Source organism: Catalinimonas alkaloidigena (assembly GCF_900100765.1).
GTDB lineage: Bacteria > Bacteroidota > Bacteroidia > Cytophagales > Flexibacteraceae > Mooreia > Mooreia alkaloidigena.
Genome location: NZ_FNFO01000002.1, coordinates 460631 through 575973, shown reverse-complemented (window position 1 = coordinate 575973; position 115343 = coordinate 460631). Strand labels below are relative to the sequence as shown.

Sequence of the window (115343 nt, the reverse complement as noted above, 5' to 3'; positions counted from 1 at the left end):
GCCGGACTCCACCGCCCGTAGCCGATGCACTCGCCCCAGGTACCGTACGCCTGGTATCCCCGGACATCGTCGTGCATTACGAACGTGATGCCATCGGCCCCCATGTCATCCTTGTCGCCCAAATAAATGTCGAATTGTACCTCGAAGTAATTGGAGAGATCGAGCCGGGTGGTGTGGTAGGCAATGCCTTCGCGGTACTCTACATCGGGCGTCAGTAAAATACAGTCGTTGTCCATCGGCTGCGCATCGCCGATAAACTTGAATTGCGCGCTGACGAGGACAGGCAGCAGCATCGAAAGGCAAAAGAGAGTCGTTCGCATGGCCATGGGAGGAGGAAGTTCTGAAGGAAAAAAGCTGGTTATACAAGTTAAAAAAATCGGTGTACAATCTCTATTCTGCCCGAGCGGCGGCGCATCATTTTTACCTAATTCTACCCAAGATCGGTGTTGCATACGCCGCAATTTTCGCCTTTAGAAAGAGGTTGAGACATCTACCAAAGCAACCACGACCGGAATCTGGATGTTGTAATTTTTTCAAAAAAAAGTGGCAAAAGCCTCGGTAACAACTCACAGTCCCACACTCATTTTAAGAGACTTAGGAAAAATAACCCGTCTGGTTTGTACAATTTATCCCGGGAAAAAACGTAAATCTTACACGAGAACCCGGTAGGAATGGAGTAAGATTTCATCACGTTGCGAGAATATTTTTGTAAATTCAGGTGAATTAGTTGCCTGATCTGACAACGCAGGCGGGTAGGGCAACGTAGAAATAACACCTAATACTCTAACCTATCTCTTCCAATTTGGTATAAATCTACTTACTCATGCGTGACCGGTACTATCACATTCTGGGAGTTAGTGCAGGCGCCGACCGGGAAACCATCAGACGTGCGTATCGTCGGAAAGTGATGCAGCTGCATCCTGACCTGAACGCTTCGTCCAACGCACAGGAACAATTCATCGCATTGCAGGAGGCCTACGAACACCTTGTTAGCAATCGAGTGTACCTCATTCCCGACCCACCTGTTTCTCCTTTCGAAAAATATCGCTACGTCTATTCGGCACCGACCGATCCGTACGAATACGCCGAGTGGATCATCGTGGCGCGCGCCCGTGGTCAGGAACAGGCGCGTCAGCGTTATCAGGATTTTCTGTTGTTTCGGGAGAACCTGAAACAGCGCTGGTATTACATTCCCGCCAAAATCTCTACGTGGGCGGCTTACTTCCTCTGCTTCGTGCTGGGCTTTTTGTTTGCCTCGCTCCCGCTGGTGGGGTTTGCCATCGATCAGGAGGTGTATCCGGCCGCAGTGGTCTGCACGCCTTTCGCCGTCGGTGGGTTTTGGATCTTTCGTAATGCCTCCGTCTTTAAAAAATCCGTAGTGGATGTGTACTTTAAGGACTGAATTGATCCTTAGATGACTACGTACACAAAAAAGATTGCGCTGGTAGCGCACGATCACAAAAAATCCGCATTGCTGGACTGGGCTTCGCAGCACCGGGAAATTCTGAGCCGACACCATCTTTTTGCGACCGGCACCACCGGTCGCCTGCTGGAAGATCACCTGAAGCTGCCCATTCGCAAGTTGCAGAGCGGCCCCCTGGGAGGCGATCAGCAGATTGGAGCGATGATTGCCACGGGCGACATCGACTTTCTGGTTTTTTTCTGGGACCCGCTGGAGCCGCTGCCGCACGATCCCGACATCAAAGCGTTGTTGCGCCTGGCAGTGGTCTGGAATATTCCGATGGCCTGCAACCGTATCACGGCCGATTACCTCTTTGCCTCGCCGCTGCTCGAACAAGAACTGCCCGACACGCGTCCGGACTACGATGCCTACCGCCAGCGTCCCATCCAGATCGAATAATCGCTACAACCGCTCGCGTAACCGGAAATAGATGGTAGCCAGGCGGTTCTGTACGGTTACTTCGGTGCAGACTCCGTCTTCGTACTGATAGAGGTTTACCTGCCCGTCGGGCAGGGTCATTTCGTAGAGGCCCGCCCGGACGTTGCGCAGCGGCAGAAACTCGCCGTACCGTTCCGAAAAGACCTGCGTGATGTGCTGCGGCTCTTCGTAATAGATCGATGCCATGTTGTGCCGAATGCCCGGGTGATCCAGCATGCGGGTGTCGTCGTCGCATACTACTTTGTACTGACTCCCGTTCCAGAAAACCTGTGACTGATTGCGGACATCGTCGTTTACCAGATTGCGGGTGACCGACTTCACCAGCTTACCGTCCTTGAACGAGCACTCCAGGAAGTAGTCTACCTGCACTTCGAAAATGACCCGGAAGGTCACCGTAGATTCCATCAGGTAGGCCACCTGCTCCGGCCCGCCGTGGCGGTTCGAACGAAGCTGACCGATGACTTTGTCGCCTTTGACGACGTCGTAGATCAACTGCTGTCCTGATGCATTGTCGGTAGAGAAGAAGAAGGCCATCAGGCCCAAAAAGGTGATCATGCGCATATTATTCAGCTCCTTCAGTATCGGCAGATGTAGAACGAAAAAGATTGGTAAAACCTGATTTGACGGTACCGGTCGCTTTCCCCACGGCCCGGATACCCGATTTCACTGTATTGGTCCCGGCGCGCCGGGTAGCTTTGGCCATCGAGGCAATCACCTGTCCTGATGATTCTACCACCAGACGGCGCAACATGCCCGCCGCTTCGGCATACGCAGCCTTGCGTGCCCGGCTCGGCACAAAATGGTCGGGTGCACCGCAGTAGCGTTTGGTAACGACGCCGACCCGCAAGGTCAGGTAAGCGTTGACGGTTCCTTCCAGCAGCGAATCCATAATGATGTTGGTGGCAGTTCCCAGCAAGGGTACCGACTTCAGCGCTGAACTTTGCAACAGCGTCCCGACCACAGGCTCCACGTGCTCGGACACGTCCATGTCCTCCAGTTGCGCGGCGAAGAAAGTCGCCGCTGCGACGTTGGAATACATCCGCAGAAAATCGCGGGGTGCCGGGCGCTGGTAGTAGATATGGGCCAGATCCCACACCATTTTGGTTTGCGTGATCAACACGGTCAGCGCGTCGAGCTTCCCGTTCTGTGAAACGGCCGTGGTCAGAAACACCCCTTTGGCGGTCCGGATAATCACCTCGTTGGCCTTCGCATCCAAGAGCGCATAAGCGCGCGTAAAATCATCGTCGGTCTGAAACGTCAGCTTCTCTTCCAGCAGCAACCGATTGCGTGCCAGGCGTTTCCCCAAACGGAGCATGTGCGCGGCGCGTTCTTCTTCGGTTTCGGGCACCGGCAGCGACTGAGGCAAACGGTAATAGAGCAGCACCGGAATTGTTAACAACACCAGAAACAGCGCCGACAGCGTCCAGAGCACCACCTGCCCAAAAATCGGGTGCAAGACACTGGCATACTGATATACCTGCATGATCTGATTGAACACAAACAGGAAGAAGGCCGCCAGGACCAACACAGCGAGGGCAGTAAAGAAATAGGTGAGTTGTTTTTTCATGGCAGTATGCCCTAGGTTACGGTAAGATACACAGAATTAAAAGACTACCGGGGTGTACCTCCTTTGCCTATACGCACTTTCCTAACGAACAGATGACCGTACTATTTCGGTGACTGATCTTCCAGACTACTGAGTTCAATGGAAATGGCCTGCACCGAAATGTAGATTTCCCAGGCCGAGACGGCCAATGAGCCAATCATGAGCATCAGACTGACAGCGAAGGTATACCTGGCCGCCAGGAGCCATTCTTTAAACAGCATGAACATGCACAGCACGCAGAGTAGCAAACTCATGATGCCCAGAAACTGCATGTCGCGGATCAGACGCACCCGCAAACGTAGGTTTTTAATCTGCAATAAAATGCGCTGACTGGGATCGTCGCGGTATTGCGAGTGCAATCCTCGGATGAGCGTTGCGATGGTCAGGAATCGGTTGGTATACGCTAACAACAAGAGCGAAAGGGCCGGAAAAAGCAAGGCTGGGGTCGTTAGGGTCAACGCCATGTTTTTGCTTTTAAAGTTAGTAGAACCGTAATCGAAAAGCGGGTTGGTAACCTCCTTAAAAAAAGAAAGGACTCCGCCCCCGCGGAGTCCTCTACACCAAACAACCTGAGTAATAAAATACCTCCTTGTTCTGGCTTGGCCCCCCAAGGCCAACTTTTCTCTGGCGAATTGCCAGGGCTAAAACAAGTGAATTATTCTACCACTTACACAATTATAGCAATAATTTATCACGAATATCAAAACACATAAAACAATTTTTTGCATAATCGCTCAAAACCCTAATTCAAACCTTTGCACGCTTGTGCACATTTTATTTGGCATTTTGGCGTCAGTACGTATCGCTTTTCGTAAAGCCGTGGTAGTCGCTACAGGCTAATGTCAGCGCTGGGGTCTTCAGGCAGGTCACTAAAAACAAACCCCCGCCCTCTCTAGTAGAAGAAGGCGGGGGCTTATAGTCTAAAGTATCGCTTGCTTAGGAACGGTCGGCGGGCATGGCTTCCAGAAGTTCGTTGGTGTAGATGCTCTGCACGTTGAGCTTGGACGACTCCATCCGTACGCCGTGCAGGTCGGTCACCAAGCCTTCGGCAAAAAGCCAGTCGGCAAACTGCTGCCAGCGTTCTTCTTTCATCACGCCCCATTGCCCGGCATCGTCCAGGAAAGCTTGTTGGTGCGCCTGTACGCGCTTTGCCGTTAATTCAATGTTGTTGAATTCGCCCGAACGCACGGTTTCGGCCAGGAGACGTGCTGTCTGCGTCGGATCATCTTTGGTCAGATCCTGGTACCCACGTGCCGTTGCGGCCAAGAAGGTCTGCAAGGCTTCCCGTTCGCGTTCGATGGTGCTCGCGTGAGTCAACAGTACGGGTGCATAGCCGTAAGGCACACCATAGTCCTGAAACCGGAAGAAATTCAACCCTTTCTCTGCATCGGCTGAAGTAACGCCTCCCCAGGGTGTGAAAATCCAGGTGGCATCGGCTTTCCCTTTCATGACTCCTTCCCAGATGCTCAACTTCGCCGGGCGAACAATTGTGAGGTTGCCCTCCCCGCCATCGTTTCGCACCACGGCTTTTACCAAGCCTTCTTCAAAACGCGCTCCGTACGAAGCGTAGACCTTTCCGTCCAGCTGACTGGGACGGGCAATGCCACTCGACTTCAGAGTAACAATGGCGCTGGTATCGGTCTGCATCAGTGCGGCGACCGCCCGCAGGGGCACGGGTTCCGAAAATGTATTGTAGCTGATCACACTCTCCGAAGGAGCAATCCCTAAACTCACTCCACGGCGGGCTGCCCGTTTGGCTGGCGTAATCCGGTAGTCGTCGTCTGCAGGTGACCGAAAACTTGGCGACAAGTTCTCTTCCGTATAATATCCCTTGGCCTGCGCGATGAAGAAGCCAGCGTGGCTGATGTTAGGGGTCCAATCGAGTGCTACACTAAGATACATAGTAATTAATTTTATGTGATTTCACGGCAGACGAGCCAAGGGGTCCCCTCTACCATCTGACAACACAGAGGTAATATGGTAAAAAATATAATTACCTCCTTACGACACTTTTAAATATTCGTGGAAAATCGACAGATAAAATGCGAATGTGGCAGTCGAGCTTTCGGGCGAATAACATTTTATACGTAACACGGAAACGCGCGACCATCCAAATATCTACTATTTTATATAAATTTTTCAAATAAAAATCATCTTTCAAGCATTTGATTATCAAATGATTAACTCACAAAGCATCAATATAGTTACACTATTTTCTGATAAAGTTTTATTATTCATCGTTCTCACTCTATATTTGTCATGCAAATCGTTTCACAATCCATAAGCCGCGGCTTAATCCCCAAGGCTAGCAAATTGCTTCATACAGTACCAAAGCCCGACCTGAGCAATCGGGCTTTTCCTTTGCACGTGGATTACAAACAAAAAAGCCCGGAATTGCTTCCGGGCTTTTTCTATAAAAGAGGCGTGTCGCCTTATTTGTTTTTACTACCGTCTACTTCTTCGTAATCGACATCCGTCACGTCACTGGCGGCACCGTTTCCGGCGGCTTGGCCTGCATCCGCTCCCGGTGCAGCACCTTCGGCACCACCCGCCTGCTGTGCATTGTACAGGTCTTGCGAGGCATTCTGCCAAGCTTGATTCAGGGCGGCTAACGCGCTGTCGACTTCTTCCAAATTCTGCGAAGAATGGGCGTTGCGCAGGTTATCCAACGCCGACTGAATGGCCGTACGGTTGGCGTCCGACAGTTTGTCGCCGTATTCCTTCAACTGCTTTTCGGTCTGGAACACCATCGAATCCGCCTGATTCAGCTTCTCGATCTTTTCGCGTTCCTGACGGTCGGCTTCTTCGTTCGCTTTGGCTTCGTTGCGCATGCGTTCGATTTCTTCCTGCGACAGACCCGAGGAAGCTTCGATGCGGATCTTCTGCTCTTTGCCGGTGCCTTTGTCGCGCGCCGAAACGTTCAGAATACCGTTGGCATCAATGTCGAACGTGACTTCGATTTGCGGTACGCCACGCGGGGCTGGCGGAATTCCGTCGAGGTGGAATCGGCCGATGGTCCGGTTGTCTTTCGCCATGGGACGTTCGCCCTGCAATACGTGGATCTCTACCGAAGGCTGGTTATCCGAGGCGGTCGAGAACACTTCCGATTTCTTGGTAGGAATCGTCGTGTTGGATTCGATCAACTTGGTCGAGACACCACCCATGGTTTCAATGCCCAGTGACAGCGGCGTTACGTCCAGCAGAAGCACATCTTTCACTTCGCCGGTCAGGACCCCACCTTGGATGGCGGCACCCACGGCCACAACTTCGTCAGGGTTCACACCTTTCGAAGGCTTCTTGCCGAAAAACTTCTCAACTTCTTCCTGAATGCGGGGGATACGGGTAGAACCGCCTACCAGGATTACTTCGTCGATGTCGCTGTTGGTATACCCCGCGTTTTTCATAGCGCGACGGCAAGGCTCCAGCGTGCGCTGAATCAGGCTATCGGCCAGTTGCTCGAACTTCGAGCGCGTCAGGGTACGCACCAGGTGCTTCGGAATGCCATCTACCGGCATGATGTACGGCAGGTTGATTTCCGTTTGGGTCGACGAAGAGAGCTCGATCTTTGCTTTCTCGGCGGCTTCTTTCAGGCGTTGCAACGCCATCGGATCTTTCCGCAGGTCAATGCGCTCGTCTTTCAGAAACTCTTCTGCCAGCCAGTTGATGATCACCTGATCAAAGTCGTCACCACCCAGGTGGGTATCACCGTCGGTCGATTTTACTTCGAACACGCCCTCGCCCAGCTCCAGGATGGAGATATCGAACGTACCGCCACCCAGGTCAAAGACCGCGATTTTAACATCCTGATCTTTTTTATCGAGACCATACGCCAACGCAGCCGCCGTAGGCTCGTTGATGATACGCTTCACATCCAAACCGGCAATCTGACCAGCTTCTTTGGTGGCCTGACGCTCGGCATCGTTAAAGTAAGCCGGTACGGTGATGACCGCTTCTGTTACCGTAGTGCCCAGGTAATCTTCCGCCGTCGACTTCATTTTCTGAAGGATCATCGCCGAAATTTCCTGAGGAGAGTAGAGCCGATCACCGATTTTCACCCGAGGTGTATCGTTGGGGCCTTTCTCAACGGTGTAGGCTACCGTGCTGATCTCGTTCTGGGTTTCAGTATATTTTTTCCCCATGAACCGTTTGATCGACTGCACGGTATTTTTGGGGTTCGTGATCGCCTGACGCTTGGCCGGGGCACCCACTTTGCGCTCGCCGTTGTCCATGAAGGCAACAATCGACGCCGTGGTCCGCTGACCCTCGTTGTTGGGAATCACCACTGGTTCGTTCCCTTCCATCACGGCAACGCACGAGTTGGTCGTACCCAAGTCAATTCCAATTATTTTTCCCATGTCAAAACTTTATTTTAAGGTTTAGGTCGAATTCCGTAATGCTTTACGACGACCTATTGAACAAGGGTTATGCCACGAGTCCAGAAACGGACCTTTTCTGCCATTCTGTCACGCAACAAGTCATTTCGGGGGAAGAGCCTGACGGAATCTCGGCTGTAGTATGACGGATCTGTCCTACAGTGCCACTTTCACGTCCGGATAGCGGTTTTGCAATACTTGCAGGCTGTTCGCGCTGATGGCAGGGCTGACGGTCTGGCGGCGGCGCGAGGCTAGCAAGCCGACGCCGTTCTGCACATTGGTGTACAACGGCTTGGTTTGGGAAAGGGGCGAAAAGTTGTCGTTGATCTCGATGTAGTCGCTTAAGGCTTGATTGCCCGCATAGAACGTGAAGTCCACGGGCCCGAACACGCGTTCGCGCACTTGTGTGTTGTTCGACACGTCGAGCGTAGTGCCGATGGCGTCCAAAATAAATCCCTCCGGCAGCAAGCGGTTGACTTCCTCACTTCCTCCCGTCAGGGTGAACAGGGCGGGGACTTTCAACACGCGCCGGGCCGAATCGCCGGAAAAATAACGCTCTGTGTAATGGACCGTGATGCGGGTGAGTTGGTGAATCGTGCTGTTGGCCGAAGGCGTCAGTGCCACTTCGACCTCCCGATCGATAGCCACCGCCCCAAAGCTGGTATTGTTTCCCGGAATATAGAGGGGACGCTGCACGGCAAACGGCGCCACAAGGTCGGTTTCCGCCGAAGCTTCGTGGCCACTAATCAGGTTGCGCACGGCTACTTCGTAGCGGGTACCTTCGTCGGTACGTAACGCAACTGCCTGCGGCGTGACGTAAAGTACTTGGTCGGGGTAATAAAACGCACCGGAGTCTTTTTCGGTCGCGACCATCCGGGATAAGGTGCTTACCGTTACCCGCGTGCTGCCTGTGACTTGAATCAGCTCGACTTCCAGCGCCTCGGCGGGGTAGTTGGTCGCTTCAGGATCTTCCCGCGCAATCCGCAACGCGTCTTCGCCTTCGCGCAAATACGCCCGGTTTACGCGCACGTAATGCACCGAATCGTCAGGATCTAGCAGCCCGTACAGCACCATGATTTCGCGTTCGGGTGCGTTTACGTCCAACTCCGTAGAGCACGCGCTGATGCCCAGTACGCAGGCGAGGCCGATTCCAAGTGATATCCGTGCTTTCACGCCAAAAAGATTAATTCCGACCTTCTGTTTCGGCCATAATTTCCTCTAGCGCGTCCTGGTGCGCTTCAATAATCCGGTCGATCAGTTCGTCGGTCAGGGCGGTAGACAGGAACAGACTTTCGAATTGCGAGGGGGCTAGGTAAACGCCGCGCGAGAGCATAGCGTGGAAATAACGTCCGAAGGCCATCAGGTCCGACTGGCGGGCCGTTTCGAAATCGTATACCGGCTGATCGGTGAAGAACAGCGTATACATCGACCCGATCTGGTTGATGGTGTAGCGGAGGCCCAGTTTATCAAGTCCCTGGCGCAGGCCATCCGTCAGAGTTTTGCCCACGGTTTCCAGGCGGGTGTAGACCTCCGGATGTTCGTGCAGATAGGTCAGCATGGTCAGTCCTGCCGCCATGGCCACCGGATTGCCCGACAGCGTGCCTGCCTGGTAGACAGGTCCGGCCGGGGCTACAAAATCCATGATCTCTTTTTTACCGCCATAAGCCCCTACAGGCATGCCGCCACCGATGATTTTGCCCAGGGTAGTCAGATCGGGCGTTACGCCCAGCACCGTTTGCGCCCCCCCCGGCGCCAGCCGGAAGCCCGTCATCACTTCGTCGAAAATAAGGACAATGCCGTGCGCATCGCACACGCGGCGCAGGCCCGTCAGAAACTCCGACGACGGCACGATGCACCCCATGTTGCCCGCCACCGGTTCGATGATGATGGCCGCAATTTGGTCAGGATTGGCCGCAACCAGTTCTTCGACCGCGGCCAAGTCGTTGTAGGGTGCCGTCAGCGTATCCTGGGCCACGCCTTTGGTCACACCGGGACTATCGGGAGTGCCGAACGTAACCGCTCCACTGCCCGCCGCAATCAGGAATGAGTCGCCGTGGCCGTGGTAACAGCCGGCGAATTTGATGATCTTGTCGCGCCCCGTGTAGCCCCGCGCCACCCGCACGGCCGACATGGTAGCTTCGGTGCCTGAGTTTACCATCCGCACTTTTTCTACCGACGGCACCATTTGGGTAATCAGCTCGGCCATCTCGATTTCGCGGCGGGTAGGTGCTCCAAACGACAGCGAGTCGGTGGCGGCGTGTTGCACCGCTTCCACGATCAGCGGATGCGCATGCCCCAGAATCATCGGTCCCCACGAGTTGATCAGCTCGATGTACTGATTCCCGTCCACGTCGTACACATACGGTCCCTCGGCCGATTTAAGAAAAACCGGGGTCCCTCCTACGGCTTTGAAAGCGCGTACGGGCGAATTTACCCCGCCGGGAATGGTGTGTCCGGCACGTTCGAAAAGTGATTGGCTGGTTGTGTACTGCATGGTATTCTGGTTTGGTCCGGCCACAGGCACAGCGGCCGATTACCGTTTCTGAAATTCAAAAGCTGCCGAGGTAGGCGCGTTGACGATTTTGAGCGTCCCGTCCTCGATCTTCACGACGGCGACGAATCGGTTGTCATTCCCTTGGGAATAGTCGAAGCCGGTCAGCGTGATGCCGGGCCAATACCCCTCCTGGTGAATGCCCTCGGCCAGACCGGTGCCGTACTTCTTCAACATTTCGCCGAAGAACATCATCTGGTCGTATCCCTGGTAGGCATATACCGAAGGAATGAGCCGCGCCCGACTCATGTACCGACGTTGGAAATCCTGTACGGCTTTTTTGTCGCTGTCGGCAAAGTTGTCCATGAAGAAAAAGATGTTCTGGCGCTCCCACTGCGGCAGCGACACCACAGTGGCATCGCGCAGCCAGCTTCCGGGTGCGACAGTCGGCAGTCTGAAGCCTAAGAGTTCGAGCGAAGTGATGAAATTCTGCGCCATGAAAGCATCTTCGCTGCTGACCAGCACGTGCGAAACACCCGCCTTCTGTAAGCGCTCTACCACATCTTTCACGGCACTGTTCAGCCGACCGTCGATCTTCTCAAGCACGACCACCTGTCCCCCCAAGGCTTCGACAGCCTGCTGATACGCGCTGGCCAGGGCGGTATCGCGGCGGTCTGTACCACTCAGAATCCCTACTTTTTTTCCCTTGAACTGACCCAATGCAAACGTGGCAATGGCCTGTGCGCGGCTTTCCAGCGTCGCTTCGGCCAGAAACGAATACGGATTGCCTTCGATGATTTCCGCGTTTTCGGAAAGTGGATTGACCATCGGAATGCGGTACTGCTGTGCGAAAGGCGTCAGCACCAGCGATCCGTTGGTGTACACCGGCCCCACCATCAGGTCCATGCTGCGCAATTCCGGCCATTGGGCCATAGCTTTCACATTCTCGGGACTCTTTTCCGTGTCGTACACAAAAAGCTCGACCAGCGGCTCGCCGTCTTCGTTTTTCAATTGTTCCTGCGCCAGTTGAACGCCCTGATAAAAGTCGAGCACAAACTGATTCTGGCGATTGATGTCGTCCGGATTAATTGCCTTCACTTCAAATGGCAACAGCAACGCTACCCGGTAACGTGCTTTCTGTTCGGGCGCTTTACCCAGGGCATTCAGGCGTTCGGCGGGTAACTGTCCCCTGATTTTTTCGAGTGTCTGCTGGTTTTCAGGTGTCCGGGGCGCAAACTGCAACTGATGCGCATACGCCACCGCTACCGAGGTGTTGGCAGGATATTTTTGATAGAGCGTGCGCAGAGTGTCCAGCCCGTGAATCTGCTGCAGGTAATGATCGGCGGCCGTCGTTGCGAGTGTCTGCAACTCCCGACTCTTGATTTTCTGCAGATAATCTACGGCAACCTCGGGCTTATGCCGCTCGAATGCCGCCAGGGTCATCAGGTAATAAGCCTCTTGTTTGTCGGACCAATCCGGGAACGACTCGACCAGTTTTAATAAGGTCAGATTGGCTTTTTCGTAGTGCCCCTGCCGGAACTCGGCCAGCGCGTAGTAATAATGGGAATAGGCAGCAAACTGGCTCTGGCGGTCGGGAACGGCCAGCTTTTCGAAGACGTTGGCCGCCTCGGCAAACTGCTCTTTTTTCAGCAGCTCTTTCCCATACAAATAGTTGGTTTCGTCGTTACGAGACTGCGCGTGCACCGCAACCGACAGTATCAGAAGAAGGAAAAACCCTCCGCAATATCTTTTCAGCATGATGGGATTGTTTACGCAAATATAGCGTGATGAGATGAGTCACCCGCCGAAAACCTGTCTGCGTCAGGAAACTATCTGACGGCAAACGTCAGATTTCTCCGGTCTGGAGATTGTCCGGCACAGCCGCCCGGCGCAACCGATCGTTCATGGCCCGCCCCAACCCTGTCTCCGGCATCCATTCCGCCACGATGACGTCCAGCGGCAGGCTGTCCAGGTGACGCATGGCCGCAAAAAGACGCCCCGCAGCCTCGGGCAGATGCCCGGTAGGTGAAAGTTGCACTTGCCACGCCGCGTTCACCGAAGGATAGGTCGTTTGTAAGGACAATACCCCAACGTTTTGGTGCGGAAACTTCTCCAGTAAGGCGTCGATCTCGCCCACGTGAAATGGGATGCGCGGTGCGTAATGGCTTTTCAGCATGCCGGGGGCTTGCGGATTGGACGTAGAGTGCGCGCGGCGCTCAACCGGTTCGCCGATCACCGCTTCCAGCTGTTCCAGTGCAATTCCCCCCAACCGGTAGACCAAAGGACGCCCCTCCGGAAATCCGACGATGGTCGACTCCAGCCCCACCTGACAGGGGCCACCGTCCAGAATATAAGGAACTTGTTCACCCAACTGCTGTGCGACGTGCTGCGCCGTCGTCGGTGAGATGTACCCGAACGGATTGGCGCTGGGGGCGGCCAGCGGAAAATCGAGTGTTGCCAGAAGTTGTTGGGTGAGCGGATGGGCCGGAAGCCGTATGCCGACCTGCGGCAATCCCGCCGTGACCAGATCGGGAATAAGCGGGCGACGGTCGAGCAGCAGCGTCAACGGACCGGGCCAAAAGTGCTCCGCCAGCCGGAGAGCCAGCGGCGGAAGCTGCGTGACGTACGTCTCCAATTGCGCCAGCGCACCAATGTGCACGATCAGCGGATCGAACGATGGCCGTTTTTTGGCTTCGAAAATGCGACTCACCGCCTGCACATCCAGCGCATTGGCCGCCAACCCATATACCGTTTCGGTCGGAATAGCGACTAATTGTCCCTGTCGAAGAAGCGCTGCTGCCTGAGATACGTCCGTGCCGATCATGGATGGTCGGCCCCGCACGCCTCGCGTACTTCCGGGTCGACTTTGTCGTACCCCAACTGCACCGACCGGCGCACGTCGTCGCACCCGGATTCCTCGTTCATGGCCAGCCGCGCCAACCCCCGGGCATACAGCGCATCCGGATAATTGGGATTGGCCGACAAGGTACTGTCGAAATCTTCTTTCGCCGAGGCAAAATCTTCGGTCAGGTAATAGAGTTTTCCCCGGTTGTAGTGGGCAATGTTGTTGCGCGGTGCCAACGACAACGAGTGTGTGAAGTCGGCAATGGCTTTCGGATAGTCGCCGTTGAGGTGGTGGGCCACGCCCCGGTTGTTCCAGATCTCGTGAATGGTGCTATCGCGTTGCAGCGCAGCATCAAAACTCTGGATGGCGAGCGGATACCGCTGCTGCGCAATGTAGGCGCGTCCCCGGTTATAATAAGGCTTGTAATTTTCCGGATCGAGCCGGATGGCCTGGCTATAGTCGGCCTGGGCCTGCTCGTACTGCCCGGTTTCGAAATAGGAGACACCACGGGCATTGTAATAATCGGCGCGGCTGCTGTCGGTTTCAATCGCCTGCGTAAACGAGGCAATAGCAGCCGCGGTCTGACCAGCCTCCAACTGCTGCCGCCCCTGCGTAAACGCTTCTTCGGCCGCTTCGGTGTCTACCTGCTGGCAGCCCAATGTGGTAAGCAAGAGGAACAAGAGCGGCCAAGAGCCGCATCGAAAATGAGACATAAAGGGGAGATACATGCTACGCAAAAGTAACAGATGCGGGGGAGTTATTCAGCAGGAGGCTACAACACAAAAGCCCGACCATTCGGACGGGCTTTTGTGCTCTGTGCTCAACAATTAACTACTTAAACGACTTATTAGGGGTAACGCATCGCCAAAAGATAGGTTACAAATTTTTTAAAAAAAGTTTACTTAACCGGTAAACCTTCTGATTTCCAAGCGGTTATTCCGCCATCTAACTCGTAAAGGTGCTTGAATCCCATCTCTTTCATCTGCTCGAGGGCCTTGTGGCTGCGTACGCCGGAACGGCAGTACATGTAGTACGTACGCTGCGGATCGAGCGCACGCACCTGCTCTTCAAATTCGTCGCTTTTGTAATCGACAAGTTTTGCGCCCTCCAGATGTCCTTCTTCGTATTCTTCCGGGGTTCGCACATCCAGCAACACGGCCTGTTCGTCGGCGATCTGACGCGCAAACTCTTTGGGCGATAGGGTATTGTCTTCTTCCTGATAGTCGGGCAGCACGGCTACGCCTTCGTTCGAATCCGTGCGAATGGGCAAGGGAGTGGTTTGTGCCTGCAGTACAGCGGGAATGCTCAGCATGCCGATCAGCAGGCACAACAGACTTATACGTGTTTTCATTTTTTCCTTCTTCATGTACATCGTTTCAACGCAAAACTAGTGCCACAAGGTTGTTCCTTCTGCCTGATTTCTAAGGAACTGTTCGCATTTCTGGCCCCCGCTCCGTTCGCTGCGCTTTTGCTTCCAGGTTGTGTCCGCAGCCGCTGGTTTGCTCGGGCACCAACGTGCTTTGTTTCCCTTGTGGTAACCCCCTGTTTACGATGACGTTTATGGATACAAAACTAGGACTTATCGTAAATCGCTATATGAAAACGAAAGAGAAGGAGAAAATCGCCAAGAGCGACCTTGAGTGGCGAGCGCAACTCACTCCTATCCAATACGAAATAACGCGACGCAAAGGCACCGAACGGCCCTTTACCGGGGCTTTCAATGGACATAAACAGGAGGGGACTTACAAGTGCGTGTGTTGCGGAGAGCCGCTTTTTTCGTCTGAAACCAAATTCGATTCCGGCTCAGGGTGGCCCAGTTTCTACCGGCCGCTTCCCTCCAGTGTGCGCGAGGCCGTTGACAAAAGCTTCGGCATGATCCGTACGGAAGTTTCGTGCCGCCAATGTGAGGCGCATCTGGGCCATGTGTTTAACGACGGCCCCCGCCCCACGGGGTTGCGCTACTGCATTAATTCGGCCGCGTTGGAGTTTGATCCCTCCTGAACTGCTGCACTTGCTGAAAAAAGCCTTTTTGCCCCCCGGCAGAAAGGCTTTTTTATTTTGCCCCCTAGCGACGTGGTGCTTACAAATGCGCCAAAAGCTCACTACCTTGACGTGCAGTGCATGCCAGTTCCCTCAACTTTTTCAGCTCCTATGAAGGCGATCTCCCTCCTTGTGGCGTTACTTCCGCTGGTATTCAATCTCGGATGTGCGCGTCCTGCCTACTACGTTTTTCCGAACGCCAGCACCGGTGCCTTGCACGGCGCTTCGGCGGGCGAAGTTCCGTCGCCTGGCTTAGTCGAGACCAGCGTCTCCCCGCTTCCGCCACGGCCGCTTCTTTCACCGAAAATGGATGTACAGGCATTGGCGGTACTGGGGCATGGTCTCCTCCCTCCACCGACGATACGGCTGCCCGCGCGTACATGGGCAACCGCCGGGCAAACCACTTCTGGTGCTGAGGGCATCCATCCGCGTCCTCGTCTACGAGAGGCGTTTCAAGTTCGTACGCCCCTGAAGGCACTGAACACATTGCCCGGCAATTCGGCACGCGGACGCAAGATCAATCCCTGGTCCTTTCTCGCGTTGGCCGGTGGCATTGCGGGGGTGGCCCTGCTGTTCACCTCCAGCACGGCGCTTGTCGGGACCGGCCTGGTGCTGCTTCTCGCCAGCTTCGCCAGCGGAATTGTAGGCTGGATACAGACCGGACGCAACCCGGAACTTTACTCCGCCACAGGTCTGGCCATTGCGGGCACGTTGCTGGGCGCCTTCGGCATGGCGCTCGTAGTAGCCGCCCTATTGCGGCACAACACCGGCGACGCTCCCGCCCCCTGAGGACACTTCGCTACACCAGTTCGCGCAGATCGACCGGAATAACGGTAGAAACGCCCTGTTCGACCATTGTGATGCCGTAGATCACGTCCACGCTGCTCATGGTGCGTTTGTTGTGCGTAACGATGATGAACTGCGAATCGGACGAAAACTCACGGATGATGTTGTTGAACTTGTCGATGTTGGTATCGTCCAGCGGCGCATCCACCTCATCGAAAATACAGAACGGTGCGGGTTTGATCAGGTAGATGGCGAAGAGCAGCGAAATGGCCGTCAGGGTTTTCTCCCCACCCGACAACTGGTTGATCGTCAGCGGGCGTTTGCCTTTGGGCCGTGCCATGATTTCGATTTTGGATTCGAGCGGATCGGACGGATTGACCAGCGTCAGGTCACACGTATCTTCTTCGGTGAAGAGCGTGCGGAACACCTTCTGAAAGTTGAGCCGAATCTGCTCGTAGGTCGAGAGGAAGTTCTCTTTCGCCACCAGGTCGATCTCGCGGATGGTGTCCACCAGCGACTGACGCGCCGATTCCAGGTCGCGCTTCTGGGACTCGATAAAGTCGTAGCGCTCGCGGATTTCCTCGTAGGCTTCCATCGCCATCGAGTTGATCGGCCCCAGTTTTTCGATCTGATCGCGCAGCGACTGTACACTTTTTTTCAGCCCTTCTTCCGATACCCCGACGTATTGTTCGGGCATGTCGAGCTTGGCCAGATCGCTCAGGTTGAACTCGATCGACAAACGCTCGCGCACCGTGGCCAGGTCCATTTGGGTATCGCTGAGCTTGCGTTGCAATTCCTGCAACAGCGCGTCGTTGGCCTCGCCCTTCCGGCGCAGGTCCCGCAGGTCACGCTCCAGGGCATCGCTTTGTCCGCGCACCGCGAAGAATTCCTGTTCCGCCTCGTTGACGCCCTCCTGCACGGCCGTCTGTTCCTCGTACAGTGCTTTCAGGCCATCGTCGTCATTACCCCGCGCTTCCAGCAGGTTTTTCAGTTCCTGCTCCGTTTCGACCAACGTGCGCTGGTTGTCCTGAATGCGCTGTTCGTTGACTTCGTACGAATCTTCCTTAAACTCAATTTCCTGGCGGAGGCTGTCTTGCCGCAGGGTCTGCTGGTGAAACGCCAGATTGGCCTGATTGAAGACCTCACCCCGCTCTGCCACCAGCGCCTGCTCCTCTTCCAGTACGTGCTGCTGGTCTTGCACCTGCGCCTCTAGCGTCGCGAGTTGTGCCTTGCGCTGGTCCACGTCCGGCGTCAGGTCGGCGATGTCGTCCTGAAGTTGCACCTGCCGTTCCTGAAGTTCCTGGCGACGCAGAGCTTGGTCGTCGGCGAGGCCCGCCAATTGCTCGAAGCGCGCACGCTGGGCCGCCAACTGCTGCTGACGGCTGTTGATCTGCTGCTCGATTTCCTGAATTTCGGCCTGCCGGGAAGCGGTGCGTAGGGTCTGCCGCCGGGCTTCCAGAGTAGCTTTTTCAGCTTCGAGAGTTTCCTGTTCAGCTTCCAGTTGGGTGATTTCTTCCTGCAGGGTCGTGAGGCGCTGGGCCTGCCCCAACCGCGTGCCGGCAAACGCTCCGACCGAGCCCCCCGACAGGCTGTAGGCCCTTAACAGAAACTTGCCGTCGGTCGAGACGCACGTTTGCCCCGGTGGCACGTCCGACGCCGCAAACCCGGGCGTTACGAAGTAGACACGGTCCAACATGAAGTGGACCAGCTCGGCATAGCGCTCGTCATACTGTACCACCGAAAGGGCCGGAACGGCATCGGCCAGCGCCGGCACGGGCCGCGACGCGTATCCCTGAAAACGGTCCAGTACAAAGAAGCTGGCTTTGCCGCGCTTGGCCTGGTCCAGCAACGCGATGGCAGCTTGCGCCTGCGAGTCGTGCTGCACTACGTAGTAGTTCATCCAGGGCTCCAGAAAATGCTCCAATGCCGTGCGGTACTCGTCCGGGCAAGAGATGATTTCGGGCAGCAGCGGCGTTCGTGTGGCGGTGGCCGATCCATTCTGCTGCCACGACTCCTCCTTGCGCAGAAAGCGCGTTGCTTCCGGGTATCCTTCCAGGTTTTCGACCAGAGCCCGCGTCAGTTTGTATTCGTTGCGCAACGCGTCATGTGTCCGGTGCAGACGCGCCAGTGCATCGCGGTGCTGTTCCCACTGCTGCTCGGTACGTTGCAGTTCCTCGCGGCGGGCGTTTTCGGCTTCCTGCAACTGCCAGCGGGTTTCCTGCTGACCCGCCAGTTGTTCGGCTAGGTCGCTGATGTCGGCTTCCAGTTCTACTAGCCGGTCGCGATGCCGGTCGGTTTCGCGGGTGCTGTTCTCCAGCTCCTGCCGGATGGTGGTCAGTTGTTGGGCGTCCAGTTCCAGACGTTTGGTCAACTGAAAATACGCGTCCTGCGCCTGTCGTAATTGCGTGGTCAGGCGGTTGGTTTCCTGCTGCTGGGCGGTAAGTTGAGCTTTTTGGGCTTCCCAGGCGGCACGGGCCTGGGTCATCTCTTCCTGATGGCGCAAGGTGGTCGCTTCGGTCTCCGCTAACGCTTCGCGCAACTGTTTCAGCCCCGACGCAACAGCTCGGTTCTGCTGCTGGTCCTGGTCGATCTGGCGGCGCAGGCTCTCGGCTTTGTCGCGCAACAACTGGTGACGCTCGTGGCGTACTTTCTGCTCGCTCTCGCGCTGGCGAATGGCTTCCTGCTTTTGTGACAGCACTTTCCGTCGGCTGGCCAGCAAATGTTCGACTTCGGCCATCTTGCGCCGCAACCCTTCGAGCACCTCCTCCGATTCGGCCACTTTGCCGCGCACTTCGGTACGTTCGGTGGTCAGGCCCTGAATCTGCTGTTCGAGGCGCTGCTGCACCGACTGCCGGCTCTGCACCGTGACGAACGCCAGCGCCATCCCCGCCGATTTGTACATGTCGCGCATCTCAAAATACTTTTTGGCCTGCCGGGCCTGCCGCTCCAGCTGCTTCATGTTTTTGTGGATCTCGTGCAGCACATCCTGCACCCGCGACAGGTCCTGATCGACTCCCTCCAGTTTACGGAGGGTTTCACGTTTGCGGAGTTTGAATTTGGAGATGCCCGAGGCCTCTTCGAACAGGGTACGGCGGGCGTTTTCGCGGTCGTTCAGAATGTCGTCGACCATGCGCAGTTCTATGATCGCGTAGCTGTCCGACCCGATACCCGAATCCATAAACAGGTTGGTGATGTCCTTGAGGCGACACACCACGCCGTTCAGCAGGTATTCGCTGTCGCCGGAGCGGTAGTAGCGCCGGGCAATGGTCACCTCCGAATACTCCGTCGGCAAAATGCCCTTGTCGTTCAGGAACGTGAGCGACACTTCGGCCATTTGCAGCGGCTTGCGCTTTTTGGTGCCGTTGAAGATCACGCTCTCCATTTTGTCGGACCGCAGGGCGCGCGTTTTCTGTTCGCCAAGTACCCAGCGGATGGCATCGACGATGTTGGATTTTCCGCTTCCGTTGGGGCCCACCACGCCGGTAATGCCCTGATCGAAGTGAAGCACGACCCGATCGCCGAAGCTCTTAAATCCCTTTATTTCTAATTTACTAAGCTGCATATATCACCGGCCAAACTTTGAAAATTTGGCGTATCTTTAGCAAGTTCAAATCACGAAATTAAGGGCCTTCCGGCAATTCTCAACCGTTTTTAGCGTAAAAAAGGAGATGGACGCTTCGGATATTCTTGTGTATGTATTGGGGGCGCTGATCTACCTAGTGGCCACGTTTGTGAAAATGCGCCGCAAAGCCGCCACGCGCCAGCAGCAGGACGAGTCAACGCATCTGCCGCAAAGCCCGCTGGAGTCGCTGTTTGGCGAAGAAGAAGACGAAGAAGAGATCCGCCCCCGCAGAATCGAAACCCGCGAAACGTGGGAGGAGGCCGAAAAAGCCGCCGAGAAGGCGCAGCAGAGCGTTGCCCGCAAAGCACAGCAGGTGCGCGAACGTACCGAGCGACGCTTTCAACAGGCCGAACGCGAACTGGAAACACAGATCCGCCGCGCGAAGGCGCGCACCGCCCAGTTGCAACGGGAACAGGAAGAGGACGAAGAAGAAGCAAAAGCCGAACAATTGCTCCGCGAACGCGAGCGTGCCCAGGCAGAAACGCAACGACGGGGCATCCAGACCCACCGCAGCACCGACCCGGCCGACGCCTCGTTTCTCCCCTACCAGAAACGCACCACGCTCAAACCCCTGCCGACGCGCTACCAGGCGCTGTTGCGCAACCGCCAGTCCGCTCGCGATGCTTTTGTGCTGAGCGAAATCCTGCAACGCAAATTCTGACGCGTTCCTGCCGACTTGATTTTTAAGGATGCTGCTGCCGAATGCGATCGCACAAAATGGCGGTAGCTACGGCCACGTTCAGCGACTCGGCCGCACCAAACCGGGGGATCGTCACTTTTTGGGTGATGCGCGCCGAAAGCGCCGGTCGGATGCCATGCGCCTCGCTGCCCATCACCAGCACGCCCGCCTGTGGCAAACGGGCGGTATGCACCGATTCGCCTTCCAGATAAGCCCCCAGGACCGGCTGCGGACACTGGTCGAGATAGGATTCCAGCGCTGCATAATGCACCCGCACGCGTAGAAACGAACCCATACTTGCGCTGATGGTTTTGGGGTTGTACACGTCGACCGTATCGGGCGAGCAGATCAGATCGGCAAACCCGTACCAGTCGGCGATGCGGATCAGCGTGCCCAGATTCCCCGGATCGTTGACACCGTCCAGCGCCAGCACCCACTGCTGCAACGGAAAGGTCGGCGACGACGGCGCAGCGGGTATTTTGGCAATCGCCAGGGCTTGTTGTGCCGTTTTGAACGTTCCGGCTTTCTGCAATTCGGCGGGGCTGGCCTCGATCCACTCAATGCCCGAAGCACCCTGCGCGGAACGATGCGTCTGCAAAAATTCGGCGGTTCCTAACACATGCGAGGCTTGATACGTAGTAGAAGCAAGCAGTTCTGCAACGCTCTTTTCGCCCTCTACCAGAAAAGCTTCGTGTAGCTTACGGTGCTTTTTTTGCTGGAGTGCGTTGATGTATTTTAAAAAATTTTTGGAGAGCATATATCTTGAATACTTTACTCAAATCCTTTTTTACCTGCTTCCTTTTGCTGACGGCCGTTTTGCTGCAAAGCGGCTGTGCTACTTCGTATTATACCGACGACGAGCATTACCTGCTGACGGGCCAGAAGGTAAAGGGCAACAAGAAAACAGACGCCGCCGCCCTGGAGGCGCTCTACCGCCAAGAATCAACGTCCTCGTTTTACTTATTCTTCTACTACCTCGGCGATCGGTACTTCTACGATTCCTTGAAAGTGGTCCAGAAAATTGAGAAAACGGAGGCAAAGTACGACAAAAAACTAGAGGGGGTAAAACCCGGCAGCGACAAGGAATTACGCCTGGAACGGCTGCGCAACAAGAAGTTAGAGAAGCTGCGGACCGTGCAGGAAGAGGGCAACTGGTTGATGCGTGTGGTGGGCGAGCCGCCCGTTTTTTTCGACTCGACGCTGGCCTCCGAGACCACCACGCAAATGAAGGCCTACATCTACAACCAGGGCTTTTTCGACAACAACGTTACCTGGGATGCCGACTCCAACACGCGGAAGCATACCCTGAAAGTTACGTACCGGGTAGAGGAGAACGATCCGCACTACATCCGGGACCTGAATTACATCACCGACGACAGCAGCATCGCCAACATCATTGCTGCCAACCAGTCGTCGGCACTGGTGCAGACGGGCGATCGGTACCAGGAAGCCAGCCTCGCGGCCGAACGCGACCGCCTCGACAAACTGCTGCGCAACCGCGGCTATTACGGCTTCAGCAAGAACTTTATCTTCTACGATGTGTACTACAACCTCACCGATTCTACCGGACGGAAAATGGTGGACATCAATCTGAAGATCAACAATCCCCCCAACGGGAAGCACCGCGTTTACACGTACGACAACGTTGTGGTGGATTTGCAGGCCAACGAAAACCAGTACCAGCGCGATACGCTCACGCTCAACGGGGTACATTATACCGCACCCTCCATCGATTTTCCGGCCGGGGTGCTGGATCGCAAACTTCAGTTCAAGCCGGGCGATATCTACCAACTCGATGCGGTGGTCAACACGCAGGGGCAGTTGGGAAGTATGGACATGTTCAAGTTCGTAAACATGAACTTCGATACGTCGGGAACTACACTCGTAGCGCGCATCGCGACCAGCCCGCTGCCCAAATATCAGGTGACCGACGAAGTGGGGCTCCTGGTGAGCCAGGGTTCAGGCGCACCCGGTCCGTTTGCCAACCTGACCTTCAAGGTGCGCAACTGGTTTAAGAGTTACGAGACGTTCGAGTTGAGCGGTCGGTATTCGATCGAAGGGCAGACCAGTTCGTTTTTCAGAGAAGATTCGGTTTACCGCGCCCGTGAGGTAGGCGTCAACGCTTCGTTGGTGTTTCCGACGCTGATTTTTCCGACGCGTCTGCGGTACACGCTGGCGAAGTACAACCCGAAAACGCGTTTCCTGATTGGCTACACGGACATCAAACGGCCGGAATATGCGCGTCAGTTGTTCCGCGGAAACCTGAGTTACATTATGCAACTGGGCAACAACCAGGCGCTTACCATCAGTCCCATCGACCTGAACGTGGTGCGGACGCGGCAACTGGCCGAATCGTTCGAGCAGTACCTTATCAACTTACAAAGAGACCAAGGTAACCCGCTGATCAACAGTTTCATCCCGTACAATTCCATCGTTTCCAGTTTGTCGGCATCTTGGACGTACAACACCAGCGAAATCGGGACCGCTACCAAAGAGTCGTTCTACTTGCGGGTGAACACCGAACTCGGGGGCCTAACGCCCGGTTTGCTCGACCGCACGTCCAGTGCGGAGGCCGATGGCACGCTGTTGGGCGATGCCAGCTATTTTCAATTTCATCGTACGGACATCGACGGGCGCTACTACCTGCCGCTGAACAAGCCCACCACGCTGGCGGGGCGCTTGCACGTGGGCATTGCCAACCCCTGGGGGCGCTTTTCGCAGACCCTGCCTTACGAGAAATTCTTCTTTGTGGGTGGCGGCAACAGCGTGCGAGCGTGGCAGCCCCGGCGGTTAGGTCCCGGCTCGTTTGTCGAACGCGACGCGAACGGCAACCCCACCTATCTCTACGAACAACCCGGCGAGATTTTGCTGGAAGGTAGCCTGGAACTGCGTCGCGAGCTCTTTTCAGTGGTGGAAGGCGCCATCTTTGCCGACTTCGGGAACGTGTGGAACAACAACTTCGCGCGTGTCACTGACAGTGAAGACCAAGATCCCGAATACATTGCGGCGCGTCAGGAAGCGGCCCAATTCAGCTTCAGCAAGTTTTACAACGAAATTGCGGTCGGGGTGGGTGCCGGGCTACGGCTCGATTTTTCGTTCCTGATCGTCCGATTCGACTACGGTATCAAAACCTTCGATCCGGCCCGTCCCCTGGGGCAGCGTTTTGTACTCGATGAGTTCCAGTTCCGTCGCGATCAGGGCTCCCTCCAAATCGGGATCGGGTACCCCTTCTAATCCTGAATGGCTTTTACACAAAAGGCCCTGCGAAGCGAGCTTCGCAGGGCCTTTTGTATTTCGATGAGGTGGGCTTACGACTTGCCCAGCAGCTCTTCTAACTTTTTGCGCAACGAAGGACCGCGCAGGTTTTTGGCGATGACCTTTCCGGCCGGATCGACCAGAAAAGTAGCCGGAATGGCCCGCACGTTATACTTCTCCGCCGCAGCCGATTGCCAGCCCTGCAAGTCGGAAATGTGTTTCCAGATCAGTCCGTCCTGTTCGATGGCCTTCACCCAACGATCTTTGTTTTCGTCGAGCGATACGCCCAGGATCTCAAAGTTCTTGTTCTGGTATTCGTTGTACAGGCGCACCACGTTGGGGTTCTCCTGACGGCAGGGCTTGCACCACGAGGCCCAGAAGTCGATCAATACGTACTTGCCGCGCAGCGACGACAAACTGATCGATCCCCCTTCGGGTGTATCGAACGTCAGGTCGGGAGCATCGTCACCGATTTGTACCGATGCCGCGCGGGCCTGGCGTAGCTGATCGACCGATTCGGTCAGTTGCTTGGTGTAGGTCGAGTTGGGACGTTCTTTCTGAAACTGCTGCGCCAGCGTTTCGAAGCGTTTGAAATCTTCTTCGCTTTCTTCCGGATTCAGCACGTTCAACGCCAACAACGACGCCAGCGAAGCACCCATGGTGTCGAGACGGGCTTTCATTTCGGTAGCGGCTTCGCCCTGAAGTTTTTCGTAATCGGCCATAACAGCGGCCTGCTGCTCGGGCGACGAAGCCGACTGCATGCGCTGCTGCAATGCCTGCACTTTCGTTTCCAACCCACGCTGGAGGGTGGACATTTCCTGGAGGCGATCGTTTTCGCGCGAACCGGTGATGTTGAAATCACCCTGCGGATCGTCGCCAGCGGCGGTTATTTCCAGCCGCTCGCCGTTTTCCAGAATGACGGTGACGACCTGCTGGTCGTTGAAGCTCAGTACATGAAACGAAGGCTCATCCACCTTGCCGGTAAATTCAAAGTTTCCTTTGGTGTCGGCATGGGTAGAGTCGAGGGTCGTCAGCTGGTTATTTTCAATTTCCTGCAGTTTGATCCAGCCATCGGCCTGCGGGTGTTCTACTTTTCCCTGGATGTGATACCCCTCGTCTTTGGCGCGAGTGCTCGGTTTTTGGGCGCAGGCGGCATGCAATACCAGAAGGCTCGCAAATACAACTGATTTGTTCATGTAGGAGTGATGAGGTTACGGATGATGTTGGGTTGATGCGGCGGGTTGCAGGACGCGCCCCGCGCAAAACGATAACGTTGTTTTACTGCTCCTCGCAGTATTTGTTACTCGTTTAAACTCAAAGCTTTGGTTAATAGTTCGTTCGCTTTCTTGGGATCGGCCTTGCCGCGGGTGGCTTTCATCACTTCGCCCATAAACAGGCCAATCAGGCCTTTTTTGCCTTTGCGGTAGGCTTTCACCTTGTCGGGAAAGCGCTCCAACACCGTCGCGATGATCGGTTGCAGCGTATCGTCGTCGCCCTCCATCCAAAGATTTTTCTCTTCGGCCAACGTCCGAACGTCCCGTTGCGGGGCCTCGATCCAGGCCGGGAGGAGCTGCTGTGTGGCCGCAGCGTAGCTAACGTGGCTCTCGTCCACCAGCGTGATCAGTGCGGTTAGTTGGGACGGTTGCAACGGAAACTGGTCGATGGCCGAGCCAGTAGCGTTCAGGTACGACTGCACCGGCCCCATCAGCCAGTTGGAAACGCCCTTGTAGTTGGCCGTGTGCTGGCAGGCCTCTTCAAAGAAGAATGCCATTTCTTTGCTTTCGGTCAGAATTCCGGCGTCGTAGGCCGGCAAGCCGTACTGCTGCGTAAACTTCTGATACAGCTCCTGAGGCAGGGCGGGCATACTCGCTTTGATCTCGTTCAGCCAGGTTTCCGAGATCTGCAACGGGGCCAGGTCGGGCTCCGGAAAGTAGCGGTAATCGTTCATGGCTTCTTTCGTACGCATGCCAAGCGTAATGCCCGTGTTGGCATCAAACAGGCGGGTCTCCGAGAGAATTTTCTCGCCCTTTTCGAGCAACTGAATCTGCCGTTCGATCTCGTAATCGATGGCGCGCTGCACGTTCCGAAACGAGTTCATGTTTTTGATCTCCACTTTCTGCCCCAGCTTGGTTTCGCCGCGCAAACGCACCGATACGTTGGCGTCGCAACGAAACGAGCCTTCTTCCAGGTTGCCATCGCAAATGTCGAGGTAGCGCACCAGCCGCCGCACTTCTTGCAGATAGAGCACAGCTTCTTCGGCACTGCGCATTTCGGGGTCGGATACCACTTCGATCAACGGTACGCCCGCCCGGTTATAGTCCAACAGCGACTCAGGCTCGCCCTCCAGGTGAATCGACTTCCCGGCATCTTCTTCCATGTGGATGTGGTGCAGCCGCAGCGCCAGTTCTTCGCCGGACGGCTTGCGGATGACCACCTGGCCGCCCTGGCAAATCGGCGTTTTTTCCTGTGAGATCTGATACCCTTTGGGCAAGTCGGGATAGAAGTAGTTTTTCCGGGCAAACACCCCGTAGCGCGTAATTTCCGACCCACACGCCAGCCCCATGCGGATGGCATACTCGACCATTTTGCGGTTGGTACGCGGCAAGGCGCCGGGATGCGCCAGCGTAATCACACTGATGTGGGTATTGGGTTCGCCACCGGAGGCGTTCGGGTCGGCGGCAAAGGCCTTGCTGGCGGTGAGCAATTGGCAGTGGACTTCAAGCCCGATGACGGGTTCGTACTTCGAAAGCATACGCACAGGTAATAGGCTGATACTAAGTAAGCGGTGGCAGCAAAAGTCCAAAGTTAGCAGAATTAGTCGCTTGCTACTCCGGATTGTTCGCCGATCCGCAAAACTAGACCGTTCAGGCGCTTCTCGCCGCCCCCCTCCAACACTTACTGCTTGACGATTTTCAGCGTCTGCCGGTACCGCTCGGTCGTGGTGATGAGGTAGTAAACCCCGGGTGCCTGCGTTCCCAGCGGCAACAAAAGGGAGTAGTGCTGGTCCAGCTCCAGGGCCTGTTCGGCTTGCCAGACGGTCGCCCCGTAGACATCTACGACCTGTACACGCAGGGTCTGTTCGTCTTCGACCGCCGTGTAGTCGAGCGTCAACTGCGCGCGGTACGGATTAGGGTATACGTGCGGCGGATAAAGAGGCGTATCGGGTTCGGTGCGCTCTTCGTGCGGACGGCAACGCAGCCCATCGATCAAAAGTCCATACGGTGCCGCCGACGAGGCCTGGCTCTGGTCCTGTAGCCGGACGTACATGGCAAAAGGCAATTCGGCCAGATCGACCCACCGTTCCTGAGCGGTGATGGTACCGACTTCGTGCCACGTGCTGCCGTCGATCGATGCCTGCACCGCTACGTCCAATTCCCCGGTCGACGTAGGGCCCGTAATTTCAAAGTCGGGGTGCGTCCCGAACCGATTGAACAGCGCGGTTTCTAGCTGCACAACCAGTTCGCCACCGTACCCCAACGCAGTCGTTTTTCCATCGGGCACGTCCAGGACATGCGCCGTTACCGTCAGGCTATCGTCCAGTCCGTTTCCGGCCAGATCTTTCCCAGAGCGGTACTTCACAACGTCCCAGGCACCACACGTCTGCAATTCCGTTAACGCACCCTGGCGGTACGCGCCGCTCGTGCCGATCAGGCCATCCAGCGTAAACCCATCGGCATCCAGGCCTTCGTTTGTATCAATCAGTCGGATGTAACGCGCCCACGGCAGCGCTTGCAGATCGAGGTCCGTACGTCCGCACGCGATCCCCAGATACACAAAATCAGTTCCGTTTTGCGACGCCAGTACGTACGCTTGCGCCCGATTTTCTTCGCAAAGAGTCGTATCGAGCGGGACGACTTGCAGATCGGTCCCGACGCCGTTGGCTAACGAATCGGACAGCATCAGGGTCAGCCAGCCGCCTTTACCCAGCCGGACGGCGCTCTGCGGATCGCCCGTTTCCTCCGGAGCCTGCAACGCTCGTTCGGGGCGGTTGTGCCACTGGTCGATCGCCCGTTGGCCCACACTCAGGCCCGGCGTAAAGTCCGCGACGGAGGCGGCGTAGAGAAGCGTATGGGCCGTGCTATCCTGTTGGAAGGCGAACGGCGTCGACAGCGCGCTACACCCCGTTTCGTTGCCAATGCTGACGGCATACAGCCCCGGTTCCATCGGCACATACGTCGAGTCCGCGGCGTCCTCAATCCATTGGCCATCGCGCTGCCAGCGGTAGATACTCCCGCCCGAGGCATACAAGACGCCTTCCTGAAAGACGAGCGTGGCTACCGGCGTGGGCTTTACGTACACCTGCACCGTATCGGAAAAGGCCAGACAGCCCGCTTCGGTCGTTACCTGTACGCTGTATGCGCCCTCTTCCGTAGCCTGGAATGAGGAGGTTGTCGCGGCATCGAGTGGTGTACCGTCCCAGTACCATTGGTACGCCGCCCCTATCCCGGCGGGCACGGACAGCTCGACCGATTCGCCGCTACAAAACGTGGTGGAACCGTCGGTCTGGAGCGTTACCACGGGCACCGAAGTCACTTGGACGGTCACACTGGCTTCTTCGCTCACGCACCCGTTCGTCATAACTGACAAGCGGTACGTGCCGCCATGTTCTAGTCCGGCGTTGACGATGACGGGCATCTGTTCGTCGGATTCGAACCCGTTGGGGCCTTGCCAGTGGTACGTCCCGTTTTCGAGGAAATCGGTTTGCAGAAACAACACATCGCCGGTACAGACAGGTCCGTTGCTGGTCGCCGACGGACGAGCGGGCGAAGGCACCAGTTGCAAAGCTTCTTCGCTGCCAGTAGCCACAAGACGCGGTGCAGTGCTCACGACCCGCAAGCGATAGCCGGTTCCGGCCGGCAGGTAGCTTGGAATAATACCCCGAATGGAGCCTCCCGTACCTTGTGCTGATCCGATCAGCGTCGATGACGTGAAGCTGCCCGAAGCATCCGAAAGTTCCAGCCGAAAGCTATTGCCGTTCTGAAACGTACCGGTGGTCTGATAAGCCACGGCAAGTTCGGTTCCGAGGCAGTAGGTGGTTTGTGTGACGGCACTCGCCGCTAGCGTAGGTGGTGGCGGGGCATTGCGTGATTTGCGCCCACTCACCACCAGCGAAAAAGGCTGTGCGCTGCCGGTCAATAAAGCTTTGTGGGTAATTTTCAGCGTATAGACACCGGGCATGGCGTCGGGAATGACAATTTTTTCGACGTTGTCGCGGATGTTGTCGCCGGTGGTGGCGGCTTGCTGGGGCTGCGCCGGATTCAGCACGTACGGTTGGTACACCTGCCCTTCCGGATCGGTGATGCGCATGTCCAGATCGTTGATCAGCTTTAATTCGGGCGAGTTCAGCGACGGATACGACGGGTACCCTGGCAGGTCAGTCCAGCACAGCGTTGCTACCAGCGGCTGGGTGCCGTCCGACTCGATGGAAAGAAGGTAGGTTTTGCCTTGGGCCAGTTGGGCTTCGGTGTAGAGGTGCGCTTCCGAAGTATCGCCCACTACCGTTGCGACCTGCCGCAGGTTGGCGACTCCCCATCCAAACATGTAGTCCGGCCCGGGCTGTGGCCCCGCTTCATCGGCAGTATGGATGGTCAGGGCTTTCAGGGTGGCGGCCCGCAAGTAATTTCCGGTCAGACGATGGGCATACTCCTGCACCAACAGCAGCGAACCCGCCACACTCGGTGCCGCCATCGACGAACCCGACCGGTACGAATACGCAGAATTGCTGTATGAATTCGTAGAATAGACCATTACGCCGTTGGCGACCACGTCGGGTTTGATGCGCCCGTCGTCCGTCGGTCCCCAGCTACTGAAATCCGACATGGTGACGGCACTGGGCGTCGTGTAACCGCTTTCCAAGGCTTTGATGGCCCCTACGGTGAGGATGTTTTTGGCCGTGGCATACGTGCTGATGCAATCGAAGCCATCGGTCCCCCCGTCTTTAGGACGTGCCCGCGTACTTTCTACCCAACCGCTTCCGTCCCATACCTGATACTTCCCGCTGGCCGGCTGCGCATTGCCGCGGTCGTTCCCTACCGATTTCACAATCAGGTAGTAGGGCGCATCGTGCGCAATCTGGTCCCAGGCTTGCGCTTTCTCGTCATAAAAACCAAACTTCCAGTCTTCGTCCTCACTGATGATCGGATCGCCGTACCACGCGTTGGTCGCCTCGTCCCAGCCCGCCGCCGTTCCGTACGAATGGTTGGAGATCAGCAGCCCATCGGCTGCCGCAGACGCCATTTCACTCAAGTCGTTGTCGAAATCGTAAGCACGCAATTGAGCTTCGGGGGCCATGCCCCGCGCCAGGCTCTGCACCCCGCTAGCGACCAGCGTACCCGCGACGTGGGTGGCATGTGCATTGACGTCCAGGCCCGATTCGTACTGGAGCACCCGCCCGCTCAATTCCTGATGCGTCCCCAATACGCTACCGCCGTCCCACTGCCCGATGCGCATGCCCTGGCCGGTGAGGTTGAGTTGTAAACCGCCCCCCGGCAACAGGTACGTCGTGCCGATGGTCGCGGCCGAGGCTTGGTTGTTCTCCGTTTGTTGGAAAAGCGGCTGTCCGTTGGGCGCAAACCCACTCAACAAACGCACGTGTCCCTGCGTCGTCTGCAAGCGCAGCGGTTGGGCGTGCAAAGTTGCCCAACGTTGGGCAGAGGCTTGCTGGCGCTGGTAGTGCGCCTCGTACACGTCGGCAAGTTGTCGTAACGCTTTCTGTTGAGCCGCCTTCACCGGCGCTTGCGTAAAGTTCTGGGCAGCAGGTGCTTGTGCTTGCAAGCCCCAACCCGCTATTAAAAAAATACAACTAAGGAACAGCTTTTGCATACTCGATCGGCAATCCGCGTCAGGTATACAAAGCTACTGGGATGGCTATCCGCATGGGCGGCAACTCCCTGGCAATCATTGTCTGTGTAATATTCAGGCAGATTGGCACCGGGTTTATCGATTGCGTTCTCCCGGCCCTCAGGGCATGCAACGAATCATTCTAAAAGTGAAATTGAAGAGGCGTTTTCCGCACCTTCTCGCTGACCGCGTTTTCAGGCGAAAACGATCCTGATGATTTTGCTGCAAAAACTTACGTCCGCGTTTTTCAGAGGTCGCCCAACTGCGGACGGATCAGCACCTCTTCTACCACCGAGCGCGGCGAGAGTTGCCAGGCCGAAAACATAGCTTCTGCGACATCTTCGGAGGGCATAAATCGCTCGGGAGGCAGGTCAGTTCCCGCCCAGCTGGCCGTCAGCGTTGCGCCGGGCAGCACGCTCGTCACGCGTATTCCTTCTTCCTTCAGCTCTTCGCGCAGTACCTTAGAGAACCCATACAGCGCAAATTTGGAGATGCAGTACGACCCTCCGTTGGTGTAAGCCATGATGCTGGCCGTAGAACAAAGGTTGAAAATATGGCCCGATTGCCGCGCCTTCATGCCCGGCACGAAACGCCGCGTCAGGTGATAAACGCTGACCAGATTCAATTGCAGCGTGGCTTCCAGCACGCCCTCTTCTTCGTTGTGCACCTGCCCCGGCACAAAAAAGCCAGCGTTGTTGACCAGCACGTCGACCGGACGGTTCAGCGACATCACAAACTCGGCAAACGCGGTGACCTGTTGCGGATCAGACAGATCGGCCGGTTGGGTGAAGAGTTGCTGTTGCGGAAATCGCTGTGCAAAATCGGCGGCGAGTTCGTCCAGATCTTCGGCGTGTCGCGCGCACGTGACGGCGTCGACACCGGCGGCCGCAAACCGCTCAATTACCGCACGACCGATGCCTTTGGTACCTCCCGTCACCACAATCAATTTTTCCATGAATCAGATTTAAATTAAACTTGAGTCGCTAACCACACGGACAACTCTTTCAGGTTCTGTGCGTTGCAATACGACGGACCAAGTTACGGAACAAAAACGCATACGGTCCCTTAACTTTACCGGGCAGCCTGCGGCAGCACACCTTCCCCAGCCGTTGCTCTACCTCTAGCTACTCAACTCAACTGCATGAAAAGCGTTGGCAAATTTGTCATTTTTATCGGGAGCCTGTTCCGGAACATGGAGTCGATTCGGGTGTATCCGGCCCGCATTCTGGACGAGATGATTCTGATCGGCATCAACTCAGTTTTTATTGTAGCGATTGTTTCTACCTTCATCGGAGCCGTAACAGCGGTGCAAACCGCTTACAACCTGGTGAGCCCGCTGGTGCCCCTTTATATAATAGGTACCGTGGTGCGCGACATGACCGTGCTGGAACTGGCGCCCACCATCACCTGCATTGTGCTGGCCGGCAAAGTAGGGTCCAACATCGCGGGTGAGTTGGGTACGATGCGCATTACCGAACAGATCGACGCCCTCGAGGTGATGGGCATCAACTCCAGTTCGTACCTGGTGCTTCCCAAAATCCTCGCGGCGGTCATTATGTTTCCCATGCTGGTGATTCTGTCCGGTTTCCTTTCGTTGCTGGGCGGTTATCTGGCCGCGACGCTGACCGGAGCCATGACCGAGAAAGACTACATTTATGGCATTCGTTACGACTTTGTGCCTTACAACGTCACGTTTGCGCTGATCAAATCGGTGGCGTTCGCGTTTCTGATCTCGTCGATCTCTTCGTTCAAAGGCTTCTTCACCACCGGCGGTGCGTTAGAAGTAGGCCAGGCCAGTACCAATGCCGTCACCAACAGTTGCATCGCCGTGCTGCTGGCCGATTACCTTCTGGCACAACTTCTCCTCTGACCCGCGTATGATCGAGATACAGAACATTAAGAAATCGTTCGAAGACAAAGAAGTACTGAAAGGCATCAGCGGTACTTTTTATAAAGGAAAGACGAACCTGATCATCGGCTCGAGCGGCACCGGCAAAAGTGTCTTGTTGAAGTGTATCGTCGGACTGGTGCAGCCAGACGAAGGCGAAGTGCTGTTCGACAACCGCAATTTCTACCACTCAGATCTGGATACGAAGATCGACATCCGCCGCGAGATCGGCATGTTGTTTCAGGGCAGTGCGTTGTTCGATTCCAAAACAGTGGGAGAAAACGTCCGTTTCCCGTTGGACATGATGACCAAAATGTCGACCGCCGAGAAGCGCGACCGGGTCGATTTCTGCCTGGAACGCGTAGGGCTGACGGGCGTGAACCAGAAAATGCCATCTGAGATCAGCGGTGGCATGAAAAAGAGGGTCGGCATTGCCCGCGCCATTGTGATGAATCCCGATTACCTGTTTTGCGACGAGCCTAATTCGGGCCTCGACCCGCAAACGTCCATTACGATCGACGAGTTGATTCAGGAAATCACCTACGAGAACAACATGACGGCCGTCGTGGTGACCCACGACATGAACTCCGTGATGGGCATCGGCGACCACATCCTCTTTTTGGTGAAAGGATTGAAAGTCTGGGAAGGCAGCAACAACGAAATTCTCGACTCCGACAATGCGCAACTCAAGGAGTTCATCTTCGCCAGTAAAATGATGCAGGCCCTCAAGCGCTAAACGCCCTTTTCCTCCCTTTTTTCGAAGGCATTCTCCCTCGTCGTGCCGCCCTGACCGAAGGGAGCAATATTTTTATGCGCTTATGGCGTTGTATTTGGAATTTTGTACCTTTGCAGTCCTGTTCAAAAGAATAGGCTCCGCCAGGAGTTATCTTAACTAAACCCCACCCCCATCTGGCTCTCGGGATGTGGTGGTACTCAGAGCCTTACGAAAATTTATATGAGCAATCAACCGGAAGAATTTAACTGGGACGCCGTTGAGGAGAAGGGCTTCGGAAAGCAGTATTCGAAAGAAGACCGCGACCGCATGGCCGAGATGTATGAAAACACACTGAACGAGATCAACGAGAAAGAAGTTGTGACCGGACGTGTGGTGGGGATGAACAACAAAGACGTCATCCTGAACATCGGATTCAAATCTGATGGGCTGGTGCCGGTCTCCGAATTTCGCGACCTGGATTTGAAAGTCGGTGACGAAGTAGAAGTTTACATTGAAGACCAGGAAGATGCGCAGGGTCAGCTGATCCTGTCGCGCCGCAAGGCCCGTATCGTAAAAGCCTGGGAAAATATTCAGCGCGGCTACGAAGAAGATCTGGTGATCGAGGGCGTAGTGAAGCGTCGCACCAAGGGCGGTCTGATCGTGGACATCTATGGCGTGGAGGCCTTCCTGCCAGGTTCACAGATCGACGTGAAGCCCATCCGAGACTTCGATGTGTACGTCGGCAAGAAGATGGAGATCAAAGTGATCAAGATCAATTACGCCAACGACAACGTCGTCGTTTCACACAAAGTGCTGATCGAGAAAGACCTCGAAAAGCAAAAAGCCGAAATCCTCAACAACCTGGAAAAAGGTCAGGTGCTGGAAGGTACGATCAAGAACATGACCAACTTCGGTGTGTTCATCGACCTGGGTGGCGTCGACGGCCTGTTGCACATCACCGATATCTCCTGGGGCCGCATCAGCCATCCGGAAGAGGTGCTGCAACTCGACCAGAAAGTCAACGTCGTGGTACTCGACTTCGACGACGACAAGCGCCGTATCTCGCTGGGCATGAAGCAACTGACGCCTCATCCGTGGGATTCGCTGCCTGAAGAAATCCAGGTAGGTTCTAAAGTAAAAGGTCGCATCGTAAACGTAGCCGACTACGGCGCGTTCCTCGAAATTGTACCGGGTGTCGAAGGGCTCATCCACGTTTCTGAAATGTCGTGGTCGCAGCACCTGCGCAATCCTCAGGATTTTATCAACGTTGGCGACGAACTGGAAGCGGTCATTCTGACGCTGGATCGTGAAGAGCGCAAAATGTCGCTCGGCATCAAGCAACTGACCGAAGATCCGTGGACGAAGTCAGACATCCTGACCAAATACGCAGTAGGCACACGTCACACTGGTGTGGTGCGCAACCTGACTAACTTCGGCCTGTTCCTCGAACTGGAAGAAGGTATCGATGGTCTGGTACACGTATCGGATCTGTCGTGGACGAAGAAGGTGAAACACCCGTCAGAATTCACGAAAGTGGGTGACAACCTGGACGTAGTGGTACTGGAACTGGACGTGGAAAATCGTCGTCTGGCGCTGGGTCACAAGCAGTTGGAAGAAAACCCATGGGATACGTTCGAGACCATTTTCGAAGTGGGCAGCGTACACCGGGGCACAATCCTGACGCGCAACGACAAAGGAGCGACCATCGAGTTGCCGTATGGCATCGAGGGCTTTGCGCCGAGCAAGCACCTTCAGAAAGAAGAGGGCTCGCAAGCCGAAGTAGGTGAAGCGCTCGACTTCCGCGTACTGGAGTTCTCGAAAGACGATAAGCGTATTCTTCTCTCGCACACCAACACGTACGGCGAAGCTGCGAAGCGTTCCGAGAAGAAGAAAGACAAGCCGTCGAAGCCTTCGTCCGCTAAAACGGAGAAAGCTTCGAACGAGTCGGCCACTTCTACGCTGGGCGACCTGGCTGCACTGTCGCAACTGCGCGAGCAAATGGAGCAAAACGACTCCGACTCAGAATAAAACAAACCCGTTTTGATAGAAAAGCCCCCGGTGCACCGGGGGCTTTTTTTATGCCGTCAGAAAAAGTTCAAAGAATGGTGACGATCAGGCAGTTCAGGCCCATTTTTTGCAGAGCAATTTCTTTTCACCCGGGAGCGTTTCCTACCCGGCGACTCTTCCTTTTCTTCCGGCTCGGGCGCATGAAACAAATCGACGGTTTGGGTACTTTTGCGAATCAAAAAAGAACTTTCGGATTGACTGCTCTCCGGCACTTCTGCCTGCTGATTTTCTGTTTTTTTGCTATTCAGGTAGCTTCCGCCCAGGTGAGTTCGCCTGCCGACTCTACCGTTACTCCCCTGCCCAGCGATACGTCCGGCATCGCGGCCGACTCGACCGTAGCGGCTGATACGTTGCAACCGACGGGCGACATCAAAACCACCATCAACTACTCGGCGCGCGACTCGATCCGCTTCAACGTGCGGACGCAGGAGATTTACTTGTACGGGGACGCCAAAATCGAATACGGGGATATTACCCTCAAAGCCGATACCATTGAGATCAACTGGGCGAACAATACCCTTACAGCCCGGGGAGGCGTGGATTCGACCGGCAGGACGATCGGTACCCCTGAGTTTACCGAGGGAGCGGATAATTATGTGGCCGAAAACATTCGGTACAATTTCGTTTCGCGCAAAGGCATCATCTCCGGCATTGTCACCCAACAAGGCGAAGGTTATATCCACGGCGAACGGGTCAAGAAAAACGAACTGGACGAACTGTTCATCCGCCGGGCCAAGTACACGACCTGTAACCTGCCCGATCCTCACTTCGAAATTTCAGCGCCTAAAATCAAGGTTATTCCCGGTGATAAGCTGATCAGCGGTCCGTTCAACCTCGTTATCGCCGATATTCCAACCCCCCTGGGCTTTGCGTTCGGGATGTTCCCCACGCCTCGGACCAGATCGTCAGGCATTGTGATGCCGGTGTACGGCGAAGCCGACACGCGCGGTTTCTTTCTGCGCGACGGCGGCTATTACTGGGCCGTAAGCGATTACCTGGGGTTACAGTTCCTGGGTAACATCTACACCAAAGGCAGCTGGGGACTGAGCACCCAGGGCACGTATCGCAAGCGATACGCCTACAGCGGCTCGTTTAACCTTCGTTTCAACAACACCAAATCGGGTACCGAAGGCCTGGAAGATACCCGAAAAGAGTTCTGGGTCAACTGGAGCCATAGCCCGCAAACCCGGAAGAACGGGCGCTTTGCGGTGTCGATCAACGCGGGCTCCAGCAGCTTTAACACGCTGAACTCGTTTAGTACCGACGCGTACCTGTCCAACGCGTTTAACTCCAGCATCTCGTATTCGAACCGGTTCAGCATCGGGCAGGCGCAATTCAACTACGGGGTGAACCTGCGGCAAAGCCAGAACACCAGTACCGGGACGGTCAACTTTACGTTGCCTGACATCAACCTCGGGATGAACCGCATCTATCCCTTTGCGCCGGCCGGAAGCGCGCCGAAAAACTGGCTACAGAAGATCGGCCTGAGCTACAACTTTACGGCCACCAACCGCATCAGCAACGAAATTCCGAAGGACATTTACGCCTTCGACAACATCATTACGCCGGACGAAGTTAGTGTCGATGAGGTACGACAACCCAACATTCCTTTCAACTTCCAAAACCTGCCCACCATTCTGTCCAACGCGCAGGCGGGTGCACGGCACACCATTCCGGTCTCTACTTCGTTTTCGCTTTTCAATTACATCAACGTGTCGCCGAGCCTGAACTACGAAGAGGTCTGGTTTCTGAAGAGACAGGTGTATACGTGGAACGCCGTCGACGATACGCTAAACGCGCGCACGGAACAAGGCTTTTACCGGGCTTACTCAGGCAGTGCCAGCTTGGGGTTCAGCACGCGTCTGTACGGAATGTACCGGTTCGGAAGCGGAAACGGTAAGGTGCAGGCCATTCGCCACGTCATCAACCCGTCGCTGTCGTTGGGCTACCGTCCTGACTTTTCCGACCCTGTCTTCGGCATCTACCAACAAGATGTACAAATTGACCGCGCGGGTACCCTACAACGGGTCAACCCCTTCTTAGGATCGGTGTACAGCGCGCCGGCAGCCGGAAAATCCGGAAGCGTAAGCTTCAGTCTGAACAACAACCTGGAAATGAAGGTCCGGGAAGAAAACGACACGGCGCAAACGTTCAAGAAGGTGAGCCTGCTGGACAACTTCGGCATTAGCACCAGCTACAACCTGGCCGCCGATTCGTTTGCGCTGTCGCCCATCAACTGGAATGCCCGTACGCGCATTCTGGGGCAGATCGACATCAACATTTCAGGGACGATCGATCCGTATCAGTACGCGATTCTCGACCAGAGAGACGGCGTAGTGACACGTCAGCGGCGCGTCAATGCCTATGCGTTCGACTGGAAAAGCCGAAAGTTCGGGCAGCTTTCACGCACCACGGTCTCGCTGAGTACCAACCTGAACCCGCAAGCCTTAAAGCGGGAACAGCAAACCCGGGAGGCGCTGGACGAAGCCCGTACGCCAGAAAACAACGAAGAAATCAACCGGATTCAACAGAACCCAGACCAATACGTCGACTTCAACATTCCGTGGAGTTTCCGAGTCAGCTACAACCTGAGTTACTCACGCGTGGGGTATTTCGATTCGTCCGTGCGGCAGTCCCTTTCATTCAGCGGCGACTTGTCGATCACCGAAAAGTGGAAGCTTTCGTTTACGTCGGCCTACGATTTTGAGGCGAAAGACTTTGGCTTTACTACGATCAGCATCAACCGCGACCTCCATTGCTGGACTATGGCCTTCAACTGGATTCCGTTCGGGCAACGCCAGTCGTACACGTTCGACCTGCGCGCACAGGCTTCCCTGTTGCAAGACCTGAAGTTGAGCCGCCGCCGGAGCTGGTACGATCGCTAGGTAAGACCGGCACAGGCCGCTCCCAATGTGGTTTAATAGCCGAGGGTGGGCAGCTCGTGAACGTAGCTACGCTCAGTCAAGCATTTCAGGATAAAGTGAGCCAGATCGGCGCGGGAAACGCGTCGGGGCAGGTCGTGCGCATAGTCAGTGGTTACGCGATACTGCCCCGTCAGGCTCTTGTCGGTCAGCCGGGGCGGACGCACCAAGGTCCAGTCGCGAAGGCTACGCCGGATGTAGGTTTCCATCAGGGTCAGGTCGTCGTGCGCCTTTTGCAGAAAGTAGGGCAACACCACGTAGCGAAACAGCGGCGGCATGTACTCGGGCTCCACGCCCAAGGAAGAAACGGCAATCAGTCGGGCAATGCCCACCTCCTGCATGTACCGCAAAATGTGTTCGATGGCCGTTGAACAGACCTGCTGCGCGGCTTTTGCCCCGCCCCCGAGTGCCGACACCACGGCATCGTATTCCCGATCGAAGGCTTTCGCCACATCGTCCGACTTGGTCGCATCTCCTACCACGACCCGCAAGCCTTTGCCTGCCTGGATTTTCTGCGGATTCCGGACAAACGCCGTGAGACGATGCCCTGCCGGAATGGCCTGCCGGACCAATTCCAGCCCCGTTCCCCCCGTTGCGCCAAAAATTAGGATCTCCATGAATGCGCTATTCGCCCAACTGATACTTTTTGCGGTAGGTTTCGTACAGACGCTTGTGCTTGTTGTCCAGCGAAATTTCCCGCCCGTTGATGAAGGCCTGGGTTACGTGGCTGGTCCGCATGTCGAGCAGATCGCCCTGCGACACCACCAACGTGGCATCTTTCCCGACTTCTACGGTTCCTAACCGGTCGTCGATGCCCATGATCTTCGCCGGGTTGGAGGTCACCATTTTCAGCGCCTCTTCCCGGTCGACGCCGTACGCGGCCGCCGTGCCTGCCAGAAACGGTAAGCTCCGGCTCCGGAAGTAGCTTTCGTCGTCGTAATCGAGCGCTACGGTAATGCCGGCTTCCTGCAGGCGGTGTGGCAGTTCATATGCATGGTCGACGTTGCTTTCCGGGCGCGGCGGCAGGGCATGAATGGTCGACAACACCACCGGTATGTTGTGTTCTTTCAGAAAGTCGGTCACCATCCAGGCGTCTTGTCCGCCGATCACCACCGGATGCTGCACCCCATGCCGCAAGGCAAACTGGACCGCCTCCACAATTTCTTTTCCGTAACTGGCGTGCAGGTAAAGACGCTGCGACCCATCGAAAAGTCCTTTCAAGGCGGTGAGTTTTAGATTTTTAACGGCTTCGTTGGCGGGATTGTAAGCGGCCGCTTCGCTGAACAGGCTTTCCAGTTCCTGGATTTCCTTATCACGATTTTCGTTCTTTTTTACACCTCCGGGCTCGGCCCACCAGCCGCTTCGGGTAAACAGGTTGGGCCAGTAGATGTGCAGGCCGTCGTCGGCTTTGACCGCCGCATCTTCCCAGTTCCAGCCGTCCAGTTGCATGAGCGATGAAGCGCCACTCAGCAAGCTCCCCCGAGGTGTAGTCTGCACGGTCAGAATGCCGTTGGACCGAATGGTCGGAATGATGTCAGAATCAGTATTGTAGGCAATCAGCGCCCGGACGTTCGGGTTCAGTTCGCCGACCTCTTCTTCGTCGTTGGTGGCACGTACCGCCGAAATTTCGACCAGCCCCACCTCGGCATTGGGCAGAATCAGGCCGGGGTACAAATGCTGTCCTGAGACATCAATCACCCGAAAATCGGCGGGGTTGAACGTCGTCGCAGCGGCAGCCCCGACCAACGTGATTTTTCCCTCGGCAAAGCCCACCACCGCATTTTCGATCACCTCGCCCGTGCCCGTGTGCAACGTGGCGCCACTTAGCAAGATGGGACGTTCCTGAGGCGGAGCCGGGTCAGGGCGTTGGGCGTGTACGACATGGAATGGAATCAGGAATAACAGGAGGAAAAAGTGTTTCATAGAGCGGGAGGTTAATACGGTAAAGCTAACGCACGATGCACGTGCGGTGCAAGTAAACACGCCGAGTAAGTTGGTGTTTTGCAGGCGTCACCCGGCGGGGCCCTGTTCCGTTTCCACGGCAAACCGTAGCTTTGATGTATGCCCCCTGCCGCCATGCCCTCCCTCTTGGAAGAACTGCACCAGCTTCTTCGGCACGACGCCCGCCTGGTCAGCGAGGGGACCTGGCGCAAAAACAAGCTGCAGGATTTGATCTGGCAACTCGATGCCGAGCTGCTGCGGCTACTGCGGAGCCATCCGCGCATTCGCGCACGATTTTTCCGGGAAGTCGACGGCGTATGTGTATTCGATCAGGCGGGCTTTCAGCAGATCGTGACCGGGAAGGATTTTCTGCCCGACAGCTATACCGCCTACAAGAACCAGCTGGGCCTCACGTCGGAGCAACGGTTTCTGTCGGCGAGCAAGGACGTTGTGTTGGCCTGGCCCTACAAAGATGGCGTGCTGGAAGGCGGCCAAACCCAAGCCGCCGATAAAACGGAGGAGCGATTCTGGCACGAAACCCTGGCTGCCGAAGAAATCGACTGGCTGCTGGCCCCCAAAGCGCTGCATCGGTTCCGACGCATCACGGCACACAAACAAGCCCCCGCCGAACGGCTTACCGCCGACGAACATCTGCTCATCAAAGGCAACAACCTCCTGACGCTCTGTACGCTGCGGGCACGCTACGCAGAAAAAGTCAAGCTGATCTACATCGATCCGCCCTACAATACCGGCAAGGATACCTTCGGTTACAACGACCGCTTCAGCCACGCGACCTGGCTCACGTTCATGAAAAACCGGCTGGAGGTGGCCCGCACGCTCCTCCGCCCCGACGGCGTGATGTTCATCTCCATCGACAGCCACGAACAAGCGTACCTGAAGGTGCTCTGCGACGAGCTTTTCGGGCGGGAACATTTCGTGGGTGAGATTGTCTGGGAAACGGCCACCGACAACAACGCGACGCAGATTTCGGTCGAGCACGAGTACGTCTTGTGCTACGCGAAAGACAAACGGCGGCAGGGTCCATGGAAAATTCAGTCAGAAAAGGCGCAACGCATTCAGCAGGAATACGAAACCTTGAAGCAACAACACCCCGGCGATTTAGCGGCGGTGGAGCGGGGACTCCGGCGCTGGCTTACGCAGATGCGCAAGTCCAAGGCCGTCGACTTGTCGGGCGTGGCGCACTACGCGTACGTAGACGAGAAGGGCGTCTTTTATCCCGGCAATTCGGCCAACACGCGACCGGGAGGCTATCACTACGATCTGCTGCACCCCACGACGGGCAAGGTCTGCAAACGGCCCACGAATGGCTACCGCTGGCCGGAAGCGACATTTCGGAAAGCTGATGGGCGGGGCGACGTGCTCTGGGGAGCCGACGAAACCACGATTCCCAAGATCAAAAAGCGGCTCGACACCGCAACGGAACTGCTGAAGGGCTATTTCTACGAAGACAACCGACGCTCGACGCAAGCACTGACGCAACTGATGGGTCGGAAGGCGTTCGCGAATCCCAAGTCGATCAACCTGCTGAAGAAACTTATCCGTTTTACGACTGGGGCCGGCGACCTGGTGCTCGACTTTTTTGCGGGCAGTGGCTCCACGGCGCAGGCCGTGCTGGAGGTGAACCGGGCAGAAGGCGCAAGGCGGCGGTTCATTCTCTGCGAACAGCTCGACTACATCGAAACCCTCACGTTGCCGCGCATCCAAAAAGCGCTGGGGGAAGATACGCTCGTCTACGCCGAGCTGGCGGGACTGAACCAACCGTTTGTGGAACAGATCCAGGCGGCGGGGGATCATGCAGCACTGCAAACCACTTGGGAAACGATGCGCGGCAAGGCCCGCCTCGACTGGCGACTGAATGCCGAAGCTTTGGAAACGGTAGCTGCCCAACTCACCACCTTCCCCCTACCCGAGGCCCGGCAATTGCTGCTCGATCTGCTGGACAAAAACCAGCTGTACGTGCCTCTCTCCGAGATGGCCGACACGGATTATGGCCTGACGGAAACCGATCAGCGGTTGAACGGCGCATACTAAAAACCATCCCAGCAGACACCTTTCCTACGACCTGTCTTGTCGCGGAGAAAGATCCCTGCCGGGATGGCGCAGAATAATGTCGATATGGTCAGACTTACGACTCTTGCAGGCTTTTCAGGTACTCAATGCTTTGCGGCACCTGCGTGTAAATGCGGTCGCTTTCGTCTTCGATGAAGTAGTGCTGAATGCCCAGCTTTTTCGCCTCTTCCAGAATGGGTTTCAGGTCGATTTCGCCTGTCCCTAGGGCCACGTCGTTGTTTTGGTCCGTGCCGCCCGAGAGGTCTTTCGGCGTGCCTTTCTTCAGATCTTTCACGTGCATCAGCTTCCAGCGGTCACCGTATTTTTTCAGCAACGCCACCGGATCGCCACCGCCAAAGTGCGTCCACAAAATGTCCATCTCAAACGATACATCTTCCGGATTGGTGTTTTCAATCAGGTAGTCCATCAGCGTGCCGTCTTCGTGCGACTGAAACTCGTAGCCGTGCACGTGGTAAGCGAACGTAACGCCGTTGTCTTTCAGAACTTTTCCAGCCTTGTTGAAATCCGCGACCGCCTTTTGGGCATTTTCCAGCGTAAACGTAGTGCCGTTATGCGGAATCCAGGCGCACATCACGTACTTGGCTCCTAGGGCTTTGGCTTTGTCAGCCACGGCCTGCGGGTCTTTCACCAGTTCGTCGTAGCCCGCGCCGGTCGACGGAATTGTAATGCCCCGCGCCTCGCAAAGCTGCCGAAACGCTTCGGGCGACAGGTCGCCGACCGGTCCGCCTTCCAGTTCGGTAAAGCCCATGCTCTGGATGGTATCGAGGGTTTGTTCGATGCCGTTCGGGAAACTGTTGCGAAACGTGTACGCCTGCACCCCGAACGGAAAGGTGTAAAGCGGATCGGACGTTTCTTCCATAGCGACCGTAGTCGAATCCTGCGTATCGCCGGTCGTCGTGGTTTCACTGCCGCAGGAGAAGAGAATGCAAAGGGACATCAGTCCGAGTACTTTTTTCATAAGGGAAGGTACTAGTTGATTTTCGTGGACAAATTGCTTACAAATTTCCTTTTTTCAACTGATCGGCCGCATAATTCGCCGCGCGGGCGGTCAGGGCCATAAAAGTCAGCGTCGGGTTTTGGGTCCCGGTCGAGGTCATGCAGGCCCCGTCGGTCACAAACACGTTCTTGCACTGGTGCAGTTGGTTGTGTTGGTTCAATAGTGAGGTTTTGGGATCGTGGCCCATCCGCACCCCGCCCATTTCGTGGATGTCGGAGCCGGGCGGCGAGTGCGAATCATCGGCCGAAATGTTGATGAAGCCTGCTTTTTCGAACATTTCCTTCGATTGCTCCATGTAGTCGGCCACCATCTTGTCGTCGTTGTCGCTCCACTCGCAGGAGATCACCAGTTGCGGAATGCCATACTTGTCGGTTAGGTCGGGATGGAGCCGCACGTGGTTCTTTTCCAGCGGCACGGTTTCGCCCATCATCCAGCTACTGACGCCCCAGAGGTTCCACTCCGGATGGAGCAGGTTGGTCCGCAGCTGGTCGCCAATCATGTCGGTGTCCGACCAGGTGCCCCGCCCGCCCCCGATGCCGATGGCGTAACCGCGCAGAAAGTCGGTCTCCTGTTTGTGAACGTTCCGGAAACGGGGGATGTAACTGTGCGTCGGACTGCGGCCTTCCGTCTTTTTGTCCAGAAAGCCCTCGTGCTGCGCGTGGGCGTGGCCCCGGTAATTGTGCCAGGCGATGTATTTGCCCAACAGGCCGCTGTCGTTGCCCAGCCCGTTCGGAAAGCGATTGGAAGTCGAATTCAGCAGGATGGCGTTGCTGTTCAGCGCCGAGGCGTTGACGAAGACAAGTTTGGCGTAGAAATTCATCGCTTCACCGCTCGTCGCGTCGATGATCCGCACGCCCGACGCGCGCTTTTTCTGCTCGTCGTAGAGCACCGAATGAACCACCGCGTGGGGCCGGATGGTCAGGCGACCCGTTTTCATCGCCCAAGGCAGCGTCGAGGCGTTGCTGCTGAAATACGCGCCGAAGTTGCAGCCCCGGTTGCACATGGTCTGGTGCTGGCACTTGCCCCGCCCCTGTTCGAGGTGAATCGCCTGCGGAGCGGTCAGGTGCGCACAGCGCGCCTTGATGAGGTGACGGTCTTGATAGTGCTTCGCGATGCTCTCGCGGAAATACTGTTCGATGCAACTCACCTCGAACGCCGGTTGGGTTTCGCTGTCAGGCAGCACGTCGAGCCCGTCGCGGTCGCCCGCGATGCCCGCGAATTTTTCCACGTGCGCGTACCACGGCTCCAGGTCCTTGTAGCGGATGGGCCAGTCGACCGCAAAGCCGTCGCGCGCCGGTCCTTCAAAATCGAGGTCGCTCCACCGCTGCGTTTGCCGCGCCCACAGCAGCGACTTGCCGCCGACGTGGTAGCCCCGGAACCAGCGGAAGGGCTTCTCGGCCACGAAGGGTTGCTCGTCGTCTTTCAGCGCCCAGTGCAGCGTCTCTTCCCGCAGGTAGCGCTGGTTCTGATAACCGACCCGTTTGTCGAGCGGCACCGTGCCGCGGAACTCGAACTGCCACGGCCCTTTCGAGGCGGTAGGATAATCTTTGATGTGTTGCACGTCGCGCCCCCGTTCCAGCACCAGGGTGTGGAGCCCTCGCTCGCAGAGTTCTTTCGCGGCCCAGCCGCCACTCGCGCCCGAGCCGATCACGATGGCGTCGTAGGTACGCGCCTTGACAGATGTGGTATTCAGGTAAGTCATGTTCGTTCAGGAGTTGACGTCAACACAGCCGTGGTAATACGTCGGGATCACCCGGTAGCCCAGGTACTTTACCATCACCTCTTCCGACGTAGTGAAACCGCGCATCGTCTCCGACTTCATCAGGTCAAAAAAGGCTTTTTCTTCTTCGTCCGCAGAAGCGGCCAGACGGTTCAGCAACGTCTCCCGCTGCGTCTGCGAGCACGCCGGAAAAGCCACTCCGTGCGCCTGGCGTGCGGCGGTATCGAGGGCGCGCAGTTGCGTTTTGAGGCTTGCCTGCACGTCGGCATCGTAGCATTGGGAAAAGAGTTTCGGCAGAAATTGATCTACCCCCACCGACAGCGCGCCGATCTCGTCACCGGCGGGCAGGATGGTATCGGCCACCGCGGCCAGAAGTTGGTGTTCGGTCGACGAAAAAACAGAAGCGGTGCCGGCGAGGTCGGTCGGTCGCCAGCGCATCGCCCAGGAGGGCAAGGTTGCCAGCCCACCGGAGGCCAGCAGCAGCGCTTGTAAAGCAGTACGACGGTTCATGGTGAATGTAGGTGTAAAAAATAAGAGGTGATGCAAAGGGGGTAATCTACGGCTATCCCCGACAAAAGGCAAATTAGCGACGCCAAGCCCGTACGGCGTTGCACAGGAGTCCGGAAGGGTTGAAAAAGGATAGAATTACGACGCAAAAGGACGCACGATTGCTGCGTTCCCAACACGGGCAAAACCTTTTGCGCAACACACGAGTTAAAGGGGAAAATGCCGTAGTACCTCTGTATGCGCCCACATTACCCCCTCATTTCCCTGCTGTTTCTTGTTGTATTGGCCCCCTGTTCCTTCGCCCAGACCGGCAAAATCACCGGCATGGTGCGCGACGCGCGGACACAAGAGCCGCTCATCGGCGTGGCCGTGGTGGTGAACGGGACGGACCAGGGCGGTGTCACCGACGTAGAGGGCTATTATACCCTCGACAACCTCACCCCGAAAACCTACAACGTCACGGCACAATACGTTGGCTACCGGACGCTGACCAAGTACGACGTGGTGGTGACGACGGGCAACACGCTGACGCTCAATTTCGATCTGGAAGAAGCCGCCAGCGAACTCGGCGAAGTGGTGGTGGAAGCCAGCCCGTTTCAGCGCCGCACCGAAACGCCGAACTCCATCCAGAGCTTGTCGACGCAGGAAATCAAGGCCTACCCCGGCGGGAATAACGACATTGCCAAGGTGGTGCAGTCGCTGCCGGGCGTCTCGGGTTCGGTTGGCTTTCGGAACGACATCATCATCCGGGGAGGAGCGCCGAACGAAAACGTGTACTACCTCGACGGCGTGGAGGTGCCCAACATCAACCACTTTGCCACGCAGGGCAGCGCGGGCGGACCGGTGGGCATGCTCAACGTCTCGTTCATCGACGACGTAACCCTCAGTACATCAGCCTTTCCGGCGCGCTACGACAATCCCCTCTCGGGCGTGTTGCAGTTTCGGCAACGGACGGGCAACCGCGAAAAGCGACAGGGCAGCCTCCGCCTCGGGGCCAGCGAGTTTGCCGGTACGCTGGAAGGACCGCTGATTCGGGGAAAAGAAAACACGACGTTTATCGTGTCGGTGCGGCGCTCGTACCTGCAACTTCTCTTCAAGTTGATCGACCTGCCGTTTCTGCCCGGCTACTGGGACTACCAGTACAAGATGACGCACAAGTTTGAGAACAACAAAGACGAAATCAGCCTGATTGGCCTGGGATCAATCGACCGGTTTACACTCAACATTCCGGAGGATGCGTCGCTGGAGCAACAGGCCATCCTGGACCAGATTCCGGTCTACCGGCAATGGACCAGCACCGTAGGCGCGACCTGGAAGCACCGCTTCGAGGACGGGTATTTCGACCTGACGCTCAGCGGCAATATCCTGAACAACGGGGCCGATAAGTTCGAGGACAACGACGAAGGCAACGAAGCACGGCGCCTGTTGAAACTGGAATCGGTCGAAGACGAAAACAAACTGCGTTTCAACTGGAACAAGTTTTCCGGTCCCTGGTCGTGGGCGTGGGGTGCATCGGTGCAACACGCACGGTACACCAACCAGTTCTACCAGGTCTTTAGCCGGGAGCCCCTGACCGAAGCCCGATTCGATTCGGAGATCCGTTTCTGGAAGGCAGGGGCGTACGGACAGGTGAGCCGCACGTTTTTCGAGCAACGGCTTGACGTCTCGCTCGGGTTACGCTCTGACGCCAACACCTTCACGGCGAGCGGGTTGAATCCCCTTTCCACCCTATCGCCCCGTTTGTCGGCCTCGTTTGCCCTCAGCGACCAGTGGCGCATCAACGGTTCCGTCGGGCGTTACTACAAACTGCCGCCTTACACCGTGCTGGGCTTTCGGAACAACGCCAACCAGTTAGTCAACCAGGACGTGCGCTACATCCGCTCCGATCACCTCGTGGCCGGGCTGGAATGGCTCCCCTGGAAATCGGGGCGGTTCACGCTGGAAGGCTTCTGGAAACGCTACGACCAGTACCCCGTCTCGGTCCTTGATTCCATTTCGCTGGCGAACCTGGGCGGCGATTTTGGCGTGCTGGGCAACGAAGACGTACGGGATGTGGGGCGCGGCCGGGCCTATGGCGTAGAGTTTCTCTACCAACAGAAGCTGATCCGCAACTTTTACGGGATTCTGGCTTATACGTACTACCACTCGGAATTTACCGGCTTCGACCGCGACCGCTACATTCCGTCGGCATGGGACCAGCGGCATCTCCTTTCGTTCACAGGGGGGTACAAATTTCCACGCAACTGGGAAGTCGGCGCGCGCTTCCGGGCGCAACGCGGCGCGCCTTATACGCCGTATAACACCGTCGCGTCGCTCCTGGCCTATCCGGTGCGCGGGCAGGGCCTCCCCGACTACACCCAAATCAACACGTTGCGCCTGAGCGGCTTCAGCGCGCTGGACCTCCGGGTCGATAAAAAATGGAATTTTGATCGCTGGTCGCTCGACCTGTACCTCGATATTCAGAATGCACTGGATGCCGAAAACCCGACGGCCCCGACCTTTACGCTGGAACGCAATCCTGACGGGTCGGTCCGTACCCGCTCCGGCCAGCCCTACCAACCGAACCAGCAGGCTTCCGACGCACCGGGTGGTGAGCTCGATGCCATTCCGGTCCTGTTGCCCAACTCCAGTGGGGCGCGTCTGCCGACCATCGGCCTGATCATAGAATTGTAAAAAGTGGGGCGACGCTACCGGGTGCTCGCCGCGGTGGGGGTCACGTTGATGTAGTAGCCACGCATCCGCAATGGCTGGCCATCCTCGCTCCAGGCGACCACGGCGCCGTGGCAAAACAGGTGAAAAACTGTGCCGTCTTTGTGCAGGTAACGACACGTATGGCTGTAGGGCATCATGCCGCGGGTGGTAATGTGCTGACGGTACACGGCCTTTGCACGCGTCCGGTCGTCGGGATGAATCAGGTGTTCCCACTTGGCGGGCTCCGTACCCAATTCGTGTAGTTGATAACCCAGAAGCGCCCGGAAACGGTGATCGTCGCAGCGCCACCGGTGCGCAATTTCCCAATCCCAGAATCCGACGAATGTGGTGTCGAACACCACGTCCGCGTTGACTACTGATTCAAAAACCAGACGTTTTTGTTCATCACGGACGTGTGGTTGTCCACTAATGAGCAGCGCTTCTTCTGTCGTCATACGCGTAAAGAGTTTAGGTATAAAGAGGTGTTAGGATTCGACCAGATGTCCCGTTTCTTGCGCGGTACTCCTCTGCAACGCCGCAACTGTTTCTCCCCACAGCGGGCGGGATTCGGAGGCACACGCCTGAGCCTGTGGCTCAGCTCCGATCCTGGCAAAGGACTATCGAACTAGAGGTAGTATTTTCTTACGAACACATCACAATATGGTTCCAATCGGAGCAATATTTAGACAAAAAGTTACGTAAAACCAAAATTCGGAGAAATGATTTTTTGTACTTCGCGCGCTGTAATTATCCTGGGGATACGTACGTTATGCGTTCCTGAAGCCTTTAGGTAGCATTTTAAAGCACTAATTCTCCATCAGAAGTATCGAAAATTTCTTAAAAAAATGTTTTTGAACGAACCTGAACTTACATCCTGGTCGACTGCCATTTCATCAACGCTGGCGATTAACTTAGCCACACGATGCGCTACCTCTTCTTTTTCCTCTCGCTTGTCACGTTTCTACCGCTGATGGCTCAACCTACTTCTTCTCCCCGCGCCCGGGAAGCCGGCGTCGACGTTGGCATTCTGCCGCCCGGTCCGCTCAACGCCATTACCGACGTGCGGGGCGTGCTCGTAGGGCACCAGACTGTCTGGCGAGGCGATTCCGTCCGGACGGGCGTCACGGTCATCAAACCGCACGCAGGCAACGTCTACCAACAGAAAGTTCCGGCGGCGATCCACCTGGGCAACGCATTTGGCAAACTGGCGGGCTCTACGCAACTGCAGGAACTGGGAAACCTGGAAACGCCCATTGCGCTGACCAACACGCTGAGTGTGGCGGCCGCCGTCCGGGGGTTGGTTAACTACACGCTGGCCCAACCGGGCAACGAAGCCGTGCGTTCGGTGAACGCGGTGGCGGGTGAAACCAACGACGGCTATCTGAACGACATTCGAGGCATGCATGTGCAGGAGCAAGACGTGCTGGCGGCGTTACAAGCTGCCAAAGCAGGACCAGTCGAAGAAGGTGCGGTCGGGGCGGGCACCGGCACGGTATGTTATGGATTCAAAGGCGGCATCGGCACAGCTTCGCGGAAATTGCCCGACGCGTTGGGAGGCTACACGGTTGGCGTGTTGGTACAGAGCAACTTCGGCGGCATCCTGACGATCAACGGCGCACCGGTCGGGCGGGAGCTGGACCAGTTCTGGTTGCAGCAGTTCACGAAAGAAACCGGCGACGGCTCGTGCATGATGATCGTCGCCACCGACGCTCCCCTCTCGCCCCGCAATTTGGAGCGCTTGGCGAAACGCGCACCGCTGGGACTGGCCCGCACGGGCTCGGTGATGAGCAACGGCTCGGGCGATTTTGTCATCGCCTTTTCAACCGCGTACCGCCTGCCCCACGACGGACCAATGCCCGCGGTGATGCTGGTCGGCAACGACGACATGAGTCCGCTGTTTCTGGCAGTGGTCGAAGCAACGGAAGAGGCGGTCTACAACTCGCTGTTCAAAGCCAAAACTGTGACCGGTCACAACGGCCGTACGGTAGAGGCACTGCCGATCGACCCAACCCTCGCCGTGCTGCGGCGCTACAACCTGTTGCACCTGCACAAGCGCCTGCCGGGCATCCCGCCACAAGGCACAAAAAAGTAGCCTCCCCGCCCCAGGACCGGAAGGCTACTTTCGCTTCACGCATGTGTATTACTTGCTCCAGTTCAGGGTCGCCGATTTGACATCGCGCGAATTCCCGCCGATGTGAATACCGAACGCGCCGGGCTCCCAGACGTACGCCAGGTCGCTGTTGTAGAACTTCAGGTGTTCGGGCGTCAGGGTGAACGTAACTTCTTTGCTTTGGCCCGGTTGCAACTGCACCTTTTGGAAGCCGATCAGTTCCTTCACCGCCCGCGTCACGCTGGCGACCGGATCGCTCAGGTACAATTGTACCGTCTCTTCACCGGCGTATTTTCCGGTGTTGCGCACCGTGACCGTCGCCGTAACCGACGTAGTGCCGCTCGGATTCGTGTTGCTCAATTTCACGTCCCCGTACTCGAACGTGGTATAGCTCAGGCCGTACCCGAACGGATAAAGCGGCTCGTTCGAGACGTCGAGGTAGCGCGACTGGAACTTGGTGAGCGGATCGCCCCCGAAAGGCCGGCCCGTGTTTTTGTGGTTGTAGTAAATCGGAATCTGCCCCACGTTGCGCGGAAACGTCGCCGTCAGTTTACCCGATGGATTGTAGTCACCGAACAGCACATCGGCCACCGCATGACCCACTTCCGTCCCGCCGAACCACGCTTCCACGATGGCCGGTACGTGCTCGTCTTCCCAAGTCAGCGTCAGCGGACGCCCGCTCATTACGACCAATACCACCGGCTTGCCGGTCGCTACCAGTTCGCGCAGCAGCTCCCGCTGGACCTCCGGAATACCGATCTCCGAACGGCTCGCCGCTTCGCCCGACATTTCTTGCGCCTCGCCCAATACAGCCACGACCACGTCGGCTTGCCGGGCGGTAGCGACGGCTTCCCGGCGCATTTCCTCAGCCGAGCGCGGATCGACATCGACCAAGTCGCGGAATGCCGCGAGTCGTTTCAGGAGCATCGTGTCGCTCGTGATGTTCGCGCCTTTGGCGTACCGAATGGTGACGTCACCGGCGACGTCCTTAATCCCCTGTTCGATCGAAACGGCCTCCTTCCAGTCGCCCGCGATGTTCCAGGTGCCCAGCATGTTTTTCTGGTCGCTCGCCAGCGGTCCGATCAGCGCCACGGTACCGGATTTTTTCAGCGGCAACAGTTGGTCCTCGTTTTTCAGGAGCACCATCGAGTGGGCCGCCGCCTCACGTGCTAGGGCTCGGTGTTCGGCGGTCAGAATTTCGCGGCCGGGCCGTTTCGTGTCGAAGTAGCGGTACGGATCGTCGAACAGCCCGAGTTTGTACTTCATTTCCAACACCTTCCGGCAGGCCGCATCGATCTGCTGTTCGGTGATTTTTCCTTCTTTCAGCGATTGCTGCAATGTGGTCAGAAAGCCTTCGCCGACCATATCCATGTCGACACCCGCCGCCAACGCCCGCGCCGACACTTCCTGCAAGTCGCCCAGACCGTGCGCGATCATCTCGTTAATGCCGGTATAATCCGTCACCACCAACCCGTCGAAGCCCCACTGATCGCGCAGCAGATCCGTCAGGAGCCATTGGTTGGCCGTGGCCGGTACGCCGTCGATTTCGTTGAATGAACTCATGATGCTGCCCACACCCGCGTCGATGGCGGCTTTGTAGGGCGGCAGGTAGTACTGGTACATTTTGATCCGGCTCATGTCGACCGTATTGTAGTCGCGGCCCGCTTCGGCGGCCCCGTACAGCGCAAAGTGCTTCACGCAGGCCATCAGTGTGTGATCGTTGGTGAGGTCCGTCCCCTGGTAACCGCGCACCATTGCCTTCGCGATTTTGGAACCTAGGAACGGATCTTCGCCCGAGCCCTCGGAGATGCGGCCCCACCGCGGGTCGCGCGAAATGTCAACCATCGGTGAAAAGGCCCATTGCAGCCCGTCGGCGGTGGCCTCGGTGGCGGCCATGCGGGCGGTGCGTTCGATCAGCGTCGTATCCCACGAACAGGACAGCCCCAGCGGAATCGGCACGATGGTTTTGTGTCCGTGAATCACGTCCAGCCCGAACAGCAGCGGAATGTGCAGGCGTGAATTTTTGACGGCGATTTCCTGGGCTTTGCGCACGTCGGCGGGGCCGTAAATGCCGAAAATGCCCCCGACGGCTCCGTTGCGGATTTTGGCATCGACCCCTTCGGAAACGACCGCGCCGGTCAGCGTCGCACCACCCGGCGTCACCAGGTTCAGCTGGCCGATCTTCTCTTCCAGGGTCATTTTCTTCATCAATTTGGTAACGTAGGCGTCCATTTTCTGATTTTGTGCCTGCGCCACAGCGGCCGCACACCACAGAAGACAGAGCCCGAAATAACGTAGTTTCATGAATCGATATAGGTTTGGGAGGTTTGGGTTTGAAGAATAGTGTCGTACTGCAAAGACGCGCCACTACTTAAGTCGTGGTGCAAACCTTTGCTTCGCTAAAATACGGAAGAGCGTCTGCCCGGGATGTCTTCTTACGCGGACTTTCGGAGAATGGCCCGGAATGCACGACCTGACGGGGCTGTCGGCAACTGAACCGTTCATTTTCCAGCCTGACCTTGCATTTTTTCGTTTTTGCCCCGTTCTTCCCGGAATTCGGATGCGAGAAGTGTTGCAAAAAGTAAACGTGTCTCCTGAATTGTCTGACCGTGTTTTTTGACCAACCTGCACAGACGACAGCAAACCGCTTCTTCATGTTAAAGCGGTTTTCTATCTTACAGCCCGAATTTATTTTCTACCCATACCTTCAATTTTCATGCACCGCCACTCCATTTTTTCGCTGGCACTTGGTCTTATTTTTTCGCTGTTTGCCACCACCGCACTGAGCGCTCCCCCCAAATCGGAGTTCTACGAACTGAAAGTGTATCACTTCAAAGATGCCACTCAGGAAAAGAGCATCGATCAGTTTCTGAAAGATTCTTACCTGCCTGCCCTGCATCGCGCCGGCATTGCCCACGTGGGGGTATTCAAACCCCTGGCGAACGATACGGCCACCGACAAGCGGGTCTACGTGCTGATTCCGTTTCAGTCGCTCGACAAGTTTGCGGCGTTGCCCCAAACCCTGAACAAAGACAAGGCTTTTCAGAACAGCGGGCAGGCGTACCTGAGCGCTGCATACAACCAACCGCCGTACCAGCGCATGGAGTCGATTCTGATGCGCGCCTTTACGGGCATGCCCCAGATGGCACTGCCGCAACTGACGTCGGCGACGCAGCAACGTGTTTATGAACTTCGCAGCTACGAAGGCCCGACCGAAAAGCTGTATGCCAACAAAGTGGACATGTTCAACAAGGGCGACGAAGTGGGTCTGTTCAAGCGCCTGGGCTTCAACGCGGTGTTTTACGCCGAAGTGCTGGCAGGCAGCCACATGCCCAACCTGATGTACATGACGACGTTCGAAAATATGGAAGAGCGGGACAAACACTGGAAAGCCTTCGGGGAAGATCCGGCCTGGGTTAAATTGAAGTCCATGCCCGAGTACCAGAACAACGTTTCGCACGCGGACATTTTTATGCTGCGCCCGACCGCTTACTCGGACATTTAGCCGCGCCCGGCTCTGCCGCACGGGGGCCGTTGACGGACCGGTGGTGTCTGGTTAGCTTTGTTCAGACCAGAGTGCGGCGTTTCTCATGCCGTGGTCTTCACCCGACTCCACGCTAGCGTCTCCGAACCTCACCGATGCAGGAAACGATTGTATTCTACGCGGCAGCTTACCAGCAACTGGCCTCCATCAGTGCCGTGCTCGGCGGGCTTGCGTTCACGGCGGCGGCCGCGCTGCTGGCCACCGGTGCGGGCATGAACGCTCCCAATGCACTCAACCCACCTGCCAAGATCACCATCGTAACGGCGGTGGTCAGTGCGGTGGGGCTGATTGTCGCGGCCCTGATGTGGTCCCTGATGGCGGCCGACTTAAGCCGACTGGCCATCCGTCCTGACGAGACAGCCGCGGCTCGGATCACAAACCTGAACTGGCTTCCCTCGTTGGCCATGCTGCTGGGCGCAGTACTGTTTTTCGCAAGCATCGGCGCAAGTGGGTGGATTGCTTCCCGAAAACTCGGCTGGGTCACAAGCGTAGCCGGTGGTTTGGGCGTGGTGGCTGTGGTGTTGATGATCCTGCTCTTCAGTAACTAGTCGGACCTGATTCACGATCTCCCTATATATCCATGAAAACCCAATACTACACCGCGACCAGCATTAACGGTTACATCGCCGACGGCAACCATTCGCTCGAATGGCTCTTTCAGTTCGGCGAGATCGACAGCATGAAAGACCACTACCCGCAGTTTTTCGGCAACGTGGGCGCAATGGCCATGGGTTCTACGACCTACGAATGGGTCTATGCGTACGAGAATTTGCGCGAGCATCCGGAAAAGTGGTCTTACAACGTGCCGACCTGGGTATTCAGCCGTCGGGAATTGCCCACCGTCCCCGGGGCGGACATCCGCTTTGTGCAGGGCGACGTAACGCCGATTCACGCCGAAATGGTCAGGGCCGCACAGGGCAAAAACGTATGGATTGTGGGCGGGGGCGATCTGGCCGGTCAGTTTCACGACCAGGGCCTGCTGGACGAGCTCATTATCAGCATTGCGTCCGTCATGCTGGACGGCGGTGCTCCTCTGTTGCCGCGTCGCATCACCACACCGCCGCTTCAACTCATTGACGTTCAACAGCACGGAAGCGCCTTTGCGATCTTAACGTACGCGGTTTCTAAAACGGCCTGACAGTCCCGAAAGATCCCGGTCTAACGCCTCTCCCAATCCGCCTGGCGTTGCCATAGGAGCACACCTTTAGCCTAAAAGATGCCGACTGCATCGGAGATTCTTTTGGTAAAGGCACCCCGATGGATCGCACGCTGACCACGATCCGCGAACCGGATCAGGCATAGAAGTGCTAAAAAGGGTTTAGTAAAGGACGATTCTACTGTTTCCGGTCCTACGAGCAGAAGCCTTTTGTATTCCGCTCCGATTCGTCCCATTTTCAGAGAGGTTCGTCACATTTTCCCCACAGCCGTTTTTCCTTCCTTTAGGTTTGGTGCATGATCTTTCTCCGCATGATCGTGATGACCACCTCCTGGAAATACAGCCTAGCGCTGACGGCCCTTCTGGTCGGGGCGCTGCTGCGGGTGAGCACGGCCCCCTCTGCCGAACACGTGCCCCCCGCCCGGCAGGCAGCGTCTTTTTCAGCTACGCGGGGGGGCTGGCCGCTGTTTGTTTGCTTCCCCCACAGTTACGTTCGCACGTCGCACACCCGCGCACTTCCTGAAAAAGCGCTTTCGGAGACCCACAAAAATTTAGCATATTGATTTCTGACCGCTCGTCTTATGTCTACGTATACCCATCGCTTCACGCACTTCTTTTCGGCCGATCGGCTGAAAGTTCTTTCCAAAAACTGGGGAGAGCCGCAAACCGTGGCCCACATCCGGCGCACGGAACTGAGTCTGGGCATTTTGTTCCTGGTCACCCAGTTGGTGCGTTCGTACCAGAAAGCCCTGGATGCCCACCAGTCGCTGTTTCAGAAAGTGCTGATCGAAGCACCCGAACAGGTCGATTTTTACCTGAGTCGTTACAGTTATTTCTGGAACGGCTTTTTGCCCGCACTTTTTTTCTGGGTCACCCTGATGGGGGCGTGGTGGGCCATGCATTACTACATCGTGCCGACCCTGGTCGAACGCCAACACGCCTACCGGGCATTTCTGGTGGCGACGGGCGTGGTGGGGTGGCTGCTGCTGGGTACGGCTGCCAGTGCGCTGTTTGATAAAAATGCGTACTGGAACGATCAGCAACTGTCTGTGGAAGTGTGGGATGTGACCTTTTTTCAGGCGCTAGACCGCATAGCGATCATCCTCGTGACGGTGGTGCTCTACGAACTGATCGCCCAACTCCTCTACGGGCTGCATCGGCTGGTGGGGCGCCGTACCAAGAAGGAGTCCCGCCGCAACATGTTTCAGCAGCTCATCGCAGCGTTGTTCTTCTGGGCCGGCTTGCTGTTGGCTTTCCTGGGCGACATGCCCCTGTTGCCGCCGCTCGCCATCGGGTTGATTGCGTTTTCGTTACCGGCCTGGTTCCTTTGCTACCTGATTCTTCTGTACGGCATCTTGCCGCGCGTCGAAATTGAACAGCGGTGGCTGTGGCTGGTGATCTACTGCCTGCCCATCACGCTACTGATCAACTTCCTGGGGGCCGTCTTTTTCTCGGAGGTCAACGACGTCCACAGCAACCTGGCGGCCATCTGGATGCTGCACTGGGCCGTGTCGGTGTCGGTCGTGGTGGTGATCGCCTGGCTGGCGTACGGGCGGCGGCTCGAACAACTGGCCCTGATGCAGGAAGTGGCGCAGGGCTCTGCGGAGTTGTCTTCGCTGAAAGCACAACTTAATCCGCATTTTCTGTTCAATGCGCTCAACACCCTCTACGCCTCCGCCATTCAGGAAGAGAGCGAACGGACGGCCGAAGGCATTCAGAAGCTGGGCGACATGATGCGCTTCATGCTGCACGACAACGAACAAGACCGCGTGACGCTGGCCCGCGAACTGGAATACCTCAACCACTACATCGAGTTGCAAAAACTACGAATCGGCGAACATCCGCAAATCGACATCCAGTTGCAGTTGCCCGAAACGGAGTGCCACGAACCGATTGCCCCGATGCTGCTGATGCCCTTCGTCGAAAACGCGTTCAAACACGGCATCAGCCTGCAACGCCCTTCGTGGATCTATGTGGAGCTGACCTGCGCGCCCAAATGCATCCGGTTGATCGTACAGAACAGTTGCCACGAACGGTGCAAAGCGGACGATCCGGCCCGGATGGACCCCGAACGCGAAGCCTCGGGGGTAGGACTGGACAACGTAAAAAAACGTTTGCAACTGCTCTATCCTGACCGGCATACGCTCGACATTCACCAGACACGACGGGAATTTTCCGTCCACCTCGAACTGCGCACCAAATGAAAGCCATTGCCCTCGACGACGAGCCACAGGCCCTGGAAATCATCCGAGCCTTTGCCGCCAAAGTTCCGTTTCTGACGCTGGAAGCGGCTTTTACCAATGCTTTTTCGGCGATGGATCACCTACGGCAAGCGCCCGCGGATCTGCTGTTTCTGGACATCAAGATGCCCGATATTTCGGGGCTGGATTTTCTGCGGAGCCTGCCCCAACGTCCGCTGGTCATTTTTACCACGGCTTATTCTGAACACGCCGTTACCAGCTACGACCTCGACGCCGTCGATTACCTGCTGAAGCCCTTCGCCCTCAGCCGGTTTCTGAAGGCCTGCCACAAAGCCGAAGCCCTGTACCAGCTACGCCACCCCACAGCCACGCACGTGTTTGTGAAGAGCGGCTACGAACAGATCCGCGTCGAACTGGACGAAATTCTTTACCTGGAAGGAGCCGGAAACTACGTGGTGTTTGTCCTGACCGAGCACCGGAAGATTGCCTCCCGCCTCACGATGCAGGAAGCCCTGGAACTGTTACCGACCGACCAGTTTGTGCGGATTCATCGCTCGTACGTGGTGGCCTGCGACAAAATTGATCGCCTCGACCGGCACGACGTCCAGGTCGGCACTCAGGTGTTGCCCATCGGTGCCAATTTTCGGGAAGAGTTGCTGACGCAGGTGGGCAAGTGATTCGGTGTCCATAAAAAAAGCCGGCTACAGGTTAGCCGGCTTTCCATTTTCTGTCGCACAAGGGTTATGGCACGTGTTTGTCAAAAAAACTGGCGACTTCTTTGTTCCATTTCTCCAACACTCTGGAGCGCTCCTTGTTCAGTTGCTCGTTGGTGGCGTTGAATTTCCCAATGGCCGCATTCATCTCTTCAACGGCCTTGTTGTACTGGTCGACGTCAGCCTGCGTACGGGCGCTGGCTTTCTTCCGCTCAAACGCCGCTTTCACTTTTTCGAACGTCTCCTGTTTCAGGTAAAAATCGGTGATTACCGGCATTTTATCGCGCGCCTCGACCTGCAAAAACTGCAACACGTCGCGACACGACTGTTTGAGCGCCACGTCGCCCTGAAACGCATTGATTGACTGTAGCTTGGTCAGGCCTTCGCTTGCATAGTTCTGCACGGCATTTTTGTTCTGTTCGACGGCATTCAGGTCCTGACTCTCGAGGGCTTCCAGCATAAAAGCTTCCTGCTTGTGACTCTTGAAAAAAATCAGAAACACTGAGTTGTAGTACGCGTACACTTTGCTGGCTTGCTTCAACTTCTCACTCCGCTTGCTGGTGTCGTCCACCAGGTTGATGTTATGGGCCGACGCGAACTGTTTCTGGTCCGCAGACATCTTCTCCCAGGCGGTATTGAGCTTGGCATTGGCCTGATCTTTTGCCATCAGGTACGCTTCCATCAGGTCGTACGACTGTTCCGCGATTTCTTCCATGTCGACGATCTTGGCATAGTCCTCGTTCATCACCAGGTAGCTCATCTTCAGGTAGTCGGCCAGTGAGTTGCGCAGGCTGACGTCGCCTTCGAAAGCCGACATTTTACTAATTCGCTTTTGCGCATCAGCAATCGTGTTAACCACTTCCATCCGGCGTTTCTCGGCGGCCCGGGCCCGTTTGCTGTGCGATGCGATCTTCACATAACTCCACATGTCTTTGGTGATCACTTCGTGCGACTCCGCCATGTAGGCCATGTATTCACCGGCGCTTTTGAAGCTCTGGGCTCTGCCGTTCCCGGAAAGCGCCAGGAAAACCAGGAGGAGTAAAAAGTATCCGTTTCGAATCATTTGATTTATTTATTGGATTGTAGTTCAATGAAGTCAAGAAGCACCTGATAGGCTTCTGTGAGGTAGGCGTCGTGGCGCAGATCGTCGACCACCGCCTGGTTCAGTTCCTGACGATGCGTATCCATCTGCAGGAGTTCTTGTTCGTAGCGATCTGCTTCAACCTCAAACAGCGTAGTGGGCCGCCGACCGCAGGTTTCGAGCTGGTTGATCAATTGTTGCGCATGCGCTTCCGCCTTCTGAAAATGTGACAACTCGAGCGGAATGGCGGTTTCCTGCGAAAAACGGCGGGCGAGCAGTTGCCCGGCTTCGTCTGCACGGGTAAACACCGTATCGTGCTCCACTCGCTTGTGGCTGCGCTCGCGCAACGTTTCGCGTGGCAACGCCGCGCCCGGCTGGTAGTACACCTTCTTGTCGACGTGCCCGAACGAGAGCGCATGCGCCTCGTCTTTTTCGCTCATGGGCAGGTAACTGTACAGATCGGGCAGCACCACGTCCGGTGCGACACCCCGCTGCTGGTGGCTGTTTCCGGTGATTCGGTATAGTTGGTCGATGGTCACTTTGACGAAGCCCATCGGGGCGTGGGGCACGTCGGGTAGCGGTAAGATCGTTTGTGCGGAGGCTTTGCCATAGGTCGTTTGCCCGACGATGAGGGCCCGGTTATAATCCTGAAGGGCCGCCGCCAGCAATTCCGAAGCCGAAGCGCTAAACCGATTCACCAACACCAGAAGAGGTCCGTCGTAAATCGTCCCCCGGTTCACGTCCTTGAGTAGATACGGTTTTTGGTCGCGGTCCTGCAGTATGCTCAGCGGGCCTACGTCGATGAAGATGCCAGCCAACGCCTGGGCCTCCTGCAACGAGCCACCGCCGTTAAAACGCAGGTCGAGGATCAGCCCGGTGATTTGTTCTTTTTTGAGCTTAAGAATGGCTTTGGCCACATCGTTGGCACATCCCAATTGGGTCGGGGAGTCAAATTCTGTGTAGAAGTCGGGCAAGGAGATGTAGCCGATCTTCTGCGGTCCGTGCAACACAAAGCTCTTGATCACACTTTCTTCTACCTCCAGCTTGATTTTTATTAGTTTGACGTGCGTCAGCTGCCCGCCGGCATTGCGTACCGTGATGTCCAGCCGGTCGGCGAGGGTGGACTGCATCTGCTGGTTCAACGCCTCCGCGGTCAGGCAAACCGGATCGACCACGTCTTTGCCCAGTTGCACCTCCAGCACCACATCGCCCTTGTGCAGTTCATTCGATTTCCAGGCGGGTCCACCCGGCATCAACTGCGCCACCTGTATCTCTCCGTTCGGCCCTTCTTCCACCTCGAAACCGAACGTATAGGCCTCGCGCGACAACGAGGCTTCAAATCCCTCTTTATCGGCACCCGAAAAAAAGGCGGTGTGTGGATCGTATTGATTGGCAACGGCATTTAAAAACAGCGAGGCGACGTGCGTATCGAGGCCTTCGGGTGGGTAGAGCAACTTCTGAAATTTGCAGTGTTCCTGCGCTCGCACCAGTTCGCGCATCTCCTGCTCCCGCTTGGCAAACGAAGCGAGCGTAGGGTCACGTTCTGCCAGACGGCTGCCGATGCGGTAGCGCAGTACTTTCTGCCACAGTTTTTGGTGAACTTGCTCGTTTTCAGGACGGTACGAGCTGCGGTGTCCCAGAAGCGTCAGCGTATCGGGCTGCGCATACGGTAACGGACGCGCCAGCATCGCTTGGACCAGCGAGTCGGTTTGCAGGAGCCGCGTTTCGTACAGGGCGGTAGCCTTCTTGAGAAACTCTTCATTCCCCGTCTGCAACGCGTCGTCCAGCTGGAGGCGGTACGGCACGAGCGATTGCAGGCATTGGTCCGAAAAGTAGAGCCCCTGCGGATCGAGCGCGTCCAGAAAAGCGTCGTATAACTGGGCAGAAAAAGAGTCGTCGCGCGTGCGGGGCTGACAGTGCGTTTCCTCAAGGACCTGCACCAGCACCTTCGCCTGTTGGCCGTAATGCTGGGCTTGTGCCTCAAAAATGACGACCAACAAACTCAGGTAAAAAAGGAACGTTCTTCTCATGTGCAGAAACAGCGGTTGATGGTTCGAAAGTGAGGACATCAACACAGGCTGTAGTTTATTGCAGACACGAATTAATTACAATACCGTCTCAAATACAAGCAATTTTTGGCAGGAAAGTCACTCACTCTAGGCAATAAATTTTAGTCCAATACTTCAACGGAGCAACCAGGCAACGCTCCGGCTCAAAAAAGTCATCAGGAAGGGCGGGGCACTCGGCAGAAAACCTCAAACGAAGCGCGCATTACTCACCTAGCACAGGGATTGCCCCGCAAGAAAAAAGGAAGTTCAGCCACCCTGCGTTTGAGCAAGGGGCTGAACTTCCTTATACATAGACATAGCTGTTACGCCTTTCGGGCAGAGCCGCCGTCCGACATCTCGTCGCGCGACACCTGGAGATGCGTTTCAATCAGAGGCAACGTCGTGGCGGCCAGGGTTTTTAACGTTTCGTCCTGCGCTTTCGATTGCACCTTGCTCATGGTCTTCTGCAACAGTTCGTGGCCCCGTACACCGATTTCCTGCAAGTAGGTGTGGTTGAGCCGGGCACCGGAAAGGCCCTGCAACTTCTCTACCTGTTTGGTGACTTTGGGGTCCGGTGCGTCCGGCAGGGTTACGTTTTTCGCCTGGGCGATCTCTTTCAGCTTTTTGCTCAGGCCCGTCTGCTCTTCAATTTCCGCGTTGCAGATGGCGCGTACGTCTTCGTCGGTCAGTTTGCTGACGACGGCCCGGCTGGCTTCCAGCTGCATCATGCCGCCCATCGCAATTTCCAGCAGAAGTTTCTGGTCGTCGGCCGTGAGGGCGCCGGCACTGGCATCAAGGTCAGCCACTTTGGCGAAGGCTTCCTGGTTAATGTCCTGAAATTCGGAAGCGTCCATCTTTCCGATCTTCCCGTCTTTGGCAAACGCGAACCGGGAAAGCAGAGGAGCACTGGCCACCGCCAGCGCACTGGTGAGGATAAATTGTCGGCGTTTCATAAAATTAAAAAGTGAGGGTTTATGTTGCGGCACCTCGCTGGCAACACCAGCGGGCACCGCTTCAGGTACGCAGCGCGCCCCACCGAAGTTGCTCTTTTTGAGTGCATTACGCACCCATCTCGGAAAAATTTAGTGGGATACTGCGTTCCCTCACGGCCGACTGTCTACCCGCCAAGCGCCGGGCGCTTTTACCGCATCGGATTCGGGAAGACGGGCAGGCTTTCGTGCCCCGCCGCATCGACCGACTGCACGGCGAAGAAGTAGTTGTCCTTCGAGTAATCAAGTGTGTCTTCCGTCCCGGTTACGTAAAACTTCTGCTCCCAAAACGGACTGGTTGTTTCCCGCATCAAGACGTAATACCCGGCGGGGGCTTTGCCTTCCGGTGCTTCCCAGCGGAGGGTCGTACGGTTGGTCAGGTTGGCCGTGACGATGCCGACCTGTTGCGGCGCGCCGGGGGCCGACGCCAGGTTGGCCAGCGTCGCCAGGTTCATGCGTGCGACTTTCTGCGTGTAGTCGTAGTCGACGAAGTCGGGCAGGTCGCCGTAATCGACGCCCTCTTCGGTGCGGATGTCCTGGTGCTGCCGGGTAAAGTCTTCGTTCATCTCCGTAACGCGCACCGCCGCAAAACCTTCGCGGGAAAACGGCGTGTGGTCGCCCCCGCGCAGGTAACGGTCGCGCCGGTAGATCAGCTTCACGTCGAGTTGCGGCACGTAGCGCTCGCCCACCTCTTTCATGTACCGCGCCACTTCGCGGGCGGGGCTGTCGTTCTCCCCTCCGACCGACGTCCGGATGCGTGCCGATTCTTCGGTTTCAGCGGCGGGCACACCTTCGCTGAACACGCGTACGCTGCGGTTGTCTTTCAGACCCGTCTCCATGCCGTACGAGTTCCCTACAATGTCGTTCGTGATCATGGCATCGACGTGCCAACCCTCTTCGCGGGCGCGCTCGGCCAGGTGCGTCGCGCCGTAGAGGCCTTGTTCTTCCCCTACCATCGCTACAAAAATGATGGTCGCCGGAAACGAACGCTGGCTCATCACACGGGCCAGTTCCATCGCCACGGCCGTTCCTGAGGCGTCGTCGTTGGCGCCGGGTGCTTCGATTTTGGCGTCCATCACATCGCTGGCACGGGAGTCGTAGTGACCGGAAACGATGTAGATGCGCGGGTCGTTAGGATCGGTACCTTTCAACGTCGCCAGTACGTTCTTTAACGTCGTCGGCTGCGGGACGCGTCGTCCGTCGGCGGGCTGCACAAACGCGTCGTACGTTACCTGCAAACGCCCGTTCGAGGCGGTGGCATAGCGTTCCATCTCGGATTTGATCCAGGCGCGGGCCGCGCCAATGCCCCGTTTTTTGCTGGTGGTGTCGCTCAGCGTATGGCGCGTACCGAAACTGACCAGCTTCCTAACAATGGCCTCGATGTTTTCGGCCGAGACGTCCTCTACCATTTTCTGAATGGCGGGATCTTGCCGGACAATCGCCGTTTGTGCATAGCCTGAAAACGAAAGGAAGAGCAACAAGAGGGAGAAAAAGTGCTTCATAAAAAATTAGCGATGAACATCAGTTTACGCTTAAAGATAAGGCAGGCACAGGATTGCTGAGGCACTTCAGAAGAATTCCTTATCAAATCCGCGCTTCTTCCCAAAACCAACAGCGTGGTCGGCTAGTGGCTACGCACTGCTTCCCTACCTGAAACTTCTACAGAAGATCTTACGCTTTGCTCGGAAAAGTACTTGGCTCTATAAGACCCTAAGTCACGTAAAGTGCAGATTCCCTTTATCTTTGGCCGATGGATTCACTCTACGGCACTTCGCTCAGCCTCCTGACCGACCTCTACGAACTCACGATGGCGTATGGCTACTGGAAAGCGGGACGCGGCGAACAGGAAGCAGTTTTCAATTTGTTTTTCCGCAAACCTCCGTTCAAAGGCGGATACGCGCTGGCCTGTGGACTGGAGCCCGCCCTGGAGTTTCTGCAAACGCTTCGGTTTACTGACGACGACCTGGCCTACCTGGCCGAATTGAAAGGGTCGGACGACCAGCCGCTCTTCGAAGTGGCGTTTCTGGATTACCTGCGCGACATGCGCTTCAGTTGCGACGTCGATGCCATCCCGGAAGGAACCGTGGTTTTTGGCAACGAGCCGCTGGTGCGGATACAAGGCCCCATTTTGCAGGCGCAGATTATTGAAACGGCGTTGCTAACCATCCTGAATTTCCAGACGCTGATTGCCACCAAAGCCGCGCGGGTTTGCCAGTCGGCGCAGGGGGAGCCGGTCCTGGAGTTTGGGCTACGCCGGGCCCAGGGCATCGACGGGGGCATTTCGGCCAGCCGGGCGGCTTACATCGGCGGCTGTGCGGCCACGTCGAACGTGCTGGCAGGGAAACGGTACGGTATTCCGGTGAAGGGCACGCACGCCCACAGTTGGGTCATGTCGTTCGACTCGGAAGCAGAAGCCTTTGCGGCCTACGCACGCGCCCTGCCGAACAACTGTATTTTCCTGGTCGATACTTACAACACGCTGGAGGGGGTCCAACACGCCATCGAAGCGGGAAAACGGCTGCGGGAAGCGGGCCACGAGATGAACGGCATCCGCCTCGATTCCGGTGACCTGGCGTACCTGAGCATCGAAGCCCGGCGTATGCTGGACGAGGCCGGTTTTCCTAAAGCCAGCATCGTGGCCAGCAACGACCTGGACGAATACCTGATTCGCAGTCTGAAAGACCAGGATGCGGCCATCACCGTCTGGGGTGTGGGCACCAATCTGGTGACGGCCTACGACCAGCCCGCGCTCGGCGGCGTCTATAAACTGGCGGCCCTTCGCCGCAACGACGGCACGTGGGAACCGAAGATCAAACTCTCGGAGCAAACGATCAAAGTCAATAATCCCGGTCGACAACAGGTGCGACGCTATCGGAACGACCGGGGCTTTGCGGCCGACATGATTTACGACCTGGATGCGCCCCCTGCGGCCGACCAGGCGCCCGTCATCATCGACCCCAACGACATCACCCGCCGCAAACGCCTGTCGCCCGAAACCCCTTCGGAAGAATTACTGGTGCCGGTGATGCGTGCCGGAAAGCTGGTCTATCCACTTCCGTCCCTGTCGGACGTGCGGCAGCGGGCACACCAACAGCTCGCCTCGCTGCACCCCACCATCAAACGTTTCGAAAATCCTCATCTTTACCCGGTCGGGTTAGAAGAAGCGTATTACCAGCGCAAGCTCGACCTCATCCTGAAAATGAAAGCGATCAACACATGAGTGCTATCAATAAACTCCTGTTCAGTACCCAGGCTTACCACTACCTGAAAAAGAAAATGCTGGCCACCGGGCGGTTCCAGGACGGCCTGACCGAAACGCGCCTGTTTCCGGACGGCGAACGTTACCAGCGCATCCTGACGCAGCCTCGCGAGTTTGACGCGTATGTGCTGGGCGGCACCATTTCCGACGCGGACACGCTGGAGCTGTACGACCTGGCGTCGGGCCTGACGGAACTGGGCGCGCGTTCGCTCACCCTGATGATTCCGTACTTCGGGTACGGCACGATGGAACGCTCGATTAAAAAAGGCGAGATCGTGACGGCCAAAACGCGGGCGCGTCTGCTGTCTTCCATCCCTACCGCCGATTACGGCAACCACATCCTGATGCTCGATCTGCATTCCGAAGGGCTGCCGCACTACTTTGAAGGGAACGTGCGGGCTTTCCACATTTACGCGAAGGATGTGATCATTGCCCAGGCCCGCGAAATGGGCGGGAAAAAATTTGTGCTGGCCTGCACCGATGCCGGGCGGGCCAAGTGGGTGGAATCGCTCGCCAACGACATGCACGTCGACGCGGCGTTTGTGTTCAAACGGCGTATCAACGGCAGCCAGACCGAAGTGGCCCACATCAATGCCGACGTACAGGATCGCCACGTAATCATCTACGACGACATGATCCGGACCGGGAGTTCGCTCATTCACGCGGCCGAAGCTTATCACAAAGCGGGCGCCAAACGCATCGACGTCCTGACGACCCACGGCCTGTTTATAGGCAATGCGTACACAGAATTGCGCAACAGCGGTTTGTTCACGCTCATTTGCAGCACCGACAGCCACCCGAACGCCACGCGCATTCAGGACAAACAGTACCGCCTCTGTTCCGTGGCCGACCTCCTCACCCAGAATGCCCTGACCATCGGCGCATGAGCTATACGTACAAATACCCCCGCCCGGCCGTTACGGTCGATTGCCTGATCTTTACGTACCTACCAGACGAAGCCTCGCTGCGGGTGCTGCTGATTCAACGAAAAAACCCGCCTTTTCAGGACATGTGGGCGTTTCCGGGGGGATTTATCGAAATGGACGAGCCTCCGCTGGCGGCGGCGCACCGCGAACTCCAAGAAGAGACCGGCCTGACGCTCCCGTACCTACGGCAGTTCCATACCTTCGGGAAGGTAGACCGCGATCCGCGCGGGCGCACCATTTCCATTACCTATTATGGCTTTGTGCGTCCGCATGACGTGACCCACCTCGCCGCCGCTGACGACGCCGCACACCTCGACTGGTTCGATGTGCGACAACTGCCCGAACTGGCGTTCGACCACCGGGACGTATTTGAGGAAGCCTGGCGACAGCTGCAGCAACGGCTGCGCTTTTTTCCGGTCGACCGCTACTTGTTGCCCGACACCTTTACCCGGGCGCAACTCCAGACGCTCTACGGCATTTTTCTGGGCGAACCGCCTGCGGCAGAGGCATTCGTGGCATGGATGGCGCAAACCGGCCTCTACCCCCCGACGGGCCAGGACGAAACCTACCACCTCCATCCGGAGACCTACGTGCGTACGATCGAGTGGGGCCTTGACCATCCGTTGCCGTTCCGTCCGTTGTAACCGCGAACTAGAAGCGTAGGGCAAGCTGGCATAAAATGTGAGCGAAGTAAGTTGATTTACAACTACTTCCATTTCCGTTGAGCCATGACAACACGCCTCATTTCCGCCGTTTGCCTTCTGGGAAGCGCGCTGCTGTTCGGGTGCCGCACCCCGCAGGTAGCCCGCCTGACTTCCGACATCTACAGGGCCTTGCCCGCCGACACAGCGATCCGGATTACCACCGGAGACCTGACGCAGGCTTACGAAGAAATCGCCATTATTTCTGTCAGTCCTCCGGCGTTCACGGCCAACGCCCGTGTGCTGGAGAGCCTGAACCTGCGCCTGCGCGAAGAAGCCGCACTGCTGGGTGCCAATGCCGTCATCCGTGTCGACTACGACATGCAACAGGGCGATCACATTGTGCCCGCCGCGACCGGAACCGCCGTTCGGGTGCGTCCCTGAGTGGGCCTTCCAAGTGATTTTTCCGGCTGCCTACGAAGCGTCTAGACCATGGGGCAGGGCCAGATTAGCTTTTCCCGAGGCAGAAAACGATTTTTCTTGTTTTTGATCGGGCCGACCTGTTATCTTTCGTGCCCAATCGGCCTTCTATCTGTGCTACCTAACGACTCCCTCCTATGGCATTTTCGCGTACACGTTTCGCTGCCCTGGCCTCTGCGCTTGTCTGGGCCCTTCTGATCTCGACCACAACACAGGCGCAGCACCCGCTGCTCGAACCGCTGGCCACCTTGCAACAGCAGGTAAAAGAGGTCGCGACCGATAAAAACACCTACGAACAAGCGTTGAGTTTTTCGGCCGACAAACCCTATCTGCTGGAACTCACACGCAAAGAGATCGACAAAAAAGGCAAAGAAAGTCAGCAACGGTACGTATTCAATCTGGGGCTGATGGACAAGAATCTGGTGCGCCGCAACACCTCGCAAGGATTGATGCGCATCAGCGCCCGCTCGGGTGGGCAGCCCGTCATCAAAGAGTACGAAGACGGCGAACTCGACGGCTTTACCGATGAACTGGAGCTGTACTGCACCGACGTCGACAACGCCCGCGCCATCGAAGAGGCGCTCAAAGCGGCCATTCCGCTGGCCGAAGAGGCCTGGAAAAGCACCATCGCGATTCCGACCGAGCTGGCACCACTCCGGCAGTGGATCACCGACCAGGTGCAAAACGTCGAGGCCGGCGACGCTACTTACAAACAAGCGCTTTCGCCGGAAGAGGGACACGCAGCGCGCGGTGTGCTGACCCGACAAAAGTCCACCAGCAAAGGCCTGGAAGACGAAGAGCGCTACGAATGGAACTTCGGCGACTTGCACGAACCCTCGGTTACGATGAAGGTATCCGGAAAACTGATTTCCGTGAAAGCCAACATCCGGCAGAACAAGAAATTCGTGCGCCGGGAAGAAGGCGGCGAACTCAAAGGCTTCGACGACGAGATCAGCCTCTACGCCGCCGACGCCGACCAGGCCCAGGTGCTGGTGCAGGGCCTCCGCGACCTGATTCCGCTGGCACGGGCCGCCTCCGAAAAACTGTTGATTCAACCCACTTCGACCGCCGAAGGACTAACTCATCTCAAAAACCAGATCCAGAGTTTTAAGGTGGGGACAACCAGCTACGAACAATCGTTCGACGGTGATGCCGTGGCGACATACATCCGGACGACTACCGACGAGAAAAAAAGTGAAGAAGAAAAGTTTGTTTTCAACTTCGGTGATCTGAACGAAAAGTCCGTCTCCATCGACGTCAACAAGCTTACGTTCACCGTGTCGGCCACTACCACCAACAAGCAGTCGTTCGTCGGGGTTTTTGAAGATGGCGAGCGGCAGAACTACACCAGCAGCGTAGCCTTTTATGTACCTGACCTGCCGACCGCCAAGCAGCTAGAGCACCTGTTGGTCTACTGCATCGGCAACCTGCGGAAAGACGGCCAGGCGCAGGATCTGAGCTGGTTGAGCGCCACCCTGGCAGGCCTGGACGAACGCGCCCTGGGCATGACTCAGAAACTGGAACTCCGCGAAGGCGATAATTGCAAGATGAGTTTTGCCACCCGCGAAGACGACGGCAAAAAGGTCAAAGAAAACCTCTACGAGTTTAATGTGTACGACCTCGATCCCGACAAGGTCGGTCTGAGTGTAAAAAGCAAGACCGTGAGCGTGGTCGCACCGACCAAATATAACGAGAAGATCATCAAGAATTACGAAAACGGCGACAAGGTTAGCTACGTGAGTAGTCTTTCCATCACCGCGCCCGACATTGAAACCGGCCGCACCATGGTGGCTACGCTCCAGAAGATGATCCGCGACTGCAAAAAGTAATTCCGAGCTGGCTAGCGATCGGCCAGCGGCTCGTTCCCCAAAATGCCCGCTTCCGCAAACAATTGTGCGTAGGCTTTTCCGTACTTGATCTGCAATTCGGCCAGCTTGGTTTCGGCCTCCAGCAGTTTGGTTTCCCGCGAGTTGATCAGGAACAGCGAACTTTCGCCGTTCTCGAACTTCTCCAATTCACCGTCGCGCAACTGCCGGTAGTTGTTGACCATGTCGGTCTGCTGCACCAGCAGGTTTTCGTACGTCAGCACTTCGTTCCAGGCATTGCGCAGGGCATTGTCGATGGAGCGCGCCAGGTACTGCCGCTCCCAGCCCGCCTGTTTTACCTTGGCCGTGACGGCCTGGAGTTTCCCGCGTTCTTTCCGTAGAAAAAGCGGAAATGAAAAGTCGACCCCTACGCGGTAGTTGTTCGAAAAGAAGGCATAGCTCAGGTCATCGCCCACGTGGGGGGTTGCGCTCAACAAATTGAGTTTCAGGTCCAGTTTGGGTTTGAGTTGCTCGCGCGACCAACGCTGGTCGATTTGCAGCTGATCTACCTTCCCGCTGAGTTTAAGCAGTTCGGGATGCTGGCGCTGAGCAACATCGAGCAGGCTGTCGAGCAGAACGGCGGTGTAGGACTCGCGGCGAAACGCATCGGGCCGGAGCGCTCCGTCCAGCACCACGGGTTGCCCCCCCTCGTCCCACAAGTACGTCGAGAGCAGATTCCGTGCATTCTGCACAGCCAGTTGAGCCTGTTGCCACTGCAGCTGGCGACTCTGCAGGTTGATTTTCGCTTCTACCGTGTCGATCGGTGCCAGGTCGCCGAACCGCGCACGCTCGCGCGTGGCCTCGTAGAGCGCCTGCGCCAGCCCGATGCTTTCCTGCAACAGTTCAACCTGCCGCACGGCCAGAAACCAGTCGTAATAATCTTTGGTGGCAGACCAGAAAATCTTGTTCAGCAGCTTTTGCCGCTCGGCCGCCGCCATGGTCTGGTAAATCTGGGCCTGGCGCAAGGTGGCCCGGCGCTGGTCCAGAAACATGCCCTGCCCGAGTGGCACCACCACGCCCGCGTACGCCAACCCTGCCGCCGGAGTTTGCGTCTCGTCGTTTACGTAACTGCCGATGGCCCGCTCGTAGCCGGCCTGCAACTCGATGCCGCCCGGCCATACGGGTACCTTCAGGTAGCTGTTCCAGTTGTTGTAGTAGGTCTTCTCGCCGAATTCTTTCCGCTGATACGAAGCAATGGCCTTGGGATCGAAGTTGCCCCGCGCCTGACGCACTTCCGCGTCGGCAATGTCCTGATAAAGCTCCGCCTGACGTACGACCGGGTGCGTCTCGCGCATCAGCCCGTACAAATCCTGCAGGGTGAACTGAATCGTGCTGTCCTGCGCCCGGGCGGCGGGCAAGGTCAGCACGAGCCAGAGCACAATCCGCACCCCACAATTGCCGACAAGTGATTTCAGGTACCTCATTTCTCGGTCGGGGTTTTCTCTACGGCTGCGGTTTTGGCGTCGGGCATATTTTCCAGGCTGGGCGGGAAGCCGTTCAGCTGCCGCCAGAGTTCGTACCAGATGGGCACTTCGTTCAGCATGGCCCATCCGTATACGCCCGATCCCTGGCGCAACTGCGCCGGCCAGGGCTCTTCGTTCGGGTCCGGCGTGACCAGCACCCGATACTTCCCATTCGCACTGTTCACATAATCGATTACGGCAACGCGACCGCCAAAGGTACCGACGGCCACACTCGGCCAGCCCGAGAATTGAAGCGCCGGCCAGCCGTCGAACTCCAGCCGCACCGGGTTGCCAATGTGCAACAGGGGAACGTCCATCGGGCGAACGTAGATTTCGGCCGCCACGTCGGGCTGATCGGGCATGATGGTCACCACCGGATCGCCTTCTTTTAACGTTTCGCCGACGCCCGTTTTCAGCGCCCGCACCACGTAGCCGGTCTGCGGGGCCGTCACGAAGTATTGATCTCGGCGAATCTCCAGGTTAGCGTAGTAGTTCCGCAACTTGCTATATTCGGCTTGGGCACCCGCTAGGTAAACTTCCTTGGCGGCGCGTTCGGCCACCGTCTTCGAGATTTTATCGCGGTATTCGGCCTGCAGCGACGTGAGTTGCAGGCGCGCGTTGATCAGTTCCTGCCGGGTTTCCAGCAGCTTGTTTTCCTGCGATACCACTTTGGCAGCGGTTTCTTGGAGCTTCTGCCGGCGGCTTTCGTAAGCCGTCAGCGACACCAGCCCTTTGCGGTAGAGGCTGTCGTACCCGTTGAACTGCCGCTGGGCAATGGCGTACTGCACACGCTCGTTTTCCAGGTCGGTGCTGTCGCTCACAACCTTCAGCCGCACCTGCGTGACTTTATTACGGGCCTTTTCCAGACTGATATCCAGCCCCTGTTGCAGCGCGTTCAGGTTCACGTTCATCGCTTCGATCTGCTCGCGCGTCGCCGCGATGGCCTCCTGCTTGGCGTCCAGCTGTTCGGCCGTGCGGGTCAGTAGTGCCGGATCAAAGTATTCGGTTTTTACTTCGCCGAGCTGCAGCAGGGTATCGCCCGCCTCCACAAACTGGCCTTCGCGCACTTTCCATTCCAGAATACGGCCTGCAATTACCGCGGGCACCATCTGCGGGCGGTCTTGCGGGGTGAGGGCCGTAATCTGCCCCGTGCCGGTGATGTTCTGCTGCCAGGGCAGAAACAGACAGATGATGAGCAGACTGAAGATGCCGATGATCCAATACGCCAACACACGCCCTACCCGCGGGGTATGCAGGGTATTCATGGTTTGTAGTTCGTACTGCGCCAGCGGATCGTTTACCCGCTCTTTTGACAGATTTAACATGGGTTACTGCGTTAGAAAATGACGAGCTACAGTTGTTGTAAGAATGGATTCTGTTGTTGGTGCAATGCTTCGTAGGTGCCCTCGGCCACCAGCGCGCCTTCGTGGAGGATCAGCACCCGGTCGCACGCGGCCAGCACCGTCGGATCGTTCGACACGCACAACAACGACCACGGATGGCGCGAGTCCGTCAGCATGGCGATCATCTCCTGCTTGGAACGCCGATCCAGGGCCTGAAGAAAATCGTTCAGGATCAGGAGCCGGGGCCGCGACACAATGCAACGCGCCAGCATGATGCGGCTGGCAACTGCCGGGGGCAGGTTCCGCCCGCCGGGCAACAGTTCGGTTTCCAGTCCCTCGGGCAGGGCGCCGACCTCTTCGTCGAGGCGGGTCTGGCTCATGGCCCAACGCACGTCCTGATAGCTGATCTGTGGTTTGCCCAGGGTGATGTTTTCGAGCAGCGTACCGTTAAACAGGTCGTCGCGCGATACGTTCTTGCTCACGTAATGCCGGAGGTCGGGCAGGTACACGTCGCGGGCCGAAACGCCATCGAAGCGCACGTCGCCCTCAAAATGGGTCTGCACCCCCGCCAAGATGCGGAGCAGCGCTTCTTTCCCGCTCGAATCAAAACCTGCCAGCGCCAGCCGCTCGCCGGGCTGCAGGTCGAACGATAGGTTGTCTAACAACACTTCATGCTGGTGCTCTTCGGTATAGCGGAGTTTCCGCACCTGCAACTGCAGACCCGGCGTGGTGTCTTGCTTGGAAGAGGGCAGGCCAATGCCGTTGAGGCGTTCCAGAGGCAAATCGGTCACCTGCGCAATTTTTTCCACGCCCGTCAGCGTGTCGTAGATCGTCTCCATGCTGAGGATGGTCTTTTCGACCGCGCCCAGAATCAACACGATGATCACCTCCGAAGCCACAAACTGCCCGAGGGTAATCTGCCGGTCGACGACCAACAGGGTACCCAGCACCAGCAGGCTACCTGTGATGATGGTCTTGAACGTGACGATGTTGATAAACTGCGTCAGCAACACCTTGAAGTGCTTCTTGCGGTAGCGCAGGTAACCGTCGAGCAGATGATCGGTTTTTTGCAAAGCCAGGTTGCTGCGCCCCGTCAGCTTGAACGTCGTCACGTTGCGGGCCAGCTCTTGTAGCCAGTAGGCAATGCGGTACTTGTACTTCGATTCCGTCAGGCTGGTTTCCAGGCCTTTGGTGCCCGTGAAGTAAAAGATCAGAAAGAGGTAGAGCAGCAGGGCCAACCCAAAAAATACGAAGAAGGGGTGGTAAAAGGCCAGCAGCACCAGGCCGAACAGAATTTGCAGGGCTGCAGCCGTCAGTTCGATCAGGACCTTGGGCAACCCCTTTTGCACCGTCACCACGTCGAAGAACCGGTTCATCAGCTCCGGCGGATGGTGGCCGTTCCACGCTTCCAGCTTTACCCGCGGCACCCGGTACGAAAACTCGAACGCCGCTTTGGCAAACAACCGGCGCTGCAAAATTTCGACCAGCGTCAGCTGCATCACCTGCAAGGCGCCACTCAGAAAAACGCCCACGATCACGAGCGAAATCAACACCACGACCGAGTTAAACACCAGCCCGCCCGAGATCAAACCGATGATGGCCTGAATGCCCAGCGGCAACGAAAGCGTGATCAGTCCCGCCGCAATGGCGTAGATGTAGATGTAGGTGATGTCGCGCCGCTCCGCTTTCAGCATGCGGTAAAAGCGCTGCACCGGCTTCAGCACTTTGGCCACCCCCGAGGCATCTTCTTCGCTTACCAGCGTTTCGTGCGCAAACACCGCCAGGTACAGCACCTGATCGTGGTCGTCGGCGTGCAGGTTCCGCAACAGTTCGGCATCGACCGCGCGGGGCATCTCCCCGATGTCGGTGTACTGAAATGCCTGTGTTTCTTTATCGTGTGTGAAAATGACGGGCGCCCACCGCTCGCCTTCCTGCACGAAGGCCACAACCGGGAAATCGGCCCGCACGACGTGCTGCCGGAAAAGTGTGCGCGGTATGTGGTGTCGCAGGATGCGCAACGACACTTGCTCGGCCCGCTCTGCCAGACCGGCAATAAGGGACTCCAGCGAATGAACATCGCACGTAGGGGACAAGGCAGGTTTCTCGATCGCCGGTGCCTCTTCCTGGCGAACAAGTTCCACCAACCGGTGAATAGCCGTCTCGATCATCGGGATTACTAATTAGTAGCAATACTACTATACCAAAAAGCAATCTCTTTGTTCCAAGAAGTATCCTTATACAAGCAATTCTAATACGATTCTAATCTCGCGCGGTTTCTGCATCGGAGCGAATTTCGCGGTGCGGCCATAAAAAAAGCGGCCCTTCCCGAAGAAAGGAGCCGCTTGGTAAGAAGTTAAGGCAGGATCAGACGATCTCTACCAATTGAATCTCGAAAATGAGGTCTTTCCCGGCCAGCGGGTGGTTGGCGTCGAGCGTGATGCTGCTGTCGTTGATATCTGTCACAACGACGGGAATCTGGCGGCCGTTCTGGTCTTGCATCGCCAGTTGCTGACCCACTTCGGGGTTGATATCTGGCGGCACCTGCTGGCGGTCCAGCGTCATGATCATGTCTTCGCGCACGGTACCATAGGCTTCCGCAGCGGGAATTTCGACCGTCTTCGACTGGCCGGTTTCCATGCCGTGTACAGCGGCATCAAATCCTTTGATCATCTGCCCACCGCCGAGCGTAAACTCCAGCGGCTCCTGCCGAGGAATGGACGAATCGAACGTGGTGCCATCCTGCAACCGACCTGTATAGTGAACCTTTACGGTGTCTCCTGATTTCGCTTGTGCCATAATCTATAGTTGTCAATATAGGTGATAAATTCCTGCAAGGTACCCAATTCTGCGGAGCTGTGTTTACCTTTCAGATAATCAATACGTTAAGCCTCTGCCAGCACCTTGTGGGTTGGGGCACCCCAGAAAATAAAAAAGCCGCTTCGTAGGAAGCGGCTTTTTCGTGCAGCACTGATGCTTAGAATTTTTTGCCGGGATAGTACGCCAGTTCGCCCAGTTCTTCTTCAATGCGGAGCAATTGGTTGTACTTGGCCATGCGGTCCGAACGCGACGCCGAGCCGGTTTTGATCTGGCCGGTGTTCAGGGCCACGGCCAGGTCGGCGATGGTCGCGTCTTCGGTTTCGCCCGAACGGTGCGACATTACCGCTTTGTATTTATTGCGATTCGCCAGGTTGACGGCCGCGATGGTTTCGGTCAGCGAACCGATCTGGTTCACTTTCACCAGAATCGAGTTGGCAATGCCCTGGTCGATGCCCTGTTGCAGGCGCTTCACGTTGGTGACGAACAGGTCGTCGCCCACCAGTTGGATTTTGCTGCCGACCAGCTTAGTCAGCTCGCTCCAGCCCGCCCAGTCGTCTTCTTCCATGCCGTCTTCGATGGAAATGATCGGGTATTTGTCCACCCACTCTTTCCAGTAGTTCGCCATTTCGGAAGGCGTCAGTTTGTCGCCAGTCGATTTTTTGAAGTGGTACTTGCCATCTTCGAAGAACTCGGACGAGGCCGCATCCATCGCGATGAACACGTCTTCGCCGGGACGGTACCCTGCCTTTTCAATCGCTTCCAGCACGACCTTGATGGCGTCTTCGTTCGATTTCAGGTTCGGTGCAAACCCCCCTTCGTCCCCGACGTTGGTCGAGTAACCGCCCTTTTTCAGAACGCTTTTCAGGTGGTGGAAAATCTCCGAACCCATTTTCATGGCGTGTGTGAACGACGTAGCGCCCGTCGGCATCACCATAAACTCCTGGAAGTCGATGGAGTTGTCGGCGTGGCTGCCACCGTTCAGGATGTTCATCATCGGAACCGGCAGCGTGCTCGCACTCACCCCACCGATGTAGCGGTAGAGCGGCTGTTGCAGTTCGGCGGCGGCGGCTTTCGCCACGGCCAGCGAAACGCCCAGAATGGCGTTGGCACCCAGTTTGGCTTTGTTGTCGGTGCCGTCCAGTTCCAGCATGACCTTGTCGATCAGCCCCTGTTCGAATACCGTGTAGCCTTCCAGCTCGTCGGCGATGATCGTATTGACGTTTTCAACGGCTTTCAGCACGCTCTTGCCCATGTACTGGCTTTTGTCGTCGTCGCGCAGTTCGACGGCTTCGTGTTTCCCGGTCGAGGCGCCGGACGGGACGGCGGCGCGGCCCAGAAAACCGTTGGTGGTGCGGACATCTACTTCGACCGTAGGGTTGCCACGGGAATCGAAAATTTGGCGGGCGATGATGCGTTCGATCAGGCTCATGTGAATGTGTTTCGTTAGGTGCGTGGAAAATAGCGCGTTTTTCGCGCGGATGATGCGCGGCGAAATTAGACGTTTACCACTTTTATATACAAACCCGGCCCCGATTTTTATGCGACCGAGGGGGATAGGCGGCAGGGCCGGCGACAAAAGGCGGATTTTGGAGAGAGGGTGGCATAGCCGAAAAGTTTTCGCTTATTTGGCAGCTTACTTCTCCCTTTGCATGAAATACCTTCTTTCCGTTTTACTTTTTAGCCTCAGTAGTTTTGGGTACGGACAGGCCACGCCCGACAGCGTTTACCTGTTTTCGTATTTTAAAGGCAACGGCGAAGACGGCCTGCACCTGGCCTACAGCCGCGATGGTTACACGTTCACGGCGCTGAACGACGATCAACCTTTCCTCACCCCCACCGTCAGCGACGACAAGCTGATGCGCGACCCCTGCATTATTCGCGGCGCCGACGGCAACTTCCACATGGTCTGGACGGTGAGTTGGAACGACCGGGGCATCGGCTACGCTAGTTCGCCGGACCTGATCCACTGGTCGGAGCAGCGGTTTCTGCCCGTGATGGCCCTGCACCCCACGGCCCTGAATACCTGGGCGCCCGAGCTTTATTACGACCAGCCACGCAAAGAATACCTGATTTACTGGGCCACGACCATTCCCGGACGCTTTCCGGAAACGCAGGCCGCGGGCGACGAGAAATACAACCACCGGATGTATTACGTCACCACAAAAGACTTCCAGAAGTTCAGCGACACAAAACTGCTGTACGATCCGGGTTTCAACGTGATCGACGCGACCATTCACCGGACGGGCAAGCGGTACGTCATGTTCCTGAAAGACGAAACGCGCACGCCACCGCAGAAGAACCTGAAAGTGGCCTACAGCCGAAAACTTACCCGAGGCTGGGGACCGGCCAGCGCCCCCATCACCGGCGACTACTGGGCCGAGGGCCCGACGGCCATCCGGCTCGACGGCAAATGGACGGTCTATTTTGACAAATACCGCGATCACCGCATGGGGGCCGTGCAGTCGGACGATCTGGAACACTGGACCGATATTTCCGACCGGGTGCATTTTTCTAACGGGACGCGCCACGGCACCATCTTTAAAGTCTCCGCCAGCGAATTTGAAACCCTTCAGCAGGCCCTGCCTGTTTCTGCCGAGTAAATGGAACAATTTACCCCCTCTGCGCGCAGCAAAGTCAAGCGCATTCCGAAACGCGGTGCGTACGATGCCGCCACGGTCTACAGTATTTTGGATGCCGGATGCATCGCCCACGTGGGCTTTGCCGTTGACCAGCAGCCGTTTGTTATTCCCACGATTTACGGCCGGGAAAACGACACGCTCTATCTACACGGGGCGACCACCAGCCGAATGCTGCAGCAGTTGCAACGGGGGCTCCCGATCTGCGTGACGGTCACCCACGTGGATGGCCTGGTGCTGGCGCGGTCGGCGTTTCACCACAGCATGAACTACCGCTCGGTGGTGGTGTTCGGTACGGCAACGCTGGTGCCCGACGACGAAAAGATGCACGCGTTGGCGGTGGTGTCCGAACAGATTCTGAAAGGCCGTTGGGAAGAAGTACGGCTGCCCAATGCGAAGGAACTGAAGGCAACATCGGTGGTGCGGGTGCAAATCGAAGAAGCATCGGCCAAGATTCGGACAGGCGACCCCGGCGACGAACCCGAAGATTATGCGCTGCCGATCTGGGCGGGCGTGGTGCCGATGCACACGACCTTCGGTCCGGTCCAGCCCGATCCGGCGATGGAAACGCCCCTGCCGACACCGGCCAGTGTAGCGGCGCTGTATCCGAAGCAAGGCCCTTCTTCCGGCGCCTCAGCCGAAGATCCCTCTCGTGATCAGGCATAATCCCCATGACGATGCGCCGCTCCGGGTCCGAACCTCCTGCTGCTTTCTCTGTGCGCGGCACCAGATGGTTGCTGATTGGTATCATCGCCCTGGCCTTGACGAACTTCATTCTGGTGCGGTACGTGGACGTGGGCGAGGGGCGGCACCTCAGTGGGCAGATCGTCACCGCGGGGGAAGTGAAACAAGCAGCGGCACGCACGGCCTTGTTTGGCCTGCCGCTCATCGGTTTTCTGCTCGGCACCCTGATCAGTCTGCTGCCGTACCGAAAGCTACCTTACCGAAAAAAGTACCTGCGTTTTTCCCTGGTCCTTGTCCTGGTCCTGCAAACGATCATGCTACTCCTGGCCCTCCGCAACCTGCTGCTGTGGTGACCTGCGCAGGTGCAGCTCGCACTGACGAAGTGCATTTCTTCCCCATCCCGCAATCCGCCCCAATAGCGCTACTCTTCCATAAATTCGGAGGGTGTTTTGCCGAAGTGCTCGCGGAAGCGTTTGGTAAAGTACGACTGGCTGTTGAAGCCGACCAGCATCGAAATTTCGCTGATGTTGCCGCCCTGCTGGCGCAAGAGGCTGGCGGCCTTTTTGAGGCGCAACGTCCGGATAAATTCGCTGGTGCTTTGTCCCGTCAGGGCGGTGAGTTTGCGGTGCAGGTTCGAGCGACTCATGCCGATTTCCTGCCCGAACGTTTCCACGTCGAACTCGGTGTTGCTCATGTTTTCTTCCACCAGCGCCAGCGCTTTCTGCAGAAACTGCTCGTCGATCGAGGTGATCGTCTCTTCCGTAGGTTCCAGGGTCACCCGCTTGCTGAAACGCTCCCGCAACAGGCGGCGCTGCTCCAATAAGTTGCGGATGCGCAGCTCCAGTTCTTCCAGTTTAAACGGCTTGGTCAGGTAATCGTCGGCCCCCGTGTCCAGTCCCTCCAGCTTGCTTTCCAGGTCGGCGCGGGCCGTCAGCAAAATCACCGGAATGTGGCTGGTACGTTCGTCCTGTTTCAGGGCGTGGCACAGTTCGTAACCGTTCATTCCCGGCATCATCACGTCGGCCACCACCAGGTCGGGGATCAGCTCCAGCGCATACTGCAGTCCTGTGTTTCCGTCCGGCGCTTCTATCACCTGCCACCGTTTGGACAGATTCCGGGTCAGAAACTGCCGCAGGTCAGGGTTGTCTTCCACCACCAGCATGTGTGCCGACGCGCCCTCGGCCACCACGGGCGGCGGCAACGCAGGTGGCGTGGCGTGTACCGTGTGCCGTGTGGGGATTCTGTCACCATCGGGCAACACTTCGCCTGCAACCGGCGCATTGGCCAGAGGAAGGGTCACTCGGAACGTGGTGCCCTCGCCGGGTGCACTTTCGACCGCAATCTGCCCCGACAGGAGTTCCAGCAGTTCGCGCGTCAGGGCCAGGCCGATGCCTGCGCCTTCGTACGAGCGGGTCGACGAAGCATCGACCTGATAGAACCGATCGAAGATGCGCGCCAGTTGTTCCGGCGGAATGCCCACGCCCGTATCGGCGACGCTCACCTGCAACAAGCTCTGCGCGGGCCCGGTCAGTTCCAGTTGTGCCGTCAGCACCACCTGCCCGCCGACCGACGTGAATTTGAAGGCATTGGACAACAGGTTGGTGACGATCTTCTCCAGCTTGTCGGAATCGAGCATCACCCAGTGCTGAAACTCCGGCAGGCTATAGCGGTAGACGATCCCCCGCCCTTCGGCAAGCGACACGAACGACCCGGCCAGCATTTTGAGTACGCCCTGGATTTCTACCGGCCGCGTCTCGGTCGTCAGGCTACCTGCCTCCAGCTTCGCCAGATCCAGCAGTTGGTTGATCAGTTGCAGAATCCGGTTCGTATGGTGGTTGATGATCCGGTAATCGGCCTGCCGTTCTTCGGCGTCGGGCTCCTGAAGCATCAGCTGTTCCAGCGTTCCTCCGATTAGCGTCAGCGGCGTGCGGAACTCGTGCGAGATGTTGGTAAAAAAGCGCGACTTGGCGGTGTCCAGCTCGCGGAGCTTGTCGTATTCGACCTGTTGCACGCGGAGGTCGGCTTTCATCCGTTCGCGGTTGGTAATCACGCGAAACATCACGCCGTACAGCGCAATGGCCAGCAGACCATACAGCCCGTACGCCCACCACGTTTTCCACCACGGCGGACGAATCACCAGCGGCACCGACTGTTCGGTCCAGATGCCATCGCTGCTCGACACTTTTGCCCGGAACCGGTAACGCCCCGGCGGCAGGAAGTGGTACGATACCGTCCGGTCGATGCCCACCCGATGCCACGCCGCGTCGTAGCCTTCCAACTGGTACAGGTGTTCGTTCTGTTCCGGATTGTTGTAATGGAGGCTGGTGACCTGAAACATAAAGCTGTTCTGGTCGTGTTTTAGCGAAATCGGAATCTGCGCCGTCAGAGCCTGGCGGAACGCCTGCGCGGTAGCCACACTGTCGTCCGAAATCGGTAGTTGAAACCCCAGTGCCAGTTGCGGCGGCGTCGTGTTGCGTGGAATCTCCTCCGGCACAAACGTATAGTAGCCCGTTCCGGTACCGGCAATTAGCTGGTGGTCGGGTGATTTGTAAAAGTTGTAGTAACCCGTGGTGCGCTGGGTTGGGTAAGTCGTCACTACGTTTTGCCGGGTATCTACCTTGGCAAAGCCGGCGGCGGTACAGAACCAGATGTGCCCCTCGTCATCCTGCTCCACGGCGTAGACATCCCGAAAAGGCTGGCCGGTTCCCTGGTTGGTCAATGCCGTCAGTGTTTCCGACGCAGGGTCGAAGCGGTACAAACTGCCCATGATCTGCTTGGCTCGGCGGCTGGCCAGCCACAAAATGCCCGAGGCGTCTTCTTTAATGGCAGAGATGTAGTCGGGTGTGGGGTAGTGAGTAAACTTCCCGCTCGCCCGGTCCAGCCGGTTGAGGCCGTTCCGTGTTCCGACCCACAAGCGTCCCTGCCGATCTTCGTAGGCGGTATAGACCGAGTCGCTGCTGAGGCTGGTAGAGTCCTGGGGGTAATGCCGGTAATACACAAAGTTTTGTGCGGTTTCTTCCCAGTAACCCAGTCCGTCGCCAAGGGTACAGACCCAAAGCTGCCCGGCGCGGTCCTCGGCAAAGGCGTGGCTACGCGCCCGCGTTTTTGTCGTATAGCGCGCAAACTGTCCCGTCTCGGCATCCAGCCGATTGGGCCCGCGCTGTGTGCCGACCCAGAGCCGCCCCTGGCGGTCTTCAAAAAGGGCATATACCGAATCGCCGCCCAACGTCGTCGTGTCATCGGGCAGGTACGGATGGTGTACAAACGCCTGGGTGCGTTTCTCAAAACGGTCGAGTCCACTCCCGAGTGTTCCGATCCACAAGGTTCCGGACCGGTCCAGGTACAGCACGCTGAGCGAGTCATTGCTCAGACTTTGCTTCTGGTCCGCCTGGTGGCGAAAGCGTTGCTCTTGTCCCGTTTTCTGGTCGCGCCGTACCAAGCCGGCATACAAAGTATGAATCCATAAGGTACTGTCGGGAGGCGCCACGATCGCATTGACCGGAAAAGGCGTGGAATGGAATGGAAACGATACCTGAAAGGGATTGACGCGGTAAAATGCGTTGCCCGAAGCGCCCATAAAAAGCGTACCGTCGCGGGTAACGTAGCCGGTCCAGAGATAACGGTCCTGCAAGCCCTGCCCCCGGATGGCGTTGTAGTTGTGTTCGTAGTGGGTCGTTCGCTGCGTGGCGGGATCGTAACGATTTACGCCGCCCAGCAAGGCCCCGATCCAGAGCGCACCGCTGCCGTCTTCCTGCAAAAACGTAATGCCGCTCTCGCCGACTTTCAGGACGGACAAGGCGGTGGTGCCGAATTGCTCGTACGGGCGGCTCAGGTGATGCGGCTGCGCCGGATCGTACCGCAACCGAGTGAACGTGCCTCGCTCGCGGTCCATCGTGTGCAACCCGTCGCCGAAGGTACCGACCCAAAAGGTTCCACGGCTATCTTCCAGCAACGCACCGATGCGGTTGTCGATCAGGCTGGTCGAGTCGGACGGATCGTGTAAAAAACGCGTGAACCGGTTCGTCGCCCGCTCGAAGCGGTTCAGGCCCCCGGCCCCCAGAGGCGTATCGCCCGACCAATAGCTGCCGGTACCGACCCAGAGCGTGCCGCTTCGGTCTTCGTACAGCACCCGCACCTGATCGTTGCTCAGACTCGTCGAGTCGTCGGGCTGGTGCCGGAAGTGTTGAAACGTGCCGGTGGCGCGGTCCAGCAGGTCCAGGCCGCCGTGGGTGCCGACCCAGAAGTTGCCTTCGTGATCTTCTAGGAGGGTCGTAACGCGGTTGTGTCCGAGGCTGGTCGAATCGCCGGCCACGTGGGCGAATCGCGTCAACGTCGCCGTAGCGGGATCGAACCGGTCCAACCCCTGCCACGTCCCGATCCAGAGGATACCGTTTGCGTCGGTGTAGACCGTTTCGAGCCGGGTCTGCGGTGGCGCCAGCACGTTGTAGACCGACGTGGTTACCTGGTAGCCATCGTAGCGAAACAACGCACGGTCGGATACGAACCAAAGGTAGCCCTGCGGATCTTGCGTGAATTGCAAGGCCGTTCCCCAGTTTACCTCGTTGTGGGGCGTAATGGGGGTGATCGTGACGGGTTGCGCCACGAGCCGCCCGCTTAAAGCCAGGCCCAACAAGATTCCGAAAATCCGTGAAAGTAGCTTCATACGTTTCTACATCAAGCTACAACTGACGTCAGCACAACGCCCGAAGACACCACTCTTGTCTTCCTTTCGCTTGTATGCCATGTGCCTTACCCACGGGCTTGCGCCCCGGTAAAGCGTCTACACTCTATTTTGGGATGAACCAGCGTAATGGTGAAGAGGAAGAGGAGTATGTGGAACCAGCTTGCACATGTTCTGAGTCGAAGTTGGCGACCACGACATCAGCCCCTCGTACACTACCGTTAAAAACTTGCCGAACAAATAAAGTAGACCAGCACCGCTTTCACAACAAGATTCTTACTTTTTTGCAGGAAATCGGGCCGGTTTTTTTCTGCGCTACAGCCTTGCGCATCTACCTGAAAACCAACGCACTGCCTTACAGACCCGCCTACTCTCACCCTACTTCTCCTCCGTTAATAACCCAGCATTGCGGTTGGTAACCAGTTACTTACACAAAGAAGTGGTACAAAGCCCGGGCTTCGTTACGCCCAGCAGCTTTTACACGCCGGCTGGTAAACGTCCTGTGAAGCGTTGGCGTGAACATCGAAGCAAACCGGTGCCTGGGTAATGGTATCCTAAGCGCATCTCAGTCCGCCCGGCATCTCTATGCCTGAAACCGGTCAGCACTGGTAAGTTGTACGAGGGCGTACGACATCCACCGATGCGCTTGGGCGAGCCTCGCCGCCGGCGTTGCCCCTTCCCCACGACTTGCCTGCGTCGGGGCGGGGTTTCCTTCACATTATCAATCCATTACGCCCCCAACTTCGCAGCTGCCGTCCCGGAGAATCTTCGTACCTTCGGATGAAGTTTTCACTATCTACATGTGTAGCTAGTGTAGTTACATCAATTTGGTGTAACTTGCCCGCCCTGAGTATATCGGTGGCTCAGCGCAACAGCCGGAGTCGTGTGCCCCCTGCCATTTTTTATCGCACACGGGCTACATTTCTCGGGCTGCTGAAAGGCCGACTTTTCCGTACCTACCCACCACTACGGTCCTCTTGATGGCTTTGCGCGGACTACGGTTCCGCCGTCCCGTCTTCGCGGCGGTTGCATGCCCCTGTCGCAGGGGGCAGTTACTTGAACTTTATTTGGATGGAATCTTAGTACATGAATCTCTTTTTTACCCGCTGGTGTCTGGTTTTCTGTCTACTGGCCCCTACCCTTTCTGCCCACCCTCCTGCCGATTCGCTGGGATCGGAGGCGACGTTGGACGCGTGCATTCGCTATGCACTGCTGCACCAGCCGGCCCTCCGGCAAACGGCACTGGAACAGGAGATTACCAATGCGGACATCCGCATCCGGCTGTCGGACTGGTTGCCGCAGGTAGGCTTTAACTACTACATCCAGCATTACCTGAAACTACCGGTTTCGGCGTTTCCGGACCCATCGAATCCGGATGGCCCCCGGCGGATTGTGACCATTGGTCTGAAAAATACGTCGGCCCTACAATTTTCGGCCTCGCAGACGCTGTTCAGCGCCGATGTGCTGTTTGCCAGCCGAACGGCCCGCGACTTTCGTGCGCAGTCGTACCAGCAAACGCAGACGGCTAAAATCGACCTGACTGTCGACGTGAGCAAGGCGTTTTACAACGTGCTGCTGACCCAGCAACAAACGCAGGTGCTGCAGGAAACCATTGCGCGCCTGGAACGCAACCTGAAAGATGCGTACAGCCAGTACCAAGCGGGCATCACGGACAAGATCGACTACAAGCGGGCGACCATTTCGCTAAACAATGCCCGCGCTCAGCTCAAGGGCATCTCCGAAAGTCTGGAAGGAAATTATGCGTTGCTGAAGCAATTGATGGGCTACCCTCACGAAGCGCCCTTGCAGGTGGTGAGCGATACGGCCGCGCTGCAACAGGCGGTGCCGCTCGACACATTGCAACAACTGCAGTTCGAAAACCGGGTGGAGTACCAACTGGCCCAGACCAACCTGCGGTTGCAACGCGCCAATGTGGCCTACAACCGGCAGGCGTTTCTGCCGTCGTTGTCGGCGTTTCTGGACTACAACATGCTCTACCAGAACGACCAGATCAGCGAGATTTACAGCCGGCAGTTTCCGAACTCCGTGACGGGCCTTCGGCTGGCGCTCCCGATTCTGCAGGGAGGCCGACGCCTGCAAAACATCCAGCGGGCCAACTTGGTCTATCAGCAGTCGGAACTACAGGTAGAAAACATTCAGAACCAGATCAATACCGAGTACACGCAGGCGCTGGCTACGTATAAGAGTAACCTGGCTGACCTGCAGGCCAACGAAGAAAACCTGACTATTGCGCGGGAAGTCTACACCACCGTAAAGTTGCAATACGACGAGGGGATCAAGACGTATCTGGAAGTAATTGTCTCGGAAACCGACCTGCGGACCGCCGAACTCAACCGCCTCAATGCGCTCTATCAGGTGCTTTCGGCTAAACTCGATGTACAACGCGCGCTGGGCACGCTTTCGCCCGATCAAGAATAACGCTTTCACCATGTATAAATACAGTCTTTATTGTTTTCTCGCGGCCGGCTTGGTGGCATGCGGAAAATCCGATCAACCCCCGGCGGGGCCACCGGCCGTTCCGGTGAATGTTACCCGCGTGCAGAAGCAGCACGCCGTCTATTACGACACATATCCGGCAACGGTCGTTGCGCTAAACGAAGTGGAACTGCGGGCCGAAGTGGGCGGGTACATCACCGAAATCGCGTTTAAAGAAGGCCAGCAGGTTCGCAAGGGCCAGAAGCTCTACGAAATCGACCGGACCAAGTATGCCGCCGCTTACCAGCAGGCCAAAGCCAACCTGGAGGTCGCCAAGGCCAACGAAGCCAAGGCCCAGAAAGACGCCGATCGCTACACGAAGCTGAGCGAACAGGACGCCATTGCCCAGCAGCGGGTCGACTACGCCCAGACCGATTTACAAAACGCTCGCTCGCAGGTTGCCGCGGCCGAAGCCGCCGTGGCGCGAGCCTCGACCGACCTTCGGTACTCGACCATTACGGCTCCGTTCGATGGTACTGTTGGCATTTCACAAGTGCGTCTCGGCGCGCTCGTCACCGCCGGGCAGACGTTGCTGAATACCATTTCGACGCAGAACCCGATTGCAGTAGATGTCGAGATCGATGAGAAGCAGTTGAGTCGCTTTCTGGACTACGAACAGGCCGACGCCACGCCCGATTCGCTGTTTACCATCACGCTGCCCAACCAGAAGGTTTACCCTTACCCGGGCAAAATCAGCCTGATTGACCGCGCCATCGACCCGCAAACCGGGACCACGACCGTGCGGCTGGTCTTCCCGAACGACGAGAACCGGCTGCGTCCGGGGATGAGTTGCCTCCTGCGCGTCCGCAATGACGGCGGCGGCGAGCGCATCGTGATTCCGTCGAAGGCCATCACCGAGCAGATGAGCGAGTACTTTGTGTTTACGGTCGACAGCAGCCGCGCCAAGCAGGTGCGGGTGGAACTGGGGCCCGACCTCAACGGCCAGATGGTCATTAATAAAGGACTGGAAGTGGGACAGCAGATCGTGGTCGACGGTGTGCAGAAATTGCGCAACGGCACTCCGGTGCAGCTCGAATCGCCCGCTACGGCCTCGCAAAACGCCGGGGGCACCCCGGCCGCTGCGGGGGCTGCCGCCAACTAACGTTTTTTACCTTTTTTTACTCCCTTTGGTATGATTGCCAAAACTTTTATTGAGCGACCCATTACCGCCATTGTCGCTTCTGTGGTCATCACCCTACTTGGTGTGCTGGCCATCATCACCCTGCCCGTCAGCCAGTACCCGGACATTACGCCGCCGGTCGTGCAGGTAACGGGGAATTTTACCGGAGCCGATGCCCTCACGGTGGAACAGACAGTAGCGACCCCCATCGAGACGCAGGTGAACGGCGTACCCGACATGCTCTACCTGCAAACCAACAGTACCAGCGACGGCACCATGACGATGAGCGTCACCTTCGACGTAGGCACGAACGTCGACATTGCGGCGCTGGACGTGCAGAACCGGGTGAGCGTAGCCACGCCACAATTGCCCGACGAAGTGCGGCGCCTGGGCCTGACGGTGCGCAAACGGAGCCCGAGCATCCTGATGCTGGTGGCCATTTATTCGCCTAACCAGACGCACGACGTAAAGTTCCTGGACAATTACGCGAACATTTTTATCCGCGATGCCCTGCTGCGCGTCGACGGGGTGGGCGACGTTTTTTCGCGGGCCGATGACTTCAGCATGCGCCTCTGGCTCCAGCCCGATAAGTTGGCGTCGTACGGCCTGACGGCTTCTGACGTGATCAGCGCTGTGCAGGAACAAAACGTACAGGTAGCGGCTGGATCGGTTGGCGCACCGCCGCAGTATTCGGCCAACGCCTTCGAGTACAAAGTGCTGGTCAGCGGCCGCCTTACCAAACCCGAGGAGTTTGAAGACATCGTAATTCGGACCAAGCCCGAAGACGGCTCCATCGTTTACCTGAAGGACGTGGGCCGGGTTGAACTCGGCAAGTTCAACTATTCCGGAAACTCGTTCGTAGACGGCAACCGGGCGTCGTACCTGCTAGTGTATCAGACCCCCGGCAGCAATGCCCTCGAAACCGCCGAAGGTGTTTACGAAGCGATGGAGCGGCTCAGCCAGTCGTTTCCGGCCGACGTGAGCTACATCGTGCCATTCGAAGCGGCTTCGGTCGTCGAAGTATCAATCGACGAAGTGGTGCACACCCTGGTGGAAGCGCTGATTCTGGTGGTGATTGTGGTGTTCCTGTTTCTGCAAAACTGGCGGGCTACGATCATCCCGATTTTGGCCATTCCGGTCTCGATCATCGCCACGTTTGTGTTTTTCATCCCGTTGGGCTTTACCATCAACACCCTGACGCTGTTTGGCTTCGTGCTCGCGATCGGGATTGTGGTCGACGACGCCATCGTGGTGGTGGAAGCGGTGCAACACAAGATCGACCACGACAAGATGACGCCGAAAGAAGCGACCGTTCAGGCAATGGAGGAAATTTCGGGACCCGTCATTGCCATCGCCCTCATTCTGGCCGCGGTATTTGTACCGGTCGGCTTCATTCCGGGCATCGTGGGTCGACTCTACCAGCAGTTCGCCATCACCATCGCCATTTCGGTACTGATTTCGGCCTTCGTGGCGCTGAGCCTGACCCCTGCGTTGTGCTCGCTGTTTTTGCGTCCGCAAAACCTCGATAAGAACTCACGCGGCATCAACAAGCTGTTTTACAAGTTCAACCAGTGGTTTGAGCGTACCACGACTCGGTATACCAGCGGGGTGCGGAAAAGCATTAACTACTCGCGTTACGTGGTGGTCTTCCTGATTTGTCTGCTGGTCGGCACCGTGTTTCTGTTCCGCAGCAAAGCCACCGGCTTTATTCCGGTCGAAGACGAAGGCCGTTTGTACATCACCTTCGAACTTCCTGAAGCGGCCTCGACCGCCCGCACGGTGGACGTGTTGCACGAGATGATGGACATTTTGAAAGAAACGCCCGGCGTGGGACACTACGCAGCGTTGGCCGGCCTGAACGTCGTCACGTTCTCGAACAAATCGAACAACGGTACCATTTTCTGCCAACTCAAACCGTGGGACGAACGGAAAGATCCGTCGCTCTCCAACACGGCGATTCTGGCCGACCTGCAACGGCGCTTTGCCCCGATAAAAGAAGCGACCGTACTGGTAATTCCGCCGCCGCCGATTCCGGGGCTGGGCCGCACGGGTGGTTTCAGCTTTGTGTTAGAGCAACGCGAAAGCACCGACGACATCAAGCAGTTTGAGCAAACCGTGCAGCAGTTTGTGGCAGCGGTCAACGAGCGTCCGGAAATTGAACGGGCCTTCTCGTACTTCACCGCCCGCACCCCCGGGTATCAGATCACCGTGAACCGCGAAAAGTGTAAGAAGCTGGGCGTCAACCTGTCGGATGTCTTCAACACGATGCAGACGTACCTGGGCAGTCGCTACATCAACGACTTTACGCTCTACGGACGCAACTTCCGCGTGGTAGCGCAGGCCGATACGTCGTTCCGCAACGAGATCGACGCCATGGGAAAATATTACGTCCGCAACCGGGAGGGGAACATGTTGCCCCTCAGTACGTTGATCGACTACGACCTGACGGAAAGCGCGACGTTGATTTCCCACTATAACCTGTTCCGCTCCACCGAAGTGAACGGCAACCCGGCACCGGGCTACAGCAGTGGCGATGCCATTCAGGCACTGCGCGAAGTCGCCGACGAAGTGCTTCCGGCAGGGTACGGCTACGAATTTTCCGGCCTGACCCGCGAAGAAATCAATTCAGGCTCGAGCACAGTCTACATTTTCGCGCTGTCCATCCTGTTTGTGTTCCTGTTTCTTGCCGCCCTGTACGAAAGCTGGTCCGTGCCTTTTGCCGTATTGCTGGCCGTTCCGGTCGGGGCCTTCGGGGCTATTCTGATTCTGAGTTTTTCCTCGCAATTGACGAATAACGTCTACGCGCAGATCGGATTGATTACGCTGATTGGGTTGGCCGCGAAAAACGCCATCCTGATTGTAGAGTTTGCAAAAGAACGTGTGGACAGCGGCGAAGACCTGCTCAAAGCCACGTTGCAAGCTGCTCAACTTCGCCTCCGGCCCATCATCATGACCTCGCTGGCCTTTATCCTGGGGGTATTGCCGCTGGCACTTTCGTCAGGTGCCGGTGCTATTGCCCGCCGCACCATCGGGTGGACTGTGCTGGGGGGTATGGTGGCCGCGACACTGCTCGGAATTTTCATCGTGCCGGTGTTGTACCTGCTGATCACCAAAGCCGCCTACGGTAAGAAAAAGCTGGCCGAACTCCGCGCGCAGCACCAAACTCCAGCGGGCTAGCGTAGCAGCCCGGTTTGAACACCCCTTTACACCTCCTTGACAGTGTCTTTGTCAAGGAGGTTTTTTTGTAATACATTAGAAAACGTTCTTACTACTTGAAGGCAAATCGGGCATTTCGCACGCGATTTTATGCGTTTCTTTCTATCCTGAGGGGGTTTGTACAAAAGTGCCAACATCTGCAACACCTGTATTAACTGCTTTCCCGCCGGCTTTTGTTACTTGCCCTCGTTCAGCAAACATCGTCCAGGCTCTTTCAACCGGTGTTTCTAACGAACCTATAACACGTGACCTCAATGGTCATGTTTATGAAATTTTTTCACCCATACGATCGCCTATGACACAAGCATAGATGGCTCATGATCTGAATCGAACCCACGCACTATTCCCTGGGTAGTGTGCCCCTCCCTCCCTCCCTCTCCTCAACGCAAACGTGGGTTCGAAGACGAGGATCTGGGGAACGGTTTCTCTACAAATGCCACCGACCAGCAACGGCAGCCTGAGCTTCAGGTTAGAGAAATTGTTCAGAAGCAACCAGATTCCCACTGTGTCTACAATGAAGTAGGTTTCCTCCCAGCACCCTGCTTCACCCACTCCTGCATTTGTGGACGCAGTTCATTGTTTAGATAAGGGAGAAACAAAGCACCACACACCTGTGCGTAGTAGCTTATCTCCCTTTCTAACGTTTCTTCCGACGGCTGGCGCCAAACCACGTATTTGACCCAGTTGTCGCCAATCACAAAAAACTGCTCCCAAAGCAACGGAAAAATCGCTTCGTCGGCATCGGGCCGAAACACGCCGGTTTGTTGATACCCGCGAAACAAATGCACGAACGCATGGCGGCGACCTTCCATCAGCCGTTGAAATTTTTGCAGCACTTGCCCGTACTGTTGCAACAGCTGCGGCGTCTCCAGAAAAAAGAACCGATAGTGGTACATAAGACGAAACACGCTTAGCAAGCGCTCCCGAAACCTCACCACAGTAAACGCTTCGTCCACACGAGGAACCTGCGCGGTGATGGCATCTTCCAGGCTTTGGTAGGTGGCCAGCAGTAGATCTTCTTTGGTTTTGAAGTAATACCGCAAGTGCCCGTCGCTCATCTGCAACCCCTGCGCTACTTTCCGAAGCGTGGTGCGGGTAATCCCGTCCTGATTGAATGCCTCTACGGCATGTGCTACGATCTTTTCCTGCATAGAAAATTATTTTTAGCTCGTCGGAGCTAAAAATACAAAACCCCTTTATCTTTGCATTAGCTCAGCGGAGCTAAATCGATTTTACTTCCTATCCACAAGCTTCCGTAAAGCTAAACCCGCTTTTACCCCGGTTCTCTCCATCTCTTTCGAATATCATTATGAAAAACATCAGCATCGTCGGGGGCGGCATTGCAGGTCTGACGACCGCCATTGCCCTTGAAAAAATCGGTCTCCGTCCTCATCTCTTCGACGCGACCACTGAACTACATCCGGTTGGCGCAGGCTTAGCCCTCAGCAGCAATGCGCTTAAAGCCTATCATCATCTGGGTATAGACGATCAGGTGCTCCACGCGGGGCACCCGTTGCCCGGTCTGCGCATTCTCGACCAGCGAGGTGATCTTATTTCCGAGGCGCCGGTACCGACCGCCTTTCCTAATGTGGCCGTTCACCGTGCCGATTTGCACGATCTTTTGCGCAGCCAGCTTTGCTATACCACAGTGCATCTGGGAAAACAAGCCACCGGTTTCACGACCGCAGGCGAAGCCATCACGGTTCATTTCCAGGACGGCAGCCACTTTACGACGGATTATTTGATCGCCGCTGACGGCATTCATTCGGCGGTGCGGCAGCAACTGCTCCCGTCCAGCCGTGCCCGGTACGCCGGTTACACCTGCTGGCGCGCCGTGCTCGAAAACCCTGGCGTGTCGTTACCGGCCGCCACCGAAACCTGGGGCGTAGGCAAGCGCTTCGGCCTGGTGCCGCTATCCAACCACCGGATTTACTGGTTTGCCTGTCTGAACGCTGCGGAACGCGATCCGCAAGTGCGGAACTATACGCTAGCACAAGTGAAGCAACTTTTTCAGGACTTCCATGCGCCTGTGACCGCCGTGCTAGATGCCACCGCGCCGGAAGCACTTTTGCACAACGACATTTGTGATTTGAAGCCCTTGCCGCGCTACGCGTTCGGGAACATCGTGTTGGTAGGCGACGCTGCACATGCCACGACTCCCAACTTAGGACAGGGCGCCTGTCAGGCCATTGAAGACGCGGTAATATTAGGTGAATGCCTGCGGGCGAGTAGCGTTCCAGAGGAAGCGTTCCGCCGTTTCGAGCGGAAACGCCTGGCGCGTACGCATTATGTGATTACTACCTCGCGCCGGGTAGGACAGGTAGCTCAATGGGAAAACCGGTGGCTGATCGGTGCGCGCAATGCGCTCTTCCGTGCCCTGCCCGCCCGGTTACAGGAACGACAGTTGGCCTGGCTTGATGCCGTGGCGTTTACCGGAGAATAAGTTACTGGCTTTTCTGGTACGAGAAAACCTCTTGTACCACACTCATCTTGGCGGGATCAAGGGGTTTGGTGATGAAGTAGGCTACGTGAGGATTGGCCGTGATCCGGTTGATGTCCTGAGGATCGTCGGAACTGGAAAGTACCATCACCACTACCTTCTTTTTCAACTGGGGTGCCAGGGCCGAGAAGTTTTCCATGAACGTAAACCCATCGATCTCCGGCATGTTGATGTCGAGAAAAACCAAATCGGGCAATTGCTCTGGATTGTCCTTGTGCTCACGCAGGTAGGCTAACCCCTTGCGCCCTGAATTGGCGATCACCGTCCGCTCGGTAAACGCCAGCAACTTCAACATCCGCCGATTGATGAGGTTATCGGTGTCGTTATCGTCAACCAGTAAAACCAAAGGATTGGTCTCCATGACATCAACAGCGGTTTGCGGATACAAAGGTTTTTGTTTACTAGATTCCATAGGCCGACAATCTCTGTCACAAAGGAACCTCTTTTTGTACTATAAAGTGAATGGAAATTATTTTTTCAGTGTCGTTGTAATATCTCTGCTCATTTTCAGCTAAAACTTAGTGCGTGGCCACGACTTGACTAGCACCCCGAGGGTAACGAATGTTTTCAACCATTTCTTGCACCTCGGCGGGGGGCGGTGGAGCAAACCGCGAAAACAGGAGCGCAAATATAAAGTTCACCACCATTCCCAACGTACCGATTCCTTCGGGGGATACGCCCCAAAGCCAATTTTCGGGCACATTCACTTCCGGCGCGGCAATAAACTTGAAATAGATGATGTATACGGCGGTGAAGGTCAGCCCGGAACACATCCCTGCAATGGCGCCCAATTGGTTCATCCGCTTGTAAAAAATGCCCAGGATAATCACCGGGAAAAAAGAGGAAGCCGCCAAGCCGAAGGCAAAGGCAACTACCTGAGCCACAAAGCCGGGCGGATATATCCCAAAAATTCCGGCTATACACACGGCGACTCCGGCGGCAATGCGCGCCGCCATTAGCTCGCCGCGTTCGGAGATGTTAGGATTGATGGCCTTTTTGATAAGATCGTGTGAAACTGAGGTAGATATAACAAGTAGTAACCCAGCGGCGGTAGAAAGGGCCGCCGCCAAACCACCGGCCGCCACGAGCGCGACAACCCAGTTGGGCAACTGCGCGATTTCAGGATTGGCCAGCACCACGATGTCCCGGTCGATGGTCAGTTCATTGCCCTGCAAAGGCGCATCAACCTGCGCCGCCAGCGGCACATCGGCCGCCGCTTCGTTATAATATTGGATGCGCCCATCTCCGTTTTTGTCTTCGAAGGTCAGAAGTCCGGTAGCTTCCCAGTTGCGGAACCATTGCGGCACGTCGGCATAAGGTGCATTGTTGACCGTATTGATCAGGTTGGTGCGGGCAAACACCGCGATGGCGGGGGCGGCGGTGTAGAGAATCGCGATAAAAATCAGGGCGTATCCGGCCGAAATCCGGGCATCCTTCACGCGCGGAACCGTGAAGAAACGTACGATGACGTGCGGCAGACCGGCTGTGCCCAACATCAGGGCGGCCGTGATGCAAAACATATCCATCGTTCCTTTGGTCCCGTTCGTGTAGGCGTTGAACCCCAGCTCCCGGTGCAAGCCGTCCAGTTTGTCCAACAGGTACGTGCCGTCGGTGGTGGTACTGCCGAAGCCCAATTGAGGAATAGGATTGTCGGTCAATAAGATAGAGATGAAAATGGCCGGCACCATAAACGCAAAAATCAGTACGCAGTATTGCGCGACTTGCGTATAAGTGATGCCCTTCATGCCGCCGAGCACCGCATAGAAAAAGACGATGATCATGCCGATGATGACGCCCCACGTTACGTTTACTTCCAGAAAACGGGAGAACACCACACCTACGCCCCGCATTTGTCCGGCCACGTAGGTAAAGGAAACAAACAGGGCACAGACCACGGCGACCTGTCGTGCGGTTTGCGAATAGTAGCGTTCGCCGACAAAATCAGGAACGGTAAATTTCCCGAATTTTCGCAGGTACGGTGCCAGCAGCAGCGCCAGCAACACGTATCCGCCCGTCCAGCCCATCAGGTAGACCGCACCGTCGTACCCCATGAAGGAAATAAGGCCCGCCATCGAAATGAAAGAAGCGGCCGACATCCAATCGGCCGCCGTAGCCAGCCCGTTGGCCAGGGGCGGCACTCCACCTCCTGCCACGTAAAATTCTTTAGTAGAGCCGGCACGCGACCAGAGCGCGATGCCAATGTAGAGGGCGAACGTAAGCCCGACAATCAGGTAGGTCCAGAGTTGAACAGTCATAAGGTGGTAGTAAAAAATAAGGTTACTTTTCGTCTACATCAAACTCACGATCCAAGCGGTTCATGAGCCATACGTACACGAAAATCAAGACAACAAACCAGTAGATGGCCCCTTGTTGCGCGAACCAAAAGCCCAGTTTGAAGCCCCCGAGGCGTATCTGATTCAGCGGTTCCACAAAAAGAATTCCGGCTCCGTACGAAACCAGAAACCAGATACTCAGCAAAACGACGAGGTAGCGGAGGTTACGCCGCCAGTACGCGCGCATACGTGGATTGCTCATACGGAAGGAAGTTACGTGGCTCAATATAACAGGAAAAGCCGTGAGGGATGGCCCCACGGCTTTTTTTTCTGGAGAAAGCGCCTTTGGCTATCTGACGCTTCGGCGTAGGCTCAATTCGGAAAACGGTGCTGAAACCGACCGTAGACCCACGTTCCCAGGACGGCGCTGAGGAAAGTCACCAGGATGACGGTAAAGCCGCTGCCGATCTGCGCCGCCAGTGGACCCGGGCAAGCACCGGTCAGAGCCCACCCTATTCCGAACAGGAAGCCCCCGATCACTTGTCCCTTCCGGAACTCCTTCGACGGAATCCGAATCGGTTCCCCTGTAAAGGTTTTCAGGCGTAGGCGCTTGATCAGTTGTACTGAAATGATTCCCACCAGAACGGCCGATCCAATAACGCCATACATATGAAACGACTGGAAACGGAACATCTCTTGAATCCGAAACCAGGATATGATTTCTGCTTTTACGAAGACAATGCCCATTACACTGCCCGCCACCAGATAACGGAGCAGACTGAGGGGCGACTCGCGCACCGGTCGGGGCGCATCATGCTGCACGGGTGCCGCCGGCCGTACAGGCTGGCGCACCAGAGTTTCTTCTACCATAGTTTAAATGCGTTGTGTTATGAAAGTACCCAGGACAGCAGAGGTGGCAGAAGCACATAGGTCGCAAAGAAACCACCCAGCATAAAAAAGACGGTGGCGACCAACGACGGCCACTGCAAATTGCTCAGTCCCATGATCGTGTGGCCGGACGTACAGCCTCCGGCGTAGCGTGTGCCAAACCCAACCAGAAATCCACCCGCCACGATGAACACCAACCCGCGCGCGCTCAGCAGATGCGACCACGCAAAGAGTTCGCGTGGCAACAACCCCTCAAAATGCTGAATGCCCAACGCTTGCAAATCGGCCTGCGTGGCTGGCGCAATGACCAACGCCGCCGGATTAGCCAGAAACGTGGTTGCTAACCAGCCGCCGACCAGAATCCCGCCGACAAACAAGAGGTTCCAGGTTTCCTGACGCCAGTTATACGAAAAGAAAGGAATGCGCATGGGCATACAGGCGGCGCACATGTGGCGCAAAGACGAAGAAATACCGAGTGTTTTATTGCCCAGCAGTAGGAGGGTGGGCACCATCAGTCCAAGTAAAGGCCCGGCCACGTACCAGGGCCAGGGTTGGCGAATCCAATCAAGCCAGCTTTCCATAAAAAAATTACAGGTTAAAAACAGCTACAAACTTAGCCCGGCGCGTCGGGCTCGTCTGTGACCTTGGTTACATAACTCCGAATCCCGTCCGACGCACCGGTATGTACGGCAAAAGCCTGCCGCAAGATTTATGCATGCAGTGTGATTCTAGTCACAGACATCCGTTTGGCGTGTGCGCACCTTTGTGTCATGATAGAAATGCTAGGATACGCGGCTTCGGTCGCCATCGGCCTGTCGTTGGGCTTAATCGGCGGGGGAGGATCGATTTTAACCGTACCGGTGCTGGTCTACCTCATGGGCATTTCGCCGGTGGCGGGCACTGCCTACTCGCTCTTCATTGTAGGATCGACCAGCCTCGTGGGCAGTGTGCGCTACGCGCGGAAAGGCATGATCGACCTGCGCACGGCGGTGCTATTTGGGATAATTTCCTTTCTGGCCGTTTTTCTAACCCGCCATTACGCGGTCCCGGCCATTCCGGCGACCCTGTTTACCGTAGGGCACGTGCTGGTTTCCAAGAATTTGCTCATCATGTTGTTTTTCGCGGTGGTGATGCTCTTCTCAGCGCGTTCTATGATCCGCGCAGGTAAGGCAGATGCCGCTCCAACCGAGGAAGAAACACCCACGCAAGCGCTGGTTCCGTTGGCCCTGAAGGCGCTGTTGGTCGGTATCGTAACGGGGCTGGTGGGCGCAGGAGGCGGTTTTCTGATCGTACCGGCCCTGGTCATCCTGGCCCGCCTGCCCATGAAACTGGCGGTTGGCACGTCCCTGTCGATCATTGCCGTCAATTCACTGCTGGGTTTTCTGGGCGACCTGTCGCACTTCGCCGTCAACTGGCACTTCCTGTTGATTTTCACCAGCTTGGCCATAGCCGGTATCTTCATCGGAAGCGCGCTGGCCGAACGCATCGACGGGCAACGCCTCAAAACCGGGTTCGGCTGGTTTGTACTGCTGATGGGAACCGGTATTTTAGCTAAAGAGCTATTCTTCTGATCGATCCTGAGCGTGACCCAGGTCACACAAACTCCCCGGCCAGATTACTAGCTTTGTTGACAGAAAGCTTCTTCCCTACGCGTACCGCTCGTTATGAAGCCGCAATACCTTCGAAACCAAACGACTGATAGATTATAGCCATGAAAATTGAACAGATTTATACCGGATGCCTGGCCCAGGGCGCTTACTACATCGAATCGGAAGGCGAGGTTGCCATCATCGATCCGCTACGCGAAGTAACGCCTTACCTGGAGAAAGCTGAACGCGAAGGGGCCGTGATCAAGTACGTACTAGAAACCCATTTTCACGCCGATTTTGTCTCGGGGCACCTCGACCTGGCACAAAAAACCGGGGCTACCATTGTCTATGGCCCAACCGCCCAAACACGTTTCCAAGCGCACATCGCCCAGGATGGCGAACTCCTGAAAGTAGGCCACGTCACCCTGCAGGTGCTTCATACGCCGGGCCATACCCCCGAAAGCACCACGTATCTGTTACGCGACGCATCAGGGAAAGAGCGCGCCATTTTCACGGGCGATACGCTCTTTATCGGCGACGTAGGGCGGCCCGACCTGGCGCAAAAAGCGGCACACCTGACGCAGGAGCAACTGGCAGCACAACTCTACCATTCGCTTCGTGACAAAATTATGCCCTTGCCCGACGACGTTATTGTCTACCCAGGACACGGCGCCGGTTCGGCCTGTGGCAAAAACATGAGCAAGGAAACCACCGATACGCTGGGCAACCAGAAACGATTCAACTACGCCCTGCGGGCAGACATGACCGAGGCCGAGTTTGTGCAGGAAGTGACCGACGGACTGCTGCCGCCCCCCGGCTATTTTCCGGAAAATGCTCGCTTGAACAAAGAGGGCTACGCAAGTCTGGACGACGTGATGGCCCAAGGCCAGCGCGCTTTCGCTCCCGAAGCGTTTGAGTTTGCCGCGAATGAACACGACGCCCTAGTGCTCGACACGCGTGCGCCTGAGGTATTTGCCAAAGCGTTCATCCCGAATTCCATCAACATCGGCATCGACGGTGGGTTTGCGCCGTGGGTGGGCACCCTTGTGCCCGATATCCGGCAGCCCATCCTTCTGGTTACCGAGCCGGGACGCGAAGAGGAAGTCATTACGCGCCTGGCACGGGTCGGCTACGATCACGTCATCGGATACCTGCAAGGCGGGCTCGCGGCCTGGCAGCAGGCCGGCAAGGAGGTAGACCAGATCCGTTCCATTTCGGCCGAAGCGTTTGCAACTGAATTGAAACAGTCGGCACGGCCGGTAGTCGACGTACGGAAGCCGGGAGAATTTGCCGCCGAACATGTCGAGAACGCACAAAACGTTCCGCTCGATTTTCTGAACCAGCATTTGGCGGAGATTCCGCGCGACGAGGAGGTGTACCTGCACTGCGCCGGGGGGTATCGCTCTATGATTGCGGCGTCGATCCTGAAAGCCCGCGGGTGGGAACACATCACCAACATCAAAGGGGGCTTTAAAGACATTGCCGCGACCGACATTCCCCGTACAGACTACGTTTGTCCCTCTACCCTCAAGCACTAAACCCAAGCGCATGTTCAATCTATTTCGCTCCAAACCCAAAGGCTACGAAAACCTCGATGCCGCCGCATTTGCCGAGCAACTCTCGCAAGGAGTGGTGCTGGATGTACGCACATCCGGCGAATTTTCCGCCGGCCACCTGAAAGGGGCGCGTAACCTCGACGTAACCAGTGCTGCGTTTGGGTCACAGCTGGACAAGCTCGACAAAAACAAGCCGTATTTGGTGTACTGCCAGAGTGGCAACCGCAGTGGACGCGCCTGCCGCCTGATGCATGAGCGCGGTTTCACGCGGCTTTACAATTTGCGGGGAGGTATGCTGAGCTGGCGCGGCAACGTGGTCCGGTAATCGCCTCTTCCCCTACTATTTTACTTCGTACCGTGATGCTTCGCCCTGTCGACAGCGTCGCGGTACGTTTAATTTTTAGATCTACTTTTCGTATCGCCTGCTATGCATCCCGAATCCGCTCACCTGCTATCGCTTCTCGATCAGTTCTTTCCTGCGTTCGAACCCGAACTCAAATCGTTTATTGCCCGGGAGGGCAGCTTGAGAGAGGTCGCCAAAGGCGAATTGATGATCCGCCCCCGACAGTACTTTAAATCCGTCATGCTGCTGATCGGCGGTCGGGTGAAGCTGTACCGCGAGGGCGACGAAGGCAACGAGTTTTTCATGTATTACATCCAACCGGGCCAGGCTTGTGCGCTGTCCATGATCTGTGCCGCCAAGAGCGAACAGAGCGAAGTGCTGGCCAAAGCCGTAGAGACCGTGCAGGTCATCACCGTACCCATTCACCTGATGGACGACATGATGAAACAGTACCGAAGCTGGTATTATTTCGTCATTGAGACGTATCGCTCCCGTTTCGAAGAGCTGCTGGACGCCATCGACGCCATTGCGTTTCGCAGCATGGACGAGCGCCTGGAGTTCTACCTGAAGAATCAGGCCAAGCAGCAACATTCTTCGCTTCTTCATCTGACACACCAAGAAATTGCCAATGACCTGAATTCGTCGCGCGAGGTGATCTCTCGACTACTGAAAAAGATGGAAGCGCGGGGGGAGATTATGCTAGCGCGCAACGAAATCCGCATTTGTGATACGCTGTAATGGCGGCTATACACCTGCCGAATGCGCAAACGTTTTCACTGCACAAAGAAAGAGCGTCCGCAACAAAACCCATTGTTGAACTTTTTAAATATCTTCTAATACTACAATTACTGTATTTGTCCCTGATCTTCAGGCATTTTTACCGGTATAGATTCGCACCGGGCCGTAATCTGTTTTTTATACCTCTTCCAGAAGAATAGTACTTTCCCCTATCCTTTTCGACAAACTTTCCGTTATAGTCTATCAGAGGAGTATTGACCCGCTCTTTTCTTTTCCTATGCAGTTAGAGCAGTTTGCGAACGAAAATCTGTCACACTATTCATACGCTGTCCTGAGCGAATATGAGAAGAAGATGATCCTGATCGACCCCGGGCGGGACCTTTCTCCTTATTATAATTTTGCACAGTTGTACGAGGCACAAATTACGGGTGTCATCCTCACTCATCTGCATTCCGACTTTGTCAGTGGCCACCGGGAACTTCAGCAGGCCACTGGCGCTACGCTCTACATCAGCCCCAAGGCTCAGGCACAATTTCCGCACGTACCGCTTCAGGAGGGCGATCAACTCCGGCTCGGCAAAATAGAGCTAGAGATTTGGGAAACCCCGGGTCATTCCCCCGAAAGTATTTCGATCGTGGCCCGCTACGGAAAACGTACGGTGGCCGTGTTTACCGGCGATACCTTGCTGCACGGCGAGGTGGGACGCCCCGATTACCCGGCCCCGTTGCAGGAAACCTTGTGGGAACAGGGGTGTCGGGAGTTATTTCATAGCACTCACCAACGACTGGCCACCCTACCCGATTCGGTCAAGGTATACCCGGCACATGGTGCGGGATATCTGCAATGCCGTTCGGTAAGCAACGCCCGGGGGAGCAACATGGGGGCCGAAAAACGCAGCAATTTTGCATTGCAACCCATGTCCGAAGAGGCATTTTGCCGGTATCTGAACAAAGACCGCCTGGTGCTGCCTGCACACATGGGGTACATTCGTTCGTTGAATCGGCGGGGGCTTCCGCCTCTGGCAACTTCAGTGCAGGCAGTGGCGTGGTGTGAAGACAACTATCAACCTGAACCAGACCACCTGGTGATTGACGTGCGCGAGGCCACAGCCTTTCATACATCTCACTGGCCGGGGGCCATCAACGTCCCTCTATGTCCGTTTTTTGAGTTCTGGTTGGGTACGCTTATCGATCACCAAGAACCTTTTTACCTGACCGGGGCGTCGGCCGAACAGGTACAGCGTGCCATGGTGCGCACCGCCAGCATCGGCTACGAGCAGCATCTGCAAGGCGTGTTCGTGACGCACGCAGCTCAGGGCGTGCCTTCACCCATCCTTGACTACAATGCCCTAAACGGGCAATTGCACGCCTTTACCATTGTCGATACCTCTTGTCGGTTCGAACAGCGACGCGAACGCCCCTACCCCAATGCCATTCCTCTCCCGTTGGTCGAATGGCGTAACCGCATTCAGGAAATCCCGACCGACAAATCGGTTGTAGTTTGTTCGACTGAAGGCCCCTCTACCATCGTGAGTAGCCTCCTGTCCCGTCTCTTGCCTGTAAAAGTGTTTGATCTGGGGCAGACCGCTCGTTAATGTACATACGCATCAATCCTGAAGCTAAGCCCGTTATCGGTTGCTTGGCTCGGTATTTATTTCCACACGATGCAACTTTTCAGCCTTACTTTGCCTTTGGATATATACTTTGCAATTCGTTATGAAATATCTGGAACTTAACGCCATACAAAGCATCAGCGTTACGGGAGTAATTACCAGCGTGATGGCGCAGGGCTTTCTTTACCTCTTTGACAAAACGGTCGATCAATTTTGGGCGCTTTATCCTTCTTGGGTAGCCATTTTTCTGATCGGGACGTTGGTCCGTGTTTACCGCGGCAAACACCTCGACCACCATCATCACTGAACCTTGCTTCGCAAGGTCGATCCCCGCGTCATTCCTTAAACGCCCCCTCATTCATACGCCATAAGGAAACGTCCGTGGATCGGGGTACTGAAACGTAAAGTTCAGGTCACGCTGTATTTTTTCACCGATTATTCGCTTGCTGTCGTCTTCCGACCCGTCGGGCTGAAATTGCGTAGGTGCAAATCCAAGTTGCCGGGCTGTATGCGCGTATAGAGTTGCGCGATTCACCGCGACAGGTGCCACCAGATTGTAGATCTCGCCCCAACGTGCTTGCTGTACAATCGCTTCCACGGCCCGCACCACATCGTCGCGAAACACCAGATTCACTACGGCCTCGCCGGGTTTCTTCATCACCTTTCCGGCGGTGTATTTTCCCGGTATCCGGTCATATCCCATCAAACCGCTGCACCGCAGAATGGTGAGTGGAAAGCGTTGCTGTTGCCACACGTGTTCGGCTTCGGCAATGGTTCGGTGTCCGGCATTCTCCGGCGTCAACGTCATTTCTTCGGTGGCGTGCATCGTACCGGGCGGGTAGATCGAAGTAGAGGAGACAAAGAGGATGTGGGGCGTTTGTTCGGCAGGGATGGCCTCAGCCAGGACCTGCATTTGTGCGGGATAATCTTCTGTTTTAGAAGGTGGCGTATTCACCACCACCACATCGCTCTCCAGCAACGCGGGCAAGGCATCGCCTTCGGCATGTGGGTCGAGGCGAATCAAAAAAGGCTGAATGCCGGATGCCGCCAGCACTTCCAATTTTTCGGGCCGCGTAGTGCTACCCTTGACCTGCCAGCCCTGCGCTACAAAATGACGCGCCAGCGGCAGTCCGAGCCAGCCGCATCCTACCACAGAAATGGAGCGCTCCTTCATGCTTGTGTTGTTAATGTTCGCAGCGCAGACGGCTGCACTTACTCAATTACGGTCATTTCATCGATGAGGTGCGTAGCTCCGGCTACTTTATCGATGATGAACAGGATGTAGCGGACGTCGACGGAGATGTTACGGCACTGTTCCGGATCGTACGTAAAGTCGCTCATGGTTCCCTCCCACACGCGGTCGAAGTTCAACCCGATCAGGTGGCCGTCGGCATTGATCACAGGGCTCCCCGAATTGCCCCCTACTGTATGGTTGGAGGCAATAAACGCGACCGGCATGGTGCCATCGACCCCATAGCGCCCGTAGTCTTTCTCACGATAGAGCTTCGCCAACGTGTCGGGTACGGTAAACTCCGGCACATTCGGATCTCCTTTTTCCAGAATGCCTTCCAGCGTGGTCTGGTACGTATAAATCACCCCGTTGCGTGGTCGGTACCCTTCGACGGTTCCGTACGCGATTCGCAATGTGCTGTTGGCATCAGGCGCCAGCAGGCTATCCTGAAACATTTCACGCAACCCGGCCACGTAGCGCCGCGTGTTGAGTTCCAATTGGGCGTTCAGTGCGACGTAGTTAGGCAAAATATGCTGTCGGTAAAGCAACATAAACTCCCGCGAGAGCTGGTACGCGGGATCGTGCTGCAGAATCTGCACCTGCTTCTTGTAAGGGCGTTCGATGAAACGCGCCACTTTCTCGGGTGAAGCACACACCGATTCTTTGAAGACTTCGTTCGCAAACGCACGAAAATTGTTACCGTACTGCGCCTTGATCTTTTCGAATAGGGGCGGATGAAACGCCGGCGGAATGTCGCGCGCATAGGCTTCCAGACAAACCGCCAGGGTGGCCTGGTCGATGGCGCGCGAATAGTTTCTGAAATGATTGGCCGTAGTGGACTTCAGGCGCTCAATGGCCTGATCCTGCCGAGCTTTGCCTTTTTTCTTATCTTCTTTCTTATCCAGCTCGCGCACGTCCACAATGTAAGGATCGAAGTTGCGCGCGAAGACCATGATCTCGGGTGCAAACGCTGCCTCCCGCATGTACTCGAAAGCCAGGATCAGCGAATCGAGCGCCGCATAATCGCGCTCAAACTGGGGTAAGAGTGTGCCGTAGGGAAGGCGACGCTGCAAATCGGCCTGCGCCCAAAGGGTAAATTCCGCCTCCATCTCCTGTTTCCGGGTCACCGCATCGAAGCGTTGCAGCCCCCGGGTTTCGCCTTGCCATTTCTTCCAGTAATTAGCGATGCCGGCATATTTGGCCGCGTACTTGAGGCGAACCGTGTCGTTCCGCTGCATGACGTTCTCCATCACTTCCAGCCGTTTGCCACGCAGGGCAATCCGGTGGGGATTGATCTTTTCGGTCAGTTGCTTCAGCGCATACGAGGTCAGAAACTGTTGCGAACGTCCCGGAAAGCCCATCACCATCGTAAAATCCCCTTCTTTGTACCCTTGCAACGAAACGGGGAGGTAGTAGCGCGGTTCGTACGGCACGTTGGCCTGCGAAAAGTTGGCGGGCTCGTTTTCGGGGCCAGCGTAGATGCGAAACAGCGCAAAATCGCCGGTGTGGCGAGGCCATTCCCAGTTGTCGGTTTCGCCGCCGAACTGGCCGATGGAAGAAGGCGGTGCGCCTACCAACCGTACGTCGGTGAACTCCTGTTTGACAAAAAGGTAGAACTCGTTTCCGTAATAAAAAGGCTCGACCGAGGCCTTGTAATCGGTGTTTTCGACGGCTTCGGCCGCGATCCGGGACGACGTTTCCTTGATTTTCGCTTCGCGTTCCTCTTCTCCCATGTCGGGCGAGACGGATTCGAGCACACGTTCCGTAACGTCTTCGATCCGTATGATAAACGTGACCGTCAGGCCCGGATTGGCGATCTCTTCTTCCAGGCTTCGCGCCCAAAATCCTTTTTCGATAAAGTTATTGTCGACGGTGCTGTGCCGTTGCAGGTAGCTGAATGCACAATGGTAGTTGGTGAGCAACAGGCCGTTGGGCGAAACCACGGCCCCTGAGCACCCTCGGCCAAACTGGAGGATGGCATCTTTCAGGCTGGATCGGTTAACGCTGTAAATGTCTTCGGCGGTGAGCCGCAGGCCACGCTCTTGCATGTCCTGCTCGTTCAGGGCTTTGATCAGGTTGGGGAGCCACATGCCATCGTCGGCACGGGCAGGTAACCACAACATCCAACAGAGCCACCAGAAGGCAAGCTTCGTACGCTGCTGCATGCTCAGACGGTCGTAGGATGATCGGCCGGATCTTTTTCCAGCGTTTCTTCCGACTGCTCATGCTGCGTATGGGGCTCCACAAAGAAACGCTTCTGAAAAATAAGGATCAGCGCTACGCCCACGAAGATGGACGCATCGGCCACGTTGAAAATGGGCCAGAGGGAATAGTATTGCCCTCCGAAGAGGGGTATCCAATTGGGCAGCACGCCCTCCCACAAATCGAAATAGAACATATCGATCACCTGTCCGTGGAACCACGGCGTCGGCGATCCGTAAGGGGCGTTGTCCAGAAAAACACCGTAGAACGTACTGTCGATCACGTTACCAATGGCTCCGCCCAAAATCAACGCGATGCAAACCAGCAAACCCGGGTGCGCCCCTTTCTTCGCCAAGAAATATAAGTAGTAGCCAATGGCACACATCGCCAGGAGCCGGAACACACTCAAAATCAGCTTTCCCTGATCCAGCCCGATCTCCAGGCCGAAGGCCATGCCGGGATTGAGGGTGTAGTGCAATTTGAACCAATCACCAAACACTTTGATTTGCCCGGGTGTGCCGTAATCCATGTTAAAATGCACCAGCATTTTGACCGTCTGGTCGAGAACGATCACTCCGAGGGTTACCAAAAAATACTTTAGATATTTCATGGGCTATGCAACCTAGAACGGCAAAACTAACCATTTAGTCCCGCATGTCGGGTCTTTTTTCTGTTCAACTCCGTTCACGTACGTTTCTCTTCCGCATTCCAGGTTTCTTGCACCCAAATTCCCTCAGAATCAAGGGGATGGATCTTCACAAGTCCGTTCGACTCGGCTTCCCACGTACGCGGATCGGCCGTCGGGCGCAGGTTGGTCACGTTAGCGTTCCCGTGCCAGCGAAACTGCTGTCCGGCCAGCACCCACTTTTTGTAGCTGCTTCCTCTCACGCAAAAGGTCTTGAAGTGCGGATCGAAAAATAGTACCTGAAGTGCCGCGTGGGCTTGCAACAGATCTGGCGCGATGGTTTCGACCAGCACGTACACGTTCCGATGCTGATGCGCCACCAGCCAGGCCGAAGCCCCCTCCAGCCACGTTTCGGTTTCGTCTTTCAAAATCAACACCAGGGGGTGATAATCGTTCAGCTGGGTGCGCAAGCTTGCCGCCTGCGTCGGTAAACACAACACACCGTCCACCTTAATGCCCCACGACAGTACGGTTTCCAAGGCGGGTTCGGCAACCAGCACCGTCGGACTCCATTCCAGCAACTCTCCCACCAACGCAAAGGGAATCTGATCCGTCAGGATGAGGAGCGCCGGTTCCTGCTCGTCTCGGACAATATGATGGGACGACATAATCGGAGTTTCAGTGATAGAAGGATGAATTTGCCGGTTTGCTTCGCCAGAAACCATTTTCTCTGCGTGCGTTCAGCATCAGTTCTGTTCGCGTTGTTCCGCCCGTTATCCTGCCAACTCAGCCAACTTCCGGTAGAGTCCCCCCTCCCGCTCGCGCAGCTCCGCGTGCGTGCCGCGTTCGCGGATGCGTCCTTCCTCGATCACAATGATTTCGTCGGCATGCTGGATGGTGCTGAGCCGGTGGGCAATAACCAACGACGTGCGGCTTTTCATCAGATTGAACAGTGCCTCCTGTACCAATTTCTCCGATTCGTTGTCGAGGGCCGACGTAGCCTCGTCCAGAATTAGGATCGGTGGATTTTTCAGGACAGCGCGTGCGATGCTGAGGCGTTGCCGCTGCCCGCCCGAAAGCTTGGTGCCCCGGTCGCCGATGGCCGTTTGGTACCCCTGGGGAGTTTGCAGAATGAAGTCGTGGGCGTTGGCAATCTTCGCGGCTTCGATCACCTCTGCTTCGGTGGCATCGGGTTTGCCGAAGGCGATGTTGTTGAAAATGGTATCGTTGAACAAGATCGATTCCTGCGTGACGATGCCCAGTTGCGCCCGGACCGATGCGGTGGTGTAGTCGCGCAGGTCCCGTCCGTCCATGCGGACGCTACCGCTGGCGGGGTCGTAAAACCGCGGAATCAGGTCGGCAATGGTCGATTTCCCGCCACCCGATGGCCCCACCAGTGCCACCAGCTTCCCCTTCGGAATGCGGAAGCTGATTCCTTTCAACACGGGCGTCTCTTCGTAGGCGAATGTGACGTCGCGCAACTCGATTTCGTTTTCGAAGCGTGGCAACACCACCGCGTCGGGCCGGTCCTGGATCTGCGCCGGGGTGTCGATGATGTCCAACACGCGATCGCCAGCCGCCAGACCACGTTGCAAGTTGCTGAAGGTGGTTGACAGCGATTTGGCCGGACGCATCACCTGCGAAAAAATCACCAGGTAGGTCACAAACTCGCTCGGCGAAAGCGACGATTGCGAAGACAATACCAACGAGCCGCCGTAGAGCAGGATGCCGGCCACCAGCGTTACACCCGTAAACTCTGAGAAAGGCGAGGCCAACTCGCGTTTGAAAGCCATGCGTTTGATAATATCGGCATACCGCCCGTTTTCTTCCTCGAACTTGTTGCGCACCAGCTTCTGGGCATTGAACCCTTTGACGATCCGCATGCCACCCAAAGTTTCGTCAATCAAACTCACGATCCGGCTCAGCGAGTCCTGTCCGGCACGCGCATCGCGACGGAGCTTGCGAATCACGCTGGAAATGGCAAAGCCGGCGATCGGAATCACCAGCATCGTAATGAGCGTCAGTTTGGCGCTCAGTAAAATCAGCACCACAAAATACCCGACGATGGTAATGGGCTCGCGAATGGCCACCGTCAGCGATTTGGTCACGGTATGTTCCACCTCCTGCACGTCGGTCGTCAGCCGCGCCAGCAGATCGCCTTTCCGTTCGTTGGTAAAGTAGCCCAGGTGCAGGGAGGTCGCCTTGTCGAAAAGCCCTTGCCGCAGCTGCCGGATCGCGTGGGCGCTCAGGTGCTCTTCAATGCGAATGGAGAGGTACCGAAACAAGTTGGTCAGCAGTACCGATACCACCACCACGATGCAGATAAACTGCAACGCCCGGTAAGGCCCGTAGGCCTGCAACGTATCGACGTAGTAGTAGTTGAACAGGTCGAAGACATAGGTGGCATTCAGGGAAAATTCAGGGCGAGCTACTGCCTGGACGGGCGCGGTGCCAAACAACACGTTGAGCAACGGAATGATCAGGCTGAAGTTGATGAGCCCGAACACGATGCTGAGCATGGCAAAGATGGTATAAGGCACCAGAAACCTCCCCAGTGGTCGGGTATAGGCAAGAAGCCGGAAATAGGTACTACGCTTCATGGGACGAAGGTACAGAGCGAAGGCCAAACCGCCGTTACTTCGGTGACGAACGGTCAACGAGACCTTGGCTCAGTGTTATTAAAAAAGCCCTCCTGCACAACAGGAAGGCTCTTGGTGATTTTGGTTTTATACTAGTTTACTTGCGTAACACTTTAAATTCGGTACGGCGGTTTTGCTGATGCTCTTCTTCGGTCTGCGCATCCAGAATCAGCAAGCGCGATTCGCCATACCCTCTTGCCTGCAGCCGCTCAGGATCAATGCCCTGCGACACTAGGTATTCTACGGCCGATTCGGCCCGGCGCTGCGACAGCTTCAGGTTGTACGCCTCGGTGTCGCGCGCGTCGGTGTGTGAACTCAATTCGATGGTAAGGTTCGGATTGTCCTTCAGCACTTGCACCAGCTTGTCGAGTTCGCGTGCCGCATCGGGTCGGATGTTCGCCTTATCCAGGTCATAATAAATGTTGTCGAGCACAATGGGCTTGTCCACCACCACTTCGTCCAACATCAGGTTGTAGGCCAGCGTGATGGTCGTGTCCCGCTCCAGTTCCTCTTGCGGAATGGCCTTCCCGTAGGTAGTAAACGGTTCGCGTTTTGTAAAGTATTGCGGCTTTTCCCCCAGCAGCTCGTAGTTGGCCGACGCACTCAGGTCAAATTTAAACGATCCATCTTTTCCGGTGGTCGCTTCCGCAAGGGTTTTGCCCTGAGGATCGAGCAGACGTACGGTCGTGTTCGGCAGAATTTTTTCGGTACCGGTGCTGTCCGTGGTCATGGTTTTCCCCACCAGCACGTAATCGATGCTTTTGATATCGCCTTTCACATCCTTGAAGTAGTAGATGTCGTCGTCGCCTTTGCCGCCTTCCCGGTTGGAAGAAAGATACCCTTCGATGGGCGAGCGGAAGGCGATGCCGAAATCATCCCAGCGCGAGTTGATGGGTGCCCCCATGTTTTCTACTTCGATGCCTTCGCCGCGAGCGCGTGTAGCCACGAAGATGTCGAGCCCACCGAGGCTGGGTAATCCATCGGAAGCATAGTACAATTTGCCGTCGTCCGAAACGTACGGGAAGAGCTCGTTCCCAGCAGTGTTGATGGTTTTGCCCATGTTTTGCACACGCGACCAACGGCCGTTCCCATCGCGTGTAGCACGCCAGATGTCGGTACCGCCAAAGCCCCCTTCCCGGTTGGATGCAAAGTAGAGCGAGCGTCCATCGCCCGAAAATGCCGGAGTCGAATCCCAGGCATTCGGATCGTTAATGGGAATGGGCATCAGTTCGGGCTCGGTCCACTCGCCATTTCGGTAGTAGCTGATGTACAGGTCCACATCGTGACGCCCGCGCTTGCTACCGTTATTCCCCCGTGCGAAGATCATCGTCTTGCCGTCTTTGGAAAAGGTAGCACTGGCTTCGTGGACCCCCGACAGGTTAAACTTGTTGTCCATGGCCTTTACGTTCCCGCCAAACTCCGACGAGCCGTCGAAGGTGAACGTATACAGGTCGGTAAAGCCACCGCCGGTCGCGGCGTAGACCTTGCCATCGCCCCGTGCCGACGTAAAGATCATTTCCTGATCGGAATCCAAAAAAATCGGGGCAAAATCGGCCGCTTCGGTATTGAGCGACTCAAAATTGCGCACTTCATAGCGATCCTGGTTTTCCAGAATCCGCTTCACTTCTCCCAGGTTCTCGATTTCTTGCCGGGCGTGTTTTACGCGCTCCGGGTCATTCCCCTGCCGGGTGTATTCTTCCAATTGCTGCCGGGCCGCGTCGTACTTGCCTTGATCTTTCAGCGCAAAACCGTAGTAAAACTGGATGCTGTCGATTTTAAGACCGGAGTTAATGGCCGCTTCGTAGAAGGGAGCGGCCTCGGCCATGCGGTTCGACAGACGGTACGATTCCGCGATGCGCAGGTTGGCATAACCCGCGTTGGACCCTTTCTCCAGCGCTTCCTGGTATCGTTCGATGGCGTACTCGTATTCTCCTCGCTTGAAGTGCCGGTCGCCTTTTTTCACGGCCGAACAGGCGCCCAACAGGGCACAACTGGCAATAAGCAGGGTAGAAATAAAGATTTTTTTCATAGGAAGAAGGCACTACGCAGTACGTTGCAATCTAAAAAAAACGTCAAAAACACGACAGGCTGTGTATTGCCAACGTCAGGAAATAACGGTTATTGCACCTTTTTAAACCACTGAGCGTGAGGCGAAAAAGCGTTTCATCCACGATTGCGACGCCGGAATTTCCCAACTGGTCCGCCAGTCGCCCAGCGACGCCACCGCGTTGTTGAACACCGGTGTCTCCGGCTGTATTACACCGTCGGTCACCAGCGCCTTGGCGTTGGCAAGCGACACGAGTTGTACGCCTTCGTCGGTCAGGTACGCCACCTGACTCCGGTCCAGCAGCGAAATACCCAGTTGCTGTTCCAACTGGCGGATCACCTGAACGGAAGCATCGATGGAACAACCGCTGGCGGCGTGGTAGCGCTCGTCCACGGCCAGTACAATAAACTGATCGTGCACCAACCGGAAGCTGGCCTGCAGCGGTTGGCTGTGGGCGGCCCATTGTTCGCAGAATTGCGTCAGCATCACTGTAAGGGTTTGCTGTTCGGCGGGCGAAAAGGCACGATTGGCCTGGTACACCCACAAGCGGGCGGTATCGGGAAGTTGATCAAAGGAGACGTGCATAGTCAATACGTAACGGTTCGGTTAGGCAACAGTGGGCTGCCCAAATTGGTTGCGGCCCGGCGGCAAAAATAGCCGATGCGGCTGGTAACAGCACAGCAGAGAAGGCATCAGGTTCCTCTACCCCACCCCCGTTGCCCGTCGAGACGCCTACAACCCCTGCGACTGAGCAATCAGTTCGGCCAGGTCCAGCACCTTTACGTCCGCCTCTTTTTCTTTGTTTTTCACGCCGTCGGTCAGCATCGTCATGCAGAAAGGACACGCCGCGGCAATCACATTCGCGCCCGTCGAAAGCGCCTCTTCGGTGCGTTCGATATTGACTTCTTTACGCCCGGGTTCCGCATCTTTGAACATCTGCGCGCCCCCGGCCCCGCAGCAAAGGCCGTTGGTGCGGCACCGTTTCATCTCCACCAGTTCGGCGTCGAGTGCCTGCAGCACTTCGCGCGGCGCTTCGTAGATGTCGTTTCCGCGGCCCAGAAAACACGAGTCGTGGTAAGTAATGCGCCGCCCTTTGAACGAGCCACCGCCTTTCAACTTAATCCGTCCTTCGTTGATCAGTCCCTGTAAGAACTGCGAATGGTGGATCACTTCGTAGTTCCCTCCCAGTTCGGGATATTCGTTCTTGAGGGTGTTGAAACAGTGCGGGCAAGCCGTCACGATTTTTTTGATGCCGTAGCCGTCCAGCGTCTGGATGTTTTGCATCGCCTGCATCTGAAACAGAAACTCGTTGCCGGCACGGCGAGCCGGATCGCCCGTGCAGGTTTCTTCCGTGCCCAGCACGGCAAAATCTACCCCCACGTGGGCGAGTATTTTGGCAAACGCTACGGTGATGCGTTTGTTACGGTCGTCGTATGAACCGGAGCACCCGACCCAGAATAACACTTCCGGGGTTCGTCCTTCGGCGGCCAGTTCGGCCATGGTTGGTACTTTCATCTGTTATGAAGTTGACAAAATTTCAAATTACGATAGGTTGTTGTTAAGCGAGCCTCTCGCGCCGGAGCCTCCGTGGAAGCGCGACGGGATCATCGCTATGCTTCAGTTTCGGCTTTCTGACTGCCGTTCTCCAATCCCGCGGCCCAGTTGAAGCGATCGGCGGGCGAAAAGGCCCAGGGCGCAAAGTTGTTCTCGACGTTCTGAAACATGGCGTTCCAGGCGGCGGGCGTCTGCGCCTCTTCCATGGCAATGTAACGGCGTTGTTCCAGAATGATGTCGAGCGGATTGATGTTGACCGGACAAGCTTCCACGCAGGCATTGCAACTGGTGCAGGCCATCAGCTCTTCTTTGGTCGTGTAGTCGCCGTACAGCGACTTGCCGTCTTCCAGCCCCGGTCCGCCCTTCTCCAGGCTGCGGCCCACCGTCTCGGCGCGGTCGCGGACGTCCATCATGATTTTGCGCGGCGACAGTTTTTTGCCCGTGATGTTGGCGGGGCACACCGACGTACAGCGACCGCACTCGGTGCAGGTGTAGGCTTCCATGATGTGCTTCCAGGTCAGGTCGTTGACGTCTTTCACACCAAAGCGTGGAATGTCCGCGGCTTCCGGAGCGGCCGCGTCGGCGTTACCGTTCTCGACGGGCAAACCCAGCATTAGCTTTACTTCGGTCGTGACCCGGTCCATGTTTTTCATCTCCCCCTTCGGCAACAACCGGGAGTAGTACGTATTGGGGAAAGCCATGAAAATGTGAAGGTGCTTGGAATACGTGACGTAGAGGGCAAAACCCAGAATACCGCAGATGTGGAACCACCACGCGAAACGCTCGTAAGCGACCAGTGCCGTCGTATTTTCCCAGCTTTCGAAAAACGGCACGAACAGCTGACTCACCAGAAAGCCGCCCGTTTGGGCTTCGGCATAGTGCGCCACACCACGATTTTGCAGAGCAACATCGGCAGCGTTCATCGTCAGGAATGCCATCATCAGCAGGATTTCGAACACCAGAATCAGGTTGCCGTCGAGGCGGGGCCAGCCGATCATTTCCCGGTGGTAGTCGGGGTCGAGGCGCTTCACCCCTACTCCTTTCACGTTCCGGCGAATCAGGAAGATGACGCAAACCACGATCACGCCCAGCGCCAGCAGCTCGAAAAAGTGGATGATGGGTCCGTACACAATGCCCAACGCCGGAAAGAACAGCCGGTGGCTGCCGAACAAGCCATCCAGTATGATTTCCAGAATTTCGATGTTGATTAGGATAAACCCAACGTAGAGGATGAAGTGCATAAAAGCCACCAGCGGCTTTTTAAACATCTTTTTTTGCCCGAAGGCGACCAGCAACATGGTCTGGAGTCGCTCGCCGGGCCGATCGTTGCGGTCTTCGGGACGGCCGAGGTGAATGTTCTTTCGAATGCGACTGATACGGCGGTAAAGCAGGTAGCCGGCCACCGCCAATACCAGTACGAAAAGGATCTGTTGCAAATAGGCCATGGTGTGATGGTTCAAATATGTTCAGGCGAAAAAAGAAAAACTATTTTGCATGTCAACCAAATTGGCATACATTTGTGCCACCTTTTTAAGGAGAGCTGGTGATGTAGCTCAGTTGGTAGAGCAACGGACTGAAAATCCGTGCGTCGGTGGTTCGATCCCACTCATCACCACCCAGCCCGATGTCGCAAACGTCGGGCTTTTTTATTGCCCTGCCCCGCGGTGAGCCTGTACAAATGTACAAGAATCGAAATAGTATGCAAGCATACCATTTCGGACTGTTCGCTGATTTCCGCTCTTTTATCACATCTACGCAGCATAGGGCAAAATGCTCTTGTAATAGGACATTTTGTTTAAGTCTTTTGCTTTTCATTTTTTAACAAATCTTAACCCAACACGCATGCTGCTCACAACACGAGTAGTACCGACCTGGAAAACAGGGCTATACGCTGGGCTTCTGGCCGGCTTACTCAGCTATCAGCCCGTGGCGCAACCGCTTCTCCAGGCCGAAGGCCCCATTCCAGCCGACTTTTTGCGGCGTTCGTCCGAAACGTACGCAGAGCGATTAGAAGAAAGGCAAACTGACCAGGAAAAACGGTTCGTCCGCAAAACTTCTGAAAATTTTTACCTCGCCAGCAGCTTCCAAATCCGGAACTGGCTCTACAGCGGGCAAATTACGTTTAACGATCCGGTTAGCCAGTACACAGGACGCGTACTGGACGAAGTGCTGCGCAGTCAGCCGGCGCTCCGGAAACAAGTGCGGATTTATACCGTGCTGACGCCTCGCGTCAACGCTTTCACGACCGACGACGGGATGATCTTTGTGACCCTGGGCCTGTTGTCGCAGCTCGAAAACGAGGCGCAACTTGCTTTCATCTTATCGCACGAAGTGGTGCACTACACCAAGAAGCACGTCATCCGCGACTACCTGGAATCGAATAAGGCCCGGCAAAAACGGGGCGATTACCGGCAGCTTAGCGAAGAGGATCGCAAAAGCGCCCGGTGGGGGTTTTCGAAAGAACAAGAAATGGAAGCCGACCTGGAAGGCCTTAATTTGTTCCTGAAAACGGGTTATACAGCCCATGACCTTACGCGGGTGTTCGACGTAATGGCGTACGCCCACATTCCGTACGACGACCGCCGTTTCCCCAAAAGCTACTTTGAAGACGAGTTCGTGCAGTTTCCAGACAGTTTGTTTCTGGAAGAAGTCGCCGCCATCCATCCGGAAAACGAAGACGACGACCACAGTAGCCACCCGGCTATTCCCAAACGACGCGCTGCCGTAGAAGCGGTCCTGGCGCGTCAGTCGGCTACTGCAGCTGCCGGTTCGCAAGCACGCGTATCTGAGGAAGGTTTTTTGAACATGCGGCATCGTGCCCGGCACGACATCGCCCAATTGTATTTGCAGCGTCGTCAGTACGAACCCGCGCTTTACCAGGCGTTTCTCCTGGAAGGTGACGGAGAAGATCCGGCCTGGACGAAGCAGGTAATGCTGCAATGCCTGTATGGCCTGACCAGTTATGCCAACCGGGACAAGTTTAACGAGGTACACGTCGACGAAGAGGAGATCGAAGGCCAAAGCCAGCAGGTGTATCACTTCTTCGCTCAGCTTGAGCCCAAAGCGCTGAATATACTGGCCGTGAAGTATGCCTGGGATTTGACCGCACAGTTTCCAGACGATACCTACGCCCGACAGGTAGCCGACAGCCTCGTGAAGGAGCTGGTGTATTTCCACAAGGTAGCACTCGACGAGTTTCAGGCGCCCCGGCCCGCTCCCTCGGCTGATGCTCAGGTGGATGAGGCACAGGCCACTTCCAATAAATACGATAAAATTCGCCAGCGCCAGACTACTCCTCAGGAAGACCTGGGTTTTGAGTCGACTGCGCTCGCTGCCTGGCGCGACAATGCCCGGTTTGTGACCTTGTTTGAGCAACATCAGGCCGCGCACGAAAAAGAAGAGTCGCTCAAGAAGAAAAAGAATTACCACCGCACGAACAAGAAAAGTCGTACAGAAGCCGCCTCGCGTCACGCAGGACTAACGGGAATCGACCGGATGTTGGTTGTAGACCCTGAGTACATCAAGATCAGTGAAATCCATAGCAAAGGGGTTCAGTTCCTTGCCTCCGAACAAGCCAACGATCGACTCAACTTTCTGATTCAGGACAATGCCCAGCGCCTTGGACTCGACACAGAGATTCTGGATGACCTCGCCTTTGGCGCAAACGATGTAGATAAGTTCAACGACTATGTGCGTCTGAACCGATGGATCGGCCTGCGCATGAGCCATTTCCGCAACGGGATTCAGTTGGCCACTCCGGATGACGCCTGGCGGCAGGCAATGATGAAGAAGTATGACACGCGGTACTTCTGCCGGATTGGCTTCGCCAGTGTACGCGAACGTCGGGAACGGATAGGCCAGACATTAGTACTGTCGGCGATCACCTTCTACGGGTTTCCTTTTGGACTATACTATGCCTTTACGCCGGACTGCGGCCTCTACCACTACCAGATTGTGATGGACCTCGAAACCGGCACCCCCGTTTTTCACTGCCTGGACTACATCAACAATCGCGACCGCCCCGATCTTCTCAAATCGGTGCTTTACGACAACTTCTACCAGCTTCAACGCCTTAAACTATGAGATCGCTTCGCATACTATT

General features: G+C 56.5%; 88 protein-coding genes and 1 tRNA gene (1 of these 89 cut by a window edge). 39 read left to right on the top strand and 50 right to left on the bottom strand.

The features are described from left to right. A protein-coding gene (locus tag BLR44_RS05740; RefSeq protein ID WP_089680773.1) for an L-type lectin-domain containing protein crosses the window boundary here: on the bottom strand, positions 1 to 320 show its 5' end (the start). The gene continues 406 nt to the left of window position 1, outside the view; only the first 320 of its 726 coding nucleotides appear in the window; it begins with the start codon at positions 318 to 320; its stop codon lies off the left edge, out of view. Positions 321 to 823: 503 nt separating this feature from the next. Here BLR44_RS05740 and BLR44_RS05735 point away from each other — a divergent pair. Together BLR44_RS05735 and BLR44_RS05730 are read left to right on the top strand one after the other, a co-directional pair. Further along, positions 824 to 1402 carry a J domain-containing protein gene (locus tag BLR44_RS05735; RefSeq protein WP_089680153.1) on the top strand — a complete coding sequence of 193 codons (579 nt, stop codon included), beginning with the start codon at positions 824 to 826 and terminating at the stop codon, positions 1400 to 1402. A gap of 12 nt (positions 1403 to 1414) precedes the next feature. Then, positions 1415 to 1861, top strand: coding sequence for a methylglyoxal synthase (locus BLR44_RS05730; protein WP_089680151.1), 447 nt, complete (start codon positions 1415 to 1417; stop codon positions 1859 to 1861). A 3-nt stretch (positions 1862 to 1864) separates the two neighbouring features. Here BLR44_RS05730 and BLR44_RS05725 read toward each other — a convergent pair whose 3' ends face one another. The 11 genes from BLR44_RS05725 to BLR44_RS05675 form a co-directional block, all read right to left on the bottom strand. Then, positions 1865 to 2455, bottom strand: a complete 591-nt coding sequence (locus BLR44_RS05725) for a DUF6134 family protein (protein WP_143017138.1) — start codon at positions 2453 to 2455, stop codon at positions 1865 to 1867. A 7-nt stretch (positions 2456 to 2462) separates the two neighbouring features. Further along, positions 2463 to 3467 carry a DUF697 domain-containing protein gene (locus BLR44_RS05720; RefSeq protein WP_089680147.1) on the bottom strand — a complete coding sequence of 335 codons (1005 nt, stop codon included), beginning with the start codon at positions 3465 to 3467 and terminating at the stop codon, positions 2463 to 2465. Between the two features lie 101 nt (positions 3468 to 3568). Next, entirely contained in the window at positions 3569 to 3970 is a 402-nt protein-coding gene (locus BLR44_RS05715; protein WP_089680145.1) for a DUF2721 domain-containing protein, read from the bottom strand. A 472-nt stretch (positions 3971 to 4442) separates the two neighbouring features. Then, positions 4443 to 5408 carry an ABC transporter substrate-binding protein gene (locus BLR44_RS05710; protein ID WP_089680143.1) on the bottom strand — a complete coding sequence of 322 codons (966 nt, stop codon included), beginning with the start codon at positions 5406 to 5408 and terminating at the stop codon, positions 4443 to 4445. A 530-nt stretch (positions 5409 to 5938) separates the two neighbouring features. Beyond that, positions 5939 to 7861 (bottom strand): molecular chaperone DnaK, encoded by a 1923-nt coding sequence (dnaK, locus tag BLR44_RS05705; RefSeq protein WP_089680141.1) that lies wholly within the window; start codon positions 7859 to 7861, stop codon positions 5939 to 5941. Between the two features lie 174 nt (positions 7862 to 8035). Further along, a complete protein-coding gene (locus BLR44_RS05700; RefSeq protein WP_176955908.1) occupies positions 8036 to 9052 on the bottom strand; it encodes a DUF4249 family protein in 1017 nt (338 codons plus the stop codon). A 10-nt stretch (positions 9053 to 9062) separates the two neighbouring features. Continuing rightward, positions 9063 to 10373, bottom strand: coding sequence for a glutamate-1-semialdehyde 2,1-aminomutase (hemL, locus tag BLR44_RS05695; RefSeq protein WP_089680771.1), 1311 nt, complete (start codon positions 10371 to 10373; stop codon positions 9063 to 9065). A gap of 39 nt (positions 10374 to 10412) precedes the next feature. Beyond that, the gene (locus BLR44_RS05690; protein ID WP_089680137.1) at positions 10413 to 12128 is read right to left on the bottom strand and encodes an ABC transporter substrate-binding protein; all 1716 of its coding nucleotides are present in this window, start codon (positions 12126 to 12128) and stop codon (positions 10413 to 10415) included. Between the two features lie 88 nt (positions 12129 to 12216). Then, positions 12217 to 13194 carry an L-threonylcarbamoyladenylate synthase gene (locus BLR44_RS05685; protein ID WP_089680135.1) on the bottom strand — a complete coding sequence of 326 codons (978 nt, stop codon included), beginning with the start codon at positions 13192 to 13194 and terminating at the stop codon, positions 12217 to 12219. Beyond that, entirely contained in the window at positions 13191 to 13886 is a 696-nt protein-coding gene (locus BLR44_RS05680; protein WP_176955907.1) for a tetratricopeptide repeat protein, read from the bottom strand. Before BLR44_RS05680 ends, BLR44_RS05685 begins: the two co-directional genes overlap by 4 nt. Before the next feature lie 227 nt (positions 13887 to 14113). Then, entirely contained in the window at positions 14114 to 14566 is a 453-nt protein-coding gene (locus BLR44_RS05675) for a rhodanese-like domain-containing protein (protein ID WP_218127017.1), read from the bottom strand. A 245-nt stretch (positions 14567 to 14811) separates the two neighbouring features. Here BLR44_RS05675 and msrB point away from each other — a divergent pair, with 245 nt between their 5' ends. Next, positions 14812 to 15216: a peptide-methionine (R)-S-oxide reductase MsrB gene (gene msrB, locus BLR44_RS05670; RefSeq protein WP_089680767.1), complete on the top strand. Its 405-nt coding sequence runs from the start codon at positions 14812 to 14814 to the stop codon at positions 15214 to 15216. Positions 15217 to 15366: 150 nt separating this feature from the next. Then, positions 15367 to 16044: a hypothetical protein gene (locus BLR44_RS28530; RefSeq protein WP_143017137.1), complete on the top strand. Its 678-nt coding sequence runs from the start codon at positions 15367 to 15369 to the stop codon at positions 16042 to 16044. Positions 16045 to 16054: 10 nt separating this feature from the next. Here BLR44_RS28530 and smc read toward each other — a convergent pair whose 3' ends face one another. Beyond that, on the bottom strand, positions 16055 to 19603 hold the full coding sequence (smc, locus tag BLR44_RS05660; protein WP_089680129.1) for a chromosome segregation protein SMC: 3549 nt from the start codon (positions 19601 to 19603) through the stop codon (positions 16055 to 16057). A gap of 106 nt (positions 19604 to 19709) precedes the next feature. Here smc and BLR44_RS05655 point away from each other — a divergent pair, with 106 nt between their 5' ends. Continuing rightward, on the top strand, positions 19710 to 20324 hold the full coding sequence (locus BLR44_RS05655) for a hypothetical protein (RefSeq protein ID WP_089680127.1): 615 nt from the start codon (positions 19710 to 19712) through the stop codon (positions 20322 to 20324). Between the two features lie 22 nt (positions 20325 to 20346). On the opposite strand, the gene BLR44_RS05650 is transcribed toward BLR44_RS05655, so the two are convergent. Further along, positions 20347 to 21099: an RNA methyltransferase gene (locus BLR44_RS05650; RefSeq protein ID WP_089680125.1), complete on the bottom strand. Its 753-nt coding sequence runs from the start codon at positions 21097 to 21099 to the stop codon at positions 20347 to 20349. 44 nt (positions 21100 to 21143) lie between these two features. Here BLR44_RS05650 and BLR44_RS05645 point away from each other — a divergent pair, with 44 nt between their 5' ends. Then, positions 21144 to 23576 (top strand): translocation and assembly module lipoprotein TamL, encoded by a 2433-nt coding sequence (locus tag BLR44_RS05645; RefSeq protein WP_143017136.1) that lies wholly within the window; start codon positions 21144 to 21146, stop codon positions 23574 to 23576. A 74-nt stretch (positions 23577 to 23650) separates the two neighbouring features. Here the strand turns inward: BLR44_RS05645 and BLR44_RS05640 are convergent, their stop codons facing one another. The 4 genes from BLR44_RS05640 to BLR44_RS05625 form a co-directional block, all read right to left on the bottom strand. After that, on the bottom strand, positions 23651 to 24793 hold the full coding sequence (locus BLR44_RS05640; protein ID WP_089680121.1) for a TlpA disulfide reductase family protein: 1143 nt from the start codon (positions 24791 to 24793) through the stop codon (positions 23651 to 23653). A 104-nt stretch (positions 24794 to 24897) separates the two neighbouring features. Further along, entirely contained in the window at positions 24898 to 26349 is a 1452-nt protein-coding gene (gene gatB / locus BLR44_RS05635; protein ID WP_089680119.1) for an Asp-tRNA(Asn)/Glu-tRNA(Gln) amidotransferase subunit GatB, read from the bottom strand. Positions 26350 to 26492: 143 nt separating this feature from the next. After that, on the bottom strand, positions 26493 to 30371 hold the full coding sequence (locus BLR44_RS05630; RefSeq protein WP_176955906.1) for a S8 family serine peptidase: 3879 nt from the start codon (positions 30369 to 30371) through the stop codon (positions 26493 to 26495). A gap of 313 nt (positions 30372 to 30684) precedes the next feature. Further along, a complete protein-coding gene (locus BLR44_RS05625; RefSeq protein WP_089680115.1) occupies positions 30685 to 31392 on the bottom strand; it encodes an SDR family NAD(P)-dependent oxidoreductase in 708 nt (235 codons plus the stop codon). Positions 31393 to 31578: 186 nt separating this feature from the next. Here BLR44_RS05625 and BLR44_RS05620 point away from each other — a divergent pair, with 186 nt between their 5' ends. From BLR44_RS05620 to BLR44_RS05605, 4 genes are all read left to right on the top strand, one after another. Next, positions 31579 to 32307 carry an MlaE family ABC transporter permease gene (locus BLR44_RS05620; RefSeq protein ID WP_089680114.1) on the top strand — a complete coding sequence of 243 codons (729 nt, stop codon included), beginning with the start codon at positions 31579 to 31581 and terminating at the stop codon, positions 32305 to 32307. 7 nt (positions 32308 to 32314) lie between these two features. Beyond that, positions 32315 to 33061: an ABC transporter ATP-binding protein gene (locus BLR44_RS05615; RefSeq protein WP_089680112.1), complete on the top strand. Its 747-nt coding sequence runs from the start codon at positions 32315 to 32317 to the stop codon at positions 33059 to 33061. Between the two features lie 219 nt (positions 33062 to 33280). Continuing rightward, the gene (gene rpsA, locus BLR44_RS05610; RefSeq protein WP_089680110.1) at positions 33281 to 35068 is read left to right on the top strand and encodes a 30S ribosomal protein S1; all 1788 of its coding nucleotides are present in this window, start codon (positions 33281 to 33283) and stop codon (positions 35066 to 35068) included. A gap of 233 nt (positions 35069 to 35301) precedes the next feature. Then, positions 35302 to 37992: a putative LPS assembly protein LptD gene (locus BLR44_RS05605; protein ID WP_143017135.1), complete on the top strand. Its 2691-nt coding sequence runs from the start codon at positions 35302 to 35304 to the stop codon at positions 37990 to 37992. A gap of 32 nt (positions 37993 to 38024) precedes the next feature. Here the strand turns inward: BLR44_RS05605 and BLR44_RS05600 are convergent, their stop codons facing one another. After that, positions 38025 to 38645: an NAD(P)-dependent oxidoreductase gene (locus BLR44_RS05600; RefSeq protein ID WP_089680106.1), complete on the bottom strand. Its 621-nt coding sequence runs from the start codon at positions 38643 to 38645 to the stop codon at positions 38025 to 38027. 7 nt (positions 38646 to 38652) lie between these two features. Then, positions 38653 to 39951, bottom strand: a complete 1299-nt coding sequence (locus BLR44_RS05595) for an amidohydrolase family protein (protein ID WP_089680104.1) — start codon at positions 39949 to 39951, stop codon at positions 38653 to 38655. A gap of 138 nt (positions 39952 to 40089) precedes the next feature. On the opposite strand from BLR44_RS05595, the gene BLR44_RS05590 reads away from it, so the two are divergent. Then, a complete protein-coding gene (locus tag BLR44_RS05590; protein ID WP_089680102.1) occupies positions 40090 to 42021 on the top strand; it encodes a DNA methyltransferase in 1932 nt (643 codons plus the stop codon). 94 nt (positions 42022 to 42115) lie between these two features. Here the strand turns inward: BLR44_RS05590 and BLR44_RS05585 are convergent, their stop codons facing one another. The 3 genes from BLR44_RS05585 to BLR44_RS05575 are packed head-to-tail and all read right to left on the bottom strand — an operon-like array spanning position 42116 to position 45287. Beyond that, a complete protein-coding gene (locus BLR44_RS05585; RefSeq protein WP_089680099.1) occupies positions 42116 to 43018 on the bottom strand; it encodes a sugar phosphate isomerase/epimerase family protein in 903 nt (300 codons plus the stop codon). A 37-nt stretch (positions 43019 to 43055) separates the two neighbouring features. Next, positions 43056 to 44759 (bottom strand): GMC oxidoreductase, encoded by a 1704-nt coding sequence (locus tag BLR44_RS05580; RefSeq protein WP_089680097.1) that lies wholly within the window; start codon positions 44757 to 44759, stop codon positions 43056 to 43058. A gap of 6 nt (positions 44760 to 44765) precedes the next feature. Beyond that, positions 44766 to 45287, bottom strand: a complete 522-nt coding sequence (locus tag BLR44_RS05575) for a gluconate 2-dehydrogenase subunit 3 family protein (RefSeq protein WP_089680095.1) — start codon at positions 45285 to 45287, stop codon at positions 44766 to 44768. Between the two features lie 234 nt (positions 45288 to 45521). Between BLR44_RS05575 and BLR44_RS05570 the strand changes: the two genes are divergently transcribed. Further along, entirely contained in the window at positions 45522 to 47957 is a 2436-nt protein-coding gene (locus tag BLR44_RS05570) for a TonB-dependent receptor (RefSeq protein ID WP_089680093.1), read from the top strand. A gap of 14 nt (positions 47958 to 47971) precedes the next feature. Here the strand turns inward: BLR44_RS05570 and BLR44_RS05565 are convergent, their stop codons facing one another. Then, positions 47972 to 48430: a PAS domain-containing protein gene (locus BLR44_RS05565; RefSeq protein ID WP_089680092.1), complete on the bottom strand. Its 459-nt coding sequence runs from the start codon at positions 48428 to 48430 to the stop codon at positions 47972 to 47974. A gap of 467 nt (positions 48431 to 48897) precedes the next feature. On the opposite strand from BLR44_RS05565, the gene BLR44_RS05560 reads away from it, so the two are divergent. After that, positions 48898 to 50067, top strand: a complete 1170-nt coding sequence (locus tag BLR44_RS05560; protein ID WP_089680090.1) for a DmpA family aminopeptidase — start codon at positions 48898 to 48900, stop codon at positions 50065 to 50067. 48 nt (positions 50068 to 50115) lie between these two features. Here the strand turns inward: BLR44_RS05560 and bglX are convergent, their stop codons facing one another. After that, positions 50116 to 52389, bottom strand: a complete 2274-nt coding sequence (bglX, locus tag BLR44_RS05555; protein WP_089680087.1) for a beta-glucosidase BglX — start codon at positions 52387 to 52389, stop codon at positions 50116 to 50118. A 412-nt stretch (positions 52390 to 52801) separates the two neighbouring features. On the opposite strand from bglX, the gene BLR44_RS05550 reads away from it, so the two are divergent. From BLR44_RS05550 to BLR44_RS05525, 6 genes are all read left to right on the top strand, one after another. Continuing rightward, positions 52802 to 53590, top strand: a complete 789-nt coding sequence (locus BLR44_RS05550; RefSeq protein ID WP_089680085.1) for an NIPSNAP family protein — start codon at positions 52802 to 52804, stop codon at positions 53588 to 53590. A 134-nt stretch (positions 53591 to 53724) separates the two neighbouring features. Beyond that, complete coding sequence (locus BLR44_RS05545) at positions 53725 to 54177, top strand: hypothetical protein (protein WP_089680083.1); 453 nt, start codon at positions 53725 to 53727, stop codon at positions 54175 to 54177. Between the two features lie 32 nt (positions 54178 to 54209). Continuing rightward, complete coding sequence (locus tag BLR44_RS05540) at positions 54210 to 54767, top strand: dihydrofolate reductase family protein (RefSeq protein ID WP_089680082.1); 558 nt, start codon at positions 54210 to 54212, stop codon at positions 54765 to 54767. 314 nt (positions 54768 to 55081) lie between these two features. Further along, complete coding sequence (locus tag BLR44_RS05535) at positions 55082 to 55348, top strand: hypothetical protein (RefSeq protein WP_089680080.1); 267 nt, start codon at positions 55082 to 55084, stop codon at positions 55346 to 55348. Positions 55349 to 55366: 18 nt separating this feature from the next. Further along, positions 55367 to 56989: a sensor histidine kinase gene (locus tag BLR44_RS05530; RefSeq protein ID WP_218127016.1), complete on the top strand. Its 1623-nt coding sequence runs from the start codon at positions 55367 to 55369 to the stop codon at positions 56987 to 56989. Next, the gene (locus BLR44_RS05525) at positions 56986 to 57663 is read left to right on the top strand and encodes a LytR/AlgR family response regulator transcription factor (RefSeq protein WP_089680077.1); all 678 of its coding nucleotides are present in this window, start codon (positions 56986 to 56988) and stop codon (positions 57661 to 57663) included. Before BLR44_RS05530 ends, BLR44_RS05525 begins: the two co-directional genes overlap by 4 nt. 64 nt (positions 57664 to 57727) lie before the next feature. On the opposite strand, the gene BLR44_RS05520 is transcribed toward BLR44_RS05525, so the two are convergent. The 4 genes from BLR44_RS05520 to BLR44_RS05505 all read right to left on the bottom strand — a co-directional run bounded on the left by BLR44_RS05520 (position 57728) and on the right by BLR44_RS05505 (position 63319). Beyond that, the gene (locus BLR44_RS05520) at positions 57728 to 58762 is read right to left on the bottom strand and encodes an LIC11966 family surface protein (RefSeq protein WP_089680075.1); all 1035 of its coding nucleotides are present in this window, start codon (positions 58760 to 58762) and stop codon (positions 57728 to 57730) included. 5 nt (positions 58763 to 58767) lie between these two features. Then, positions 58768 to 60810, bottom strand: a complete 2043-nt coding sequence (locus tag BLR44_RS05515; protein ID WP_176955905.1) for a carboxy terminal-processing peptidase — start codon at positions 60808 to 60810, stop codon at positions 58768 to 58770. A 341-nt stretch (positions 60811 to 61151) separates the two neighbouring features. Continuing rightward, positions 61152 to 61781, bottom strand: a complete 630-nt coding sequence (locus BLR44_RS05510; protein ID WP_089680072.1) for a DUF4142 domain-containing protein — start codon at positions 61779 to 61781, stop codon at positions 61152 to 61154. A gap of 188 nt (positions 61782 to 61969) precedes the next feature. Then, the gene (locus tag BLR44_RS05505; RefSeq protein WP_089680070.1) at positions 61970 to 63319 is read right to left on the bottom strand and encodes a M20/M25/M40 family metallo-hydrolase; all 1350 of its coding nucleotides are present in this window, start codon (positions 63317 to 63319) and stop codon (positions 61970 to 61972) included. Between the two features lie 248 nt (positions 63320 to 63567). Between BLR44_RS05505 and BLR44_RS05500 the strand changes: the two genes are divergently transcribed. The 5 genes from BLR44_RS05500 to BLR44_RS05480 all read left to right on the top strand — a co-directional run bounded on the left by BLR44_RS05500 (position 63568) and on the right by BLR44_RS05480 (position 68952). Further along, a complete protein-coding gene (locus BLR44_RS05500) occupies positions 63568 to 65037 on the top strand; it encodes a nicotinate phosphoribosyltransferase (protein WP_089680068.1) in 1470 nt (489 codons plus the stop codon). After that, a complete protein-coding gene (gene prs / locus BLR44_RS05495) occupies positions 65034 to 65963 on the top strand; it encodes a ribose-phosphate diphosphokinase (protein ID WP_089680065.1) in 930 nt (309 codons plus the stop codon). Before BLR44_RS05500 ends, prs begins: the two co-directional genes overlap by 4 nt. Next, positions 65960 to 66646: an NUDIX domain-containing protein gene (locus BLR44_RS05490; protein ID WP_089680063.1), complete on the top strand. Its 687-nt coding sequence runs from the start codon at positions 65960 to 65962 to the stop codon at positions 66644 to 66646. The genes prs and BLR44_RS05490 overlap by 4 nt, the downstream gene beginning before the upstream one ends. Positions 66647 to 66730: 84 nt before the next feature. Continuing rightward, the gene (locus BLR44_RS05485; RefSeq protein WP_089680061.1) at positions 66731 to 67087 is read left to right on the top strand and encodes a heavy metal-binding domain-containing protein; all 357 of its coding nucleotides are present in this window, start codon (positions 66731 to 66733) and stop codon (positions 67085 to 67087) included. 173 nt (positions 67088 to 67260) lie between these two features. Further along, positions 67261 to 68952, top strand: a complete 1692-nt coding sequence (locus BLR44_RS05480) for a hypothetical protein (protein WP_089680059.1) — start codon at positions 67261 to 67263, stop codon at positions 68950 to 68952. A gap of 11 nt (positions 68953 to 68963) precedes the next feature. Here the strand turns inward: BLR44_RS05480 and BLR44_RS28525 are convergent, their stop codons facing one another. The 5 genes from BLR44_RS28525 to eno all read right to left on the bottom strand — a co-directional run bounded on the left by BLR44_RS28525 (position 68964) and on the right by eno (position 76040). Beyond that, a complete protein-coding gene (locus tag BLR44_RS28525) occupies positions 68964 to 70412 on the bottom strand; it encodes a TolC family protein (protein WP_176955904.1) in 1449 nt (482 codons plus the stop codon). Then, positions 70409 to 71776: an HlyD family secretion protein gene (locus tag BLR44_RS05465; RefSeq protein ID WP_089680055.1), complete on the bottom strand. Its 1368-nt coding sequence runs from the start codon at positions 71774 to 71776 to the stop codon at positions 70409 to 70411. Before BLR44_RS05465 ends, BLR44_RS28525 begins: the two co-directional genes overlap by 4 nt. A 26-nt stretch (positions 71777 to 71802) precedes the next feature. Then, positions 71803 to 73962, bottom strand: a complete 2160-nt coding sequence (locus tag BLR44_RS05460; protein WP_089680052.1) for a peptidase domain-containing ABC transporter — start codon at positions 73960 to 73962, stop codon at positions 71803 to 71805. A 196-nt stretch (positions 73963 to 74158) separates the two neighbouring features. Continuing rightward, a complete protein-coding gene (locus BLR44_RS05455) occupies positions 74159 to 74590 on the bottom strand; it encodes an FKBP-type peptidyl-prolyl cis-trans isomerase (RefSeq protein ID WP_089680050.1) in 432 nt (143 codons plus the stop codon). A gap of 178 nt (positions 74591 to 74768) precedes the next feature. Continuing rightward, entirely contained in the window at positions 74769 to 76040 is a 1272-nt protein-coding gene (gene eno, locus BLR44_RS05450) for a phosphopyruvate hydratase (RefSeq protein ID WP_089680048.1), read from the bottom strand. 220 nt (positions 76041 to 76260) lie between these two features. Here eno and BLR44_RS05445 point away from each other — a divergent pair, with 220 nt between their 5' ends. The 3 genes from BLR44_RS05445 to BLR44_RS05435 are packed head-to-tail and all read left to right on the top strand — an operon-like array spanning position 76261 to position 78284. Beyond that, on the top strand, positions 76261 to 77211 hold the full coding sequence (locus BLR44_RS05445) for a glycoside hydrolase family 43 protein (RefSeq protein ID WP_089680046.1): 951 nt from the start codon (positions 76261 to 76263) through the stop codon (positions 77209 to 77211). Further along, complete coding sequence (locus tag BLR44_RS05440) at positions 77212 to 77913, top strand: pyridoxamine 5'-phosphate oxidase family protein (protein ID WP_089680045.1); 702 nt, start codon at positions 77212 to 77214, stop codon at positions 77911 to 77913. Between the two features lie 50 nt (positions 77914 to 77963). Continuing rightward, on the top strand, positions 77964 to 78284 hold the full coding sequence (locus BLR44_RS05435; protein ID WP_143017133.1) for a hypothetical protein: 321 nt from the start codon (positions 77964 to 77966) through the stop codon (positions 78282 to 78284). Between the two features lie 68 nt (positions 78285 to 78352). On the opposite strand, the gene BLR44_RS05430 is transcribed toward BLR44_RS05435, so the two are convergent. Continuing rightward, on the bottom strand, positions 78353 to 82594 hold the full coding sequence (locus tag BLR44_RS05430; protein ID WP_089680041.1) for a two-component regulator propeller domain-containing protein: 4242 nt from the start codon (positions 82592 to 82594) through the stop codon (positions 78353 to 78355). Between the two features lie 1104 nt (positions 82595 to 83698). Between BLR44_RS05430 and BLR44_RS05425 the strand changes: the two genes are divergently transcribed. The 3 genes from BLR44_RS05425 to BLR44_RS05415 are packed head-to-tail and all read left to right on the top strand — an operon-like array spanning position 83699 to position 89405. Then, a complete protein-coding gene (locus BLR44_RS05425) occupies positions 83699 to 85051 on the top strand; it encodes a TolC family protein (protein WP_089680039.1) in 1353 nt (450 codons plus the stop codon). A gap of 10 nt (positions 85052 to 85061) precedes the next feature. Beyond that, entirely contained in the window at positions 85062 to 86210 is a 1149-nt protein-coding gene (locus BLR44_RS05420) for an efflux RND transporter periplasmic adaptor subunit (RefSeq protein ID WP_089680763.1), read from the top strand. Positions 86211 to 86240: 30 nt separating this feature from the next. Then, positions 86241 to 89405, top strand: a complete 3165-nt coding sequence (locus tag BLR44_RS05415; protein WP_089680038.1) for an efflux RND transporter permease subunit — start codon at positions 86241 to 86243, stop codon at positions 89403 to 89405. A gap of 548 nt (positions 89406 to 89953) precedes the next feature. Here the strand turns inward: BLR44_RS05415 and BLR44_RS05410 are convergent. Continuing rightward, a complete protein-coding gene (locus tag BLR44_RS05410) occupies positions 89954 to 90595 on the bottom strand; it encodes a TetR/AcrR family transcriptional regulator (RefSeq protein WP_089680036.1) in 642 nt (213 codons plus the stop codon). Positions 90596 to 90753: 158 nt separating this feature from the next. Here BLR44_RS05410 and BLR44_RS05405 point away from each other — a divergent pair, with 158 nt between their 5' ends. Further along, the gene (locus BLR44_RS05405) at positions 90754 to 91887 is read left to right on the top strand and encodes an FAD-dependent monooxygenase (RefSeq protein WP_089680034.1); all 1134 of its coding nucleotides are present in this window, start codon (positions 90754 to 90756) and stop codon (positions 91885 to 91887) included. A gap of 1 nt (position 91888) precedes the next feature. On the opposite strand, the gene BLR44_RS05400 is transcribed toward BLR44_RS05405, so the two are convergent. From BLR44_RS05400 to BLR44_RS05380, 5 genes are all read right to left on the bottom strand, one after another. Then, a complete protein-coding gene (locus BLR44_RS05400) occupies positions 91889 to 92305 on the bottom strand; it encodes a response regulator (protein WP_089680032.1) in 417 nt (138 codons plus the stop codon). A 157-nt stretch (positions 92306 to 92462) separates the two neighbouring features. Then, positions 92463 to 94199, bottom strand: a complete 1737-nt coding sequence (locus BLR44_RS05395; RefSeq protein WP_089680030.1) for a sodium:solute symporter family protein — start codon at positions 94197 to 94199, stop codon at positions 92463 to 92465. Between the two features lie 22 nt (positions 94200 to 94221). Next, the gene (locus tag BLR44_RS05390) at positions 94222 to 94479 is read right to left on the bottom strand and encodes a DUF4212 domain-containing protein (protein WP_089680028.1); all 258 of its coding nucleotides are present in this window, start codon (positions 94477 to 94479) and stop codon (positions 94222 to 94224) included. Between the two features lie 110 nt (positions 94480 to 94589). Then, a complete protein-coding gene (locus tag BLR44_RS05385; RefSeq protein WP_089680026.1) occupies positions 94590 to 95087 on the bottom strand; it encodes a DUF6691 family protein in 498 nt (165 codons plus the stop codon). A 17-nt stretch (positions 95088 to 95104) separates the two neighbouring features. Beyond that, complete coding sequence (locus BLR44_RS05380) at positions 95105 to 95686, bottom strand: YeeE/YedE family protein (protein WP_089680024.1); 582 nt, start codon at positions 95684 to 95686, stop codon at positions 95105 to 95107. A gap of 189 nt (positions 95687 to 95875) precedes the next feature. On the opposite strand from BLR44_RS05380, the gene BLR44_RS05375 reads away from it, so the two are divergent. The 6 genes from BLR44_RS05375 (at position 95876) to BLR44_RS05350 (ending at position 101250) form a co-directional block, all read left to right on the top strand. Next, positions 95876 to 96676 (top strand): sulfite exporter TauE/SafE family protein, encoded by an 801-nt coding sequence (locus BLR44_RS05375; protein WP_089680022.1) that lies wholly within the window; start codon positions 95876 to 95878, stop codon positions 96674 to 96676. A 140-nt stretch (positions 96677 to 96816) separates the two neighbouring features. Continuing rightward, positions 96817 to 98232, top strand: coding sequence for an MBL fold metallo-hydrolase (locus tag BLR44_RS05370; protein ID WP_089680021.1), 1416 nt, complete (start codon positions 96817 to 96819; stop codon positions 98230 to 98232). A gap of 10 nt (positions 98233 to 98242) precedes the next feature. After that, positions 98243 to 98575, top strand: coding sequence for a rhodanese-like domain-containing protein (locus BLR44_RS05365; protein WP_089680018.1), 333 nt, complete (start codon positions 98243 to 98245; stop codon positions 98573 to 98575). Between the two features lie 102 nt (positions 98576 to 98677). Then, positions 98678 to 99331: a Crp/Fnr family transcriptional regulator gene (locus BLR44_RS05360; RefSeq protein ID WP_089680016.1), complete on the top strand. Its 654-nt coding sequence runs from the start codon at positions 98678 to 98680 to the stop codon at positions 99329 to 99331. Positions 99332 to 99608: 277 nt separating this feature from the next. Continuing rightward, positions 99609 to 100925, top strand: a complete 1317-nt coding sequence (locus BLR44_RS05355) for an MBL fold metallo-hydrolase (RefSeq protein WP_089680014.1) — start codon at positions 99609 to 99611, stop codon at positions 100923 to 100925. Positions 100926 to 101046: 121 nt separating this feature from the next. Beyond that, positions 101047 to 101250, top strand: coding sequence for a hypothetical protein (locus tag BLR44_RS05350; protein WP_089680012.1), 204 nt, complete (start codon positions 101047 to 101049; stop codon positions 101248 to 101250). Positions 101251 to 101301: 51 nt separating this feature from the next. Here BLR44_RS05350 and BLR44_RS05345 read toward each other — a convergent pair whose 3' ends face one another. The 9 genes from BLR44_RS05345 to BLR44_RS05305 all read right to left on the bottom strand — a co-directional run bounded on the left by BLR44_RS05345 (position 101302) and on the right by BLR44_RS05305 (position 112686). Next, positions 101302 to 102117 carry an NAD-dependent epimerase/dehydratase family protein gene (locus BLR44_RS05345; RefSeq protein ID WP_089680010.1) on the bottom strand — a complete coding sequence of 272 codons (816 nt, stop codon included), beginning with the start codon at positions 102115 to 102117 and terminating at the stop codon, positions 101302 to 101304. Between the two features lie 38 nt (positions 102118 to 102155). Beyond that, positions 102156 to 104339 (bottom strand): S46 family peptidase, encoded by a 2184-nt coding sequence (locus BLR44_RS05340; protein ID WP_245705981.1) that lies wholly within the window; start codon positions 104337 to 104339, stop codon positions 102156 to 102158. A 2-nt stretch (positions 104340 to 104341) separates the two neighbouring features. Continuing rightward, entirely contained in the window at positions 104342 to 104986 is a 645-nt protein-coding gene (locus BLR44_RS05335; protein WP_089680008.1) for a lipoprotein signal peptidase, read from the bottom strand. A 74-nt stretch (positions 104987 to 105060) separates the two neighbouring features. Continuing rightward, complete coding sequence (locus BLR44_RS05330; protein ID WP_089680006.1) at positions 105061 to 105669, bottom strand: hypothetical protein; 609 nt, start codon at positions 105667 to 105669, stop codon at positions 105061 to 105063. Between the two features lie 105 nt (positions 105670 to 105774). Further along, the gene (locus BLR44_RS05325) at positions 105775 to 107601 is read right to left on the bottom strand and encodes an ABC transporter ATP-binding protein (RefSeq protein WP_089680004.1); all 1827 of its coding nucleotides are present in this window, start codon (positions 107599 to 107601) and stop codon (positions 105775 to 105777) included. A gap of 136 nt (positions 107602 to 107737) precedes the next feature. Beyond that, positions 107738 to 109669, bottom strand: a complete 1932-nt coding sequence (locus tag BLR44_RS05320) for a CHU_0125 family OmpA-like outer membrane integrity protein (RefSeq protein ID WP_089680002.1) — start codon at positions 109667 to 109669, stop codon at positions 107738 to 107740. A gap of 102 nt (positions 109670 to 109771) precedes the next feature. Further along, a complete protein-coding gene (locus BLR44_RS05315) occupies positions 109772 to 110272 on the bottom strand; it encodes a hypothetical protein (RefSeq protein ID WP_089680000.1) in 501 nt (166 codons plus the stop codon). A gap of 147 nt (positions 110273 to 110419) precedes the next feature. Next, positions 110420 to 111202, bottom strand: a complete 783-nt coding sequence (locus BLR44_RS05310) for a (Fe-S)-binding protein (RefSeq protein ID WP_245705980.1) — start codon at positions 111200 to 111202, stop codon at positions 110420 to 110422. A 95-nt stretch (positions 111203 to 111297) separates the two neighbouring features. Next, positions 111298 to 112686 carry a 4Fe-4S dicluster domain-containing protein gene (locus BLR44_RS05305; protein WP_089680759.1) on the bottom strand — a complete coding sequence of 463 codons (1389 nt, stop codon included), beginning with the start codon at positions 112684 to 112686 and terminating at the stop codon, positions 111298 to 111300. Between the two features lie 97 nt (positions 112687 to 112783). Here BLR44_RS05305 and BLR44_RS05300 point away from each other — a divergent pair. Together BLR44_RS05300 and BLR44_RS05295 are read left to right on the top strand one after the other, a co-directional pair. Then, positions 112784 to 112856, top strand: a tRNA-Phe gene (locus BLR44_RS05300). A 227-nt stretch (positions 112857 to 113083) separates the two neighbouring features. Beyond that, the gene (locus tag BLR44_RS05295) at positions 113084 to 115324 is read left to right on the top strand and encodes a M48 family metallopeptidase (RefSeq protein ID WP_089679997.1); all 2241 of its coding nucleotides are present in this window, start codon (positions 113084 to 113086) and stop codon (positions 115322 to 115324) included. The last annotated feature ends 19 nt before the right edge of the window (positions 115325 to 115343 follow it).

Excerpts from the sequence above, each read along its gene's own strand:
- BLR44_RS05735 (WP_089680153.1), top strand. The coding sequence starts at position 824 with ATGCGTGACCGGTACTATCACATTCTGGGAGTTAGTGCAGGCGCCGAC.
- BLR44_RS05730 (WP_089680151.1), top strand. The coding sequence starts at position 1,415 with ATGACTACGTACACAAAAAAGATTGCGCTGGTAGCGCACGATCACAAA.
- BLR44_RS05725 (WP_143017138.1), bottom strand. The coding sequence starts at position 2,455 with ATGATCACCTTTTTGGGCCTGATGGCCTTCTTCTTCTCTACCGACAAT.
- BLR44_RS05720 (WP_089680147.1), bottom strand. The coding sequence starts at position 3,467 with ATGAAAAAACAACTCACCTATTTCTTTACTGCCCTCGCTGTGTTGGTC.
- BLR44_RS05715 (WP_089680145.1), bottom strand. The coding sequence starts at position 3,970 with ATGGCGTTGACCCTAACGACCCCAGCCTTGCTTTTTCCGGCCCTTTCG.
- BLR44_RS05710 (WP_089680143.1), bottom strand. The coding sequence starts at position 5,408 with ATGTATCTTAGTGTAGCACTCGATTGGACCCCTAACATCAGCCACGCT.
- dnaK (WP_089680141.1), bottom strand. The coding sequence starts at position 7,861 with ATGGGAAAAATAATTGGAATTGACTTGGGTACGACCAACTCGTGCGTT.
- hemL (WP_089680771.1), bottom strand. The coding sequence starts at position 10,373 with ATGCAGTACACAACCAGCCAATCACTTTTCGAACGTGCCGGACACACC.
- BLR44_RS05690 (WP_089680137.1), bottom strand. The coding sequence starts at position 12,128 with ATGCTGAAAAGATATTGCGGAGGGTTTTTCCTTCTTCTGATACTGTCG.
- BLR44_RS05685 (WP_089680135.1), bottom strand. The coding sequence starts at position 13,194 with ATGATCGGCACGGACGTATCTCAGGCAGCAGCGCTTCTTCGACAGGGA.
- BLR44_RS05675 (WP_218127017.1), bottom strand. The coding sequence starts at position 14,566 with ATGAAAACACGTATAAGTCTGTTGTGCCTGCTGATCGGCATGCTGAGC.
- msrB (WP_089680767.1), top strand. The coding sequence starts at position 14,812 with ATGAAAACGAAAGAGAAGGAGAAAATCGCCAAGAGCGACCTTGAGTGG.
- BLR44_RS28530 (WP_143017137.1), top strand. The coding sequence starts at position 15,367 with ATGAAGGCGATCTCCCTCCTTGTGGCGTTACTTCCGCTGGTATTCAAT.
- smc (WP_089680129.1), bottom strand. The coding sequence starts at position 19,603 with ATGCAGCTTAGTAAATTAGAAATAAAGGGATTTAAGAGCTTCGGCGAT.
- BLR44_RS05655 (WP_089680127.1), top strand. The coding sequence starts at position 19,710 with ATGGACGCTTCGGATATTCTTGTGTATGTATTGGGGGCGCTGATCTAC.
- BLR44_RS05650 (WP_089680125.1), bottom strand. The coding sequence starts at position 21,099 with ATGCTCTCCAAAAATTTTTTAAAATACATCAACGCACTCCAGCAAAAA.
- BLR44_RS05640 (WP_089680121.1), bottom strand. The coding sequence starts at position 24,793 with ATGAACAAATCAGTTGTATTTGCGAGCCTTCTGGTATTGCATGCCGCC.
- gatB (WP_089680119.1), bottom strand. The coding sequence starts at position 26,349 with ATGCTTTCGAAGTACGAACCCGTCATCGGGCTTGAAGTCCACTGCCAA.
- BLR44_RS05625 (WP_089680115.1), bottom strand. The coding sequence starts at position 31,392 with ATGGAAAAATTGATTGTGGTGACGGGAGGTACCAAAGGCATCGGTCGT.
- BLR44_RS05620 (WP_089680114.1), top strand. The coding sequence starts at position 31,579 with ATGAAAAGCGTTGGCAAATTTGTCATTTTTATCGGGAGCCTGTTCCGG.
- BLR44_RS05615 (WP_089680112.1), top strand. The coding sequence starts at position 32,315 with ATGATCGAGATACAGAACATTAAGAAATCGTTCGAAGACAAAGAAGTA.
- rpsA (WP_089680110.1), top strand. The coding sequence starts at position 33,281 with ATGAGCAATCAACCGGAAGAATTTAACTGGGACGCCGTTGAGGAGAAG.
- BLR44_RS05600 (WP_089680106.1), bottom strand. The coding sequence starts at position 38,645 with ATGGAGATCCTAATTTTTGGCGCAACGGGGGGAACGGGGCTGGAATTG.
- BLR44_RS05595 (WP_089680104.1), bottom strand. The coding sequence starts at position 39,951 with ATGAAACACTTTTTCCTCCTGTTATTCCTGATTCCATTCCATGTCGTA.
- BLR44_RS05590 (WP_089680102.1), top strand. The coding sequence starts at position 40,090 with ATGCCCCCTGCCGCCATGCCCTCCCTCTTGGAAGAACTGCACCAGCTT.
- BLR44_RS05585 (WP_089680099.1), bottom strand. The coding sequence starts at position 43,018 with ATGAAAAAAGTACTCGGACTGATGTCCCTTTGCATTCTCTTCTCCTGC.
- BLR44_RS05580 (WP_089680097.1), bottom strand. The coding sequence starts at position 44,759 with ATGACTTACCTGAATACCACATCTGTCAAGGCGCGTACCTACGACGCC.
- BLR44_RS05575 (WP_089680095.1), bottom strand. The coding sequence starts at position 45,287 with ATGAACCGTCGTACTGCTTTACAAGCGCTGCTGCTGGCCTCCGGTGGG.
- BLR44_RS05570 (WP_089680093.1), top strand. The coding sequence starts at position 45,522 with ATGCGCCCACATTACCCCCTCATTTCCCTGCTGTTTCTTGTTGTATTG.
- BLR44_RS05565 (WP_089680092.1), bottom strand. The coding sequence starts at position 48,430 with ATGACGACAGAAGAAGCGCTGCTCATTAGTGGACAACCACACGTCCGT.
- BLR44_RS05560 (WP_089680090.1), top strand. The coding sequence starts at position 48,898 with ATGCGCTACCTCTTCTTTTTCCTCTCGCTTGTCACGTTTCTACCGCTG.
- bglX (WP_089680087.1), bottom strand. The coding sequence starts at position 52,389 with ATGAAACTACGTTATTTCGGGCTCTGTCTTCTGTGGTGTGCGGCCGCT.
- BLR44_RS05550 (WP_089680085.1), top strand. The coding sequence starts at position 52,802 with ATGCACCGCCACTCCATTTTTTCGCTGGCACTTGGTCTTATTTTTTCG.
- BLR44_RS05545 (WP_089680083.1), top strand. The coding sequence starts at position 53,725 with ATGCAGGAAACGATTGTATTCTACGCGGCAGCTTACCAGCAACTGGCC.
- BLR44_RS05540 (WP_089680082.1), top strand. The coding sequence starts at position 54,210 with ATGAAAACCCAATACTACACCGCGACCAGCATTAACGGTTACATCGCC.
- BLR44_RS05535 (WP_089680080.1), top strand. The coding sequence starts at position 55,082 with ATGATCTTTCTCCGCATGATCGTGATGACCACCTCCTGGAAATACAGC.
- BLR44_RS05530 (WP_218127016.1), top strand. The coding sequence starts at position 55,367 with ATGTCTACGTATACCCATCGCTTCACGCACTTCTTTTCGGCCGATCGG.
- BLR44_RS05525 (WP_089680077.1), top strand. The coding sequence starts at position 56,986 with ATGAAAGCCATTGCCCTCGACGACGAGCCACAGGCCCTGGAAATCATC.
- BLR44_RS05520 (WP_089680075.1), bottom strand. The coding sequence starts at position 58,762 with ATGATTCGAAACGGATACTTTTTACTCCTCCTGGTTTTCCTGGCGCTT.
- BLR44_RS05515 (WP_176955905.1), bottom strand. The coding sequence starts at position 60,810 with ATGAGAAGAACGTTCCTTTTTTACCTGAGTTTGTTGGTCGTCATTTTT.
- BLR44_RS05510 (WP_089680072.1), bottom strand. The coding sequence starts at position 61,781 with ATGAAACGCCGACAATTTATCCTCACCAGTGCGCTGGCGGTGGCCAGT.
- BLR44_RS05505 (WP_089680070.1), bottom strand. The coding sequence starts at position 63,319 with ATGAAGCACTTTTTCTCCCTCTTGTTGCTCTTCCTTTCGTTTTCAGGC.
- BLR44_RS05500 (WP_089680068.1), top strand. The coding sequence starts at position 63,568 with ATGGATTCACTCTACGGCACTTCGCTCAGCCTCCTGACCGACCTCTAC.
- prs (WP_089680065.1), top strand. The coding sequence starts at position 65,034 with ATGAGTGCTATCAATAAACTCCTGTTCAGTACCCAGGCTTACCACTAC.
- BLR44_RS05490 (WP_089680063.1), top strand. The coding sequence starts at position 65,960 with ATGAGCTATACGTACAAATACCCCCGCCCGGCCGTTACGGTCGATTGC.
- BLR44_RS05485 (WP_089680061.1), top strand. The coding sequence starts at position 66,731 with ATGACAACACGCCTCATTTCCGCCGTTTGCCTTCTGGGAAGCGCGCTG.
- BLR44_RS05480 (WP_089680059.1), top strand. The coding sequence starts at position 67,261 with ATGGCATTTTCGCGTACACGTTTCGCTGCCCTGGCCTCTGCGCTTGTC.
- BLR44_RS28525 (WP_176955904.1), bottom strand. The coding sequence starts at position 70,412 with ATGAGGTACCTGAAATCACTTGTCGGCAATTGTGGGGTGCGGATTGTG.
- BLR44_RS05465 (WP_089680055.1), bottom strand. The coding sequence starts at position 71,776 with ATGTTAAATCTGTCAAAAGAGCGGGTAAACGATCCGCTGGCGCAGTAC.
- BLR44_RS05460 (WP_089680052.1), bottom strand. The coding sequence starts at position 73,962 with ATGATCGAGACGGCTATTCACCGGTTGGTGGAACTTGTTCGCCAGGAA.
- BLR44_RS05455 (WP_089680050.1), bottom strand. The coding sequence starts at position 74,590 with ATGGCACAAGCGAAATCAGGAGACACCGTAAAGGTTCACTATACAGGT.
- eno (WP_089680048.1), bottom strand. The coding sequence starts at position 76,040 with ATGAGCCTGATCGAACGCATCATCGCCCGCCAAATTTTCGATTCCCGT.
- BLR44_RS05445 (WP_089680046.1), top strand. The coding sequence starts at position 76,261 with ATGAAATACCTTCTTTCCGTTTTACTTTTTAGCCTCAGTAGTTTTGGG.
- BLR44_RS05440 (WP_089680045.1), top strand. The coding sequence starts at position 77,212 with ATGGAACAATTTACCCCCTCTGCGCGCAGCAAAGTCAAGCGCATTCCG.
- BLR44_RS05430 (WP_089680041.1), bottom strand. The coding sequence starts at position 82,594 with ATGAAGCTACTTTCACGGATTTTCGGAATCTTGTTGGGCCTGGCTTTA.
- BLR44_RS05425 (WP_089680039.1), top strand. The coding sequence starts at position 83,699 with ATGAATCTCTTTTTTACCCGCTGGTGTCTGGTTTTCTGTCTACTGGCC.
- BLR44_RS05420 (WP_089680763.1), top strand. The coding sequence starts at position 85,062 with ATGTATAAATACAGTCTTTATTGTTTTCTCGCGGCCGGCTTGGTGGCA.
- BLR44_RS05415 (WP_089680038.1), top strand. The coding sequence starts at position 86,241 with ATGATTGCCAAAACTTTTATTGAGCGACCCATTACCGCCATTGTCGCT.
- BLR44_RS05410 (WP_089680036.1), bottom strand. The coding sequence starts at position 90,595 with ATGCAGGAAAAGATCGTAGCACATGCCGTAGAGGCATTCAATCAGGAC.
- BLR44_RS05405 (WP_089680034.1), top strand. The coding sequence starts at position 90,754 with ATGAAAAACATCAGCATCGTCGGGGGCGGCATTGCAGGTCTGACGACC.
- BLR44_RS05400 (WP_089680032.1), bottom strand. The coding sequence starts at position 92,305 with ATGGAGACCAATCCTTTGGTTTTACTGGTTGACGATAACGACACCGAT.
- BLR44_RS05395 (WP_089680030.1), bottom strand. The coding sequence starts at position 94,199 with ATGACTGTTCAACTCTGGACCTACCTGATTGTCGGGCTTACGTTCGCC.
- BLR44_RS05390 (WP_089680028.1), bottom strand. The coding sequence starts at position 94,479 with ATGAGCAATCCACGTATGCGCGCGTACTGGCGGCGTAACCTCCGCTAC.
- BLR44_RS05385 (WP_089680026.1), bottom strand. The coding sequence starts at position 95,087 with ATGGTAGAAGAAACTCTGGTGCGCCAGCCTGTACGGCCGGCGGCACCC.
- BLR44_RS05380 (WP_089680024.1), bottom strand. The coding sequence starts at position 95,686 with ATGGAAAGCTGGCTTGATTGGATTCGCCAACCCTGGCCCTGGTACGTG.
- BLR44_RS05375 (WP_089680022.1), top strand. The coding sequence starts at position 95,876 with ATGATAGAAATGCTAGGATACGCGGCTTCGGTCGCCATCGGCCTGTCG.
- BLR44_RS05370 (WP_089680021.1), top strand. The coding sequence starts at position 96,817 with ATGAAAATTGAACAGATTTATACCGGATGCCTGGCCCAGGGCGCTTAC.
- BLR44_RS05365 (WP_089680018.1), top strand. The coding sequence starts at position 98,243 with ATGTTCAATCTATTTCGCTCCAAACCCAAAGGCTACGAAAACCTCGAT.
- BLR44_RS05360 (WP_089680016.1), top strand. The coding sequence starts at position 98,678 with ATGCATCCCGAATCCGCTCACCTGCTATCGCTTCTCGATCAGTTCTTT.
- BLR44_RS05355 (WP_089680014.1), top strand. The coding sequence starts at position 99,609 with ATGCAGTTAGAGCAGTTTGCGAACGAAAATCTGTCACACTATTCATAC.
- BLR44_RS05350 (WP_089680012.1), top strand. The coding sequence starts at position 101,047 with ATGAAATATCTGGAACTTAACGCCATACAAAGCATCAGCGTTACGGGA.
- BLR44_RS05345 (WP_089680010.1), bottom strand. The coding sequence starts at position 102,117 with ATGAAGGAGCGCTCCATTTCTGTGGTAGGATGCGGCTGGCTCGGACTG.
- BLR44_RS05340 (WP_245705981.1), bottom strand. The coding sequence starts at position 104,339 with ATGCAGCAGCGTACGAAGCTTGCCTTCTGGTGGCTCTGTTGGATGTTG.
- BLR44_RS05335 (WP_089680008.1), bottom strand. The coding sequence starts at position 104,986 with ATGAAATATCTAAAGTATTTTTTGGTAACCCTCGGAGTGATCGTTCTC.
- BLR44_RS05330 (WP_089680006.1), bottom strand. The coding sequence starts at position 105,669 with ATGTCGTCCCATCATATTGTCCGAGACGAGCAGGAACCGGCGCTCCTC.
- BLR44_RS05325 (WP_089680004.1), bottom strand. The coding sequence starts at position 107,601 with ATGAAGCGTAGTACCTATTTCCGGCTTCTTGCCTATACCCGACCACTG.
- BLR44_RS05320 (WP_089680002.1), bottom strand. The coding sequence starts at position 109,669 with ATGAAAAAAATCTTTATTTCTACCCTGCTTATTGCCAGTTGTGCCCTG.
- BLR44_RS05315 (WP_089680000.1), bottom strand. The coding sequence starts at position 110,272 with ATGCACGTCTCCTTTGATCAACTTCCCGATACCGCCCGCTTGTGGGTG.
- BLR44_RS05310 (WP_245705980.1), bottom strand. The coding sequence starts at position 111,202 with ATGAAAGTACCAACCATGGCCGAACTGGCCGCCGAAGGACGAACCCCG.
- BLR44_RS05305 (WP_089680759.1), bottom strand. The coding sequence starts at position 112,686 with ATGGCCTATTTGCAACAGATCCTTTTCGTACTGGTATTGGCGGTGGCC.
- BLR44_RS05295 (WP_089679997.1), top strand. The coding sequence starts at position 113,084 with ATGCTGCTCACAACACGAGTAGTACCGACCTGGAAAACAGGGCTATAC.